The sequence below is a fragment of the Kitasatospora sp. CM 4170 genome (genome assembly GCF_032110285.1).
Classification (GTDB): Bacteria; Actinomycetota; Actinomycetes; order Streptomycetales; family Streptomycetaceae; genus Kitasatospora; species Kitasatospora aburaviensis.
This window is the reverse complement of record NZ_CP134877.1, coordinates 8586832-8696693: the sequence shown is the minus strand read 5'-3', so window position 1 is coordinate 8696693 and position 109862 is coordinate 8586832. Positions and strand designations below refer to the sequence as shown.

Annotated in this window: 112 protein-coding genes and 1 pseudogene (1 of these 113 running past the window's edge); 43 read left to right on the top strand and 70 right to left on the bottom strand. The window is 74.2% G+C overall.

Annotation, left to right across the window (positions count from 1 at the left end; all coding sequences use genetic code 11):
• Both RMN57_RS36420 and RMN57_RS36415 read right to left on the bottom strand, forming a co-directional pair.
• On the bottom strand, positions 1–5 hold the start of the coding sequence (locus RMN57_RS36420; RefSeq protein WP_313767576.1) for a hypothetical protein. Its footprint begins 508 nt before the window's first position; 5 of the gene's 513 nt are visible here — the first part of the coding sequence; its start codon is at positions 3–5; its stop codon lies beyond the left edge, outside the window.
• A complete protein-coding gene (locus RMN57_RS36415; RefSeq protein ID WP_313767575.1) occupies positions 2–436 on the bottom strand; it encodes a MarR family transcriptional regulator in 435 nt (144 codons plus the stop codon). Before RMN57_RS36415 ends, RMN57_RS36420 begins: the two co-directional genes overlap by 4 nt.
• A gap of 258 nt (positions 437–694) precedes the next feature.
• On the opposite strand from RMN57_RS36415, the gene RMN57_RS36410 reads away from it, so the two are divergent.
• Positions 695–2437, top strand: a complete 1743-nt coding sequence (locus RMN57_RS36410; protein WP_313767574.1) for a penicillin-binding transpeptidase domain-containing protein — start codon at positions 695–697, stop codon at positions 2435–2437.
• A 140-nt stretch (positions 2438–2577) separates the two neighbouring features.
• Here the strand turns inward: RMN57_RS36410 and RMN57_RS36405 are convergent, their stop codons facing one another.
• Both RMN57_RS36405 and RMN57_RS36400 read right to left on the bottom strand, forming a co-directional pair.
• A complete protein-coding gene (locus tag RMN57_RS36405) occupies positions 2578–3210 on the bottom strand; it encodes an MBL fold metallo-hydrolase (protein WP_313767573.1) in 633 nt (210 codons plus the stop codon).
• Between the two features lie 209 nt (positions 3211–3419).
• Complete coding sequence (locus RMN57_RS36400; RefSeq protein ID WP_313767572.1) at positions 3420–3851, bottom strand: GNAT family N-acetyltransferase; 432 nt, start codon at positions 3849–3851, stop codon at positions 3420–3422.
• Between the two features lie 202 nt (positions 3852–4053).
• On the opposite strand from RMN57_RS36400, the gene RMN57_RS36395 reads away from it, so the two are divergent.
• Positions 4054–4377, top strand: coding sequence for a DUF1330 domain-containing protein (locus tag RMN57_RS36395; RefSeq protein WP_313767571.1), 324 nt, complete (start codon positions 4054–4056; stop codon positions 4375–4377).
• A 122-nt stretch (positions 4378–4499) separates the two neighbouring features.
• Here the strand turns inward: RMN57_RS36395 and RMN57_RS36390 are convergent, their stop codons facing one another.
• The 3 genes from RMN57_RS36390 to RMN57_RS36380 all read right to left on the bottom strand — a co-directional run bounded on the left by RMN57_RS36390 (position 4500) and on the right by RMN57_RS36380 (position 6340).
• Positions 4500–4649, bottom strand: a complete 150-nt coding sequence (locus tag RMN57_RS36390; RefSeq protein ID WP_238949446.1) for a hypothetical protein — start codon at positions 4647–4649, stop codon at positions 4500–4502.
• 294 nt (positions 4650–4943) lie between these two features.
• Complete coding sequence (locus RMN57_RS36385) at positions 4944–5729, bottom strand: alpha/beta hydrolase (RefSeq protein WP_313767570.1); 786 nt, start codon at positions 5727–5729, stop codon at positions 4944–4946.
• A gap of 161 nt (positions 5730–5890) precedes the next feature.
• Positions 5891–6340 carry an SRPBCC family protein gene (locus tag RMN57_RS36380; RefSeq protein ID WP_313767569.1) on the bottom strand — a complete coding sequence of 150 codons (450 nt, stop codon included), beginning with the start codon at positions 6338–6340 and terminating at the stop codon, positions 5891–5893.
• A 244-nt stretch (positions 6341–6584) separates the two neighbouring features.
• On the opposite strand from RMN57_RS36380, the gene RMN57_RS36375 reads away from it, so the two are divergent.
• Positions 6585–6860: a putative quinol monooxygenase gene (locus RMN57_RS36375; protein WP_313767568.1), complete on the top strand. Its 276-nt coding sequence runs from the start codon at positions 6585–6587 to the stop codon at positions 6858–6860.
• Between the two features lie 68 nt (positions 6861–6928).
• Here the strand turns inward: RMN57_RS36375 and RMN57_RS36370 are convergent, their stop codons facing one another.
• Positions 6929–7927, bottom strand: a complete 999-nt coding sequence (locus RMN57_RS36370) for an EamA family transporter (protein ID WP_313767567.1) — start codon at positions 7925–7927, stop codon at positions 6929–6931.
• Between the two features lie 68 nt (positions 7928–7995).
• On the opposite strand from RMN57_RS36370, the gene RMN57_RS36365 reads away from it, so the two are divergent.
• Positions 7996–8856 carry a LysR family transcriptional regulator gene (locus RMN57_RS36365; protein ID WP_313767566.1) on the top strand — a complete coding sequence of 287 codons (861 nt, stop codon included), beginning with the start codon at positions 7996–7998 and terminating at the stop codon, positions 8854–8856.
• 39 nt (positions 8857–8895) lie between these two features.
• Here the strand turns inward: RMN57_RS36365 and RMN57_RS36360 are convergent, their stop codons facing one another.
• Positions 8896–9288: a nuclear transport factor 2 family protein gene (locus RMN57_RS36360; protein ID WP_313767565.1), complete on the bottom strand. Its 393-nt coding sequence runs from the start codon at positions 9286–9288 to the stop codon at positions 8896–8898.
• Between the two features lie 200 nt (positions 9289–9488).
• On the opposite strand from RMN57_RS36360, the gene RMN57_RS36355 reads away from it, so the two are divergent.
• On the top strand, positions 9489–10055 hold the full coding sequence (locus RMN57_RS36355; protein WP_313767564.1) for a PadR family transcriptional regulator: 567 nt from the start codon (positions 9489–9491) through the stop codon (positions 10053–10055).
• Between the two features lie 51 nt (positions 10056–10106).
• On the opposite strand, the gene RMN57_RS36350 is transcribed toward RMN57_RS36355, so the two are convergent.
• A complete protein-coding gene (locus RMN57_RS36350; RefSeq protein WP_313767563.1) occupies positions 10107–10463 on the bottom strand; it encodes a MerR family transcriptional regulator in 357 nt (118 codons plus the stop codon).
• 110 nt (positions 10464–10573) lie between these two features.
• Between RMN57_RS36350 and RMN57_RS36345 the strand changes: the two genes are divergently transcribed.
• Positions 10574–11356 carry an alpha/beta hydrolase gene (locus tag RMN57_RS36345; RefSeq protein WP_313767562.1) on the top strand — a complete coding sequence of 261 codons (783 nt, stop codon included), beginning with the start codon at positions 10574–10576 and terminating at the stop codon, positions 11354–11356.
• A 52-nt stretch (positions 11357–11408) separates the two neighbouring features.
• On the opposite strand, the gene RMN57_RS36340 is transcribed toward RMN57_RS36345, so the two are convergent.
• Positions 11409–11930: a TIGR00725 family protein gene (locus RMN57_RS36340; RefSeq protein ID WP_313767561.1), complete on the bottom strand. Its 522-nt coding sequence runs from the start codon at positions 11928–11930 to the stop codon at positions 11409–11411.
• Between the two features lie 23 nt (positions 11931–11953).
• Entirely contained in the window at positions 11954–12490 is a 537-nt protein-coding gene (locus tag RMN57_RS36335) for an NUDIX hydrolase family protein (protein WP_238949493.1), read from the bottom strand.
• A gap of 264 nt (positions 12491–12754) precedes the next feature.
• On the opposite strand from RMN57_RS36335, the gene RMN57_RS36330 reads away from it, so the two are divergent.
• Both RMN57_RS36330 and RMN57_RS36325 read left to right on the top strand, forming a co-directional pair.
• Positions 12755–13393 (top strand): DUF4360 domain-containing protein, encoded by a 639-nt coding sequence (locus RMN57_RS36330; protein WP_313767560.1) that lies wholly within the window; start codon positions 12755–12757, stop codon positions 13391–13393.
• 356 nt (positions 13394–13749) lie between these two features.
• Positions 13750–15879, top strand: a complete 2130-nt coding sequence (locus RMN57_RS36325) for a discoidin domain-containing protein (RefSeq protein WP_313767559.1) — start codon at positions 13750–13752, stop codon at positions 15877–15879.
• A 90-nt stretch (positions 15880–15969) separates the two neighbouring features.
• Here RMN57_RS36325 and hypE read toward each other — a convergent pair whose 3' ends face one another.
• The 15 genes from hypE to RMN57_RS36255 form a co-directional block, all read right to left on the bottom strand.
• The gene (gene hypE, locus RMN57_RS36320; RefSeq protein ID WP_313768081.1) at positions 15970–17043 is read right to left on the bottom strand and encodes a hydrogenase expression/formation protein HypE; all 1074 of its coding nucleotides are present in this window, start codon (positions 17041–17043) and stop codon (positions 15970–15972) included.
• A gap of 91 nt (positions 17044–17134) precedes the next feature.
• Entirely contained in the window at positions 17135–18259 is a 1125-nt protein-coding gene (hypD, locus tag RMN57_RS36315) for a hydrogenase formation protein HypD (protein ID WP_313767558.1), read from the bottom strand.
• Positions 18256–18546: a HypC/HybG/HupF family hydrogenase formation chaperone gene (locus RMN57_RS36310; RefSeq protein WP_313767557.1), complete on the bottom strand. Its 291-nt coding sequence runs from the start codon at positions 18544–18546 to the stop codon at positions 18256–18258. Before RMN57_RS36310 ends, hypD begins: the two co-directional genes overlap by 4 nt.
• Before the next feature lie 14 nt (positions 18547–18560).
• Positions 18561–20918, bottom strand: coding sequence for a carbamoyltransferase HypF (gene hypF, locus RMN57_RS36305; protein ID WP_313767556.1), 2358 nt, complete (start codon positions 20916–20918; stop codon positions 18561–18563).
• Entirely contained in the window at positions 20915–21808 is an 894-nt protein-coding gene (gene hypB / locus RMN57_RS36300) for a hydrogenase nickel incorporation protein HypB (protein WP_313767555.1), read from the bottom strand. Before hypB ends, hypF begins: the two co-directional genes overlap by 4 nt.
• A gap of 5 nt (positions 21809–21813) precedes the next feature.
• Positions 21814–22194, bottom strand: coding sequence for a hydrogenase maturation nickel metallochaperone HypA (hypA, locus tag RMN57_RS36295; protein WP_313767554.1), 381 nt, complete (start codon positions 22192–22194; stop codon positions 21814–21816).
• A gap of 139 nt (positions 22195–22333) precedes the next feature.
• Positions 22334–22438: a DUF6893 family small protein gene (locus RMN57_RS37165; RefSeq protein ID WP_380236903.1), complete on the bottom strand. Its 105-nt coding sequence runs from the start codon at positions 22436–22438 to the stop codon at positions 22334–22336.
• Positions 22432–22989: a hydrogenase maturation protease gene (locus tag RMN57_RS36290; RefSeq protein ID WP_313768080.1), complete on the bottom strand. Its 558-nt coding sequence runs from the start codon at positions 22987–22989 to the stop codon at positions 22432–22434. Before RMN57_RS36290 ends, RMN57_RS37165 begins: the two co-directional genes overlap by 7 nt.
• Before the next feature lie 17 nt (positions 22990–23006).
• Positions 23007–24458: a hypothetical protein gene (locus RMN57_RS36285; RefSeq protein ID WP_313767553.1), complete on the bottom strand. Its 1452-nt coding sequence runs from the start codon at positions 24456–24458 to the stop codon at positions 23007–23009.
• On the bottom strand, positions 24455–25099 hold the full coding sequence (locus tag RMN57_RS36280) for a DUF6084 family protein (RefSeq protein ID WP_313767552.1): 645 nt from the start codon (positions 25097–25099) through the stop codon (positions 24455–24457). Before RMN57_RS36280 ends, RMN57_RS36285 begins: the two co-directional genes overlap by 4 nt.
• Positions 25096–25746: a DUF5947 family protein gene (locus RMN57_RS36275; protein WP_313767551.1), complete on the bottom strand. Its 651-nt coding sequence runs from the start codon at positions 25744–25746 to the stop codon at positions 25096–25098. The genes RMN57_RS36280 and RMN57_RS36275 overlap by 4 nt, the downstream gene beginning before the upstream one ends.
• Positions 25743–26210 carry a thioredoxin gene (locus tag RMN57_RS36270; protein WP_313767550.1) on the bottom strand — a complete coding sequence of 156 codons (468 nt, stop codon included), beginning with the start codon at positions 26208–26210 and terminating at the stop codon, positions 25743–25745. The genes RMN57_RS36275 and RMN57_RS36270 overlap by 4 nt, the downstream gene beginning before the upstream one ends.
• A complete protein-coding gene (locus RMN57_RS36265) occupies positions 26207–27991 on the bottom strand; it encodes a nickel-dependent hydrogenase large subunit (protein ID WP_313767549.1) in 1785 nt (594 codons plus the stop codon). Before RMN57_RS36265 ends, RMN57_RS36270 begins: the two co-directional genes overlap by 4 nt.
• A 141-nt stretch (positions 27992–28132) precedes the next feature.
• Positions 28133–29188 carry a hydrogenase expression protein HypE gene (locus tag RMN57_RS36260; protein ID WP_313767548.1) on the bottom strand — a complete coding sequence of 352 codons (1056 nt, stop codon included), beginning with the start codon at positions 29186–29188 and terminating at the stop codon, positions 28133–28135.
• Between the two features lie 131 nt (positions 29189–29319).
• Positions 29320–31032 carry an enoyl-CoA hydratase-related protein gene (locus RMN57_RS36255; protein ID WP_313767547.1) on the bottom strand — a complete coding sequence of 571 codons (1713 nt, stop codon included), beginning with the start codon at positions 31030–31032 and terminating at the stop codon, positions 29320–29322.
• A 362-nt stretch (positions 31033–31394) separates the two neighbouring features.
• Here RMN57_RS36255 and RMN57_RS36250 point away from each other — a divergent pair, with 362 nt between their 5' ends.
• Complete coding sequence (locus RMN57_RS36250) at positions 31395–31619, top strand: hypothetical protein (RefSeq protein WP_313767546.1); 225 nt, start codon at positions 31395–31397, stop codon at positions 31617–31619.
• Positions 31620–31698: 79 nt separating this feature from the next.
• Here the strand turns inward: RMN57_RS36250 and RMN57_RS36245 are convergent.
• Positions 31699–31923: pseudogene (locus RMN57_RS36245) on the bottom strand (helix-turn-helix domain-containing protein); the annotation flags it as partial.
• Between RMN57_RS36245 and RMN57_RS36240 the strand changes: the two are divergent.
• On the top strand, positions 31876–32322 hold the full coding sequence (locus RMN57_RS36240) for a hypothetical protein (RefSeq protein ID WP_313768094.1): 447 nt from the start codon (positions 31876–31878) through the stop codon (positions 32320–32322). The pseudogene RMN57_RS36245 and the gene RMN57_RS36240 overlap by 48 nt on opposite strands.
• A 220-nt stretch (positions 32323–32542) precedes the next feature.
• Here RMN57_RS36240 and RMN57_RS36235 read toward each other — a convergent pair whose 3' ends face one another.
• A complete protein-coding gene (locus tag RMN57_RS36235) occupies positions 32543–33481 on the bottom strand; it encodes a 2-dehydropantoate 2-reductase (protein WP_313767545.1) in 939 nt (312 codons plus the stop codon).
• A gap of 179 nt (positions 33482–33660) precedes the next feature.
• On the opposite strand from RMN57_RS36235, the gene RMN57_RS36230 reads away from it, so the two are divergent.
• Positions 33661–34563, top strand: a complete 903-nt coding sequence (locus tag RMN57_RS36230) for a LysR family transcriptional regulator (protein WP_313767544.1) — start codon at positions 33661–33663, stop codon at positions 34561–34563.
• 95 nt (positions 34564–34658) lie between these two features.
• On the opposite strand, the gene RMN57_RS36225 is transcribed toward RMN57_RS36230, so the two are convergent.
• The 3 genes from RMN57_RS36225 to RMN57_RS36215 all read right to left on the bottom strand — a co-directional run bounded on the left by RMN57_RS36225 (position 34659) and on the right by RMN57_RS36215 (position 36367).
• Positions 34659–35222 (bottom strand): TetR/AcrR family transcriptional regulator, encoded by a 564-nt coding sequence (locus RMN57_RS36225; protein WP_313767543.1) that lies wholly within the window; start codon positions 35220–35222, stop codon positions 34659–34661.
• Positions 35219–35581: a DUF1304 domain-containing protein gene (locus RMN57_RS36220; RefSeq protein WP_313767542.1), complete on the bottom strand. Its 363-nt coding sequence runs from the start codon at positions 35579–35581 to the stop codon at positions 35219–35221. The genes RMN57_RS36225 and RMN57_RS36220 overlap by 4 nt, the downstream gene beginning before the upstream one ends.
• 135 nt (positions 35582–35716) lie before the next feature.
• Positions 35717–36367, bottom strand: a complete 651-nt coding sequence (locus RMN57_RS36215) for a TetR/AcrR family transcriptional regulator (protein ID WP_380236913.1) — start codon at positions 36365–36367, stop codon at positions 35717–35719.
• 96 nt (positions 36368–36463) lie between these two features.
• Between RMN57_RS36215 and RMN57_RS36210 the strand changes: the two genes are divergently transcribed.
• Complete coding sequence (locus RMN57_RS36210) at positions 36464–37099, top strand: NAD(P)H-binding protein (RefSeq protein ID WP_313767541.1); 636 nt, start codon at positions 36464–36466, stop codon at positions 37097–37099.
• A gap of 224 nt (positions 37100–37323) precedes the next feature.
• Here RMN57_RS36210 and RMN57_RS36205 read toward each other — a convergent pair whose 3' ends face one another.
• The gene (locus RMN57_RS36205; protein WP_313767540.1) at positions 37324–38160 is read right to left on the bottom strand and encodes a hypothetical protein; all 837 of its coding nucleotides are present in this window, start codon (positions 38158–38160) and stop codon (positions 37324–37326) included.
• Between the two features lie 623 nt (positions 38161–38783).
• Entirely contained in the window at positions 38784–39611 is an 828-nt protein-coding gene (locus RMN57_RS36200; protein WP_313767539.1) for a class I SAM-dependent methyltransferase, read from the bottom strand.
• Positions 39612–39966: 355 nt separating this feature from the next.
• Here RMN57_RS36200 and RMN57_RS36195 point away from each other — a divergent pair, with 355 nt between their 5' ends.
• On the top strand, positions 39967–40410 hold the full coding sequence (locus RMN57_RS36195) for an NTP pyrophosphohydrolase (protein ID WP_313767538.1): 444 nt from the start codon (positions 39967–39969) through the stop codon (positions 40408–40410).
• 36 nt (positions 40411–40446) lie between these two features.
• Here RMN57_RS36195 and RMN57_RS36190 read toward each other — a convergent pair whose 3' ends face one another.
• Positions 40447–41244: a metal-dependent hydrolase gene (locus RMN57_RS36190; protein WP_313767537.1), complete on the bottom strand. Its 798-nt coding sequence runs from the start codon at positions 41242–41244 to the stop codon at positions 40447–40449.
• 305 nt (positions 41245–41549) lie between these two features.
• Between RMN57_RS36190 and RMN57_RS36185 the strand changes: the two genes are divergently transcribed.
• The 5 genes from RMN57_RS36185 to RMN57_RS36165 all read left to right on the top strand — a co-directional run bounded on the left by RMN57_RS36185 (position 41550) and on the right by RMN57_RS36165 (position 45364).
• Positions 41550–42302, top strand: a complete 753-nt coding sequence (locus tag RMN57_RS36185) for an amino acid ABC transporter ATP-binding protein (RefSeq protein WP_380236915.1) — start codon at positions 41550–41552, stop codon at positions 42300–42302.
• A gap of 44 nt (positions 42303–42346) precedes the next feature.
• Positions 42347–43246, top strand: a complete 900-nt coding sequence (locus tag RMN57_RS36180) for a glutamate ABC transporter substrate-binding protein (protein ID WP_313767535.1) — start codon at positions 42347–42349, stop codon at positions 43244–43246.
• Between the two features lie 129 nt (positions 43247–43375).
• A complete protein-coding gene (locus RMN57_RS36175) occupies positions 43376–44041 on the top strand; it encodes an amino acid ABC transporter permease (protein ID WP_313767534.1) in 666 nt (221 codons plus the stop codon).
• Positions 44038–44967 carry an amino acid ABC transporter permease gene (locus RMN57_RS36170; protein WP_313767533.1) on the top strand — a complete coding sequence of 310 codons (930 nt, stop codon included), beginning with the start codon at positions 44038–44040 and terminating at the stop codon, positions 44965–44967. The genes RMN57_RS36175 and RMN57_RS36170 overlap by 4 nt, the downstream gene beginning before the upstream one ends.
• A 145-nt stretch (positions 44968–45112) precedes the next feature.
• The gene (locus RMN57_RS36165; protein WP_313767532.1) at positions 45113–45364 is read left to right on the top strand and encodes a hypothetical protein; all 252 of its coding nucleotides are present in this window, start codon (positions 45113–45115) and stop codon (positions 45362–45364) included.
• 187 nt (positions 45365–45551) lie between these two features.
• On the opposite strand, the gene RMN57_RS36160 is transcribed toward RMN57_RS36165, so the two are convergent.
• Together RMN57_RS36160 and RMN57_RS36155 are read right to left on the bottom strand one after the other, a co-directional pair.
• Positions 45552–46310 carry a CbtA family protein gene (locus RMN57_RS36160; RefSeq protein ID WP_313768078.1) on the bottom strand — a complete coding sequence of 253 codons (759 nt, stop codon included), beginning with the start codon at positions 46308–46310 and terminating at the stop codon, positions 45552–45554.
• A gap of 18 nt (positions 46311–46328) precedes the next feature.
• A complete protein-coding gene (locus tag RMN57_RS36155; RefSeq protein WP_313767531.1) occupies positions 46329–46544 on the bottom strand; it encodes a CbtB-domain containing protein in 216 nt (71 codons plus the stop codon).
• A 323-nt stretch (positions 46545–46867) separates the two neighbouring features.
• On the opposite strand from RMN57_RS36155, the gene RMN57_RS36150 reads away from it, so the two are divergent.
• Together RMN57_RS36150 and RMN57_RS36145 are read left to right on the top strand one after the other, a co-directional pair.
• Positions 46868–47503, top strand: coding sequence for a histidine phosphatase family protein (locus tag RMN57_RS36150; RefSeq protein ID WP_313767530.1), 636 nt, complete (start codon positions 46868–46870; stop codon positions 47501–47503).
• 223 nt (positions 47504–47726) lie between these two features.
• Positions 47727–49082, top strand: coding sequence for an MFS transporter (locus RMN57_RS36145; protein ID WP_313768077.1), 1356 nt, complete (start codon positions 47727–47729; stop codon positions 49080–49082).
• A gap of 80 nt (positions 49083–49162) precedes the next feature.
• Here RMN57_RS36145 and RMN57_RS36140 read toward each other — a convergent pair whose 3' ends face one another.
• Entirely contained in the window at positions 49163–49603 is a 441-nt protein-coding gene (locus tag RMN57_RS36140; RefSeq protein ID WP_313768076.1) for an Lrp/AsnC family transcriptional regulator, read from the bottom strand.
• Positions 49604–49694: 91 nt separating this feature from the next.
• On the opposite strand from RMN57_RS36140, the gene RMN57_RS36135 reads away from it, so the two are divergent.
• Complete coding sequence (locus RMN57_RS36135) at positions 49695–50654, top strand: SMP-30/gluconolactonase/LRE family protein (RefSeq protein WP_313767529.1); 960 nt, start codon at positions 49695–49697, stop codon at positions 50652–50654.
• 75 nt (positions 50655–50729) lie between these two features.
• Here the strand turns inward: RMN57_RS36135 and RMN57_RS36130 are convergent, their stop codons facing one another.
• Complete coding sequence (locus tag RMN57_RS36130; RefSeq protein ID WP_313767528.1) at positions 50730–51380, bottom strand: DUF1345 domain-containing protein; 651 nt, start codon at positions 51378–51380, stop codon at positions 50730–50732.
• A gap of 187 nt (positions 51381–51567) precedes the next feature.
• Entirely contained in the window at positions 51568–52638 is a 1071-nt protein-coding gene (locus RMN57_RS36125; protein WP_313767527.1) for an alkene reductase, read from the bottom strand.
• Between the two features lie 223 nt (positions 52639–52861).
• On the opposite strand from RMN57_RS36125, the gene RMN57_RS36120 reads away from it, so the two are divergent.
• The gene (locus RMN57_RS36120) at positions 52862–53392 is read left to right on the top strand and encodes a MarR family winged helix-turn-helix transcriptional regulator (protein WP_313767526.1); all 531 of its coding nucleotides are present in this window, start codon (positions 52862–52864) and stop codon (positions 53390–53392) included.
• Positions 53393–53412: 20 nt separating this feature from the next.
• Here RMN57_RS36120 and RMN57_RS36115 read toward each other — a convergent pair whose 3' ends face one another.
• The 3 genes from RMN57_RS36115 to RMN57_RS36105 form a co-directional block, all read right to left on the bottom strand.
• The gene (locus tag RMN57_RS36115; RefSeq protein WP_313767525.1) at positions 53413–54798 is read right to left on the bottom strand and encodes a chloride channel protein; all 1386 of its coding nucleotides are present in this window, start codon (positions 54796–54798) and stop codon (positions 53413–53415) included.
• A gap of 253 nt (positions 54799–55051) precedes the next feature.
• Positions 55052–55639, bottom strand: a complete 588-nt coding sequence (locus RMN57_RS36110) for a potassium channel family protein (RefSeq protein ID WP_313767524.1) — start codon at positions 55637–55639, stop codon at positions 55052–55054.
• Positions 55636–56550 carry a hypothetical protein gene (locus RMN57_RS36105; RefSeq protein WP_313767523.1) on the bottom strand — a complete coding sequence of 305 codons (915 nt, stop codon included), beginning with the start codon at positions 56548–56550 and terminating at the stop codon, positions 55636–55638. The genes RMN57_RS36110 and RMN57_RS36105 overlap by 4 nt, the downstream gene beginning before the upstream one ends.
• A gap of 335 nt (positions 56551–56885) precedes the next feature.
• On the opposite strand from RMN57_RS36105, the gene RMN57_RS36100 reads away from it, so the two are divergent.
• Positions 56886–57353 (top strand): GreA/GreB family elongation factor, encoded by a 468-nt coding sequence (locus tag RMN57_RS36100; protein ID WP_313767522.1) that lies wholly within the window; start codon positions 56886–56888, stop codon positions 57351–57353.
• Between the two features lie 59 nt (positions 57354–57412).
• Here RMN57_RS36100 and RMN57_RS36095 read toward each other — a convergent pair whose 3' ends face one another.
• Positions 57413–58003, bottom strand: coding sequence for a TetR family transcriptional regulator (locus RMN57_RS36095; RefSeq protein ID WP_313767521.1), 591 nt, complete (start codon positions 58001–58003; stop codon positions 57413–57415).
• A gap of 133 nt (positions 58004–58136) precedes the next feature.
• Between RMN57_RS36095 and RMN57_RS36090 the strand changes: the two genes are divergently transcribed.
• Positions 58137–58949, top strand: coding sequence for a methyltransferase domain-containing protein (locus RMN57_RS36090; RefSeq protein ID WP_313767520.1), 813 nt, complete (start codon positions 58137–58139; stop codon positions 58947–58949).
• Positions 58950–59060: 111 nt separating this feature from the next.
• Here the strand turns inward: RMN57_RS36090 and RMN57_RS36085 are convergent, their stop codons facing one another.
• Positions 59061–60131 (bottom strand): NAD(P)-dependent oxidoreductase, encoded by a 1071-nt coding sequence (locus RMN57_RS36085; protein WP_313767519.1) that lies wholly within the window; start codon positions 60129–60131, stop codon positions 59061–59063.
• A 205-nt stretch (positions 60132–60336) separates the two neighbouring features.
• On the opposite strand from RMN57_RS36085, the gene RMN57_RS36080 reads away from it, so the two are divergent.
• Entirely contained in the window at positions 60337–60507 is a 171-nt protein-coding gene (locus tag RMN57_RS36080; RefSeq protein ID WP_313767518.1) for a hypothetical protein, read from the top strand.
• 92 nt (positions 60508–60599) lie between these two features.
• Here the strand turns inward: RMN57_RS36080 and RMN57_RS36075 are convergent, their stop codons facing one another.
• The 5 genes from RMN57_RS36075 to RMN57_RS36055 form a co-directional block, all read right to left on the bottom strand.
• Positions 60600–63599 carry an AAA family ATPase gene (locus RMN57_RS36075; protein ID WP_313767517.1) on the bottom strand — a complete coding sequence of 1000 codons (3000 nt, stop codon included), beginning with the start codon at positions 63597–63599 and terminating at the stop codon, positions 60600–60602.
• 160 nt (positions 63600–63759) lie between these two features.
• Entirely contained in the window at positions 63760–64242 is a 483-nt protein-coding gene (locus tag RMN57_RS36070) for a recombinase family protein (RefSeq protein WP_313767516.1), read from the bottom strand.
• A 266-nt stretch (positions 64243–64508) separates the two neighbouring features.
• Positions 64509–64718 (bottom strand): hypothetical protein, encoded by a 210-nt coding sequence (locus RMN57_RS36065; protein ID WP_313767515.1) that lies wholly within the window; start codon positions 64716–64718, stop codon positions 64509–64511.
• A 305-nt stretch (positions 64719–65023) separates the two neighbouring features.
• A complete protein-coding gene (locus RMN57_RS36060; protein ID WP_313767514.1) occupies positions 65024–65884 on the bottom strand; it encodes a hypothetical protein in 861 nt (286 codons plus the stop codon).
• 262 nt (positions 65885–66146) lie between these two features.
• On the bottom strand, positions 66147–66713 hold the full coding sequence (locus RMN57_RS36055; protein WP_313767513.1) for a TetR/AcrR family transcriptional regulator: 567 nt from the start codon (positions 66711–66713) through the stop codon (positions 66147–66149).
• 158 nt (positions 66714–66871) lie between these two features.
• Here RMN57_RS36055 and RMN57_RS36050 point away from each other — a divergent pair, with 158 nt between their 5' ends.
• Complete coding sequence (locus tag RMN57_RS36050; RefSeq protein ID WP_313767512.1) at positions 66872–68338, top strand: MFS transporter; 1467 nt, start codon at positions 66872–66874, stop codon at positions 68336–68338.
• A 34-nt stretch (positions 68339–68372) separates the two neighbouring features.
• On the opposite strand, the gene RMN57_RS36045 is transcribed toward RMN57_RS36050, so the two are convergent.
• On the bottom strand, positions 68373–69203 hold the full coding sequence (locus RMN57_RS36045; RefSeq protein ID WP_313767511.1) for an SDR family NAD(P)-dependent oxidoreductase: 831 nt from the start codon (positions 69201–69203) through the stop codon (positions 68373–68375).
• Between the two features lie 610 nt (positions 69204–69813).
• Between RMN57_RS36045 and RMN57_RS36040 the strand changes: the two genes are divergently transcribed.
• The 6 genes from RMN57_RS36040 (at position 69814) to RMN57_RS36015 (ending at position 75341) form a co-directional block, all read left to right on the top strand.
• Positions 69814–71511 carry an ATP-binding protein gene (locus RMN57_RS36040; protein WP_313767510.1) on the top strand — a complete coding sequence of 566 codons (1698 nt, stop codon included), beginning with the start codon at positions 69814–69816 and terminating at the stop codon, positions 71509–71511.
• Positions 71508–71915: a roadblock/LC7 domain-containing protein gene (locus RMN57_RS36035; RefSeq protein WP_238950843.1), complete on the top strand. Its 408-nt coding sequence runs from the start codon at positions 71508–71510 to the stop codon at positions 71913–71915. Before RMN57_RS36040 ends, RMN57_RS36035 begins: the two co-directional genes overlap by 4 nt.
• On the top strand, positions 71912–72271 hold the full coding sequence (locus RMN57_RS36030) for a DUF742 domain-containing protein (RefSeq protein WP_313767509.1): 360 nt from the start codon (positions 71912–71914) through the stop codon (positions 72269–72271). Before RMN57_RS36035 ends, RMN57_RS36030 begins: the two co-directional genes overlap by 4 nt.
• Positions 72252–72866, top strand: a complete 615-nt coding sequence (locus tag RMN57_RS36025) for an ATP/GTP-binding protein (protein ID WP_313767508.1) — start codon at positions 72252–72254, stop codon at positions 72864–72866. The genes RMN57_RS36030 and RMN57_RS36025 overlap by 20 nt, the downstream gene beginning before the upstream one ends.
• Positions 72867–72950: 84 nt before the next feature.
• Positions 72951–74486 (top strand): cytochrome P450, encoded by a 1536-nt coding sequence (locus RMN57_RS36020; RefSeq protein WP_313767507.1) that lies wholly within the window; start codon positions 72951–72953, stop codon positions 74484–74486.
• Between the two features lie 534 nt (positions 74487–75020).
• Positions 75021–75341, top strand: a complete 321-nt coding sequence (locus RMN57_RS36015) for a hypothetical protein (protein ID WP_313768075.1) — start codon at positions 75021–75023, stop codon at positions 75339–75341.
• Between the two features lie 310 nt (positions 75342–75651).
• On the opposite strand, the gene RMN57_RS36010 is transcribed toward RMN57_RS36015, so the two are convergent.
• From RMN57_RS36010 to nagA, 3 genes are all read right to left on the bottom strand, one after another.
• On the bottom strand, positions 75652–76635 hold the full coding sequence (locus RMN57_RS36010; protein WP_313767506.1) for an aldo/keto reductase: 984 nt from the start codon (positions 76633–76635) through the stop codon (positions 75652–75654).
• 103 nt (positions 76636–76738) lie between these two features.
• Complete coding sequence (locus RMN57_RS36005) at positions 76739–77653, bottom strand: hypothetical protein (RefSeq protein WP_313767505.1); 915 nt, start codon at positions 77651–77653, stop codon at positions 76739–76741.
• Between the two features lie 109 nt (positions 77654–77762).
• Positions 77763–78935, bottom strand: a complete 1173-nt coding sequence (nagA, locus tag RMN57_RS36000) for an N-acetylglucosamine-6-phosphate deacetylase (protein ID WP_313768074.1) — start codon at positions 78933–78935, stop codon at positions 77763–77765.
• A gap of 343 nt (positions 78936–79278) precedes the next feature.
• On the opposite strand from nagA, the gene RMN57_RS35995 reads away from it, so the two are divergent.
• Positions 79279–80037 carry a DeoR/GlpR family DNA-binding transcription regulator gene (locus RMN57_RS35995; RefSeq protein WP_313767504.1) on the top strand — a complete coding sequence of 253 codons (759 nt, stop codon included), beginning with the start codon at positions 79279–79281 and terminating at the stop codon, positions 80035–80037.
• Positions 80038–80170: 133 nt separating this feature from the next.
• On the top strand, positions 80171–81055 hold the full coding sequence (locus RMN57_RS35990) for an IS5 family transposase (protein ID WP_313767503.1): 885 nt from the start codon (positions 80171–80173) through the stop codon (positions 81053–81055).
• A 23-nt stretch (positions 81056–81078) separates the two neighbouring features.
• Here RMN57_RS35990 and RMN57_RS35985 read toward each other — a convergent pair whose 3' ends face one another.
• From RMN57_RS35985 to RMN57_RS35965, 5 genes are all read right to left on the bottom strand, one after another.
• Positions 81079–81942 (bottom strand): ketose-bisphosphate aldolase, encoded by an 864-nt coding sequence (locus RMN57_RS35985; RefSeq protein WP_313767502.1) that lies wholly within the window; start codon positions 81940–81942, stop codon positions 81079–81081.
• A gap of 89 nt (positions 81943–82031) precedes the next feature.
• Entirely contained in the window at positions 82032–82955 is a 924-nt protein-coding gene (locus tag RMN57_RS35980) for a hexose kinase (RefSeq protein WP_313767501.1), read from the bottom strand.
• Entirely contained in the window at positions 82952–84067 is a 1116-nt protein-coding gene (locus RMN57_RS35975) for an ROK family protein (protein ID WP_313767500.1), read from the bottom strand. Before RMN57_RS35975 ends, RMN57_RS35980 begins: the two co-directional genes overlap by 4 nt.
• Positions 84064–84951, bottom strand: a complete 888-nt coding sequence (locus RMN57_RS35970) for a sugar isomerase (protein ID WP_313767499.1) — start codon at positions 84949–84951, stop codon at positions 84064–84066. Before RMN57_RS35970 ends, RMN57_RS35975 begins: the two co-directional genes overlap by 4 nt.
• Positions 84952–85283: 332 nt before the next feature.
• Positions 85284–85940 (bottom strand): TetR/AcrR family transcriptional regulator, encoded by a 657-nt coding sequence (locus RMN57_RS35965; RefSeq protein ID WP_313767498.1) that lies wholly within the window; start codon positions 85938–85940, stop codon positions 85284–85286.
• Positions 85941–86010: 70 nt separating this feature from the next.
• On the opposite strand from RMN57_RS35965, the gene RMN57_RS35960 reads away from it, so the two are divergent.
• Complete coding sequence (locus tag RMN57_RS35960) at positions 86011–87615, top strand: FAD-binding oxidoreductase (RefSeq protein WP_313767497.1); 1605 nt, start codon at positions 86011–86013, stop codon at positions 87613–87615.
• A 77-nt stretch (positions 87616–87692) separates the two neighbouring features.
• On the opposite strand, the gene RMN57_RS35955 is transcribed toward RMN57_RS35960, so the two are convergent.
• Positions 87693–88286, bottom strand: coding sequence for a hypothetical protein (locus RMN57_RS35955; protein ID WP_313767496.1), 594 nt, complete (start codon positions 88284–88286; stop codon positions 87693–87695).
• Positions 88287–88471: 185 nt separating this feature from the next.
• On the bottom strand, positions 88472–89395 hold the full coding sequence (locus RMN57_RS35950; protein WP_313767495.1) for a LysR family transcriptional regulator: 924 nt from the start codon (positions 89393–89395) through the stop codon (positions 88472–88474).
• 146 nt (positions 89396–89541) lie between these two features.
• Between RMN57_RS35950 and RMN57_RS35945 the strand changes: the two genes are divergently transcribed.
• Both RMN57_RS35945 and RMN57_RS35940 read left to right on the top strand, forming a co-directional pair.
• The gene (locus tag RMN57_RS35945; protein WP_313767494.1) at positions 89542–90843 is read left to right on the top strand and encodes an MFS transporter; all 1302 of its coding nucleotides are present in this window, start codon (positions 89542–89544) and stop codon (positions 90841–90843) included.
• 66 nt (positions 90844–90909) lie between these two features.
• On the top strand, positions 90910–91212 hold the full coding sequence (locus tag RMN57_RS35940; RefSeq protein ID WP_313767493.1) for a DUF1905 domain-containing protein: 303 nt from the start codon (positions 90910–90912) through the stop codon (positions 91210–91212).
• Between the two features lie 19 nt (positions 91213–91231).
• Here the strand turns inward: RMN57_RS35940 and RMN57_RS35935 are convergent, their stop codons facing one another.
• Positions 91232–91687 (bottom strand): VOC family protein, encoded by a 456-nt coding sequence (locus RMN57_RS35935; RefSeq protein ID WP_313767492.1) that lies wholly within the window; start codon positions 91685–91687, stop codon positions 91232–91234.
• A gap of 568 nt (positions 91688–92255) precedes the next feature.
• On the opposite strand from RMN57_RS35935, the gene RMN57_RS35930 reads away from it, so the two are divergent.
• The gene (locus RMN57_RS35930; RefSeq protein ID WP_313767491.1) at positions 92256–92867 is read left to right on the top strand and encodes a CAP domain-containing protein; all 612 of its coding nucleotides are present in this window, start codon (positions 92256–92258) and stop codon (positions 92865–92867) included.
• Between the two features lie 108 nt (positions 92868–92975).
• The gene (locus tag RMN57_RS35925; RefSeq protein WP_313767490.1) at positions 92976–93701 is read left to right on the top strand and encodes a histone deacetylase; all 726 of its coding nucleotides are present in this window, start codon (positions 92976–92978) and stop codon (positions 93699–93701) included.
• Positions 93702–93767: 66 nt separating this feature from the next.
• On the opposite strand, the gene RMN57_RS35920 is transcribed toward RMN57_RS35925, so the two are convergent.
• From RMN57_RS35920 to RMN57_RS35895, 6 genes are all read right to left on the bottom strand, one after another.
• A complete protein-coding gene (locus RMN57_RS35920) occupies positions 93768–94469 on the bottom strand; it encodes an AIM24 family protein (RefSeq protein ID WP_313767489.1) in 702 nt (233 codons plus the stop codon).
• Positions 94470–94499: 30 nt separating this feature from the next.
• Positions 94500–95192, bottom strand: a complete 693-nt coding sequence (locus RMN57_RS35915) for an AIM24 family protein (RefSeq protein ID WP_313767488.1) — start codon at positions 95190–95192, stop codon at positions 94500–94502.
• Between the two features lie 32 nt (positions 95193–95224).
• On the bottom strand, positions 95225–96595 hold the full coding sequence (locus tag RMN57_RS35910; RefSeq protein ID WP_313767487.1) for a TerD family protein: 1371 nt from the start codon (positions 96593–96595) through the stop codon (positions 95225–95227).
• Positions 96596–96790: 195 nt separating this feature from the next.
• On the bottom strand, positions 96791–97834 hold the full coding sequence (locus tag RMN57_RS35905; protein WP_313767486.1) for an ABC transporter permease: 1044 nt from the start codon (positions 97832–97834) through the stop codon (positions 96791–96793).
• On the bottom strand, positions 97831–99501 hold the full coding sequence (locus RMN57_RS35900; RefSeq protein WP_313767485.1) for a sugar ABC transporter ATP-binding protein: 1671 nt from the start codon (positions 99499–99501) through the stop codon (positions 97831–97833). Before RMN57_RS35900 ends, RMN57_RS35905 begins: the two co-directional genes overlap by 4 nt.
• Before the next feature lie 89 nt (positions 99502–99590).
• On the bottom strand, positions 99591–100631 hold the full coding sequence (locus RMN57_RS35895) for a substrate-binding domain-containing protein (RefSeq protein ID WP_313767484.1): 1041 nt from the start codon (positions 100629–100631) through the stop codon (positions 99591–99593).
• Positions 100632–100981: 350 nt separating this feature from the next.
• On the opposite strand from RMN57_RS35895, the gene RMN57_RS35890 reads away from it, so the two are divergent.
• The 3 genes from RMN57_RS35890 (at position 100982) to RMN57_RS35875 (ending at position 106463) form a co-directional block, all read left to right on the top strand.
• Entirely contained in the window at positions 100982–103165 is a 2184-nt protein-coding gene (locus tag RMN57_RS35890; RefSeq protein WP_313767483.1) for an alpha-galactosidase, read from the top strand.
• Between the two features lie 79 nt (positions 103166–103244).
• On the top strand, positions 103245–105371 hold the full coding sequence (locus tag RMN57_RS35885) for an NPCBM/NEW2 domain-containing protein (RefSeq protein WP_380235223.1): 2127 nt from the start codon (positions 103245–103247) through the stop codon (positions 105369–105371).
• Between the two features lie 285 nt (positions 105372–105656).
• Positions 105657–106463, top strand: a complete 807-nt coding sequence (locus RMN57_RS35875; RefSeq protein WP_313767482.1) for a DeoR/GlpR family DNA-binding transcription regulator — start codon at positions 105657–105659, stop codon at positions 106461–106463.
• Between the two features lie 49 nt (positions 106464–106512).
• On the opposite strand, the gene RMN57_RS35870 is transcribed toward RMN57_RS35875, so the two are convergent.
• Together RMN57_RS35870 and RMN57_RS35865 are read right to left on the bottom strand one after the other, a co-directional pair.
• Positions 106513–108165 (bottom strand): AMP-binding protein, encoded by a 1653-nt coding sequence (locus RMN57_RS35870; protein ID WP_313767481.1) that lies wholly within the window; start codon positions 108163–108165, stop codon positions 106513–106515.
• 152 nt (positions 108166–108317) lie between these two features.
• On the bottom strand, positions 108318–109109 hold the full coding sequence (locus RMN57_RS35865) for a DUF2785 domain-containing protein (protein ID WP_313767480.1): 792 nt from the start codon (positions 109107–109109) through the stop codon (positions 108318–108320).
• A gap of 237 nt (positions 109110–109346) precedes the next feature.
• Between RMN57_RS35865 and RMN57_RS35860 the strand changes: the two genes are divergently transcribed.
• A complete protein-coding gene (locus RMN57_RS35860; RefSeq protein WP_313767479.1) occupies positions 109347–109811 on the top strand; it encodes an SRPBCC family protein in 465 nt (154 codons plus the stop codon).
• The last annotated feature ends 51 nt before the right edge of the window (positions 109812–109862 follow it).

The following is a 109862-nucleotide window of genomic DNA, read 5'->3' as shown; positions in this document are numbered from 1 at the left end:
CTCACGCGCCCTCCTCGATCAGCGCGTCCAGCACGGCGTAGTAGCCGGCGACCGCCTCCGCGGGCAGCCCGGCCAGCGCACGGCTCTCGACGTCGGCCAGCGTCCGCCCGATCAGGGCCGCGGCGGCGCGCCCGGAGTCGGTGAGCTCGACGAGCACCGACCGGCGGTCGCCGGCGCGCACACCGCGGGTGATGTGGCCGCGCCGCTCCAGCCGGTCCAGCACGCTGGTCAGTGTGGTCGGGCGGGTGCCGACCGCGGCACCCAGCTGGGAAACGGTCCGGCCCCGGCCGTCGGCGAGGTTGGCCAGCGCGTTGATCTCGGAGGCGGTCAGGTCGAGGTCGACGAGCTCGGCGGCGAGCAGCTGCAGCGTGGCGTGGGTCGCGCGCTGCAGGGTGAGCAGCACCGACCGCTCAGGTGGTACGGATTCGGACTTCATGATTTCGGATACTACGAAATCGTTCTACCGAGGGCAAGGCGGCCGGCACCCCGGCGGGCGCGGTGGCACCCCGACGCACCCGGCGACGCCCGGCCCACGCGCCGCCTGTTCAAGATCGTCAACCCTCCGCTGACAACCGATCAGGTCCGGTCTAGGCTGGGCCGGGTCCGAACCATCTCGACGGGGCGGGCCGGGCCGGCCGCGGGGTGGGAGATTCCGGGGTGCGGGCCTGCCGCAGGAGCACACGGGGGAAGAGCATTGTTCGAGGATCGGGAAGACGGCGAGCTCACCGAACTCACCGCGCACACCGAGTACATCGGGTACGACGGCGACGAGGAGGAGGGCGCCCCGCGCCGGTCGGCCTCGCGCCGGGTCTGGCAGCTGGCACTGGGCGGAGTCATCGCCGGGCTGGTCACGGTCGGCGGGTACGGTGCTTACAACCTGGTCGACGCCGTCTCGGGCGGCTCCCGGGGCGACGGCGACCACCCGGAGTCCACCGCCGTTGCGGCCATGGCCCAGCAGCCGCCGACCGCCGAGGAGGCCGATGCGGTGGCGCGGCAGTTCCTGGCGGCCTGGGGCAGGGGCGACGTCACGGCCGCGGCCTCCCTCACCAACCGTCAGGAGACGGCGCGCTCGGCCCTGTCGGCGTTCCGCGAGGCGCTGAAGCCGCGCTCGCTCGCCGCGACCGCGACGGGACCGGCACCCTCCGGGACGCCGAGCGAACCGACCGTCGGCTTCCGCGTGAAGGCCGAGTTCGAGGGCGCGGCCGGCGCCTGGGAGTACGACGGCGCGCTGAGCGTGGTCCGGGCCGCTGACGGCCGGGCGGTCGTCCGGTGGGCGCCGAACGTGATCCACCCGCACCTCGACACGGGCGAGACGATCGGCGTCCGGCTGCTGCCCACTGCCGCGGCGAAGCCGACCGACCGCAACGGCAAGCCGCTCGACGCCTTCCCCTCGCTCAAGTCCGTACTGCCCCAGATCGCTCCGCCCGCCGGTGCGGACTCCGTCGGCGGGAAGGCCGTGGTGATCACCGACGGCACCTCCAAGGCGCCGGAGCAGCTGTACGTCCTCACGCCGTCGAGCGCGCCGGAGGTCAGGCTCACCCTGGACGCCGGCCTCCAGCAGGTCGCGGAGGAGGCGGTGAAGCAGCAGTCGGCGGGCGGGAAGCCGGCCTCGCTGGTCGCCGTCCAGCCGAGCACCGGCCACATCCTCGCGATGGCGTTCTCCCCCACGGACAAGTTCAACCGGGCCGTCTCGGGCGGACAGCCCCCCGGCTCCACGATGAAGGTGATCACCTCGGCGGCCCTCCTGGAGGCCGGGGTCCGCCCGGACACCGTCGTGCCGTGCAAGGACACCGCCAACTCCCCGCGCCCCTGGCACAACGACGAACGCGGGGACTTCCCCGACTACACCCTCACCGACGACTTCACGCACTCCTGCAACACCGGCTTCATCGACAAGGGCCTGGAGAAGCTGCAGCTCGGCACGGTGCCGACGGTGGCCCGCGAGCAGTTCGGCCTCGGCCTGGAGTGGCACATCGGCATCGAGAGCCGGGACGCCACCGTCCCGGTGCCGACGACCAAGGACGAGGCGGCCGCCGAGTTCATCGGCCAGGGCACCGTCCAGGTGAGCTCGCTGGCGATGGCCTCGGTCGCCGCCACCGTGCAGAGCGGAACGTTCCGCCAGCCCGTCCTGGTCCCGGGCGCGAAGCGGGTGACGGCGCCCGGCAAGCTGCCGGAGGGCGTCGCCCGCGACCTGCGGACGATGATGTCCAGGACCGCGACCCAGGGCACCGCCCGTGCCCCGATGTCCGGGCTGACCGGCCAGATCGGCGCCAAGACCGGCACCGTCGAGGCGGGCCCCGGCAAGGGCACCAACAGCTGGTTCATCGCCTACCGCGGCGACCTCGCGGTCGCGGCCGAGGTCGAGGGCGGCGGCCACGGCAACAGCGCCGCCGGCGTGGCGGCCGCCCAGGTCCTCAAGGCCGGCGGAAAGGGCTGACGGCTACTCCCGACGGGAGTAGCCGACGGGAGCGGCCGTCGGAAGGACCCGGCCCCGACGGGGCCGACGACGGCCGCCCCGCCGTGCCCGCGCACGGCCGGCGTTTCCCGCACGCCCGCGGGGCGCCGACCGGAGTGCGGCTAGAGGGTCACCGGATCCCCGACCCGCGGCCGGGCGTACTCCGTCTCCCCCTTGAAGTCCAGCCACGAGTCGAAGTACTGCCGCCCGAGCTCGTTGAGGGTCGCGTCGTGGATCGGGAACGCCCGCACGGGCTTGACCGAGCGCACGAAGTCCAGCGCCTCGGCGAGCTTGAGCCAGGGCGCGGCAGCCGGAACGAGCAGCGTCGAAACGGGCAGCGGCGGCACGAACAGCGAGTCGCCGGGGTGGTAGACGTCGCCGTCGACGACGAAGCCGACGTTGGCGCAGCCGGGGAGTCCGTCGTAGGTCTCGGCGTGCTGCCCACCCACCACATCGAGGGTGAACCCGGCCACGGTAAGGCGTTGGCCGGGCTCGACGGTGATTGCGGCGCCGCCGAGCTCCGGCGCCTGCTCCAGCGCGGCCGGCGGCAGGTAGACCCTCAGGTCCGGGTTCCGCGCGCAGGCCGCCGCCAGCTTCTCGACGTCGAGGTGATCGGGGTGTTCATGGGTCACCAGGACGTAACAGGCCCCCTCCAGCGCCGATTCGGTGTCGGAGAAGGTTCCGGGATCGATGACCAGGGCCCGGCCCTCGGACTCCAGTCGCACACAGGCGTGTCCATATGTGATCAAGCGCATGCGCCCACTATGCCAGCCCGGCCGCACCGCCGTCTCGGCCGGCGCCGATGCTGCCCTGCCACTGGCGACGCCAACACCTCTGGAGCGCCGCGGACTTGCCTTCACGATCCTCATGACGGCAGATCAGCCCGATTACCCGTCCCGTGGATCGGCCCGGGACGCGCCGCCCGGGACGTCCGACTCAGGACGTCCGGCTCAGGGCGTCCGGCTCAGGGCGTCCGGCTCAGGACCATCATGCGCTCGGGGTTGGGCAGCGGCGTGAACCCCGCCTTCGCGTAGACCCCGTGGGCATCCTGGGTGGCGAGCAGGATGCGCCGGAGCCGGTACGGGGCCAGGTGGTCGCGGACCGCGCCGGCCAGCCAGGTGCCGAGCCCCCTGCCGCGGTGCGCAGGGGCGACGTAGACGTCGCAGAGCCACGCGAAGGTGGCCAGGTCGCTGACGATCCGCGCGTAGGCGACCTGGGCGCCCGCGGCGTCGTAGACACCGAAGTTGAGCGAGGCGCGCACCCCCTGCTCCACCGTCTCCCGGGCGACGCCCAGCGCCCAGTACGCATCGGTGGACAGCCAGTGGTGCACCAGGCCGACGTCGATGCGGCTCACGTCCGTGGACAGCTCGTAGCCGTCTTCCCTGATTGCGGTCATGAAAGGACAGCATAGAGAGGTTACTTGGAGATTCCAAGCACCAACTTGGTAGAACCAAGCAACCGTCGGCACCGCCGTCACCTAGCCGCCGGAGAACCGACCGACCGGCGTCCGACCGATCCGTGACCGATTCGGCCGCGCGCGGCCTCCCCTACCGTCGGAGACGACACCGAACGAGCCGCCCCGATGAAGGAGCACCCCCATGGCCGCCTACGCGATCGCCAACGTCCACGCCGTCGAGTTCGGGCCCGACATCGTCGAGTACCTGCAGCGGATCGACGCCACGCTGGAGCCCTTCGGCGGCCGGTTCCTCGTCCACGGAGGCCGGGTCGAGGCGGTGGAGGGCAGCTGGGGGCAGGACCTCATCATCATCGAGTTCCCCGACCACGACCGGCTGCGCGCCTGGTACGACTCCCCCGCCTACCAGGAGATCCTGCCCCTGCGCACCCGTCACATGACCGCCGACGTCGCCTTCGCCCACGGCACGCCCACCGGCTACCGCGGAGCCGACGCCCTGAAGCACTGACGTGCCGGAGCGGCGGCGCCGCCGCTCCGGCACCGCCCGGGCGCCGGACGGGAGCGAGAGGGCGGGGCCGACGGCCACCGCCCCTCCCCGACTGCCGGCGCGCTCCCCCGGCAACGGCGTGCCTACCGGGACGGGGCGCAGAAGGGCCGGTGAGCGGAGTGCCAGAGGGCGGCCTCCTCCTCGGACTCGGTGTGCTGGCCGGTCGCCTCGCAGTCCTGGCACGTGGTGGTGCCGGTCTCGGGGTCGAACGCGAACGGGTGGCGCGAGGTCACTGGCGGTCCCTTCGGGCGGGGTGGGGGCGGACGGTGGTGCGAGGCGGTACAGGACGACGCGAGGCCGTGCGCGCGGGTGTGGGATCCGACCGCGGAGCGCCCACACCGACCGCACCGCCGTCCCGTCGGGCCTGCGACTCCGGACGATCATTCCCCACCCAAGCTATCGAAACGCCCGCCACCGTCGACCGATACGAGCGAATGCGGCCCGAGCAGGAGCACCGCCCGTCCGTGGTCCGTCCGCCGCGCCCGGACGCCCCCACGGCCCCGATCGGTGAACACCCCCGAGCGGGCTCAGCGCACCCCGGCGTGGAGCTCCTCGATCAGCCGGACGACGGTATCCGGCTCACGCAGCGTCGGGTAGTGGTCGGACCCGGCAAGCCGGACCAACCGACAGCCGGGGATCCGGGCCGCCATCTCCTCGTTGCAGCGCACGACTTCCCGCTGGTCCAGCTCCCCCAGCGCCAGCAAGGTGGGCGGGGAGAGCTCCCCGAGCCGGTCGAAGGCCGGCGCGTCCGTGCCCTGGAAGCCGACGTTGCCGAACCAGGCGGGCAGCACGGACGCGAACTGGGCCGCGACGGCCGGATCGGTCTCGGGCGTGCCGCCTCCGGCCCTCCCCCAGATCCCCATCCCGAGCCGGACGATGCCGTCCATGTCCTGCTCGGCGACCAGGCGCTCCATCTCCTGGAAGAAGCCGGGCGGCACGAGCCCGTCGTACCCAGTGACTCCCGGGACGACCAGCGCCAGGCCCGCCACCCGCGCCGGCGCTTCCAGAGCGAGACTGATCGAGGTCGCCCCGCCCATGCTGGAGCCCACCAGCACCACCCGCTCCAGCCCGAAGTGGTCGAGCACCGAGGCCAAGTCCTCCACCTGCGAGTACGCGACCGTGGGCGCGGGCGAGCGTCCGTAGCCGCGGACGTCGTAGCGGATCACCCGGTGCCGCGCGGTCAGTGCCGGCAGGATCGGATCCCAGACCGTGGAGTCCCCGACTCCCGGGTGGAGCAGCACCAGCGGCAGCCCCTCACCGCCCGAATCGTCCGCCCAGACCTCACCGCCGCCGACGCGCACCATGGTTTCCATGTACCCAGTCTGACGGGGCGACACCAACCGCGCGAGCACGCATCCCGCCGGCGGCGCCGCCCCCACCCCCCGACCGCTGGGCCGGTTGCCCCGGCCGGGGCGCGCAGGGCAGGGAGCACGTCCCGCCCCACGCCCCGCCCCGCGAACCCCGAGCCGCGCGGTCACGACCTGCCACCGCCCGTGAGCGCCGCCTCCGCAGCGTCGAGGATCCTGCCGAAGACGTGGGCGATGACGGGCCCGGCGAGGCGGGTCACCGCCGCGCCGAAGGGGACCCGCGCCTGGAAGGCGGTCGTCCAGACGACTTCGGTGCCGCCCTCGACCTCGGTGAAGGTCATCCGGCCGAGCTCGTGCCGGGCCGGCGGGAAGCAGCGCTCGACGGTGTAGTCGAAGTCGTACGGCGGGTTGTAGGCGGTGACCCGCTCGCGGAACCACCCGATCACCCAGGTGTGCAGCCGCACCGCGCCCACCCCGTACGGCGCGCCCGCGCCCCGACGGGCCAGTCGCGCCCTGAGGACGAGCGGGGAACGGGTGTAGTTGCTGGTCGTGGCACACCAGTCGAACACGTCCGCGATCGGCGCTGCGATGACCCGTCGGACGGTCAAGGTCTCCATCGTTGCTGCCCCTTCTGCCGGTCGGCTCCGCCGCAGCCCCGTCAGCCGCGCGGACCAGGTAGACGGTGCGGCACGCGCGAACGTGACGCCGCCACCCGAGTGACGCGCAGCACACCCGCGTCCGAGACGGCCCAGGCGCCCGAGGCAGCCCTGCCCTGCCCTGCCTTACCCGGAAAACCGATCGGCGCACGCGGTGGTCGTCGGTAGGCTGCGCCGCATGTCGCAGCCGGTACAGCTTGTCGTCATGATCACCACTCTCCCCGGCCGCGGGTCGGAGCAGGCCGCCGCGTTCGAGCGGCTCGCGCCGATCGTGCGGGCCGAACCGGGGTGCCTGCAGTACGACCTGCACCGGGTCAGCGGTGAGCCCGACCGCTTCGTCCTGATCGAGCGGTGGGAGTCGGAGGCTGCCCTGGCCGCGCACGACGCCACCCCGCACATGGTCGAGGCCGACGCGGCGAGCCCGGCGTTCCGCGCCGGGCCGGCCGAGGTCGTCCGGCTCGTCGCCGAACCCGTGGCCTGACCGCGACCGGGGAGCGCCGGGGTCGCCCGTCCCCGGCCCCGGTCCCCGGCCGGGATGAACGGCCGGGATCAACGGCCGCGCGCGCCGCTGCGGACCGCACCTGCGCTCGCCGCCACGACCAGCGCGATCGCCAGGCACTGCACGGGCGCGAGCTCCTGACGGAGCACCACGAACCCGGCCAGGGCCGCGACGGCCGGCGCCAGGCTCATCAGCACCGCGAAGGTCGCGGCCGGCATCCGGCGCAGCGCCAGCAGCTCGAACGTGTAAGGCAGCCCGGAGGACATCACGGCCACGGCCGCGCCGAGCCCCAGCACCCCCGGGTCGAGCAGCCGCGTGCCCGCCGACGTGACGCCCAGCGGCAGGCTCACCAGCGCGGCCACGGCCATCGCCAGGGCGAGGCCGTCGAGGCCCGGGAAGCGTGCGCCGGCACGGGAGTTGAAGACGATGTAGGCGGCGCACATGACGCCCGCGCCGAGCGCGAACCCGGCGCCCGCCGGGCTGAGCCCGGCGAATCCGTCCGGCGCGAGCAGGACGGTGCCCGCCAGCGCGAGAGCGGCCCAGAGTGCGCCGGCCGCCCGACGCGCGGCGGTGGCCACGGAGAGCGCGAGCGGTCCGAGGACTTCGAGGGCGACCGCCGGGCCGAGCGGAATCCGGTCGATCGCCAGGTAGAAGAGGGTGTTCATGCCGCCGAGGGCGAGCCCGAATCCGGCGACCACCGCCCAGTCGGCCCGGGAACGGCCGCGCAGCCGGGGGCGGGTGACGGCGAGGAGCAGCGCGGCGGCGATCGTCACCCTCAGCGCCACCACGCCGAGCGCGCCCGCGCTGGGGAAGAGCAGCGCGGCGACGGCCGAGCCGAACTGCACGGAGAGCATGCCGGCCAGCATCAGCCCGAGGCCGGCGAGGCTGCTGGCACCGGTGCGGTGGGCGGAGCGCCGGCCGGTCCAGCGGGCAACGGAACGGCCGGCGCGGTGCGGGGTGAAACGGCCGGAGCGGTGGTCGGAGGAGCCGCCGGTGCGCACGGACCGGACGGGACCGGCAGGCGCCGCCGGGGATGTCACGTCTGTCATGCCTCCACGCTAGGAAGCCTCCCGAACCGTGGGAAATGCCGGTTGTCCAGTGGCTATGCTTCCCAGGCATGACCATGGAGTTGCGCCACCTCCGTGCCTTCCTCGCCATCGCCGAGGAGGGCACGATCACCCGCGCCGCCGCCCGTCTGCACACCGGCCAGCCCGCGCTCTCCCGGACGCTGCGTCAGCTGGAGACCCACCTCGGGGTCCGGCTGGTCGACCGCTCCACGCACCACCTGGAGCTCACCGCCGCGGGCCGCGTCCTCCGCGACCGGGCCGCCGCCGCGCTCGCCGCCGTCGACGCGGCCCTGGACCCCCGTACGCTCACGGCCCTGCCGCTGCGCGTCGGCCACCCGTGGCCCGCGCTCGGCGAGCGCACCGTGCCGCTGCTGCGCCGCTGGGACGAACGGCACCCCGGCGTACCGCTGGAGCTGCGCCGCATCGACGACCGCACGGCCGGGCTGACCCAGGGCAAGGTCGACGTCGCACTGCTGCGCGGCGAGCTGCCGGACCTCGGTCTGACCTCGGAAGTCCTCCTGGAGGAAGCGCGCGTCGCGGCGGTGCCAGCGGGCAGCGCCCTCGCCGAGCGCTCCACGCTCGCGCTCGCCGACCTCGCGCCGTGGCCGGTCGCCCTCAACACCGTCGCGGGTACGACCACGCTCGACCTCTGGTCCGGCACCGCCCGCCCCGCCAGCACCGTCGAGGTCGGCAACACCGACGAGTGGCTGACCGTCATCGCCGCGGGCCGCGCCGTGGGCATCACCACCTCGGCGACGCCCGAGCTCCATGCGCACCCCTCGGTCGCCTACCGGCCGCTGACCGACGCCCCGCCCGTCCCGCTGCTGCTGGTCTGGCGGTCCGGCGTCCCGGCGCACCCGGCGATCCCCGACCTGGTGCGGCTGGTCCGCGAGTTGGTGGCGGACGGCTGACCCGCACCGCCCGCCACAAGGCGGCTGCCGGGGCCACGCTCACTGCCCGGCGGCCTCGCGGGCGATCCGGTCGAACTGGGCGCCCATCGCCTCGGAGAGCGCCTGGGCCGCGGACAGCGGGCGGACCATGACGGTGAAGTCGTCGATCAGCCCTTCCTCGTCGAAGTGCAGGAAGTCGCAGCCCTGGATCTTCTTGCCCGCGACGGTCGCGGTGAAGACGAAGGCGTGGTCGCGGCCGTCCGGGCTCGCGATCTCGCGGACGTAGGTGAAGTCCTCGAAGACGCGCAGCACGCCGCGCAGGATCGCCGCGGTGATGGCCTTGCCCGGGTAGGGCTTGAACGCGACGGGGCTGGTGAACACCACCTCGTCGGCGAGCAGGGCCTCGATGGCCTTCTCGTCGCGGTCCTCGACGGCCTGGCGGAACGGGTGCATCGCAGCACTCCCCACTACTCAACAATGCGACTAGGTGTGCCTGCGAGTATGCGTGCGGCGCAGCCACGTGTCCAGACCTGGCCGACCCGGCCGGCCTGCCCAGACCCGTCCGACCTGGCCGACCCGGCGCCCGGGCACGCTGCACACGAGCCGCGATTAGTCACTTTGTTGACCAATGACCCGGGTGCTACGTTGACGCCATGGCTCTGCGGAACGCGTTGATGGCCGCCCTCCTGGACGGCGAGGCCTCCGGGTACGACCTCGCCAAGGGCTTCGACGCCTCGGTGGCCAACTTCTGGATGGCCACCCCCCAGCAGCTCTACCGCGAGCTGGAGCGCATGGAGGCCGAGGGGCTGATCGCGGCCCGCGTGGTCGAGCAGGAGCGGCGCCCCAACAAGCGCCTGTTCTCCCTCACCGACGCCGGCCTCGCCGCGGTCCACGCGTACACCGCCGAGCTCCCGAGCCGACCCAGCACCATCCGCGACGAACTCATGGTCAAGGTGCAGAGCGTCGACGCCGGCGACGCCGCCGCCGTACGGGCCGCCGTCGCCGAGCGGATGGAGTGGGCCCGCGCCAAGCTCGCGCGCTACGAACGCCTCCGGGCCAGGCTGCTCGACGGCCGCACCGAGGAGCAGCACCTCGCCGAGGCCGAGCGCATCGGCCCGTACCTCACCCTGCAGCGCGGCATGGCCTTCGAGCAGGAGAACATCCGCTGGGGCGAGACCGCCCTGCGCGTCCTCGACCAGCGGTCGGCCGTCCGCCGCTAACCCGCGCTGCCGCCGCCCCGCCCGGACCCGCGCGCTCCCGCCACCCGGGAGTCAGCCCCGCAGCACCGTCGCCTCGCGCTGCGCGGAGAGGAGCTCCTGCTGGCGCTGCAGCCGGGCGATCTGCTCCGCCAGGGAGTTCAGCCGCTCGTCCATGACCCCGAGCGACTTGGTGCAGGGGGCGACACCGGGCTCGTCGTCATGGGCGCAGGGCAGGAGCCGGCGGATCGCGTCGGTGGTCAGACCGGCATCGAGGAGGTCGCGGATGCGCAGCACGGTGGAGACCGCGTCCGGGGCGTAGCTGCGGTAGCCGTTGCTGTCCCGGTCGGGGTGGAGCAGGCCCTGTTCCTCGTAGTACCGGAGCAGTCGCGCCGGGACGCTCGTCCGGCGCGACAGGTCGCCGATGCGCATGGACTCGCGCTCCTCTCGAGGTCGACCGGCGGAATGAGTTCGGCAGCGCCGGAACTGACGACCCGACGGACTTGACCTTCACACCGGTGTGAATGGCTAGCGTCACCGGCATGAACGCGATCTCCACGCCCATGCATTCCCTGTCCCTGGCGACCGAGGTGTCCGGCTCCGGACCCGGCATCGTGCTCGCGCACGGCGCCTCCGGCGACATCCCGAGCAACTTCGGCCCCCTGATCCCGATCCTGGGCCGGGACCACACCGTCGTCGCCCCCTCCTACCCGGCCGACGACACTCCCCTGCAGCTGGACCGCCTCGCCGACGCCCTCGTCGAGAGCGCGGTCGGGGCGGGTGTCGAGACCTTCACGGTGGTCGGCTACTCGCTGGGCACGGCGGTGGCGGTCCGGGCCACCGCCCGCCACCCCGAGCGGGTGCGCGGGCTCGTCCTCGCGGCCGGATTCGCGAAGGCGGACAACCGGCTCCGGCTGCTGACGCAGCTGTGGCAGGACGCCCTGCGGCACGGCGATCTCGACGGCTTCGCCCGACTCGCCCTCACCACGGGCTTCGGCACCGACTTCGTCAACGCCCTGCCGCCCGAGGCGCTTCCGGCCCTGGTGTCCCAGGTGGCCGCGGCCGTCCCCGCCGGCACCCCGACCCAGGCCAGGCTGATCGCCGAGGCCGACACCACCGGTGACCTCCCCTCGATCACCGTGCCCACCCTGGTCGTCAACGCGACCGCCGACCTGCTGGTCTCCCCCGCCAACTCGCGCTTCCTGGCCGAGTCGATCCGCGGATCGGAGTACGCCGAGCTGCCCGTCGGCCACGTGCTCATGGCCGAGCAGCCCGAGCAGTGGCACGACCTGGTCACCGGCTTCCTGGCCCGCCACGGCCTCTGAGCACCGCACCACCGATCATCCGGACTCCGCCCGAGCCGCACGGCGCTCCCCCTCAGGACCCGCCCGGCCGTCCCGTCGCCGTGGCCGCAGCCAGGGCCGCGGCCACGGCGGTCTCCGGGCTGTCGGCCTCGATCGGACCGGGCGGCACCACCGGCGCCGGGCCGCCGGCGACCCGCCAGCCGCCTAGCGCGACCACCGGCCGGCCGGCACGGAGGGCGAGGGCGACCTCGCTGAGGGTTCCCCAGCTGCCGCCCACCGCGATGACGGCGTCCGCGGCGGCGACCACGAGGCCGTTGCGCAGCTGCCCCATCCCGGTGGGGAGCGCGATGGAGAGGTACGGGTTGGCGGCGGCGCGGTCCCGCCCCGGCAGCAGGCCCACCGAGATCCCGCCACCCGCACGGGCGCCCCGGGCCGCGGCGGCCATCACACCGTCCAGTCCGCCGCAGACGACGACGGCCCCGCGCTCGGCGAGCAGCCGGCCGACCGCCTCGGCGGCCGCGTCCTCCTCCGGCCCGACGTCACCCGGTCCGACGACGGCGACGTAGGGCGCGGAGGAGGGCGTGGAAGCGGTCACACCGCCAGCCTACGGCCGTGGGCTCAGGACAGGCAGCCGACGTGCGCGAGGGCGCGCTTCAGAAGCACGCCCTGGCCGCCGGGCATCTCCTGCTGCACCAGCGGCGAGGAGGCCTCCTGCGGGCTGAACCAGACCAGGTCGAGTGCGTCCTGGCGCGGCCGGCAGTCGCCCGCCACCGGGATGATGTAGGCGAGGGAGACGGCGTGCTGGCGGGGGTCGTGGAACTCGGTGATGCCCAGGGTCGGGAAGTACTCCGCGACGGTGAACGGCTGCAGCGAGGCCGGGATCCGGGGCAGCGCCACCGGTCCGAGGTCCTTCTCCAGGTGCCGCAGCAGTGCGTCGCGGATCCGCTCGTGGTGCAGCACGCGCCCGGAGACCAGCGTCCGGCTGACCGTCCCGTCCGGCCCGATCCGCAGCAGGAGCCCGATCTGGGTGACCTCGCCGGCGTCGTCGACGCGCACCGGCACGGCCTCGACGTACAGGATCGGCATCCGGGCCCGCGTGGTCTCCAGCTCCTCGGGGGCGAGCCAGCCGGGCGTGGTTTCCGTCGTGTCAGACATAGGGTGATCGTACGTTCCCCGGACTCCCCCGTACTGACGCCCCGCCAGCACGCCGGGCCGCCCCGCCGGGGCCCGCCACGGCCGCGGCGCGGCGCGCCGCCGGACGATCACCGATCGCGCGGCAACCGGTCACCCGCAGTATCCGGTCGCCCCCTGTACACGGGCCCATACTCTGTGCTGACATGTACGCGTCAACTTCGGGGTCGGCTCGGACCGGCACCACCGCGCCCACCCCGGCTCCGTGGACCATGGAAGGGGAAGCCCATGCTGCTCCGCGCACTGGCCGCGACGGGGATCGCCGCCGCATCGCTCACCGCCTCACCGGCCTCGGCCGGCACGCTCCCGACGCCGCCGGACAAGATCGTCATCGACGTCGCGACGGTCAACGGCTCCGGCTGTCCGGCAGGAACGGCCGCCGTGGCCGTCTCCGCGGACAACACCGCCTTCACCGTCACGTACAGCAGTTACCTCGCCCAGGTGGGGGTCGGCTCGAAGCCGACCGACTTCCGCAAGAACTGCCAGCTCAGCCTGGTCGTCCACGTCCCGCAGGGCTTCACGTACGCCATCGCCTCCGCCGACTACCGCGGCTTCGCCCACCTGGAGAAGGGTGCGAGCGGCACCCAGCGGGCCAACTACTACTTCCAGGGCCAGGCCCAGACCGCCTATCAGAACCACCGGTTCAACGGGCCGACCGACGACAACTGGCAGGCCACCGACGTCGTCGACGTCGCCGCCCTGGTCTACGCCCCCTGCGGCGAACAGCGCAACTTCAACATCAACACCGAACTGCGGGTCAGCGCCGGCACTTCGGACACCAGCCACACCACCAGCTTCATGACGATGGACTCGACGGACGGGGACATCAACACGGTCTACCACATGGCCTGGAAGCACTGCCCCTGATTCCACCTCCCCGGCGCAGCGCCGCAGTGCCCCGGCTGCGGCGCTGCGCCATGTCCGCTCCACGCCGGCCGCCGAGACCCACGACCCCGCACCCACGGATCGACGGCCGCCGCGCCCCACGGGCGAGCGTCGTCCCACCCTGATCAATCCGGCGACAGGACAAGCTCCTTGAGCGATCGGCAGGCAAATCCGTCCACGCTGTTGACAGAATTTCCAACAGTGGTGATCCTCATCACATCGAGTACGCGGGACATGACAGTCGGCCCGGCCGGGTGACCGTGTGCCTCTCGGGTGCCCTGGGCGGGCCGGCTGCGCGCGACCGCGTCGTCCGCTCGTCACAGACCTGAGTGGTGACCATGACGCAACTCCCCCACACGCACCCCCGACCGCAGCGACAACCCCGCCCCCTCACCCGCACCCGCCGCCGGAGCCGGAGCCGGAGCCGGTTCAGGATCGCCACGGTCCTGTCCGCGCTCCTCACCCTGTTCGCCGTGGTGCTCGCCGCTCCGGCGCCAGCCGCCTCGGGCGAGACCGGCTGGTGGGTCCCGACCGCACGCCCCGCGCCCGACTCGCAGATCAACGTCACGGGCGAGCCGTTCAAGGGCACCGACGCACAGGGGCACGTGCGCGGCTTCGTCGACGCGCACACCCACCTGATGTCCAACGAGGCGTTCGGCGGCCGCCTCATCTGCGGCAAGACGTTCTCCCCGCAGGGCATCGCCGACGCGCTGAAGGACTGCCCCGAGCACTACCCCGACGGATCGCTCGCCATCTTCGACCTCATCACCAAGGGCGGCGACGGCAAGCACGACCCCAACGGCTGGCCGACCTTCGTCGACTGGCCCGCCCACGACTCGATGACCCACCAGCAGAGCTACTACGCCTGGGTCGAGCGGGCGTGGCGCGGCGGCCAGCGGGTGCTCGTCAACGACCTGGTCACCAACGGCGTGATCTGCTCGGTCTACTTCTTCAAGGACCGCAGCTGCGACGAGATGACCTCCATCCGCCTGCAGGCCCAGAAGACGTACGAGCTGCAGGCCTACATCGACGCGATGTACGGCGGCCCGGGCAAGGGCTGGTTCCGGGTCGTCACCGACAGCGGCCAGGCCCGCGACGTCATCCAGCAGGGCAAGCTGGCGGTCGTCCTGGGCGTGGAGACCTCCGAACCCTTCGGCTGCAAGCAGATCCTGGACGTCGCGCAGTGCAGCCGCGCCGACATCGACCGCGGCCTGGACGAGCTCTACGGGCTCGGCGTGCGCAGCATGTTCCTCTGCCACAAGTTCGACAACGCGCTGTGCGGGGTCCGCTTCGACGAGGGCGCGCTCGGCACGGCGATCAACGCCGGCCAGTTCCTGTCGACCGGCACCTTCTGGAAGACGGAGACGTGCACGGGGCCGCAGCACGACAACCCGATCGGTCTGGCCCCGGCCCCGGCCGCCCAGGCGCTCCTGCCCCAGGGCGTGACGGTCCCGTCGTACGCCGCTGACGCCCAGTGCAACACCCGCGGCCTCACCGAGCTGGGCGAGTACGCCGTCCGCGGCATGATGAAACGCAAGATGATGCTCGAAGTGGACCACATGAGCGTCAAGGCGGCCGGCCGCGCCTTCGACATCCTGGAGTCCGAGTCGTACCCGGGCGTGATCTCCTCGCACAGCTGGATGGACCTCGACTGGACCGAGCGCGTCTACAAGATGGGCGGCTTCGTGGCCCAGTACATGCACGGTGCCGAGGGGTTCAGCTCGGAGGCCAAGCGCACCGACGCGCTGCGCGACAAGTACCACGTGGGCTACGGCTACGGCACCGACATGAACGGCGTCGGCGGCTGGCCCGGCCCGCGCGGCACGGACACCCCCAACCCGGTGCGGTACCCGTTCCGCAGCGTCGACGGCGGCTCGGTCATCGACCGCCAGACCACCGGCGAGCGGACCTGGGACATCAACACCGACGGCGCCGCGCACTACGGCCTCGTCCCGGACTGGATCGAGGACATCCGCCAGGTCGGCGGGCAGGACGTGGTGGACGACCTCTTCCGGGGCGCCGAGTCCTACCTCACCACCTGGGGGGCCTCGGAGCACCACCGCGCCTCGGTGAACCTCGCCGCGGGCGAGCCCACCGCGGCGAGCTCGACGGAGTGGTGGAACCCGTTCGTCAGCTACGCGTCCGGCCGCTCGGTGGACAGCGACACCGGCACCCGCTGGGCCAGCGAGTGGAGCGACGACCAGTGGCTGCGGATCGACCTCGGCTCCACCCAACTGGTCGGGCGCGTCACCCTGGACTGGGAGCGCGCCTACGGCCGGGCCTACCGGATCGAGGTCTCGACCGACGGCAGCACCTGGCAGTCCGTCTGGTCCACGACCACCGGCGACGGCGGCCTCGACACCGCACGCTTCGCCGGCGTCCCCGCCCGCTACCTGCGCATCCAGGGGCAGCAGCGGGGCACCCAGTGGGGCTACTCGCTCCACGAGGTCGGCGTCTACAGCATCTGACGCCCACCCCGCTCCCCCGCAGGCCCCCGGCAGCGCACCGCGCCGCCGGGGGCCTGTCACCGTCCGGACCGGCCCCCCGCCGACGGGCGGTCAGCAGATCCGGGGCAGCTGCTCCCCGAGCGGGAGGTCGACCACGCGGGTGCCGCCGAACGGCGTCCGGGCGACGACCATGCCGGGGTGCGCGGTGACGCACTCACCGATCACCGCGGCCCGCGCGCCCAACGGGTGGGCCCACATGGCGGCGAGGACGGCGTCCGCGTGCTCGCGCGGCACGAAGGCGACCAGCTTGCCCTCGTTGGCGACGTACATCGGGTCGAGCCCGAGGATGGCGCAGGCGTTGGCCACCTGCGGGGGTACGGGGATCGCCCGCTCGCTCACCGTGACGCCGACGCCGGCGGCCGACGCGATCTCGTTGAGCGCCGCGGCCAGGCCGCCCCGGGTGGGGTCCCGCAGGACGTGCAGGTCGGGGGTGACGGCCAGCATGGCCTCGACCAGGCCGCCGAGGGCGGCGCAGTCGCTCTGGATCTCCACCCCGAACTCCAGGCCCTCGCGCACGCTCATGATCGCGACCCCGTGCAGGCCGATCTCCCCGCTGACGATCACCACGTCGCCCGGGACGGCGCGCTGCGGCCTGATGTCCACCCCGGCCGGGACGAGGCCGATGCCGGCGGTGTTGAGGTAGATGCCGTCACCGTGGCCGGCCTCGACCACCTTGGTGTCCCCGGTGGCGACCTCCACCCCGGCCACCCGGGCGGCCGCGCCCAGTGCCCGGGCGACCCGGTCCACGACGGCCGTCTCCACGCCCTCCTCCAGGATGAAGCCGCAGGACAGGTAGGCGGCGCGGGCCCCGCTCATGGCGAGGTCGTTGACGGTGCCGTTGACCGCGAGGTCGCCGATGCTGCCGCCGGGGAAGAACAGCGGCCGGACGACGTAGGAGTCGGTGGAGAAGGCGAGCCGGGCGCCGCCGAGCTCCAGGACGGCGGAGTCGCCGAGCTGGGCGAGCACCCGGCCGCCGAACGCCGGGGCGAAGACGTTCTCCACCAGCTCGGCCGACATGGCCCCGCCCCCGCCGTGGCCCATCACCACCCGCGGATGGTCCCGCAGGGGAACCGGGCAGCTCCACCCAAAGAAGTCCGGCGCCCCGGACGGCGCCTCGGACGGCACCTGCGACGGCGCCCCGGACGGCGCCACCGCGGGCGCAGCGGCCGGCGCCACCCCGGGCACGGCGGACGACGCGGCGGTCAGGGTCTCGGTCTCAGCCAACGGGGCTCGCCTCCCGGGGAACGCCCGGCGTGCTCAGCCGCCGGTAGAGGTAGTACGCGGCGCAGGCCCCCTCGCTGGACACCATGGTGGCGCCGAGCGGGGTCCGCGGGGTGCAGGTGGTGCCGAAGGCCTCGCACTGGTCCGGCTTCAGCAGGCCCTGCAGGACTTCGCCGGCCCGGCACTGCTCGGGCTCGCGGGTTCTGATCCCGGCCACGTCGAAGCGCTGCTCGGCATCGAACTCCCGGTAGCGGGGCGAGAGTTGCCAGCCGCTCCGCGGGATGACGCCGATGCCGCGCCAGGACCGGTCGGTCACCTCGAAGACGTCCTCCAGCACGGCGAGGGCCGCCGGGTTGCCCTCGGGCCGGACGGCCCGCGCGTAGGCGTTCTCGACGGTGTGCTCGCCGCGCTCCAACTGCCGTACGGTGCGCCGGATCCCCTCCAGGATGTCCAGCGGCTCGAAGCCGGTGACCACGATCGGCACCCGGTGGCGCTCGGCCAACGCGGGGTACTCGGCCGTGCCCATCACGCTGCACACGTGCCCGGCGGCGAGGAAGCCCTGGACCCGGCAGTCCGGCGAGTTCATGATCGCCTCGATGGCGGGGGGCACCCGCACGTGCGAGACGAGCATGCTGAAGTTGCGGACGCCCTGCTTCTTCGCCTGGACGACGGCCATCGCGTTGGGCGGGGCGGTGGTCTCGAAGCCGATGCCGAAGAACACGACCTCGCGGTCCGGGTTCTCCCGGGCGATCCGGAGCGCGTCGAGCGGCGAGTACACCACCCGGACGTCACCGCCCTCACCGCGGACCCGGAAGAGGTCGCGGTCGGTGCCCGGCACCCGCAGCATGTCGCCGAACGAGCAGAAGACCACCCCCGGCCGGGCGGCGATCGCCAGGGCGCGGTCGATCACCTCCAGCGGCGTGACGCAGACCGGGCAGCCCGGCCCGTGGATCAACTCGACCTCCTTCGGAAGCAGTTGGTCGATCCCGTGCCGGATGATGGTGTGCGTCTGCCCGCCGCACACCTCCATCAGCGCCCACGGCCGGGTGACCGTCGCCCTGATGTCGGCGAGCAGCCCGCCGGCCAACTCCGGGTTCTGGAAGTCCTCCAGGTACTTCACTGCAGCTCCTCCTTCATCGGGCCGCCCGCCGCCGCCTCCCAGGGATCGCCGAACTCCTCTTGCAACAGGCCGAGTTCGGCGAAAAGGTCGAGCGTCCGGCGCGCCGACTCCTCGTCCAGGCGCTGCAGCGCGAAGCCGACGTGCACGATCGCGTACTCACCCACCTCCAGGTCGGGCAGGTACTCAAGGCAGACGTCCTTGACGACCCCGCCGAAGTCCACCACCGCCATCCGGGCCCCGTCGCGCTCCATGATCTCCATCACCCTTCCGGGCACCGCCAGGCACATGCGGCTCTCTCCTCTCAGGTGGCGGCCGAGCCGGCGGCGGCCCGGGCGGCCACCATCAGCTGGCCGAGCGCCAGTCCTCCGTCGTTGGGCGGCACCCGGCGGTGCCGCAGCACGGTGAATCCGTCCGCCGTCAGGCCGCGCGAACAGGCCGAGGACAGCAGCGCGTTGGCGAAGACGCCGCCGGACAGCGCGACCGTCCCGGTGCCGTGCCGCTCCCGGGCGGTCCGGCAGACCGTGCGGACCAGATCGGCCACCGCGCCGTGGAAGCGCGCTGCGACCAGGCCCGTCGGGGCGCCGGCGGCGAGGTCGGCCAGGGCGCCGGCGAACACCGGCGCCGGGTCCGCGACCAACGCCCCGTCCACCGGCCGCAGACCGAACGCGTAGCCCTCGGCGGGGCCGTGCGCCAGCGCCGCGGCCTCCAGCTCGATCGCCGCCTGCGCCTCGTACTCGGCCCGCTGGCAGACGCCGGCCAGCGAGGACACCGCGTCGAAGAGCCGCCCCATGCTGGACGTCGGGACGCAGTTCAGTGACCGCTCCAACTGACGCTCCAGCACACGGAGTTCGTCCTCGGGGCAGGCCTTCACCGGCGGCAGTTCAGCAGCCCACGGGAGGCCCGCGGCGCGCAGGTGGGCGAGCGCCGTCCGGTACGGACGGACCACGGCCGCGTCCCCGCCCGGCAGCGGGACGTAGGCGAGGTGGGCGAGGCGGCTGTAGCCGTCGTAGTCGGCCAGCAGGACCTCGCCGCCCCAGACGGCACCGTCGTCACCGTAGCCGGTGCCGTCGAAGGCGACGCCGATGACCGGGTGGCCGCCGTCCAGGCCGTGCTCGGCCATGACCGAGGCGATGTGCGCATGGTGGTGCTGCACCGTCCGGACCTCCCGCCGGCCGGCGCCCGCCCGGGCGTGCCGGACGGACCGGTAGCCGGGGTGCCGGTCCACGGCCAGCAGCTCGGGCCGGACGCCGGTGACCGCGCCGAGGTGCGCCACCGCCCGGTCGAAGGCGTCGAGGGTGGCGAGGTCGTCCATGTCCCCGATGTGGCCGGACAGCCATGCGTAGCCGTCCTGCGCGAGCGCGAAGGTGTTCTTGAGGTCGCCGCCGACGGCCAGCACGGGCCGGACCGGCACCGGGAGCGGCAGGGGCAGCGGCGCGTACCCGCGCGAGCGGCGCACCGGCAGCTGCTCGCCGTCCACGACCCGCACCACCGAGTCCTCGCAGGGCACGTGGATGGGCCGGTCGTGCGTCAGCCAGGCGTCGACCAGCGGCGCGAGCCGGGCGAAGGCGTCCCGGTCGTCGGTGACGATGGGCTCGCCGGACAGGTTGGCGCTGGTCATCACCAGCAGGCCGGGGCCGGGCGGGGCGAGCAGCAGGTGGTGCAGCGGCGTGTACGGCAGCATCACCCCGAGGTCGGGGCTGCCCGGCGCCACCCCCTCCGGCGCGGCGTCCGACGGCGTCGACGACGACCCGGGCCGACCCGACGACGGCCCGGCGCACCGGCGCAGCAGCACGATCGGCCGCGCGGGCCCGGTCAGCAGCTCCACCTCCGCCGGCCCCGGGCGGACCAGCCCGGCGAGCTCGCCGAGGTCGCGGGCCATCAGGGCGAAGGGCTTGGCCCCGCGCCGCTTGCGCCGGCGGAGCCGGGCGACGGCTCCGCCGTTGCGCGCGTCACAGGCCAGGTGGTAGCCGCCGAGTCCCTTGACGGCCAGGATCGCCCCGGCCCGCAGCAGCCGCCGGGCCTCGGTGAGCGCCTCCTCGCCGTCCAGCATGGGCAGTCCGGGCATCACGAGCGCGAGTCCGGGCCCGCAGGCGTGGCAGGCGACGGGCTGGGCGTGGAAGCGCCGGTCGGCGGGATCGCGGTACTCCCGGGCGCAGTCCGGGCACATCGGGAACTCGGCCATGGTGGTGTTGGCCCGGTCGTACGGCAGGCCGGTGACGATGGTGTGGCGGGGCCCGCAGTTGGTGCAGCTGATGAACGGGTGGCGGTAGCGGCGGTCGGCGGGGTCGGCCAGTTCGGCCAGGCAGTCCGCGCAGGTCGCGGTGTCCGGGGGGATCAGCGTCAGCTGCGGGCCGTCGGTCCGCGACGGGGCGATGGCGAAGCCCGACGCCCCGGTCGGGGCGAGCGGCTCGTGCTCCACCGAGGCGACCTGCGCCAGCGGTGGCGCGTCGCCGGCAACCCGGCGGCAGAAGGCGGCCACCGCCTCCGGCCGCCCCTCCACCTCGGCCAGCACCCCCTGGCCGGTGTTGGTGACGCTGCCGGCCAGGCCGAGCTCGGTGGCGAGGGTGTAGACGAACGGCCGGAAGCCGACGCCCTGGACGAGTCCGCGGACGGCGACCCTGCGCCGCTCCACGACGACCCGGGGCTGACCGGCCGTCACGACGGTTCCGCCACCCGGGCGTGCGGGTGCGCGTGCCCGTCGGCGGGGCCGTGGGCGTGCGCGTGGTCGTCCCCGTGGACGTGCCCGTCCACGTGCCGGTGCCCGTCCCCGACCCCGTGCGTGTCCCCGTGCGCCTGCCCGTGCGCCGGCGAGGACGGGAGCGACGGCGAGGGGGCGTGCGCGTGCCCGTGCGACGCCGCGGCAGTGCCCGCCATGACCGGCCGGTGCACCGCGCCGCCGTCCAGCACCGCGAGGGCCCGCTCCAGCAGCACCCCCACCCCCTGCCCGGTCCGGGCCGAGGTGAACAGCACCTCCACCCCCGGGTTGACCCGCGCGACGCTCGCCAGGAACGCGGCCTCGTCGAACTCCACCGCCTCCGCGAGGTCCGCCTTGGTCACCAGCACCAGGTTGGCCAGCCCGAACGCGGTCGGGTACTTGAGCGGCTTGTCCTCCCCCTCGGTGGTGGAGGCGAGCACCACCCGCAGCGACTCCCCGAGGTCGTACGAGGCCGGGCAGACCAGGTTGCCGACGTTCTCCACGAACAGCAGCCGGGTGTCGGACGGCAGCCAGCCCACCAGGTGCTCACGGAGCATCGCGGTCTCCAGGTGGCAGAGCCCGTCGGTGAGCACCTGCTTGACCGGTGCGCCCGACCGGGCCAGCCGCACCGCGTCGTTCTCGGTCGCGAGGTCCGCGGTGAGGGCCGCGACCGGCACACCGCGCCGCCGGGCCAGCCCGAGCTCGGCCTCCAGCAGCGCCGTCTTCCCGCTGCCGGGGCTGGAGAGCAGGTTCACCGCGACGGTTCCGCGGGCCGCAAGTTCGGCGCGCAGCTCCCGCGCGCCGTCGTCGTTGCGGGCCAGGACCGCCTGCCGGAGTTCCACCGTGCGACACATCGTTCTCAGCCTTTCCGATCGGCCCGGACGCCGGTGGGGTCCTCCGCCCACTCGACGCCGAGGATCTGCAGCTCCCGGCCGGCCAGCAGTTCGACGTCGCCGCCGGCGCAGTGCGGACAGCCCAGGTCGGGCGGCATGCCCACCGCCCACTCGACGCCGCACGGGGAGCACTTCGCGCGGGCCGGCACCGCCTCGGTCTCCAGGACCGCGCCCTCCACCAGCGTTCCGGCGCAGGCGAGTTCGAAGCAGAAGTCCAGGGCGGAGGGCACCACCCCGGCGAGTTCGCCCACCTGGAGGCGGACCTTGGCCACGCCGTCCGCTCCGTGCTCGCGGGCGGCCGCGTCCACCTGCTCGACCACCGCCGTCGCGATCGACATCTCGTGCACCGGCCCCGCTCCCGCCGTTGGAGGCAACAGGGTTCATTACAGGGCGCGGTGGCGGGCATCGGCCGGGAGCCGCGCCGCCACCGCGCCCGGAGTACGCCGTTCGCCGCAACGCGGCGTCCGGCCCGTCCCGGGTCGGGCCTCACATCCGCATGATCCGCAGATAGCGCTTCAGGTCGGGCAGGCTCTGCCAGACCAGGGCCGCGGCCGCGGCCACCACGGCCGCGCAGAACACGTTCTTCAGCATGGTGACGCCTCTCTCTTCGCTTGGGTGTCCGCCCCGACCACCCGCAGGATCACGCCGACCGCCTCCTCGACGGCGGCGGCCACCGGGGCACTCAGCCCGATGCCCTCCTCCAGTGACGCCGGCTCGCACCCCACCACGAGGACCTGCCCGGGCGGGCTGCCGCCCGTACCGGCGGCCAGCGTGGCGAGGAGTGCGAGCACCGCGTCCGGGCCCATCCGGTGCCCGTCCAGCACGGGCGCCCGAGCCGGGCCCGACGCCTCGCCCCCGGAGCTCTCGACCGGCCCGGAATCCGGCTCGATCAGGTAGACCGTGCCGGGCTCGCCACCGCGCGCGGTGGCGTCGACGAGCACCAGCATCCGGTAGCCGTCCAGCAGCTGGTAGGCCAGGTGCACGCCGCGCACGCCGACGTCGAGGACCTCGACGTCCTCCGGCAGCGGCCGGCCGGCCAGCCGCCGCACCGCCTCCACGCCGAACCCGTCGTCGCCCAGGAAGATGTTGCCCACCCCGGCGACCAGCACCCGGCCCTCCCTGGCCGGCACCCCGTCCGCCATTCGTTCCGTCCGCTCCGTCACGGCTCCTCCAGCGGGGTGACCTCGTCCGGCTGGAAGTAGCGGAACCTGCCCTGGGCCCGCCACAGGTCGGCGCCGGGGTCGTCCTCCACCGTCACGGCGAGGTGCACCGAACCGTCGACGTCGTGCAGCACGGCCTCGACGACGGCGGTGCGCCCGTGCAGGAAGAGGTCCTGGGCGTCGGTGCGGCGCTGCCCGGGCCGGAGCAGCACCCGGCTGCCGGCGCCCACTTCGCGGCCGTCGACCACCACCCGGTCCCGGTCGGGGTCGGCCTCCGATTCGGCGGCCGGGTCCCACCAGGGCTGTTCAGGTGCGTTCCCGGTGATCTCACGCAGGCCCCGGACGGCGCCGTGCAACCGCTCCAGCACCTCCGGGGGCATCGAGTCGGCGAGGTCGATCACGGCGCCCGCCCGGTCGTCCGTGCCCCGGGCCTCGCGCTTCTCGCGGTCGGTCAGGGCGGCGGTGCGCAGTGCGAGGATCTCGTCGATCTCGGTCGCGTCGTAGAGCGCACCGGGGCTCTCGGGCGCGACGTGCGGGTGGTCCTCCAGGATGATCGGCGAGGAGAGCACCACCTGGCCCCGGCCGGGCGGGCCGGCCAGGACGGGCCAGGTGTGCTCGTTGCGGCACTGTCCGGCGGCCGACCGGGCCCACTCGGGCGGGTCCGTGACCGACAGGAAGGATCCGCGGTCGAGTCCGAGCAGCAGGTGCGCCGAGACCAGCGCGCGCGGCAGCGCCGCGTCCCGCCGGGCCTCGGTCGGCGGCGTCCAGTCGGCGGTGTTCTCCACCACGACGGTGAGCCTGCGCACCGCGTACGGGCCCGGCACCTCCTGCGTAGCGAGCCGCAGCAGAGCGTCGACGCGTTCGCGTCGGCGCAGTACCCGGCCGACCGGCACGCCGTCCTCGCGGAGCGACTCCATCTCCTCGCAGGCCGGCAGGTCGAACCTCCGGACGATCCCGTCACCGGCCAACTCCTCTACCGGCACGAGGAGTTCGATCCGTTCCTCGACGCCCTCGTCCCAGGGGACGAGGACCCGGTCGGCGAGCTCCAGCGCGTCGACCGACTCGAACCCGCCGGCGGCGGTGGCGCGTTGGACGGTCCGGCGCTGGGCCCGGAGGAACCGCAGCTCCACGGCGAGCCGGTCGCCGGGGCGCGGCTCCATCAGGCACTCGGTGCGCTGGTGGGAGTGTTCGCCGCTGTCCTCGCCGTACCCGGGCGGGACGAGGACGCCGAACTGCCAGCGCAGCCGGTTCTTGGCCGCCGACGCCCGGTAGGGGTAGAGCACGTAGCCCTCGAACAGGACGGCGTCGGCGATCTGCCGGGCCTCCGCGAACCTCCGGTCGACCTCCTCCGGGAAGACGCCGCCCGGCGCACCGGCCCGCAGAGCGCCGACACCCGGAGCAGCCGCACCCGGAGCGCCGACACCCGGAGCGCCGGCTCCCACGGCGGTCATCGGAGGGCCCCCGCGGTCTCGGCCGCGCCCAGCAGGTCGCGGACGGTGGCCTCCCAGGACGGCAGGGCCCGGCGGGAGCGGTAGGCGAGCAGCTCCGCCATCAGGTCGCCCGGCAGCCGCAGCCACCCGCAGCCCGGGAAGTGCTGGTCGATCATCTCCCGCCAGACCTGTACCGGCATCCGCACCGTGGCCTCGCGGTCCCAGGGCACCGGGGCGACCTGGAACCCGCCGGGCCCGGTGAACGCCGTGCCGGAGAACAGCAACAGCAGCGGCACGTCGCCGCCGTCCAGCGCCGCGAGGTAGCGGGCGCAGGCCACGTCCATGTCGTAGGTGCACGGGACGACCAGGTCCGCCTCGGTCTCGCCGGTGAAACCCGGGACCATCAGGGGGACTTGGGCGAACTGGACCGGGTTCAGGGTGCTGCCCCAGCGCGAGCGCTCGCCGAACAGGTCGACCAGCCGCTCGCCCTCGGCCTCGCCGTAGGAGCGCCGGGCGGGTTCGATCCGCAGCTGGCAGCGGAGCGCCAGGGCGTGGACCGCCGTCCCGGCGGGGGCGGTGATGCGCAGCCGGAAGAGCAGCGTCGGCCCGGCGGCGTGGGGGTCGGCCCGCACCCCGGTGCAGGCGAACGAGAGGGCGGTCACGAGACCGCCTCCGCCCGCAGCGGCCGGGCCCGGTCGGCGACCCGGGTGAAGAAGGCGTCCAGCTCGGCCCGGGCCTCCTGGCCGCCGTCGAACCCCTTCCAGCACCGCCGGAGCCGTCCGACCAGTTCGTAGCAGGCGTCGATCGGGACGAGGAAGCACCGGACCTCGTCCGCCGCCGTCCGGCGCAGCAGCAGCGCCTCGACGTCGGGGCGGAGTTCGGCGGCGAGCCGTCCGCCGCCGAGCGCCTCCTGCCAGGCCGCCTCGTCCGGCTCGCTCTCGGTCGCCCCGCCGGGGCCCGGGTAGAGCAGCACCAGCCGGTCGTGCCGGGAGTTGCGGAACACGAAGGCGGTGCCGACCGGGACGCCGAGTGCCGTCCACTCCCGGTCGCCGAGCCGGTGGTCCGGGTCGGTCAGGTAGCGGTCGGGCACGGTGCGGTAGCGTCCGCCGGCCGCGCCGGGCTGCTGGAAGAGCAGCGAGCACGCCGTGCAGACGCAGGTGAGGGCCTGTTCCTCGGTGTCCACCAGGTGGCGGTGGTCGACGGGGACGGCGCTGCCGCAGAACGCGCAGCGCTCCGGCTGCGGGGGTGCCGGCTCGCGCAGCCGCCGCAGCAGGGCGGTGCCCGGCCGGGTGAGTCGACGGGTGCTCATCGCACCTCCGCCGGGGCCGCGGGCCGGGTGCCGATCTGCAGCAGCTGCGGGGCCTGCTCCAGCTCCACCGCCGTCACCTCGGGGGCGTGGCAGGCGAGGGCGCCCTCGATGTCCTGCTCGGTGCACCCGCAGCCGCTCCTGGAGCGGCGCACCCGCAGGCTGCCGGTCGCGGTGTCGAAGGCGACCACCTCGACGGGCTCGGGCAGCTGGGCGAGCGCGCGGGCGATCCGTGCGGTGATGTCCTCGGGGTGGAGGTCGTGGAGCACCAGCAGCCCGGCCACCGCCGGGTCGTCCAGCAGCCCGGCCAGGGTCCGGGGCGGCAGCGCGCCGACGAGCCGGGCGAGCCCGTCGCCGTAGAAGGCCATCAGCTCGCGGACGAGCTGTTCGCCCGCCGCCTGCGCGCCGTCGCCGGCGAGCTCGTCGAGGGCTTCCTGGATGCGCAGTCCGGTCTGCTCCGCCGTCATGCGGTGAGCCCGCTCAGGCCCGTCGGCACGTGCATCTTCTGCACGGTCCGGCCGCCGCCGACGTACATGTGGACGCCGCAGGGCAGGCAGGGGTCGAAGCTGCGGACGGCGCGCATGATGTCGATGCCCTTGAAGGTGTCCGGCGGGTTCTCCTCGAAGATCGGCGTGTTCTGCACCGCGTCCTCGTAGGGGCCGGGCGTGCCGTAGCTGTCGCGGACGCTGGCGTTCCACGGGGTCGGCGGGTACGGGTGGTAGTTGGCGATCTTGCCGTCCCGGATCACCATGTGGTGCGACAGGACGCCGCGGACGGCCTCGGTGAAGCCGCAGCCGATGGACTCGTCCGGGACCTCGAAGCGCTCCCAGGTCTGGCTGCGGCCGGCCCGGACCTCGTCGAGGGCCTTCTCGGCGAAGTGCAGGGCCGCGGCGGCCGCGTAGGCCTGGAAGTAGGTGCGGGCGCGGTTGCGCTCGATGGCGTTGCTCCACTGCGGGATCTTCCACTCGAAGGTGACCTCGGGCTTGGTCATCGAGCGGGGCAGGTTGATCTGGACGCTGTGGCCGGTGGCCTTGATGTAGCCGATGTCGACGAGGCCGGAGAGCGCGGTGGACCAGAGGCGGGCGATCGGGCCGCCGCCGGTGTCGAGGGCGAGGTGCTCGGTGCCGTCGAACCAGCGCGGGGACATCACCCAGCTGTACTTGTCGTCGAAGTTGCGCTTCTGCGGGGCGGGGATGGTGTGCTGGTTCCACGGGTGCCGCGGGTCGACCGGGTTGCCCAGCGGGTCGTGGGTGACGAAGAGCTCCTTGCCCTGCCAGTCCTCGTAGTAGGAGCTGCCGAGCAGGATGCGGATGCCGAGGTTGATCCTCGTGAGGTCGTTGGTGACCAGCTTGCCGTCCACGACGACGCCCGGGGTGACGAACATCTTCCGTCCCCAGTCCGTCATGTTGCGGTAGGTGAAGTCGCAGTGGTCCGGGTCGTTGAGGCTGCCCCAGCAGCCGAGCAGGACGCGGCGCCGGCCGACCTCCTCGTAACCGGGCAGCGCCTGGTAGAAGAAGTCGAAGAGGTCGTCGTGCAGCGGGACGACCTTCTTCATGAACTCCACGTAGCGCATCAGCCGGGTCAGGTAGTCGGTGAAGAGCTGCACCGTCGCCACCGTGCCGACGCCGCCCGGGTAGAGCGTGGAGGGGTGCACGTGGCGGCCCTCCATCAGGCAGAACATCTCCCGGGTGTAGCGGCTGACCTGGAGGGCCTCCCGGTAGAACTCGCCCTCGATCGGGTTGAGCGAGCGCATGATGTCGGCGATGGTCTTGTAGCCGTGGTCGCCGGCGTGCGGGGCTTCGGTGCGCTCGGCCAGCTCCAGGACGCCGGGGTTGGTCTCGCGGACCATCTTCTCGCAGTAGTCGACCCCGACCAGGTTCTCCTGGAAGATGTTGTGGTCGAACATGTACTCGGCGGCCTCACCGAGGTTGATGATCCACTCACCGAGATGCGGGGGCTTCACCCCGTACGCCATGTTCTGGGTGTAGACGGAACAGGTGGCGTGGTTGTCCCCGCAGATGCCGCAGATGCGGCTGGTGATGAAGTGCGCGTCGCGCGGGTCCTTGCCGCGCATGAAGACGCTGTAGCCGCGGAAGACCGAGGAGGTGCTGTAGCACTCCGCGACCCTCTTCTGCTTGAAGTCGATCTTCGTGTGGATGCCCAGGCTGCCCACGATCCGGGTGATCGGGTCCCAGGACATCTCCACCAGGCCGCTGCCGTCGCCGGTCGCCTTGGTCGTCGGTGCCATCGTGTCTGTCGTGCCCTTCTGGAAGCGGGAGGGTCGGCGGCGCACGGGCCGCGGACGGGGTGGGCGGCGGAGCGGCCGCGGACGCTTGAGGGGGTCAGCGGCTGAGCGGGCCGCACGCACGTGGTGCGGCGGCCCGCCGGGTCACCACGGGGGTCGGTAGCCGGTCGTCAGCTTGCGCCCGGTGTGGCGCCACTTCGGTTCCTTGTCGACGGTGTCCATGGTGATCGAGCGCAGTGTCCGGATCACCGCGCCGTACGCCGAGGAGGCGCCGGAGGAGATCCGGGAGCCGGGCGGCGGGTCCATGAACGGCATGAACTTGTCCGGGAAGCCGGGCATGGTGCAGGCGATGCAGATGCCGCCGACGTTGGGGCAGCCGCCGATGCCGTTGGTCCAGCCGCGCTTGGCGACGTTGCACTTGACGACCGGGCCCCAGCAGCCGAGCCGCACCAGGCACTCCGGTGTGCCGTAGTCGGTGGCGAACTGCCCCTGCTCGTAGTAGCCGCCGCGGTCGCAACCCTCGTGCACGGTGGCGCCGAACAGCCAGGTCGGGCGGAGCTTGTCGTCCAGCGGGATCATCGGCGCGGAGCCGGCCAGCTGGTAGAGCAGGTAGGTGAGCGTCTCGGCGAAGTTGTCCGGCTGGATGGGACAGCCGGGCACGCAGACGATGGGCAGTCCGGCCTTGGACTTCCAGCCCCACCCGAGGTAGTCGGGGACACCCATGGCGCCGGTCGGGTTGCCGGCCATGGCGTGGATGCCGCCGTAGGTGGCGCACGTGCCGATCGCGACGACCGCGGTGGCCTTGGGCGCGAGCCGGTCGAGCCACTCACTGGTGGTGATCGGCTGGCCGGTCTCCGGGTCGTCGCCGAAGCCGCACCAGTAACCCTCCTTCTTGATGCTCTCGTTCGGGATGGAGCCCTCGACGACCAGGACGAACGGCTCGATCTCGCCGCGGTCGGCCTTGAAGAACCACTCCACGAAGTTGTCCGCGCCCTGCACCGGGCCGCACTCGAAGTCGATCAGCGGCCAGTGCACGGCGATCTTCGGCAGGCCGGGCAGCGCGCCGGTGACGATCTCCTCGATGCTCGGCTGCATGGCGGCGGTCAGGGAGACCGAGTCGCCGTCGCAGCTCAGGCCCGCGTTGATCCAGAGAATGTGCACCACGTCGGTGTCGGTGGCGCTCGTTTCCGCAGCACCCATGAGGATGCCTCCTCAGAACTGGAGCCGGACAAAATGGCTCGAACCAGTCATAGCAGCGGTTGCTCCCGCCCGCCGGTCCACGGAGCCGGGCGAGCACCCCGAAGGGACGCAAGCCCGGGCGGCCGTTCGGGTTACGGCGCCACCGGAGCGGGCCGCCCGACCGCCGTGGCGGCGTGCGCGGGTGACGGGTGCTTGCGGACGAAGGCGGCGCGCAGCGCGTGGTAGGGCGAGTCGGGGGCGAAGAACTGGCGGTGCATCACGGCCAGCTCCTCGGACCGGTAGTCGGCGAGCGGCTTGGCGGACTCGTCGGCCTCCCGGGCGGCCTTCTTGGCGGCGATCCGGGCCTGCACGGCCGGTGAGGCGGCGAGCAGTCCGGCCAGCCGGAGCGCCTCGTCCCCGAACCCCTGCGGGGTGCACGGCAGTACCCGGTCGATCAGCCCGCTCCGTTCGGCCGCCGCGGCGCTCACCGGGAGCGCCTGCCCGGTGAGCCGACCGGCCTCGGCATCGCCGACCCGGCGCGGCAGGGTGTACGTCCAGTACTCCGAGCCGTGCAGGCCCATCAGGCGGTAGTGCGGGTTGAGTACCACGCCCTGCCGGCACCAGACCTCGTCGGCCGCCAGCGCCAGCATCACCCCGCCCGCGGCGGCGTTCCCGCCGAGGGCCGCGACCACCAGGCGGTCGGTGGTGGTGAGGATCCGCGCGACCAGGTCGTCGATGGCGTTGATGTTCGCCCAGGACTCGGCCGCCGGGTCGGCGGCGGCCTCGATCACGTTGAGGTGGATGCCGTTGGAGAAGAAGTCGCGGCCACCGCCCAGGACCAGCACGGAGGTCGGGCGGGTCAGCGCGAAGCGGTAGGCGTCCAGCAGGCGGTGGCAGTGCGCGGTGCTCATCGCGCCGCCGGGGAAGGAGAACCGGAGCAGGCCGACGGGGCCGTCCTCCCGGTACCGGATGTCCGACCAGACCGGGTCGTCCGGCGCCGGCATCAGCGGCGCGGCGGCCTCGGGCAGGCTCGGCAGCGCGTCGCCCAGCGCCGTGACGGCGGGCAGCTTGATGCCGGCCGCGTCACCCGTCCGGCCGCGCCGCCGCAGTTCGGGGATCCAGACCGCGCCGTCGGCGGTCGCCCGGCAGATCGCCCCGGCCCGGGTCGCCAGCAGCTCGCCGGGGCGGCCGCGGAGTCCGCGCTCGGGGTGGCCGCCGTGCAGGAACCACTCGTCCCCGAGCAGTTCGTCGAGCACGCCGGGTCGCGAGTCCGCCGCGCGGAGCCTGCGCACGGCGGTGTCGGTGGTGTCCCGGGCCCAGTCGATCCGCCGCACCTCCTGCCGCAGGTACGGCCGGGTGTGGTCGGGCACCCGCCAGTCGGGCCCGCTCTGCGGGCGCGGGGCGTACGCGCCGGAGCCGAACCGCTCCACGGCCAGGAGCACGGCCGCCACCGCGGCGTCCGAGACCTCGTTGCGGTAGAGGTCGCTCTTGCCGACCGGCGGCAGCGGGCAGGCGGCCTCGGCCCAGATGTCCCCGGCGTCCATCACCTCGTCGGCCTGGAGCACCATCACGCCCCAGTCGGCCGCTCCCTCGTGGATCGCCCAGTCGAGGGACGACGGCCCCCGGTCCCCCGGCGGGCCCGGGTGCACGACCAGGCACGCCACCGCCGACCAGACGTCGCGCGGGAGCGCCGTGCGCAGCATCGGCGCGACCACCAGCTCCGGCGCGGACCGCCGCACGGCGGCCCGGAGCCCGTCGTCGTCCCGGGCGAGGTGGACGTCCACGGTGTGCCGCCGGTCCCGCAGCTCGGCGTGGACCCGCTGGGTGAGGCTGTTGTACGCGCTCGCGACGAGCAGGATCCGCATGTCCGACTCCGGCTGTGAGGCACCTGGGAACCCGGCGATCATCCGCCCCGGCCCGCCTCCGCCCGGCCGCACCGCGCCGCCCGTTCACCCGCCCGGCGGGTACCGTCCGACGGACCGGGCGGTCCGACGGGGCGTCGGGCCGGGCCCCGGGCCGGGCGCCTGGCGGGGCGCCCTCCCGGTGGCCGGCCCGGGGCCCGGCCGGGTGCGCCGGCGGGTGCGGGCAGCGGGTGCGGGCAGCGAGCGCGGGTCCGGGACCCGGTGCGCCCCGGTCCTTCGCCGTCCCACCGGGCGCGGTCCGGTGGCCGTCCGGCGTGCGGAGAGGTTGCATGGGGTGACCGAGTCCCAGAGATCGGGAGGCTGCCGTGTACGAGATGTGGGCCGAGCAGGACCCCGCGGTCACCCCACCGACCGTGGTGTGGCACGTGGTGGCGAAGGACGACGCCTCGACGTCCCTCTGCGGGCGTTTCCTCGAACCCGCCCAGCGGGTGGTACCGGCCACGGACGGTTCGGAGCCCGCGCCGCCCGACCGGTACTGCGACCCCTGCCTGGTGACCGTCCGGGAGGCCATGACGGCGGCCGCCCGGTAGCCCGGGCGGCCGGGGCGGCCGGGGCGGCCCGGCGGATCGTTTCGGGCCGACGGGTGCGGGCCGGCGGCCGCCCCGCGCGCTACCGGCCGTCCGGGCGCTGGGTGAACGCCGCGCGGTAGGCGCTGGGGGTGAGCCCGGTCCGCCTCACCAGGTGTTGGCGCAGGGAGTCGGTGGTGGCGAGCCCGCTGAGCCGGGCCACCCGGTCCATCGGCAGGCCCGTCGTCTCCAACAACTCCTGGGCCCGGACCACCCGCTGGTGGAGGAGCCGCTGGAGCGGGCTGAGGCCGGTCTCCCCCTGGACCCGTTCGAACGGGTCGCCGCCGACGCCGCCGACCCGGTGCGGCCGACCGAACTGACCCGCGGGGCGGCGGCGCTGGTCGACTGCGCCATGCCGGCCTACGACCGGGGGCCGTCCGAGTTCCCACCGCTGGCCGCCTCGCTGCCGGCGGCGGCGGAGGACGGCGGAGCCGACCACGTCATGCTCGGCAACACCTACGGCTACGGCCCCGTCGACGGGCCCGCCGTCGAGGACCTCCCGATGGCACCCACCAGCGTCAAGGGCCTGGTCCGGGCCCGGATCTGGCAGGACGCGCTCGCCGCGAACGAGGCGGGCCGGGTGCGGGTCACCGAGGTCCGGGCGAGCGACTTCCTCGGCGCCGGCGCGCACTCGCCGTTCACCCTCATGGTGGAGCCCAGGCGCTGAGCGGTGCGCCGGTCCACTACCCGGGAGACCTCGATGCGCCGCACAGCTGGACCTACACCGGCGACGCGGCCCGCACCCTGGTCGCCGCCGCCCGGAACGAGAAGCCCTGGGGCCTGAGATGGCCACTGCGGCCACCGCGTCGACGGATTGACGGAGCGTCAGGGCGATGCGCCACCCTGCGGGGAGGCCGGCTCCCGGGCTCCCCGCAGGGCGGTGACGGTCACACCGTCGTCGCCGCCCGGGCCCCGGTGGCGGCCGTCAGCTCGGCCACCAGCCGGGTCGCGAGCGGCACCGCGACCGCGTGCCGCGCCGCGGAACGCAGGAGCGCCCCGCCGACGGCGTCGAGCTCCAGCGGCCGGCCGGCCTCGGCGTCGCGCTGCATCGAGGACTTGGCCCCGGCCGGGAACGCGTCGTACAGCGCCAGGGTCCGCTCGGGGTCCGCGGGTGCGCCACAGGCCCGGCTGACGGCGGCGGCCTCCTGGACCAGCGCCGCCAGCTCGGCCCGGCGCTCGGTCCGGACCCGCCCGATGGTGAGCCCGTACCGGGTGGTGAGGAGCGCGAAGGGCGCGAGGAAGGCGAGCTTGGCCCAGAGCGCCGACGACTCGTCGGCGATCACCCGGGTCTGCACTCCGGCGGCCCGGAGCATCCCGGCCGGCCCGGCCAGCAGCTCGGACGGCCCGGCCAGGTCGATCTCGGTGAACGGGCTGCCGTGCTCGACGACGCCGACCGCGACCCGGGTCGACTCGACCCGGACCACGCCCGCGGCGACGCGCTGCGCGCCGAACCGGCGGCGCAGCTCGGCCACGTGCTCGATGCCGTTGAGCAGCGGGACGACCAGTCCGTCGGCCACCGGACCGGGCGGCACCCGTTCCAGGGCGGCCGCCAGGTTGGTCTGTTTGACCGTCACCAGGCAGAGGTCGACCGGTTCGCGGAGCTCGGTGTCGGCCTCCACCGGGGCGGTGAACTCGCCGAACTGCGCGCTGCGCACCCGGATCCCGTCCTGGCGCAGGGCGTGCGCCGTCGTCCCGCCGGCGATGCAGACGACCCGGTGGCCGGCGCGGGAGAGCAGCGCGGCGAGCAGGCCGCCGACGCCGCCGGGGCCGAGCACCGCCACCGTCGGGCGACGGCCGGGGTCGGCGGGGGTTGATGGGGTGGTCAAGTGAGACTTCCTCTCGGCGTGTTGCGGGTCGGCACCCACCTGCCTCCGCCTCGCGTCCGGATCGCGCGGAGGTACGGCGGGTTGCCGCCCTTGGCCATGCAGCGATGATCGATCCGGAGCCAACCCCAAGTCAATCCACCGGTTTACTGGGGAACACCCAAGCGTTACCTTGGGTTGCCGTGACTCTTGACGACCTCCGCGTCTTCGCCGCGGTCTGCCGGGCCGGCTCCCTGAGCGCCGTCGCCCGCGACCTCTCCTGTACGCAGTCCGCCGTCAGCCAGCATGTGAAGCGGCTGGAGCGGGAGTTGGGCGTCAGCCTGATCGAGCGCCATCCGCGCGGGGTCGTGCCGACCCAGGCCGGGCGCCTGCTGCGGACGGCGGTCGCCGACGGCCTCGGCGGGATCGACCAGGCGGTGCGCCGGATCGGCGAACTCGCCGACGGGGCGGGGGGATCCGTCCGGATCACCACCGGATCCACCAGCATCCGGCACTTCATGTCCGCGGCCGTCGTCGACTTCCGCCGGTGCTTCCCGCAGGTCAGCCTGGAGTTCCAGACCGAGACCTCGAACCGCAGCTGCTTCGACGCGCTCGCCGCCGGCCGGGTCGACCTGGCCTGGATCACCCTCGGCTCCCCGGTCCGCGGCATCGAGCAGCGCGCGGTGGCCGAACTGCCGTGGGTGCTCGCCGTCGCCGACGGCGATCCGCTCGCCGCCCGGGACGCCATCGAGCCCGCCGACCTCCAGGACGCCCGCCTGATCGGGCTGCCGCAGAACTCGGCCTCCCGCTCCCAACTCGACTCCTGGCTCGCGGAGTACGGGATCCGGCCGGTCTTCGACACCAGCGTCGCGGACTGGGACACCGCCATCCTGCTGGCACAGTTGGGGCTCGGCCACGCCATCGTCCCCGCACTGCCCGACTGGCAGGCCCCGGGCCGCCGGGGGCTGCGGCTGATCCCGGTGCCGGCGCTCCCCGTCCTCACCGCCGGCTGGGCGGTCCGTCACTGGGACACCCTCACCCCGCCGGCCCGCGCCTTCGCCGACACCGTGGCCCGGCACTGCGCCCGGGGGCCCGCCGGGACCTGAGCCGCTGCGGATGGGGCCCGAGCCGCGGCGGGTGGGGACACCCCCGCCGCGGTGCGCCCGGCCGGCCACCCCCACCGCCCCCGCCGCGCGCCCGGTCAGAGCTGCGGCGTGCGGTGGAGCGAGATGAGCAGCCGCCAGACCTGGTGGGCGACCAGCTCCGGGTCGGCCTCGATCCGGCCGTGCAGCCAGTCCGCGAGCACCCCGGTGAACGTGCCGGCCACCGCCGAGGCGACCAGGTCCGGCGCCGGGGCTCCCGCCAGCGCCCGCTCGGTGCGACTGCGCTCGCGCAGCTCCTGGCGGAGCACCAGACCGAGCGGGCCGCCGCCACCCGGGGTCAGCAGGGCCCGGTAGAGGGCGGCGTGCGGCACCAGGGCGGTGAAGAACCCGGTGAGCGCGGCCGGCGGGGTGGCCGGGTCGGGGATGCCACGCCAGGCGTGCAGCGCGTCCACCGCCTCGCGGACGATGTCGGCGCAGGCGTCCACCGCCAGCGCCTCCAGGTCGGCGTAGTGGACGTAGAAGGTGGCCCGGCCGACGCCCGCCCGGCGGACCAGCGCGGCGACGCTCACCTCCGCCAGCGGGCGTTCGGCGCACTCCGCCAGCAGCGCCCGGCGCAGGGCGGCCCGGGTGCGCTCGGCCCGGGGGTCCTGGGCGGCGTTCATCGCGCCAGCAGGACGGCGCCGAGGGCGAGCGCCCCGGGCAGGGCCTGCGCGATGAGGATGCGCCGGTTGGCGGTGGCCGCGCCGTAGAGGCCCGCCACGATCACGCAGGCGAGGAAGAAGACCTGCGCCTGGAAGCCGGTCGGCTCCCCGGCGATCAGGCCCCAGACCAGTCCGGCGGCCAGGAAGCCGTTGTAGAGGCCCTGGTTGGCGGCCAGCGGCGCGGTGGTGCGGGCGAGTGCGGCGTCGAAGCCGGAGAGCTTCCGGCCGGGGGCGCGCTCCCAGAGGAACATCTCCAGCACCAGGAAGTACGCGTGCAGGGCGGCCACCAGCCCGACCAGGACATCTGCGGTGATTCGCACCGTCGCCTCCGATTTCATGGACAGGCGTCCATCATAGCTGGACAGGTGTCCATGAAGTCCACCTGGCGGCGGAGCCCGCACGGCGAAGGCCCCTAGAAACCGCCGTGCGCCGAGGGCCTTGGCATGCCGGTGTCGCTACGCGCCCGGCGGGTCGACGATCCCGTCGAGCAGGGCCCGGACCGTCGCGGTGGCGAACTCCTCCGCGGAGACCGGCCGGAGTGCACCGTCGGGGGCCTCGTCGGCGTAGAAGAGCTCCAGGAACGCCCGGTGGAAGCAGGCGCCGATGAGCAGCATCGCGGCGGCGTCCGGGTCGGTGCCGGCGGACACCCGGCCGAGCCGCTGCTCGGCCCGCAGGTAGTCGGCGAGGTGGGAGCTGACGTGGTGCGGACCGGCGTCGCCGAGCTTGCGACGGTGGGCGGCGAGCAGCTCCGGGCTGGCGAAGAGCGATCCGGCCATCGGGAAGGACTGGCGGTAGAACGGCACCGCGACCCGGACGACGGCCGCCAGGTGCTCCTCGACCGAGCCGTGGCCCGCGCGGCCGGGCAGCTCGGCCACCGCGTCGGCCAGCCGCGGGGCGCGTTCGCGCAGCACCCGGACGAAGATCTCCTCCTTGTCCCGGAAGTGCTTGTAGAGCGCCGCCTCCGAGCAGCCGGCCGCGCGCGCGATCTCCTTCGTGGTGGTGCGGGTGAGCCCCACGGTGGCGATCAGGTGGGCCGCGGCGTCGAGCACCCGGGCCCGGGTGCGCGCCGCGCCGGTCAGCGGCTCGGCGGCCGCCGGTTCGTTCACGCCGTCTCGATTCACGGCAGCCAGCCTACCTTGACAGGTGGGTGAGCACTCACCCACCATCGGAAGTGAGCATTCACTCACCCCCGGGGAGGAGTCATGAGACTCACCGTTCTCGGCGCCACCGGCGGCGTCGGACGCCATCTGGTCGACCACGCGCTGGCCGACGGCCACCAGGTCACCGCGGCGGTCCGCGACCCGGCCCGGCTGCCGGTCCACCACGAGCGGCTGACCGTCGTGACGGCGGACGCCCTCGACGCCGCTTCCCTCCGGCCGGTCGTCGACGGCGCCGACGCCGTGCTCTCCGGCATCGGCGCGTCCGGCCGGACCGATCCGCTCAAGCCGGCGTCGACCTCGGCCCGCGCCGCGGTCGCCGCGATGGCCGCCACCGGCGTGCGGCGGCTCCTCGTGGTGAGCGCCGCACCGCTCAACCGCACGGGAGCCGGGCAGACCCTGCTGACGGGGAAGGTCTTCTCGCCGCTGCTGTGGTCGGTCCTCAGGGACGTCTACACCGATCTCGAAGCGATGGAGCGCGTCCTGCGGGAGAGCGGCCTGGAGTGGACGGCGGTGCGGCCGCCGCGGCTCACGGACAGACCGGGCCGCGGCCGCTACCGGCACTCCGTCGAGTCCGGCCCGCCCGGAGCCTCGGTCGCGCGCACGGACGTCGCCCGGGCCATGCTCGACTTCGTCACCGCCGAGGAGACCTACCGCCACGCCGTCGGGGTGAGCGCCTGACCGGCCCGCCGGGGGCGGGCCGGTCAGGGAGCCGGGCCGGAGGGGGAGCGGCCCGATCGGGGAGGCCGACCCGCCGGCGAGCCGCCGGGGGCACGGCGGTTCGGCGCCGGGGGCACAGCGGGTTCGGCCGGCTGGGGCGCAGCGGTTCAGCGGTTCAGCGGTTCAGCGGTTCAGCGGTTCAGCGGTTCAGCGGGCGGGGGCGCAGCGGCTCGGCCGGCGGGGCGTCAGGCCTTCGACTGCCAGTAGCGGAACTCCTCGACCGGCTCGCCGTCGAGCTCCCACGGCCAGGCGGTGACCGCGTCACCGATCAGGGCGAAGGTGTCGGCGCTCTCGCGCGCGCGGCCGGCCTGGGCCAGGGCGTAGGCGAGCAGGTTGAGGTCGGCCAGGGCGGCCGCGTGGCGGAGGTGGCCCGGGCGGGGCCAGTCCCGCAGCGCCCCGTCCAGCACCCGCACGGCCCGGTGGTTCGCCCACTGGCGGCGGACCAGCAGCGCCTCCACGCCGCCCTGGGCGGTGGTCCGGGAGTGCTCGTCGACCAGCGCGGCCAGCTCGACTCCGACGGCCGGCGCGGCGGACGGCACCGATGCCCGGACCGTCTCGACGAAGTCCATCTGGCTGCTGCGCGAACCGCACTCCTCCGGCGACAGGTAGCGCAGCATCTGCAGATGGGCCTCCCGGTTCCAGGGGTCGCGCGAGGTGATCTCGCCCCAGACCGCGAAGAGGTCGCGCGAGTCGGCACGCATCACCCGCAGGATCCCGAGCAGCACCACCCAGGGGGCGGGGTCGCCGGGGACGGCCTCGGCCGCGCGGTAGCAGAGCTCACCGGCGGCGCGGGCGTCGTCCATCCGTCCGGCGTGCCGGCCGCGGACCATTTCGACCCACGCCTCGAAGACGAGCGCGTCGGCGCTCTGCGGCCGGCGTATGCGCCAGGACCGCCCGAGCCCCGACCGGGCCGAGGCCTCGGCGAGCACGGCGAAGCGGTGGGTGCGGCGGTCCCAGTCCGTACCGGGTTCCTGAAGAATCCGCTCGACCTGGTCGATCTGAATGGCATCCTGTCCGGGCATCCCGGGGGAATTCAGCATTCGCCGCACACGACCGAGCTTGACATCGTCGAGTTCCGGGCGCAGGCGCGGGCCGGAAGCCCTAAGTCTTCCAAAGATCGACACGCGCCGCAGCCTAGGGCCCCGTGCCGAATTTCGGATACCCCCCGGACAGGAATCGTTATTCCGCCGTTTCCGATGACCCCGCGGGCCCGCACGGTGACCGGGAACGGGCGGGCCACCGGCGCAAACGCCACCGGGGGCGGCGACCCGGGCACCATCGGCTTCCGTTCCGGGCCGCCGGAATCCGGAGAGCGGCGACGGTTGCAGTTCGCACCAATGGGACAAGCGGTTGCATTTCACACCTGCGGCCCGCACAGGAATTAACGGGGCCGCCGCACAGCGAAAGGACCCGCCGACGTGGCTGCATTTCCGGCAGGACCACCGGCCGGGAGATCTGACCGAATATCAGCACGCAACTCGCCGCGGCACGAACGCCGCCCGGCCGCCGTGCCGCGGCCCCGGCAACCCATGGCGCGTCAGGCTTCGCGGCGTCAGCCGGTCCGCGGAGCCCACCGACCGCGGAGCCCACCGCCCGCGCCCCACGTCAGAGGTGGTCGACGCGGGGCGCGGATGCCGGCCGCTCGTCACGCCCTACGGGCGAGGAAGAGGTCGCTGAGGTGCAGCATGTCGATCCCGCCGCCACGGGCGTCGAGCAGTCGGGCGGTCTCGGCCAGGGCCTGTTCGCGTCGTTCGGCGGGCAGGACGCGGTACGACGAGACGGAGGCGAGGAAGGCGAGGTAGCGGTCGGTCCCGTAGTGGACGTCCTGGCGGAAGCGGAAGGCGCGCAGATCGGTGAAGCGGCCGTCGCCGCGGCACTCGGCCTCCGGCCAGAAGTCCTCCTCACCACTGCCGGCCTCGACACCGTAGGACGAGGCCGGCACGTTGTGCGGTGAGGTGGCGACGCCGTGGCGGCGGTCGATGTCGGCCAGCTCGGCGTACAACCCGGCGTCCACGACTCCGTGCGGGTTCCAGAACAGGGCCACGGCGCCGCCGGGTCGAAGGGCGGCGTGGACCGCGTCCCAGCGCCGCCGCGGGTCCACCCAGTGCCAGGACGTGGCGGCGAACAGCAGGCCGAAGCGGCGGCCGTCCGGCTCCCACTCCTCGAACCCGCCGACCTCCACCTGCACCCGGGGGAACCGCGCGGTGTTGCAGCGCAGCACCTCGGCCATCCGCGGATCCGGCTCGACGCAGGTCAGGGGCACCCCGCGAGCGGCGAAGAGCGCGGTGGCCTTGCCGGTGCCGGCGCCGACCTCCAGGGCCGCGCCCTCGCCGAGGTCCGCGTAGGCCAGCACCTCGGACACCAGGGCGTCCGCGTAGGCCGGGCGCCCCGCGTCGTACAGCCGGGCGGCTTCGCCGAACACCCTGCCGAGGGCCCGGTCGGGCGACGTACCGGCGTGTTCCGCGGAACCCATGAGCAACCCCCGACTCCTCGACCGACGGGCGGCCACCCTACCGAGGACGGTGCCGCGCGGGCCAGCACGATTCCGGCTCCCACCGCCCCTCCCCCGTGGCCCGGACCGCCGCGCTGTGCCGTCGCCGGTTCGGAGGCAGATCCGGTCCGTCCGCACGGTGCCCGACCCCGACGAGCCCGGCTCACGTCCGAGAGCCCGCTGCCGGCCGGGGCGAAGCCGGAGAGCCAGTGGGAGGAGCACCGCTCCTGGGAGCGTGCGCGCCGGTACGGGGAGCAGGGCCCGGAGCGGTGACGGGACGAGCCGGGCAGCGGCTCGTCGCTCGACGACCGTCCCGTTCGTGAGAGGCTTGCCGGCCATGGGCGAGAACACCGCGGGAGGGACCGCGACGGCTGCACCGCTGCTCGTGGTGGACGCCGCCAACGTCGTGGGCTCGGTCCCCGACGGCTGGTGGCGGGACCGGCGGGGGGCCACGGAGCGGCTGCGGGACGCCCTGGCCGGGATCTCCGGCGACGGGCTGACGGGCCCCCACCCGGGGGCGCCGGAGTGGTCGCGCACCGGCCCCCTCGACGTCGTCCTCGTCGTGGAGGGGGCGGCCCGCGGGGTGGCGCCGGTGCCCGGGGTCCGGGTGGTCGCCGCGTCCGGCAGCGGCGACGACCGGATCGTCGAGCTGGTGCGGGCCGCGCTGGCCGCCGACCCGCACCGCGACTGTCTCGTCGTCACCGCCGACCGGGAGCTGCGCGGCCGGGTCACCGCACTCGGTGCGGAGGTGACCGGTCCGCGCGCCGTCCGGCCGGCGTGACCGCGCCCGGGGCCGGGCGCCGGGGCCGGGCGCCCGTCAGCTGCCGAAGTAGCCGAGCGCGCCCAGCGCGCAGACCCCGCCGGCGCCCATGAAGACCGGCGTGAGCACCTTGAGCTCCACCCAGCTGCCGGCCCGGAAGCGCATGCCCTTCGGCGGGCCGACCGGGTACCAGCGCTTGCGCCCGATCGGGATCGGCCAGAACACCGGGCAGCCGGAGACGGTCAGCGCGTCCCCCAGGCAGTGCACCAGGGCGCCGAGCGCGACCGGCAGGCCGATCCACAGGTACTGCTGCCCCGGCTGGTCGAACAGCCACTGCGAGCCGTTGCCCGGCCGGTCCAGCACGTCGGCGATCACCCAGGCGCTGGTCGCCCCGAGCAGCCAGACCAGCACGTCGCTGGAGACCCGGGCGTGGCGCCAGAGCAGTCCCTCGATCGCGAGCACCATGTGGACGAAGAGCACCGCCAGCACGCCCCAGCGTCCGCCGTACACCGCGGCCGCGGCCGCCCCGGCGCCGCAGAGCACCGCCCACACCCAGGTGTGGGTCAGCGTCCGGTGCCCGCCCGAACGGCGCGGGTCGCCCTTCATCCGGGTCGCCTTGTACGTCGCGTACGAGAGCTTGTCGATCACCTCGCACAGCGTGCGCGAGACCGGCCCGAAGGCCCGGGATATCGTCGCCGCCTTGTGGTCGAGGTCCGGCGCCAGCGCCGCCCCCGCGCAGATCAGCGCGCCGGCCAGGAGCACCGGCCACGGCATCGGTTCGCCGAGCCCTGCCGCCACCGCGCCGACGCCCAGCCACGCCGCCGCTCCCGACAGCGAATGTGCCGGACCCATCATGATTCAGACTCCCGTCCTCGTTCCCGTGCCCCCTGCGAGGACCTGACGGGGCCGCAGCATATCGGCACATGATCGGCTCACCGACCGCCCTCCCCCCGGGCCCGCGGCCCCTGGGCGGCGCCCCCTACCCGGCGGCCCCTGAACGGCGGGCCCCGAGCGCCGTCCGTGCGACGGCCGGGGGCCGGGAGGCCGTCCCGGCGGGCGCCGCGCCGCGGCCGGCGACCGCGTCCCGGCGTGCGGCCGGGGCCCGGCGGGCGGAGCATGTAGCCGTCGAGCGGAGTACGGAGTACACAGTGAGCACGGAGATCCCCACCCCGGCCACCGGCGACCTGGTCGTGCTGAGCAGGGTCAACAAGCACTTCGGCGAGCTCCACGTCCTGCAGGACATCGACCTGACCATCGCGCGCGGCGAGGTGGTCGTGGTGATCGGCCCCTCCGGCGGCGGCAAGTCCACGCTGTGCCGCGCCATCAACCGTCTGGAGACCATCGACTCCGGCGAGATCTCCATCGACGGCCGGCCGCTGCCCGCAGAGGGCCGCGAGCTGGCCGCACTCCGGGCCGACGTGGGGATGGTCTTCCAGTCCTTCAACCTGTTCGCGCACAAGACCGTGCTGCAGAACGTGACGCTCGGCCAGATCAAGGTCCGCGGGAAGGACCGCAGGGCCGCCGACGAGCGGGCCCGCCGGCTGCTCGACGAGGTGGGCGTCGCCACCCAGGCGGACAAGTACCCCGCACAGCTCTCCGGCGGCCAGCAGCAGCGGGTGGCGATCGCCCGGGCGCTGGCCATGGACCCGAAGATCATGCTCTTCGACGAGCCCACCTCCGCCCTCGACCCCGAGATGATCAACGAGGTGCTGGAGGTCATGCGCCGGCTCGCCCGGGACGGCATGACCATGGTGGTGGTCACCCACGAGATGGGGTTCGCCCGTTCGGCGGCCAACCGCGTGGTGTTCATGGCGGAGGGCCGGATCGTGGAGGAGACGACACCCGATCGGTTCTTCAGCAACCCGCGCAGCGAACGCGCGAAGGACTTCCTCTCGAAGATCCTCCACCACTGATCGGGCCAGCCCATGAGCACCAGAGATGATCAAGGGATGATCACATGAAGCTTCGCAAGGTCACCGCGGCGGCCGCCGCCGCGCTCGCGCTCACCCTGGCCGCGGCCGGCTGCAGCTCCGACGGCGGCGGCGGCACGAGCAGCGGTACGGGCAGCGGCGCGGCGACCGGCGCGAGTGCCGGCCCGAGCGGCGGCAAGATCACCGTCGGCATCAAGTTCGACCAGCCGGGCATCGGTCTGAAGACCCCGGACGGCACCTACACCGGCTTCGACGTCGACGTGGCGACGTACATCGCCAAGCAGCTCGGGTACCAGCCCGACGACATCGTGTGGAAGGAGGCCAAGAGCGCCGACCGCGAGACGCTGCTCCAGCGCGGCGACGTCGACTTCATCGCCGCCTCGTACTCGATCACGCCCGCGCGCGAGGAGAAGGTCGACTTCGCCGGCCCCTACCTGCTGGCACACCAGGACGTCCTGATCCGGGCGGACGACACGTCCATCCAGAAGCCCGAGGACCTCAACAACAAGAAGCTCTGCTCGGTCACCGGCTCCACCTCGGCGCAGAACGTCAAGACGCGCATCGCGCCCAACGCGCAGCTGCAGGAGTACGGCGGCTACTCGGAGTGCCTGACCGGCCTGGAGAACAAGGTGATCGACGCGCTGACCACCGACGACTCGATCCTCGCCGGCTACGCTGCGCAGCCCGAGTTCAAGGGCAAGTTCAAGCTCGGCGGCTTCAAGATGAGCGACGAGAACTACGGGATCGGCGTGCAGGAGGGCAGCGAGCTCAAGGCGAAGATCAACACCGCGCTGGAGCAGATGGTCCAGGACGGCTCCTGGGACGCGGCCGTCAAGAAGAACTTCGGGCCGGCCAACTATCACAACGAGCCCGCCCCGAAGATCGGTGTCATCGTCACCCAGACGGCGACGCCCTCGGCGACGTGACGCCCTCTCGGCGTGCCCCCGGCGTGTGCCCGTTGCGGCGCGCCGCCCCCGACGGCGGCGCGCCGGCTGATCGGGTGACCCACCCCCCACCGACGCCGGAGCGTCCTCCATGCGAAAGGCCGGGAGACCGTGTTCGACTTTCTTGAGGGTTACGACCTGCTGGGCGCCTTCTGGGTGACGGTGCAGCTGACCTTCTACGCGGCCGTCGGCTCGCTGGTCTGGGGCACCCTGCTCGCCGCCATGCGCGTCAGCCCGGTTCCCCTGATGCGGGGCTTCGGCACCGTCTACGTCAACGTGGTGCGGAACATCCCGCTCACGGTGATCATCGTCTTCACCTCGCTGGGCCTGTTCCAGACGCTCGGCGTCACGCTCGGCGCCGAGAGCTTCAAGGCGATCGACTTCCGGCTCGCCGTACTCGGCCTGACCGCCTACACCTCGGCGTTCGTCTGCGAGGCACTGCGGGCCGGCATCAACACCGTGCCCCTCGGCCAGACCGAGGCCGCGCGGGCCGTCGGCCTGCGGTTCACCCAGGTGCTGACGCTCATCGTGCTCCCGCAGGCCTTCCGCTCGGTGGTCGGTCCGCTGGCGAACGTGCTGATCGCCCTGACCAAGAACACCACCGTGGCGGCCGCGATCGGCGTCGCCGAGGCCGCGGCGCTGATGCGGGTGATGATCGAGAACGAGGCCCAGCTCCTCCTCATCTCCGCCATCTTCGCCTTCGGGTTCATCTGCCTGACCCTCCCGACCGGGCTCTTCCTCGGCTGGGTGGGCAAGAAGGTCGCGGTGCGCCGGTGACGTCCTCCCGGTCCACGCTCTACGACGCCCCGGGGCCGCGGGCCAGACGGCAGAACCTGCTGCTCACGGCGGTGTTCCTGGTCGCCCTCGCCGCACTGCTCTGGTGGGTGGTGGGCAGTCTCTCGGACAAGGGCCAGCTCGCCTGGGCGAAGTGGCAGCCCTTCTTCACGGACCCCCGGGTCTGGGAGACGTACCTCCTGCCGGCGCTGAAGAACACGCTCATCGCCGCCGCGCTCGCCATGGTGATCGCGCTGCCGCTCGGTGCCCTGTTCGGCATCGCCCGGCTCTCCGAGCACCGGTGGGCGCGCTGGACGGCCGGCACCGTCGTGGAGTTCTTCCGCGCCATCCCGGTCCTGATCCTGATGCTCTTCGCGAACGCGGCCTACAGCGAGTTCACCGAGGTCAGCCCGGACACCCGGCCGCTGTACGCCGTGGTGACCGGCCTCGTCCTCTACAACGCCGCCGTGCTGGCCGAGATCGTCCGGGCCGGGATCCTCGCCCTCCCCCAGGGCCAGACCGACGCGGCCAAGGCGATCGGCATGCGCAAGAACCAGGTCATGCGCTACGTGCTGCTGCCGCAGTCCGTCACCGCGATGCTGCCGGCGATCGTCAGCCAGCTGGTGGTCATCGTCAAGGACACCGCGCTCGGCGGCGCGCTGCTCGGCTTCTCCGAGCTGCTGGCCTCGGTGCGCCCGATGAGTGCCAACTACGGGGCGAACACCATCGCCTGCTTCACCGTGGTGGCGGTGCTCTTCGTCCTGCTGAACATCGCGCTGACCTCCTTCGCCGGCTGGCTGGAGGGCAGGCTGCGGCGCGGCAAACGGTCCACCGGCGCGGTGGTCACCGCCGACGCGGTCGAGGAGCTGGCCACCCCCGGCGAGCACCTGGGCCACGACGACCTCGACGACGGCCGGTCCCCTCCCTAGCGCTGACTCCCTAGCGCTGACGCCGGACCGCCCGGCCGAGCTCGCCCCGCCCGGTGCGGGGGAAGCGGGTGGCGCCGCCGTCCCTCCGTCGTTCGGCCCGCGTCGGCCGGCAGCTCCGCGGCGCGGCGGGCGGGACAATGGACCGGTGACCAGCACCCAGCCGCGCGGCCTGTACGCCCTGATCCCCACCAGCCAGTCCGGGGCCACCCCGGGTGAGCGGGCCGCCTCGCAGCTGCTCCACCTCCGGGAGGCATCGGTACCGGTCCCGGTGCTGGTGGCGGCGGCCGAGCTGATCGCCCCTCACCTGGAGGACGCCGATCCGGTCACCCGCCAGGCAGCGGCGGCCGTTCACGCCCGGCTGCTCGCCGCCGTGGCGGACGCCGCCCCGGGTGCCTGAGCCGCCCGCTGCCGGGCCCGGTCGGGGCGACGCCGGGACGGCGCCGGGGCGCGGCACCGTGCCCGGCCCGGCGGCCGGCGGCCGGCGGCCGGCGGCCGCGCCCGAGGCCCGGCCGGCGCGCGGAAAGCCCGAGCGGGCCCGCCGCCCCCTGGAGGACGACGGGCCCGCTCGGATTCGGAAGACGGCGTCAGACCGCCGAGGCCGACCCCTCCGCGGCCCGCACGGCGCGGGTCACCGGGTGGATCAGACGCTCGGCCAGGTGGCCGAACACCAGGCCGAAGGAGACCCAGAGGGTGGCCTGGATCGCCAGGGCCGCCACCCGGAACTCCCACAGCACGGTGGCCGGGAAGTCCTCCGGGGTCTCGCTGACCGACGGCAGGAGTGCGTACGCCACGCCGACGGCGACGACGAAGGCGGCGCCGGCCGCCACCGTGGCGTTCCAGTTGCCCAGCGCGGGTGCCAGTCGCCGGCCGAGAATGACGGCGGCGACCGCCAGCAGCACGCTGAGCGCGATCATCAGGAAGAACAGCGCGGTCCGGGAGTTCAGCGTTTCCGGATCGCTGCTGGCCGGGGGGTTGGCCGGGTACTTCAGGAACGGCACCAGGCCCACCGCGGTGAAGGCCGCACCGGACAGCAGCAGCGCGGTGGCCCGCGGGCCGAACCGGCCGATGCGCCCGAGCGCGAAGGCGAACACGAGTGCGGCGATGCCGCCGAGCGCGACGCTGGTGACCACGATGCCGGTGGCCAGCCCCGCGGTGGACTGGAGCGTACGACTGACGAGCTCCTCCTCCATGCCGTGGCCGGCCATGTGGCCGTCCTCGTAGGCGATGGCGGAGTCGATGGGGCCCTCACCGAGCAGGTAGGCGACGGCCAGGGTGGGCAGACCTGCCAGCAGGCCGGCGAGCATGCCGCGGCCGAGCAGGGATCCGACGGAGATGTTCACGATGTGCGACTCCCTGCGCGATCAGTGGCAGGGGAAGCCGAGCAGGTGCCGGCCGTCGTGCACCCACTCGTGCACGTCCTCGCCGGCGATGACCGAGAAGGCACCCTGCTCGGCGCCGACGAAGTAGAGGAGCACGAGCGCCAGGATGCCGACGAAGAGCGCCCACGGGGCGATCGCCTTCAGCGAGATGGGAGTGATGGCCGGCGTGACGGCGGCGGGGGCGATGGGGTGAGCCATGACCAGACCTCCTTGGGGGAACTACGCGTCCCGTTCGATGGAGCAGGAGACGACAGCGGCGGGTCTGACTCACCGGCAGCCGATCCCCTGACAGGGCATCGGACGCCGGTTACACAGTGGCGCGACCGTGCCGGAGTTGCACCGGGCTTCCGTCACGCCGTCGTCATAACGGCCAGACGGTAGCGTGTGCCGCCGGGCCCGGCCAAGGGCCCGGGCGAAACCGTAATACCGGCGTGTTCCGGCCGAAGTGCGCCCGGCACGGGCTCCGCATACGGACCACCGCGGCTGCCGGGCGGGAACGGGAACCAGGGAGGACGACGGGAATGACGGTACGGGTGATGCTTCTCTCACCGGCTCTGACCGACGACGGCCGACAGGCGCGATTCGGCGGGAACGCGCCCCTTGACGGCGCCGCCGTGCGCCGTGTGCGCGCAGCGGCCGCCGCCGTCCCGGACGCCGCCCGCGTCCTCACCGGGCCGTCGGTGCGCTGTACGGGGACCGCTGCCGCCCTGGGCCTGGACGCCGTCGCCACCCCCGAACTCGCCGACTGCGACTGGGGGCGTTGGGAGGGTCACCGCCTCAACGACCTCGCCGCTGCCGAACCCCGGGCGATCGCGGCCTGGTTGTCCGATCCGGACGCGGCCCCCCACGGCGGCGAGTCCGTCGCGGCCTTCGGCGCGCGGATCCGGGGCTGGCTGGACGGGCTGGACGAGCCGGGCGGAGGGACCGAGCCGGACGGAGGGGACGAGCCGGACCGGCGGGGTGGACGGGCCGGGCGGGGTGAGGCCCGGGGGCCGGTGCTAGCCGTGGTGGAGGCGGCCGTGGTCCGGGCCGCCGTGGTCAACGGCCTGGGCCTGCCCGCCCAGGCGTTCTGGCGGATCGACGTCGCACCGCTGACACTCACGGAGCTCACCGGGCGCGCCGGGCGCTGGAACCTGCGCTGCGGGCAACCCCTCTGACCCGGTGCGTGGCCGTCGGCGCCGACGGCCACGCACCCGCTTCAGCACCACATCCACATCCGCACCCGCACCCACACCCACATCCGCACCCGCACCCGCACCCGCACGCCCCTTGCCGCGCCCGCCCGGTACCGACCCCGGAGGTCCGCCGAACATGTGCATTCTTGCGCACATGTTGCCTATGATGAGCCGGTCAGCAATCGACCGAGCCCGGGCGGCCCAGATGGTCTCGATACTGCGCAACCGCACCTACGCCCACCTGTTCACCGCACAGGTGATCGCCCTGGTCGGCACCGGGCTGGCAACGGTGGCACTCGGCCTGCTCGCCTACGACCTGGCCGGCGCGGACGCCGGCGCGGTGCTCGGCACCGCGCTGGCCATCAAGATGGCGGCCTACGTCGGCATAGCCCCGGTCGTCGGCGCACTGGCCCACCGGATACCCCGGCGCTCCCTGCTGATCGGCGCCGACCTCACCCGGGCGGCGGTGGCGCTCGCGCTGCCGTTCGTGGGCGAGGTCTGGCAGGTCTACGTCCTGGTCTTCCTGCTCCAGTCCGCCTCCGCCGCGTTCACCCCGGCGTTCCAGTCGGTGATCCCCGAGGTGCTCCCGGACGAGCGCGACTACACCCGGGCGCTCTCGCTGTCACGCCTGGCGTACGACCTGGAGAGCCTGTTCAGCCCCGCACTCGCCGCCGCCCTGCTCACGGCGATCGGCTACCACCTGCTGTTCCTGGGCACGGTCGCGGGCTTCCTCGCCTCCGCCGCCCTGGTCGTGTCGAGCGTCCTGCCGAAGCCCGTGCCGCCCGCCCGCACCGAGAGCGCCTACGCCCGGGCCACCGCGGGCACCCGGCTCTTCCTCGCCACCCCGCGGCTCCGGGCCCTGCTCGCGCTCAACCTCGCGGTGGCCGCGGCCAGCGCGATGGTCACCGTCAACACGATCGTCTACGTCCGCGACCACCTGCACCGGGCCGCCACCGACGTCCCGCTCGCGCTGGGCGCCTACGGTGCCGGATCGATGGTGGCCGCCCTGCTGCTGCCCCGGGTCCTGGACCACCGCAGCGACCGCTCCCTGATGCTGCCGGGCGCGTTCGCCGTCTCCGCGCTGCTCGGCCTCCTCGCCGCGGCCGGGGCCGCGGGCTCCGGCGACTGGCGCTGGCCGGCGCTGCTCGCGTCCTGGGCCGCCGCCGGCGCCGCCTGCTCGGCGATCCTGACCCCGACCGGCCGGCTCATCCGCCGCTCGGCGACGCCCGCCGACCTCCCGGCGGCCTTCGCCGCCCAGTTCTCGCTCTCCCACGGCTGCTGGCTGATCACCTATCCGCTGGCCGGGCTGCTCGGCGCGGCCGCCGGGCTGTCCGTCACCGCCCTCACCCTGGGCGCGCTCGCCCTCACCGCGGCCCTGCTGGCAGCCCGGCTCTGGCCCGCCCTCGACACCGCCCGGCTCCCGCACGTCCACACCGCCCTGGACCACTCGCACCCCCACCTCGCCGACGCCCGCAGCACCGGCGGCGGCTGGCAGCACACCCACGACTTCGTCATCGACGACCTGCACCACCACTGGCCCTCCGCCGCCCCCGCCCGGTGAGGAGCTGAGCGCACCGGCGCGCCGGTCCCGTACGGGGCGGGTCCAGGACGCGCCGGCGGCGGTGCGTCGTGGCGGCGCGCTCACGAGGTCGGGGACGGGGGGCGTTCGAAGAAGGTCTCCAGGGCGACGGTCGCCTGGGTGCCGCTGACGCCGTCGATGGCGTAGAGGCGCCGGAGGACGTCCTGGAGCTGTTCGGTGGTGGCCGTGCGGACCTTCACCAGGACCGATGCACTGCCGGCGATGATGTGGGCCTCCTCGATCTCGGGGATCGCGGCGAAGGCCTCGGCCGAGTCACCCATCCAGGCGGAGGACTCGACCATCACGAAGGCGAGCACGCCGAGCCCGAGGCTCCTCGGGTCCACCTCGACGGTCGTGCGGCGGACGACGCCGCGCTCGCGGAGCTTGCGGACCCGCTCGTGAGCGGCCGCCGTGGAGAGGCCGACGGCCTTGCCGAGGGCCGCATACGCCTGTCCGGCGTCATCCTGAAGCAGCGTCAGCAGGGCGCGGTCGGTGTCGTCCAGGTTCTCGGTCGCCATGGTGGCACCATACCTCGTTCTGACATACTCCAACTCAACGGAATGACATCCGGCAGATAGCGATTGGATGTGGATGATGTCTGGTGCGATCGAGTTCGGGCTGTACGAGATTCTGGACGACCGCTTCCGGCCCTGTGCGAACGGGGACACCCGGCTGGAGCGGCTGCACGGGGACTGCCGCTGGGCCGAGGGACCGCTCTACCTCCCCGCCTGGCGCCAGCTCGTCTGGAGCGACATCCCCAACGACCGGATGCTGCGCTGGGACGAGGCCACCGGAACGGTCGGGCTCTTCCGTTCCCCGGCCGGGCACAGCAACGGCAACACCCTCGACCACCAGGGCCGCCTGATCACCTGCGAGCAGGGCAACCGCCGCGTCACCCGCACCGAGCACGACGGCACGATCACCGTCCTGGCCGACCGCCACCGGGGCAAGCGGCTCAACTCTCCCAACGACGCGGTCGTCCGCTCCGACGGCACGATCTGGTTCTCCGACCCCGACTTCGGCATCACCAGCGACTACGAGGGGCACCGCGCCGACAGCGAGATCGGCGCCTGCCACGTCTACCGGATCGATCCGGCGGACGGCGAGGTCCACCTCGCCGCCGACGGATTCGCCGGCCCCAACGGGCTGGTCCTCTCCCCCGACGAGCAGCGGCTGTACGTGTCGGACACCCGGGCCGGACACATCCGCGTCTTCGACGTCCGCGAGAACGGCACCCTCGCCGACGGCCGGGTCTTCGCCAAGGCCGCAGCCGATGACGCCCGCCCCCACACCGACGCCAACGCCGGTGCCGCCCGCTTCGACAACATCCGCTTCGACGACGACGGACGGCTCTGGGCGGCGGCCATGGGAGACGGCGTCCACTGCTACGCGCCGGACGGCACCCTGATCGGCCGGCTGCTGGTCCCCGAGCACGTCTCGAACATCGCGTTCGGCGGCCCGAAGAACAACCGGCTCTTCATCACCGCCACGACGTCCCTGTACTCGCTGGTGCTGTCGGTGACGGGCGCCCCCCGCGTCCCCAGGCACCAGTGACGGTCCCTGTGCGGCGGCCTCCCCACCCAGGGGGTCGGGTGTGTCGGGGCGGACGTCCGCAGCAGCAGTGGGGCGCTAACCGTTGGCCGGTCCGCCGATGACGATGCCGGCGACGAGATTGATCGTGGTGGCCAGAATGCTGGCGCCGAAGACGTAGGAGAGCAGGCAGTGCCGGAGGACGATGGCGCGAATCGTCCGGCTCGACACTCCGGTGTCGGAGACCTGGTAGGTCATGCCGAGGTTGTAACTGAAGTACAGGAAGTCCGTGTAGGCCGGTGGCTGGTCCGAGTTGAAGTCGATCCCGGGCGGGGACTCCGTGTAGTACAGGTACGCGTAGCGCGTCGCGTACATCAGGTGGAGTGCCGCCCAGGCCATGAACACACCGGCGAGCGCGGCCACGGCCGCGGCGTGGCTGGTGCCGGCGTCGCCGATCAGGATCAGCACCACGATGCCGACCATGCCGCACAGGGCCGCCGCGACGACGGCGAGTTCCTCGACGAGGGGCCTGAAGTCCTCGCGCCGGACGTTGCGGCGGGTGGTGGCGGCGTCCATCGGCCACAGGACGATCCAGCCGGTCACGACGAAGACCGTCCCGGTCGCCGCCACGCCCAGGATGGTGCCCAGCGGAGCGGTGGTCAGCACTCCGGCGACCGCGCCGACCACCGCTCCGGCCACCACGGCGCCGGCGAGTCGGGGAACCGCCGAAAGCGGAAGCCAACGGTTCATGAGGCCCGACGCTAGCAGTCCGCCGGTGGCGATCCCGGTATGACGGGACGCCATGCCGGGCCTCGGAGGGCTCGGCAGAGCCCCGGAGGCCCGGCGGTCGCCGCTCGGGAGCTACTGGACGGGCCGCAGGCACGGCCTGGTCGACCCGGCTGCGGGCAGCGCGCCCCTCGGGGGCAGGGGTCACCGCTCAGGAGGCCAGGGTGGGGTAGTCGGTGTAGCCGTGGTGGTCGCCGCCATAGAAGGTGGCCTGGTCCGGTGCGTTGAACGGGCCGCCGGCGGCCAGCCGGGCCGGCAGATCCGGGTTGGCCAGGAACAGCGCCCCGAAGGTGATCATGTCCGCGGTGCCGTCCTCGACCAGTCGCAGTGCGGCGGGGCCGGTGAAGTCCGGGTAGGTGAACGGGTTGAGGACGAACGTGCCCGGCCAGGCCTTGCGCAGGCGCGCGGTGAGGTCGCGGTCCGGCCCCTCCAGCAGGTGCAGGTAGGCCAGGTCGAGGCCGGCGATCGCCTCCAGCAGCGCTTCGTAGTCCTCGCCCGGGCTCTCCTCGGCGATGTCGTTGTAGGGGTTCCCGGGCGAGATCCGCAGGCCCACCCGGTGACCGCCGATCGCCTCGGCCACGGCGGTGGTGACCTCGACGGCGAGGCGGATCCGGCCCTCGGTGCCGCCGCCCCAGGCGTCGGTGCGCCGGTTGGCGTTCGGGGCGAGGAACTGGTGGATCAGGTAGCCGTTGGCGCCGTGGATCTCCACGCCGTCGAACCCGGCCTCGACGGCGTGGCGCGCCGCGGTGGCGTAGTCGGCGATCGTCTGCAGGATCTCCGCCTCGTCCAGCTCCTTCGGGGCCACGAAGTCCTTCGGTCCCTCGTGGGTGAAGACCTGGCCCTTGGCGGCCACCGGCGACGGCGCGACCGGTACCAGGCCGTCGGGCAGCAGGCTGGGGTGGCCGATCCGGCCGGTGTGCATCAGCTGCGCGTAGATCACGCCGCCCTCGCGGTGCACGGCGTCGGTCACCTTCCGCCAGGCCGCCACCTGCCCGGCCGTGTGCAGCCCGGGGGTGTCGGGGTAGCCCTGGCCGACCGGCGAGGGCTGGATGCCCTCGGTGACGATCAGGCCGGCACCGGCGCGCTGCGCGTAGTAGGTGGCCATCAGGTCGGTGGGCTCCGCACCGGGGCCGTACGCGCGGCTCCGGGTCATCGGCGCCATCGCGACGCGGTTGGCCAGGCGCTTGCCGCCCAGCACGATCGGGTCGAATGCGGTGGTCATGGTCTTTCCCTCGTTCGGAGTGGTGCTCCGGGCCCCGGACGGGACCCTCAGAGCCATTGCCTGTCCGAACAAGTAAATCCAGCGGACCCATTCCGGAGCAGAATGTGACCTGCGTCACACATCTCCACCAGCGCGTATCTGCCTGCATACCTGAATCGGCCGCTCCCCAGGCACCCAAAGGGTAGGATTGGATGAGCAGACAGGAAGTGAGGGCGAGGGCGACATGGCACCGACCGCACCGGAGACCGGGACGAACCCCGCACAGACCGGGCAGGAGGTCAGCGTTCCGGTGCCCGCCGCGGCCGGCGGCGGACCCATCAGCCACGCGATCTTCCGCGTCGCCCGCCTGCACCGCATGTTCGCCGGGCAACTGCTGCGCCGCATCGGCCTGCACCCGGGCCAGGAGCTCGTCATGATGCACCTGTGGGAACTCGGCCCCCAGCGCCAGACCGACCTGGTGCGTCTGCTGGACTCCGACGCCGCGACCATGACCCGCACCGTGCAGCGCCTGGAGCAGGCCGGATTCGTCCGCCGCCGCCCCTGCCCCACCGACAAGCGCGCTTCACTCGTCGAACCCACCGCGGCCAGCCTCGCCCTGCGCCGCGAGGTCGAGCAGAGCTGGACCCGGCTGGAGGAGCTCGTGACGGCGGGCATGTCCGCCGACGAGTCCACGGCGGCCCTGGAGACCCTGGAGCTCCTGGAGCGGAACCTCGTCCGGGCCGCCACCGACCCCGCCGCCGGCGCGGACGCCTAGACAGGGCCTCTGGACCGCGGTCATCCGGCGGGCGCGGCCCGCTGCGGTCGGGCCCCGGGCGGCGGGCCCACGGGGAGCCGGGCGAGCCGCATCGTGCCGACGTAGGAGACCACTACGGCCACGATCACCAGCGGCATCACGGTCAGACCGTCCGTGCCGAGCAGCAGGGTGGCCAGCATCACCGCGGTCATGGGCAGCTTCAGCATCGCCACCGCCATCGCGCCGATGCCCACGGCGAATCCGGCGGTGGTACCCATTCCGGGCAGGTGGGAGAGGGCGAGACCACCGGCGGCGCCCGTGAAGATGGCGGGGAAGACCGGGCCGCCGCGGAAGGCGCTCATCGAGGCGCAGTAGGCCAGTGACTTGCACACCACCAGGACGACGAGGGTGGCCACCGTGTAGCCGGCGCTGTCCGCCAGCAGCGGGCCGAGTGCGTCCTGGCCGGAGAAGAGCACCCCGGTGATCGGCCGGTCGGTGATCTCTGCGTACAGCAGGGCGATCACACCGACGGCCAGGCCCATCAGGACGGTGAGCGGCAGTCGGTGGCGGTCGACGACGTTCTGCAGGGCGAGCGCGGAACGGCGGATCGCCTCGCCGAGCAGTGCGGCGACGACGCCCGCGACGACCGCCCAGAGGAACTCGCCGAGCGTGGGCCGGCCGGCGGCCGGCGGCTGGCTGAGCACCAGCGAGTAGGTGCCGAGGCCGGTCCAGCTGCCGAGACCGGTGAAGATCAGCGACCCGATGCCCGCGGAGAGCAGGCCGGGCACCAGCACCACGCCCATCATCGGCCCGCCCAGCCCGGAGGCCTCCATCAGCAGGAAGGCGCCGACCAGTGGGGAGCCCAGCAGCTCGCTGATGGCCGCGAAGCTGCCGGCGGCGCCGATCACACCGACGGCGCTGGGCGGGGCGTCGCGCTTCAACAGCTTGATCGCACCCACCGCGAGCCCGCCGCCGAGCGCGATCAGCGGAGCCTCCGGACCGAGGACGACGCCCAGGCTGAGCGAGGTGATCGCGGCGAGCGCCACTCCGGGCACCGCGGCGACCGAGGGCGTGCCGCCGGTCTTGAGCCCTTCGGCGGGCTTGTGGCCACCACCCCCGGGCAGGTACCGGATCGTCAGGGCGACCAGCACACCGGCCACGGCGAGCAGCGGGATCGCCCACCAGTCGGGGGTGCCGTGGAAGCCGAGGCCCTTCGGCAGGTCGTCGAAGACCAGCGACTGGAGCTCGGAGACCAGGGCGAGGAAGCCGAACGCGCCGGCCGAGATCGGGACGCCGAGCAGTGCCGAGATCACCAGGATCGACACGTAGCCGCGGGAGCGGACGATCGCGAACGGGCTCTGCGGTGCTGCGGCGGGCTCGGTGGCCCCGGTGGGCCCGGTGGGCTCGGCGGGCGGTCCGGCCGGCATGCGCATCGTCTCCTCGGCGTCCGGCCCGACCGGAACACACGGTTTCCCGGGCCTGAGTCTGGTGGTGGCGGAGGGGTCGACCGGCTCGGTCTCCGGCGGTGACCCCGGCCGGGCGGCAGCACCGCCCGGCGGCCGGTGCGCATCCGTCCCTGGAATCATCGCGGGCGCGGGCGCTTCCCGCGTGCTGCGGCACGCCCGGACCGTGACCCGCGGCCGGGCAGGGCCGCCCGGCGGCCGGCGGCCGGCAGCCCGCTCACTCGTCCTCGTCCTCGCCGTCGCCCGGGGAGGCCGCCGGGGTGCTCCTGCGCTTCCTGCTGCGGCGGACCGCACCCACGATGACCTTGAGGGCCAGCCCGAAGACGACCAGGTCGGCGACCATCTGACCGGTGACCACCAGCCGCGCCGCCTGGGAGTGGGCCGTGATGTCACCGAACCCGACCGTGGAGAACACCGTGACGGTGAAGTAGAGCCCGTCGGTGTGGGAGAGGCTGCCGCCGAAGCTGCCGGGCGACTGCGCGGCCATGGTGACGTACGCGGACGCGAACAGCAGCAGGAAGAACGGGATGCTGATGGCCATCGCCTCGACGGCCCGCAGCCCCGGGTACCGCGAACGGAGGATCGAGCGGACCTGGAGGGCGACCAGGGCGGCGAAGCCCACCAGGCCGGTGAGCAGCACGGCGGCGGCGGTGGCCAGCGAGGAGTGGTCCAGGGGCAGCGCGTAGTACAGGGCCACCAGCACGGCGACCGAGCCCGCCACCCGCAACAGGGTCCAGACGACCCGCCAGGAGGGGGGCCTGGCTCCGGGTTCGGCGCGGGGGGCGTCCTCCGTCTCGGCGGTCATGACGCCCGCCGCAGCCTGGCCGCGGCGGCCCGGACCGACATCCCGCGGTCCTGCCAGGTCATGCCCGTGGCCGCGCCCAGGATGATCACCACCCCGATCGCGATGAAGACCGACATGAGGGCGAACACCGCGCCGATCGGCCCGTACTCCCGGTTGGAGTTGACGACCATCCGGGAGAGCGCGAGGTTGAAGAACGCCACCATGCCGATCCAGAACGTGCCGGTGGCGACGGCGCACGGGAGCAGGGTGCGCCAGCCGATCCGGCCGGCCAGCAGGAACCACATCGTGAACCAGAAGAACCCGATGAACACGGGGACGTTGAGGAACCACCAGAGGACCGGCACGCTCGTGTGGACCGTGTAGCCGAGCGTGCTGCCCCCGGCGAGCCAGGCCACGCACAGGACGAGCCAGATCGCCGCCCGCAGCCGGTCCCGTGGCCCGCGTGACGGCAGTTGGAACACCTGTTGGTACAGCTGCTGGAGCGAGCTGGCCACGATGACGCCGGCCAGCACGAAGAAGACCCACGAGAGGCCGCTGATCGCCGCCGAGGTGGCCGCCGAAGAGGCGAACAGATGGCTGAGGTCGGCGGCCGCCTCCTGGCTCAGGCCCAGCCGCAGGGCCAGCGTCGGCACCGCCGAGCGCCCGCCCAGGGCCGAGGCCACGAGCATGAACGGGACGGCGAACAGCAACAGCGTGGCAGCCAGCAGCAGGGCCTGGTTGACGAAGTCCACCGCGTTCAGCCGGCGCCACAGGCACTCGGCCCAGGATCCCGCGTACTTCCCCCGCCCCCACGCGGCCGCTCGCCGGGCCTGCCGGGCGCTCGCCCGGTCGGAGACCACTCTGCCCGGCCACGCCCTCCCCGCCGGGTGCTCGCCCTGTGGCTGGTCTGGGGCGTTGTGCGTCGTCCGCATGGCGCGTCCTCCCGGCGGTGATCACCTGGATCGCGATCGGCTGGAGCCCCGTGTACGGCAACGGCTCGGGCGGAGGCGGCACACGCGTTCGGGGCTGCGGTCCTTCATCAACCATCGCAGTGCACCGCGGACTCGAACAAGGCGACGGGGTCCGGCGCCGGGACCGTCCGGCTCCGGGCCGTCGCCACCGGAGGCGGCGGCCCGGACGCGGGGGCGCGGAGGCGGCAGTGCGGGGGCGGCGCCACCTCGCCGCCGCGAAGGTCCCGCTGCTAGGCTGCACATGTCCCTCTTATAGATGTTTGTCCAACTGTTCCGCCGACCTCACGGGAGCAGATATGGCCGCCGAACCCGGGCCGATCAGTCTCCAAGCCCGCCAGGCGCTCGAAGAGGAGCTCGTCGAACTCCGCACCGAGCGGGCCAAGGTCGCCGCAACCCTGAAGACCACCGACGCGGTGGGCGACCGGGCCGACCAGGCGGACGGACTGCAGCGCGCCGACGTGCTCGTCCGACTGGACGACCGGATCACCGAGATCACCGACCGGTTCCGCGTGGCGGACGCGGCGGGCCCGCCCCGCACGGACGCGGTAGGCATGGGCAGCACCGCCACCCTCCGCTTCGCCGACGGCACCACGGAGACCGTCCAGGTCGGCGAGGTGGCCGACCGGCTGGACGAGACGCTGGTGACCGCCGACAGCCCGCTCGGACGCGCGCTGCTCGGCCACCGCGCCGGCGACACCGTCGGCTACGACGCGCCCGAGGGCCGGGCGACCGCCGAGATCGTGTCCATCGGCGACAACGCGTAGGCAGGGGCCCGCACCATCGCGGGCCGGACAGCACCCGAACCCGACCCGAACCCGACGCGCTACCCGACGACAGCCCCCGCGAGGACCGTCGTGACCACCTTGCGAACGGCGTCCGGCTCGGGCGGGGTACCGGTGCGGTCGGCGAAGAGCAGGTGGGCGGCGCCGATCAGGGTGGGCGCCAGCACGTCGACGTCCGCGTCCGGGGCGAGCCGGCCGAGGGACCGCTCGGCCACGAGGTAGGCGGCGATCGCGTTCGCGGCGTCGGTCAGGACGGGGACGCCGGTCGGCCGGGCCTCGCGCAGCCGGGCGCGCAGCTCGTCACGGGAGGTGACCAGGCCGACCACCGCGATCGCGACCGAGCCGAAGAGCCCGGTCAGCGCGTCGGTGAGGTGGTCGGCGACGACGCCGGTGCCGGCCCGGGCGCACAGGGCGCCGGTCCCGGCCTCGATCCGGGCGATGCGGTCCAGGACGAGCCCGGCGAGGAAGGCGTCGAAGTCGGCGAAGTGCCGGTGCAGGACGCCCTTCGCGCAGCCGGCCTCCGTGGTGACGGCCCGGCTGGTCAGCGCGCTGGGCCCGTCGCGGAGCAGGACGCGCTCCGCGGCCTCGAACAGCTGCTCCCGTACGTCGCGGATGGCCACTCCTGTGGGCACCGTGCACCGCCTCTCCGTGTCGCGTCCCTCACCTGCCGCCGGCTGTCTCCCCCTGCTACCCGCCCGCCGCTCGGGCACGCCGGCCGGTCACGCACCGTTGACGAGTGGGCAAACGCCCACTCATAGTGGGCACATGCCCACTTTACCGTTCCCGCAGGACGAGTCCCATCGGCACCGCCTGGCGGCGGAGTCGTTCGGCGGCGACGCCGAACGCTACGACCGGGCCCGGCCCCGCTACCCCGACGCGCTCGTGGAGGCGATCGTCGCCTCCTCCCCGGGGCCCGAGGTCCTGGACGTCGGCATCGGCACCGGCATCTCGGCACGGCCGTTCCGCGCGGCGGGCGGCTCGGTGCTCGGCGTCGACCCCGACCCCCGGATGGCCGCGTACGCCCGCCGCGACGGCTTCGACGTCGAGGTCGCGGCCTTCGAGGCCTGGGACCCCGCGGGCCGGACCTTCGACGCGGTGGTGGCCGGGCAGACCTGGCACTGGATCGACCCGGTCACGGGGGCGGCCAAGGCGGCCGCGGTGCTGCGACCCGGCGGCCGGCTGGCGGTGTTCTGGAACGCCTTCCGCCCCTCCCCCGAGGTGGCCGGGGCCCTGGCCGACGTCCACCGCCGCGTCCTGCCCGATGCTCCGCTCAACCCCTGGACCGCACCCGCCCTGGACGGGTACGCGACCCTGTACGCGAAGGCCGCCGACGGCGTCCGGCGGTCCGGCTCCTTCGACGAGCCCGAGCAGTGGTCCTTCGACTGGGAGCGGCCATACACCCGGGAGGAGTGGCTGGACCAGCTGCGCACCGGCGGCGACGCCGCCCGGATCCCGCCGGCCCGGCTGGCGGAGCTGCTGGCCGCCACCGGGGAGGCGGTCGACGCCCTCGGCGGGCGCTTCACCATGCCGTTCACGTCCATGGTCGTGACGGCGGTCCGCGGCGGCACCGGCGGCTGAGCCGGCCGTCCGGTCGGGCCCCGGGGCTCGGGAACGCGAGGCCCGGCGCCGGCTCACCCGCAGTGACGGCGAGCACCGGACCGGCGGGCGGCCGACCCCGTCGCCACGCCGTCACGGCGTGGCGACGGGGATGCCGTGCGGGCGGCCGGCGAGCAGGGCGGCGATGTGGTCGGCGCAGCACAGTGCCGCCTCGGCCATGGCGCTGCGGGTCATCCCGGCGACGTGCGGCGTGAGGAGGGCGTTGGGGAGGCCGAACAGCGGCGAGGCGAAGGCGGCGTGCTCGTGCGCGAAGGTGTCCACGGCGGCGGCCGCCAGCGGGTGCCCCGGGTCGCGCAGCGCGTCGGCCAGGGCCTGCTCGTCGACGATCCCGCCCCGCGCGGTGTTCAGCAGGACCGCTCCCGGCCGGAGCGCCGCGAGTTCCGGCCGGCCGATGATCCCCCGGGTCTCCGGGGTGAGCGGCAGGTGCACCGAGACGACGTCGCTGGTGGACAGCAGCTCGCCGAGGGAGGCTACCGGGCGGACGGCCGTCGCGCCGGACGCCGCCGCGGACGGCCGTCGGGAGTGGCCCTGCACGTCCATGCCGAGCGCCCCGGCCCGCTCGGCCAGGGCGAGGCCGATCCGGCCCAACCCGAGGATGCCCAGGGTGAGTTCGGAGAGCCCGCGGGCGGGGGCGGCGGGGCCGGCCCAGCGGCCCTGGTGGGCGGCCCGGTCGAGCTCCGGGAGGTGCCTGGTCAGAGCCAGCAGCTGGGCGAGGGCGAACTCCGCGACCGCGGTCGCGTTGGAGCCGGGCGTGTGGGTGACGGCGACGCCGTGGCGGGCGGCTGCGGCGAGGTCGACGTGGTCGGTGCCCGCCCCGGCCCGGCCGATCACCCGCAGCCGGTCGGCCGGCGCGCGGTCGGTCGCCGCCGCCAGGAAGCCGGCCCGCAGCGGGACGCCCGCGCGGGACTTGACGGCGTGGTAGCCGGGCCCGCGCCGGACTTCGGCGATCAGGGCCGCCTCGTCGAAGAGGTCGACGTCGACGAACTCGATCCGGTCCGCCCAGGCCGCCCGCACGGCCGCCGGGTCGCCGACCCGGCGGAGGTTGAGCGTGACCGCCAGTCCGTGCCCGAGCAGCCGCTCCAACTCCCGCTCCAGCAGCGCCCCCGGAGCCGCGTCGAGCAGCAGCGTCCGCCTGCCTGTCATCAAGCCCCCCTGTCCCAGCGCTCCGCCGACCCTACGTGACCGGAGGTCACGGCGGTTCGGCGGGTCGACGGCGGGGTGCGGGGCGGTACCCAGGATTAGGGACGGGAGTTGGGTAGCGGTACGCATTGATCCCCTGTCGGCCGGGCCGGTTTGCTGGAGTCCCACCCCCGCGCAGCCGCCGACCACCAACCCACCGGAGGCCGACATGACCCGCCGCGAGCGTTTCCGGCTCTACGCCCAGGAGCACTTCACCGCCCTCGACGATCCCGGGCTGGTCCACCCGGCCCGCCGCAACGGCGGCGTACGGCGGACCCGCCTCGCGCGGCTGGCCCGCCTCTCCCGGCTGGCCGAGCGCGCGACGTACCACCACCGCTGACCGGACCGCGCCCGCCCGACGGCGCCCCTCCCTCAGGCGTCCGGGGCTCAGACATCCGGGCCTCAGACGTCCGGGGCTCAGGCGACCCTCCCTCAGGCGTCCGGGCCGGTGCGGGCCGCGGCGGTGTCGGCGCCGTCGGCGGCCGCCAGCGCCTCGCGCAGACCGGAGCGGCCCACGCCGAGCTTGCGCAGCACGCTCGCCACGTGGTGCTCGACCGTGCGGGGCGAGAGGAACAGCGCCCGGGCGATGTCCTGGTTGGCCGCGCCCTGCGCGGCCAGGGCGGCGACCTGGCGTTCCCGCGGGGAGAGCTTCTCGCCGTAGCCGCGCCGGCCCGGGGAGGCCGCCCGGCCGAGGCCCAGGTCACGCCGGAGGCGCTGGCAGCGGGCCGCGTCCGAGGCCGCACCGAGGGCGAGGTAGGACTGTTCGGCGGCGGCGATCCGCTCCCCGGCCGCGGTGCGGTCGTGTTCCGCCAGGGCCGTGCCGGCCCGCTCCTCGGCCCGGGCCGCCTCGTAGGGCCGGCCGATCTCCCGCCACAGGTCGCGGGAGCGGGTGAACTCCTCGGCCGCGCCGACGTAGTCCCGGGCGGCCCCTTCTCTCCCGGCGCCGTCGCGGTCTCCGGCCCCTTCCCGCGCGGCCCCGTCGCGGTCTCCGGCCCGGTCGCCGTCGGCCAGGAGCAGTCCGCGCGCGAAGGCGAGCGCCGCGACCGCGGCCGGGGCGTCACGGCCCTCCAGGCCGACCTCGGCCTGCCCGACCAGCTCGACGGCCGCCGCGCGCCCGCCCTCGGCGAGGAACACCTCGACCGCGACCGGCAGCAGCTCGGCGGCGCGCGGCCAGGCCCCGACCCGGCGCAGCGCCGAGAGCGCCGGGGCCAGCGTGGCCGCCGCCTGCGCGCTGTCACCCTCGGCGAGCTGCAGCGCGGCCGGCCCGGCCGCGGCCCGCATCGCCGCGGTGACCTGCGACTCCCGTTCCCCGTACGGCCTCGCCTCGGCGAACCGCTGCCGTGCCACCGCGAGCCGGCCCCGGGCGACCGCCAGCCGGCCCAGCAGCAGGGCCTGCTCGGCACTGGCCATCGCGAGGTCCGGGAACTCGGCGCCCAGCGCGGCGACCCGGTCCTCCAGGCCCTCCCAGCGACCGGCCAGTCCGTCCAGCCGGGCCAGGGCGATCCGGCTGTAGCACTCCAGGTACGGGATGGCCGCCTGGCGGGCCAGCCGCCGGCTCTCCTCCAGCAGGCGGGCGGCCCGGCGGTCGTGGCCCAGTTCGACGGCGATCTCGCCGACGTTGAACAGCGCCCGGGTGGTCTGGCGGACGATCTCGGCCTGCTCCGAGCGGCGCGGCAGTTCGTCCAGCAGCGACCACACCGCCGGGTCGCCCTCCCGGGCCCGGAAGGTCAGCCGGGTGGCGCGCAGCGCTGCCGCCACCTCCTCGTCGGGGCCCGCGGCCAGCGTCCGTTCGGCCCGCTCCAGCCACTCCGGGGCGCGCTCGCTCGCGCCCTCCCGCTCGTTCATGGCGAGAGCGACCATGGCCCGCGCCGCGCGTGCCGGGCGCTCCTCCAGGTCGTCCAGCGACTCCTCGATCCCGGCGAAGCCGGCCCGGTCGCCGCCGTGGATGGCCGTCAGGATGCCGAGGGTGAGCCGGATCTCGCCGCGGTCGGCGACCGGCAGCCGCGGGTCGGCGATGATCGCGGTCAGCGTCGCGGCGCTCGCCGCGGAGTCCACGCCGTTGGCGGCGATCCGGGCCAGCGCGAGCGCGGCGCGGCCGCGGCGGCTCGGGTCCAGGTCGGGCTCGTCGAGCAGCCGGTGCAGGAGCACGCCGGCGCTGCCGCTGTCCCCGAGTGCGACCGCCTGGTCGGCGGCGGCCTCGGCCACCTCCTGCCAGGCCGTCCGGTCGCCGAGCGCCAGGGTGTGGTGGGCGATCTGCACCAGCGGCCGCGGCTCGCGCGCGCCCAGCGCCCCGACGGCCCGCCGGTGCAGGGCGGTGCGCTGCGGCCCGGGCAGCCGGCGGTACGCCACCTGCTGGGCCAGGACGTGCCGGAAGCCGTAGCGGGCCATCGGGTTCTCGTGGAGCACGGCCGCCCGCAGGGCCTCGGTGAGCCCGTCGGCGGTCGCCTGCCGGTCGAGCCCGGAGACGGCGGCGAGCAGTTCCTCCCCGGCCGGAACGCCGAGCACGGCCGCGGCGGCGGCGACCGCCGAGGCGTCGGCGGACAGGCCCGCGAGGCGCTCGGTGACCGCGTCGCGCAGACCGCGCGGGACCTCCGAGTGCTCCAGGTCGGCGGCGAGGTCCGCGGCGTCGGTCAGCCCGCTGCCGCCGCGCTGCTCGCACAGGGTGATCAGGTCCTCCTCGGCGACCAGCGGCAGTCCCTCGCTGCGGTCGAAGAGCACCCGGGTGAGCGCCGGCGTGGCCCGCGGGCCGAGCGCGGCGCGGGCCAGGTCGTGGACCTCGGTCTCGGCCAGCGGGTTGAGCCGGATCAGCGCGCCGCCCACGCCGGCGGGGCGCCGGTAGGCGGCGCCGAGGGCGGGGGTGTCCGGCGGCAGGTCCTCGGCCCGGTAGGTGAGCACCAGCGCCAGCCCCGGCGGCATGTCGCGGGCGAGCAGCAGGAGCAGCTCACGGGTGGCGTCGTCCACCCAGTGCAGGTCCTCGATGACGAGCACCACGTCGCCGAGCGCGCCCAGCAGGGCGCGGACGGCCTGGACGAGCAGGTGCCGGCCGGGCAGCCCGTCACCGGCGCTCGCCGGATGGGGCGGGAGCCGGTCGGCGAGGTCGGGCAGCAGTGGCCGCAGCGCGCCGGCGCTCGCCGGGATGCGGTCGGACGGCGGCAGGAGCGGGCCGACGGCCCGCAGCGCGTCCACCACCGGGCCGAAGGCCAGCGGCTCGCGCAGGGGGTGGCAGAAGCCGGTCAGCACCCGTCGGCCCGCGGCGGCGGCGCCGGCCGCGGCCTCGGCGACCAGGCGGGACTTGCCGAGTCCGGCCTCGCCCTCGACCAGGACCACGGCGGGTGGGCGGAGCATGGCCTCGGTCAGCCGGGCCAGCTCGGGCTGCCGCCCGACGAAGCCGAATCCCGCGCCGGGCGCCCCCGGCTCGACCGGTCGGGTCACGGCCGCCCCTCCCGTCCGTGCGAACGGCGCTCGCCGAGGAGGGGTGCGGAGGCCATGGGGCCATCATGCCGTGGGGGCGTTCGGTCGCGCCCTCCGGGGTACCCGGTTCCCGCTGCGGGGAGCGGAGTCGGGCGGTGGGAGGGGCGCGTACCGGGTGCGGTCACGCGGTGCGGGCGTCGACCGGCTGCGGGTGGGGCGCGAGTCGCCCGAGCGGGTGGGGCGCGGGGGCGGCCGCTGCCGCCGGGGCGCCCGGGAGCCGCCCGTACGCGCCGCGCGGGGCCGGCGGGCGGGCGCGCCCGGCCCGGTGGGGGAGTTCGAGCACCGTGCAGCCCAGTGACTCCAGTCGGCGGACGGCGGCGCGGGCGGCCCGGTCGTCGAGCGAGAACACGAACGGCCCCGGGACCAGGACCACGTCCACCCAGCCGTGCTCGGCCCGGCCCAGCAGCCGCTCCAGGGCGGGCAGCCGGGTGCCGGAGCGCATCCCGTCGTCCACGTAGGAGGTGGGCACCGGCAGCCCGCGTTGGAGGGCGAGCCGCTCCAGGGCCGCGCGCTGGCACTCCAGCCCCGCCGTGTCACTGGGGTAGCAGCGGAGGTACAGCGCGGTCCGCGACGGCCGACCCTGCCGGGAGAGGTGGTCGATCATGCCGTTCACCTGCTTTTCCGAACGGAGAGTGGGGGGCGGGTCGGGGGAACCCGTCCACTCCAGCAGGCCCTGCGGAACACTGGGGGATCAATAGGGGTGATCACCCAATCCTGTCGCCCCGCCGGGCGTCGGCGGCCTCCCGGCACCGGTCCGGGCGTCGGCGGCCGACGCCGAGCACCGGCGGCCGGTCGTCCGCCGACGCGGACAGGCGGGCGCCCCGGCCGCGCGGTGCGGCCGGGGCGCCCGGTGGCGGAGGCGGTCAGCCGTCAGCCGTTGGAGCGGGAGAACGCCTCCAGCCAGCTGATCTTCGGGCCGAAGAGGCCCACCGACGCCGCGCCGGTCGACAGACCGGACGCCGACGACGGCTGGGGAGCCCCGCCGCCGTACGCCATGGCCGCCGTCGGGACGGCGATCGTGGCCACCGCCGCCAGGACCGCGGTCGCGGCGAACTTGCAGAGCGTTCCGCGAACGGACATCTCATGACCTCCAGGTCATCGCTGCTCGTCGAAATCTGCCCGGGTGGGCAGGCCGGGCCCGGAGCGGGCCGCGGAGGCGCCCCGGCGAGGGGCGCGCGAGCCACGTTTGCACACGAACACAGCCGGTTCGAGCTCCCCGCAACCGGAGCGGTGCGAACGGGTGACAGAGATCCCCCGCCCGGACGAGTGGGGCGGGCCGACCGGGGTACCGGCGGCCGGGGTGCGGGCGCTCGCGCGCGGCGAAGGGGGCGCCGGCCCGCCGACGGCACCCGGGAGGCCGTCCGCGCAGAAGACCGGAAACCGGCTCAGGCGCCGGTACCCGCTGTGGGGCTGACGGCGGGTTGCTCGGCGTCGCCGAAGCGGGCCAGCGCCAGGGCCCCGGCGATCGCCGCCGCGAAGCCGAGGACGGCCAGCGGGACGGCGCCGTGCCGGGTGTGGTCGCCGAGCACGGCGACGCCGACCACCGCCGGCCCGAGCGTCTCGCCCAGCACCATCGCCGCGGTCGCGGCCGTCACCGAGCCGCACTGCATCGCCCAGGTGAGCGCCGCGAAGCCGCCGAGCCCGGCCACGGCCACCGCGTACGCGGAGGGTTCGGCCCACAGCTCGGCCGGGCTCAGGGCCGGCAGCACCCGCACGGCCACCCCGACGACACCGAACTGCAGGCCGGCCACCAGCCCCAGCAGCGGCGCGGCCCGGCGGCCGCCGAACCGGCCCGCGGCCCAGCCGGCCACCAGCAGCAGTACCGCCACGATCAGGGTGCCCAGCCGGAGCCCCTCGCTCCCGTGGCCCTCGCCGTCACGCCCGGCGGTCACGGCCAGCAGGCAGAGCCCGGCGGACACCGCGGCGACGCCCGCCCACTCCGTGCGGCGGAGCCGGATGTGCAGCACCCGCGAGGCGCCGACGGCCGTCACCGCGAGGGCGGACGCCAGCGCGGCCTCGACCACGTAGAGCGGCAGCCGCTCCAGCGCGTACAGCTCGGCGCCGAACCCGGCCATGTCCATCCCGACGCCGATCGCGAAGGGCCACTGGCGCAGCGTCCCGGCCAGGGCCGCCGCCTCGCCCGGGCGGTGGCCGACCGCTGCCCGGCGCGCGCCGAGTGCCTGCAGCACGGTGGCCGATCCGGTCAGGAGGGCGGCGAGCAGCGCCGCGAGCAGGCCGGTGGACATGGCCCCGACCGTACGTCCCGGGGCCGCTCCACCGGGCCCGGACACGCGGACGAAGCGGGCGGGGCGCCGCCACCGGGGCGGCGGGTGCACCGAGTGGGCCGACCCGACGGGGCCGGACTCCGCCGGCCGGGGTGGGGAGTTCCGGCTGTCCGTCGAGGCGGGCACCGGCGAGCCGGACGTCGGGGCCAGGTGCTCGCTGCGGCGTTCACGGACCATGGGGGCCACCGCGCCCGAGCGCTGATCCCGGGTGACCGGGTCGAGGTCACAGCAACCGGTCGACCAGCCCGTCGACGTAGTCCGGGGTGAGCGGGCCCATGCCGAACAGGACGCGGATGTACATCGGGGCCAGGACGTGGTCCAGCACGCCGAACGCGTCGGGTGCGTGCTCGCCACGTTCGCGGGCGCGGTCGAGCATGGACTGCAGTTGCCGCATGCGTTCGGCGCGCAGGTCGGCACCGGCCTGCAGGCCCTGCTGGCCGGTGCCCGACAGGGCGACGGCCAGGCGTACCACCGCCAGACCGTCGGGGCCGGTGATCTCGCGGGCCACGTTGGCCGCGTAGGTGCGCAGGTCGCCGGCCAGGCTCCCGGTGTCGGGCATCGGCGACTGCGCGTTGAGGCGGGTGAGCGCCACGTCCGTGAGCAGGGCTTCGAGGCTGCCCCACCGGCGGTAGATGCTGCTGTCGGCCACGCCCGCGCGGGCTGCGACCTCGCCGACGGTGAAGTTGCCGTAGCCGCGCTCACTGATCAGGTCGGTGACGGCCTGGTGCACCTCCGCGCCGACGCGGGCGCTGCGCCCACCGGGCCGCCGGGCTTGCTGTCGCTCGCTCATTCCCCCACCTTAACGCAGCTGCCACTTGCGTTTGTGAGGCAACCCTCCCTACAGTCCTCCCTGCAGTCCACTAACGCAGCCGAGGGCTGCGTTAGTGCGCCCCACGGCCGACCTCATCGGCCGTGGAGAGGCGCAATCGACGATTGAGAGGAATCCCCATGGCGGCATCGCCGGCCGTAGGCAGTCGATCGAACCGGGCCGTGCTGCTCACGGTGACCTGCCTGGGCCAGTTCATGGTCCTGCTCGACAACACGATCGTCGGAGCAGCGCTGCCCGACATGCAGCACCGGCTGCACACTCAACTGACCGGCCTGCAGTGGATCGTCGACGCGTACGTCCTGCTGGTCGCCATGCTGCTGCTGTCCGGCGGCGTCTTCGCCGACCGGTTCGGCCGCAAGCGCGTGTACCTGACCGGCGTGGCGGTGTTCACCGCCGCGTCGGTGGTGTGCAGCCTCGCGCCCTCGGTCGGCTGGCTGGTCGCCGGCCGGGTGCTGCAGGGCATCGGGGCCGCGGCGCTGAGCCCCGCCTCGCTCGCCCTGCTCACCGCCGCCCATCCCGTGCCGCAGGAACGGATCAAGGCGATCGGGCTGTGGGCCGGATTCAGCGGGATCGGCCTGGCCGCAGGCCCCGTGGCCGGCGGCCTGCTGACGGATGCCTTCGGCTGGCCCGCCATCTTCCTGGTCAATCTGCCCATCGGCGCGGTTCTTCTGCTGGTCGGTCTGCGCAGCCTTGAGGAGGCCCGCAATCCGAGCGCCCCCGCGGTCGACGTCCCGGGGACGGTGCTGTCCGTTCTGGGGGTGGGGGCGCTGGCCTACGGGCTGATCGAGGGTGGCGCCCGCGGCTGGACGTCGCCGGTGATCCTGGGGGGCTTCGCCGCCGCGGTGATCCTCCTCGCCGCGTTCGTGGCCGTCGAAGCGCGTCGTTCCGCTCCGATGCTGCCGCTGCGGCTGTTCCGGCAGCGTCTGTTCGTCGTGTCCAACACCGCCATGGTCGTGGTGGGGTTCGCGCTGATGGGCTCGTCGTTCTTCTTCTCCCAGTTCTTCGTGCACGTCCAGGGCAGCTCGATCCTGCGCGCCGGCCTGCAGACCCTGCCGATGTCCCTCGCCATGGTGGTCGTCAGCCCGTACGCGGGCCGGCTCGCCGCCCGGCACGGCTTCCGGATCGTGGTCACCACCGGCCTGGCCCTGGCCGGCCTGGGACTGCTGGCGCTCGGTACGGTGCGCGCCGACACCGGCTACGGGAACGTGTGGTGGCGGCTGGCAGCGGTCGGCGTCGGCTTCGCCCTGACCATGTCCCCACTGACGGGAGCCGCCATCCAGGCGGTCGGCCCGCAGGAAGGCGGCCTCGCGTCGGGCATCAGCAGCACCACCCGGCAGATCGGCGCGGTGCTCGGCGTGGCGGTGCTCGGAGCCGTCGTCCGCACCCGGCAGTCCGGCGGCGCCTCCTTCGAGACCGGCCTCGACAGCGCCTTCCTCGCCGCCGGCACCGTCACCTTGGCCACCGCCGTGTTCACCGGCCTGTGGCTGACGAGGTCCAGGACCGCGGAAGGCTCCGCGGCGCCGGAGCCTTCCACCGAACCGGGTGCGGCCACCACCTCGAACGAGGTATTCGCGAACAGCCGTTGACGGCGACGCCGAGCTCGGCCGGGAGCGTCCGACCTCAGGACGGCGTGCCGTCGAGCAGTGCGCGGGCCGCGGTGAGCTCCGCGGCCGCCGCCTCCGCCGCCGCCTCGACGTACGCGTGGCTGCCGGGCCCGACCGGGATGCGCACCGGCAGCGGGCCCGGGGTCGCGACGATCCGCAGCACCGTCCGGGCGAACTCCTCGGCGCTGCCGACCGTCGGCCCCTCCGCCATCGCGCCGAGGAGGCCGCGCATCGGGTCGGTGAACGCGGCGTAGAGCGGCGAGCGGCCGGCGGCGTCGGTGAGCGAGGTGCCGTAACGGGTGGCGTAGCCGCCGGGTTCGAGGGCCGAGACCCGGATGCCGAACGGGGCCGCCTCGGCGGCCAGCGCCTGGGTCATGCCCTCCAGGGCGTACTTGCCGGTGACGTAGGCGGCGAGGCCGGGGAAGGCCATCCGGCCGGCCAGGGAGGAGATGTTGAGGATGTCGCCGGCGCCCTGCGCGCGCATCAGCGGCAGCACCAGCCGGGACAGCCGCCACGGGCCGACCACCAGGGTCTCCAGCTGATCCCGCAGTTCGTCGTCGGCCACCTCCTCCACCGTGCCGAACACGCCGTTGCCCGCGTTGTTGACCAGGACGTCCAGCCCGCCGACCCGGTCCGTCGCCGCGGCGACGGCGGCCTCGCACTGCGCGGGATCGCGGACGTCCAGGGCGAGCGGCAGGACGCGGTCGGGGTGGGTGCGGACGAGGCCGTCCAGGGTCCCGGTCCGGCGCGCCGTGGCCACCACGACGTCCCCCGCGGCGGCCGCCGCGGCCACCAGTGCCCGCCCGAGCCCGGACGAGCAGCCCGTCACCAGCCAACGCCGTACCATCCGGTGTCCCCCGCTCCGTATCGAACCGTCGGCGGCCACCGTCCCAGAGCCGGCGCCCGCCGCCCAGGGTCCTGACAGACCATCACCCGGCGCGTGGATGCGCGAACGGGGCGCGCTCGCGCTTCGCGCGCCCGCTGATCGGGTGACCCTCGGTGGGGCGAATCACGCCACGTCCCACGGCGAACGGGCATTCGAGACACGTCCACCCGTCCGGTCCGGGGGTGTCCGACCCACCCCGCCGGGCCTGGGGCGCGGCCCACGGAGGCGTTCGACCACCCCGCGGGGCCGCTCGACCGCCCCGCCGACCCGGCGCACCCGGGGGGCACCTCGAGGGTGCGCCATACCACCAACTTCCGGTTCCCGGAAGAGTCTTCCGGTACATACCCCCCGCATGGGCGAACTGGGCGCAGGCACCGGCACGGCAAGCCCGGGGCGCGGTAGGACTGGTGCCGGCACCACCCCGGCAGACCGGGCGGGCGCCCCAAACCGGAGTCCCGGAGATGGCCGAAAGCCGCCCGCCGACCCACCGCGGGGTGCCGCCCCCGGCTCCGGAGCACCTGACCCTTGTCCTTCCCAACCCCCTTTCCCTACGAGTCGCTTGAGGATGCTGATGCTTGGTGCTGGATCGTCACCCAGAGGCCGGCGCGCCACTCCCGTCCTGGTGTGGCTCCTGCCCACGGTCGTGACGGCGGCGGTCGCCGTCGCCGCCGCATCGGTGGCCTCCGCCGGCGCCCGCTCCGGAGTCGCCTGGTGCGGGGCGGTCGGGACCATGGCGGTGGCCGTGGTCGCCGCCGAGACGGCCCGCCGGGGGCGCGCCCTGGAGACGCTGCGCGAACAGAGCGCCCGGCAGGAGATAGAGCTTCGCCGCCGGCTGGCCGAGCAGGAGGCCGAGACGGTGCGGCTGGCCACGAGCGCCCTGCCCGAGGCGGTGGCCCGGCTCCAGCGCGGCGAGTTCAGCACGGACGTGCTGAAGGCCTACGAGTCCCACAACCCCGCCGTCGGCGCCGACTTCCAGGCCGCCCGGCACGCCGTGCTGCGCACCGTCCTGGAGGCGGTCGACAACGAGGAGGGCATGCGCGAGGCCGCCCAGCGGGCGTTCGTCAACATCGCCCGCCGGGTGCAGGCGATCGTCCACCGCCAGGCCCACGAGCTGCGCGAGATGGAGCACCTGCACGGCAACGACCCGGCCGTCTTCGGCGACCTGTTGCGCCTGGACCACGGCAACGCGCTGATCGGCCGCCTCGCGGACAGCATCGCCGTCCTCGGCGGCGCCCGCCCCGGCCGCCAGTGGAGCCGGTCGGTGCCGCTCTACAGCGTGCTGCGCGGCGGCATGTCCCGGATCCTGGACTACCAGCGGGTCGAGCTGCACCCGGTCTCCGACGTCGCCGTGGTGGGCCCGGCCGTCGAGCCGCTGATCCACGCCGTCGCCGAGCTGCTGGACAACGCCACCCGCTACTCGCCGCCGCACACCAGCGTGCACCTGACGGCGGCCGAGGTGCAGACCGGGATCGCGATCGAGATCGAGGACGGCGGCCTCAGCCTGAGCGAGGAGGGCCGGGCCCGGGCGGAACGGATGCTCCGCGAGGCGCAGGCCGGCATCGACCTCAACGACCTCGGCGAGACGCCCCGGCTCGGACTGGCCGTGGTCGGCCGGCTCGCCCAGGCCTACGGGTTCCAGGTGTCGCTGCGGCACTCCGCCTACGGCGGGGTCCGCGCGGTGCTGATCGTGCCGCAGGAGCTGATCACCACGGCCCCGGCGACCGGGCGCGCCCACGGCATCGGCGTCACCTCGACGTCCCGGCCGGACCCGTCCACCGCCCCGTCCGCGGCCGGCTTCGACCGGTCCCCGTGGGGCGCCCGCAAGGTCTCCCCCTCCCGGAACGGTTCGTCCGCGGGGCGGTCCGCGGCCGGCCCCTTCCGGTCCTCCGCCGCGGCGCCGTCCGCAGCCGGTGACGACCTGCCGGTGGTGACCGAGCGGACCGCGAACGGGCTGCCGCAGCGCCGCCGGCACGGCGCCCCCGTCCGCAGACCCGTTCCCGGGACGGGCCGCCCCGGGGCCCGGGCCGTACCCGAGCCGGCCCAGGAACCCGTCGAGCCCGGACTGTGGCTGGCGGCGTTCCACGAGGGGGTGAACGGCACCGGGCCGGCGGCCACGGCGGACGGCCCGACCGTGAACGGCCACGGCTCCCGGGCCACCGGTGCGCAGGGCACCACCACTCAGGGCACCGGCGCACAGGGGCACGGCGCCGGCGGCCACGGCACTGACGCCCACAGCAACGAAGAGTCGGCAGGGAAGGGCGAGCAGTGATTCAGCAGCGGACCAACATGGACTGGATGCTCAAGGACCTGGCGGAGGGCGTCCCGAACGTCCGGAACGTCATCGTCCTGTCCGCCGACGGCCTGCGGATGGCCCAGTACGGCACCGAGCCCGACACGGCGGACCGCCTCGCCGCCGCCTGCGCCGGTCTGCAGAGCCTGGCCGCCGCGGTGGGACACGAGTTCCCGCACGGCGACGGCCGGATGCGGCTGGTCGTGATCGAGATGGGCGGCGGCTTCTTCTACCTGATGGCCGCCGGCGCCCGGGCGTTCCTCGCGGTGCTCGCCGACGAGGGCGTCGACGCCGGCCTGATGGGCCAGCGGATGCGCGACCTGGTCGCCCGGATCGGCGAGCACCTCAGCACGCCGCCGCGCAGCAGCGGGCAGGTGGCATGAGCGAGGCCGACCGGGACTGGGACGACGGCGATCCCGAACGTCTCTACGTCATCACCCGCGGGCGCAGCGGCCCGGCCGAACAGACCTCGTTCGACCTGGTCAGCCTGATCGTCGCGCGCGCCGAACCGACGCCCGCGATGCAGCCCGAACAGGCCGCGATCCTGCGGATCTGCGGGGCACCGCTCTCGGTCGCCGAGATCTCCGCGTACCTGCGACTGCCGGTGAGCGCGGTCACCGTGCTGCTGACCGATCTCCTCGCCGAGGAACGGATCGAGGCCCGTACCTCCATCCCCGCGGCGATCCTCCCCGACCGTGCCCTGTTGGAGGCGGTGATGCATGGACTTCAGAGACTCTGACACGCTGGTCGGCCCGGCGAGCGAGGACCTCCTCCCGGACACGGCCGCGATGGCGGTCAAGATCGTGGTCGTGGGCGGCTTCGGCGTCGGCAAGACGACCCTGGTCGGCTCGGTGAGCGAGATCCGCCCGCTGACCACCGAGGAGACGATGACCCAGGAAGGCGCCGGGGTCGACGACCTCGCCGGCGTCGAGCGAAAGACCTCCACCACGGTCGCGATGGACTTCGGCCGGATCAGCATCAGCGAGGAACTGGTCCTGTACGTGTTCGGCACGCCCGGGCAGGAGCGGTTCTGGTTCCTCTGGAACGGCCTGTTCGAGGGTGCGCTCGGCGCGGTCGTGCTGGTCGACACCCGGCGCCTGGAGGTCAGCTTCGAGGTGATCGGGCGGCTGGAGGACCGCGGCGTGCCCTTCGTCGTCGCCGTCAACGCCTTCCCCGAGTCGCCGGCCCACCCGGTCGACGAGCTGCGGGCCGCCCTGGACCTGACGCCCGAGGTGCCGATCGTCACCTGCGACGCCCGGCTCCGCGAATCCAGCCGGGACGTCCTGCTCACCCTGATGCGCTACCTGTACGACCTCGCGGCCCCGGCGGGGTGACCGGTGGCCGGGTCGGGGCGCGCTCCCGGCGCGCCCCGACCCGGCCCGGTCCACCACCGCTTCCGCCCTCACCCCGGAGACACAGTGACCACCCCCTTCGCAGACGACGACGCCACGCCCGCCTCACCGCCGCCCGGCTGCCCCGCCCACGGGCTGGACACCACGGGGCTGGACACCGCCGGTCCGGGCACGGCCGGCCCGCACCCGGCCGGCTCCGGCCTCGACGCCCCGGGCCTGCGGCGGATCTACGGACCGGAGGCCGAGGCCGACCCGGCGGGCCTGTACGAGAAGCTGCGCGCCGAGCACGGCGAGGTGGCTCCGGTGCTGCTGCACGGCGACCTGCCGGCCTGGCTGGTCCTCGGCCACTCCGCCAACCTCACCGCCCTGCGCACCCCCTCCCGCTTCTCCCGGGACTCGCGCCGCTGGACGGCCTTCCAGGAGGGCCGCGTCACCCCGGACTCCCCGCTGATGCCGGTGATCGCCTGGCAGCCGCTCTGCGTCTTCGCCGACGGCGAGGAGCACCGGCGGCTGCGCGGTGCCGTCACGGAGAGCCTCAACCGCTTCGACCGGCGCGGGATCCGCCGCTACGTCACCCGCTTCACCGACCAGCTGGTCCGGGACTTCAGGCCGAGCGGCCGGGCCGACCTGGTCAGCCAGTTCGCCGAGCACCTGCCGATGCTGGTGATGACCCAGCTGGTCGGCATGCCGGAGGAGTACGGCCCCAAGCTGGTGGACGCCGCCCGGGACCTGATGAAGGGCACCGAGACGGCGATCGCCAGCAACGACTACGTGGTCGCCTCGCTGCGCCGGATGATGGAGCGCAAGCGGGCCTCACCCGGCACCGACCTCGTCTCCTGGCTGATGGAGCACCAGGCCGGGCTCACCGACGACGAGGTGCTGGAGCACCTGCGGGTGGTACTGCTGGCCGCGAACGAGACCACCGTGAACCTGATCGCGGACACCCTCAAGATGATCCTCACCGACGAGCGGTTCCGTGCCCACCTGTCCGGGGGCCACATGACCGTACCGGACGCCCTGGACCAGGTCCTCTGGGACTCCGCTCCGATGTCGCTGGTCGCCGGCCGCTGGGCCACCGGCGACACCGAGCTCGGCGGCCAGCAGATCAGGGCCGGCGACATGCTGCTCATCGGCATCGCCGCCGGCAACGTCGACCCGGTCGTCCGGCCGGACCTCTCCAAGCCGCTCTACGGCAACCGCTCCCACCTGGCCTTCGGCAGCGGGCCGCACGAGTGCCCCGGGCAGGACATCGGCCGGGCCATCGCCGAGGCCGGTATCGACATCCTGCTCACCCGCCTCCCGGACCTTCAACTGGCCGTTCCTGAGTCCGAGTTGACCTGGACATCGGCCTGGATCTCGAAGCACCTGGTGGAGCTGCCGGTGAGCTTCAGCCCGCGGTTCCCCGGCGAGGAGGACGACACCCTGCCGCAGCAGGTCGCGGCGGCCGCCCCCGGCGGCGCGGCCGGCCCGGCGGCCGGCGCACCGTCGGCCGCGCCTGCGTCGGCCTCCGCCGCGTCTGCGCCGGAACCGGCGGGCCGGGTGACGCTCCCGCGCCAGCGGCGCAGCTGGTGGAGCCGGCTGACCGCCCCGTTCCGGCGCTGACGGCGGCGGCTCCCATTCGGGCGTGCCGGACGGGGAAGTGACGAAACCTCGGGGCCGGGTACCGGTACGGCCAACAACCGGACTCGACACAGTCCCCGGCGGGGCGGCGAGGTAGCGCTCGGCGAGGCGCGTCGCCGACGTGCCTCGCCAACGGCCCGGCGCCGTACGGGATCGCGCTGGACGAGAACACCGCGCTGTCCGTGGCCACCGGGGCCACGGGCAGCTCCCATCGCGCGCCGGCGCGCGGTCGGCGCCGCCGTGACGGCGGGCGGACGGTCAGGACCTGCTCGGCGTGGCCCACCGGGCCGTCCGGGTCGTGCGGCACGGAGCTTGTGCGCACCGGCAGCCCCAACCCGCCCTACAGCACCCACGTTGCCGCCGCGCTGATGGCGGCCGACGCCGCACTGCAGGGCTCAGGGCTCCACTCGACCACGGCGCTTCCTTCGGATCACGCCCAAGACCCGCCCGCCTTGTCGGGGGCACGTGGCAGACTCTCCCCCGGGCCGGAGGTCGGCCCGGGAGGGGCGGGTGGAGATGGCCTTCGGTGGCACCTGGCGGCTGCTGCGCCGGAACGGTGACGAGCCGCTCGGCGAGATCCTGGTCGACGACGGCGACTTCCCCTGGCTGAGCGGCCACTTCGTCCCCGCACCCGGCTTCGCCGCGGTCAAGCCGTGGTTCGACGAGTCGCGCGCGCTGCTGGACGCCGAGGACTACGAGGGGTTCGACCGCTCCTACGACCGGATCGCCGCAGCCCTGACCCTGGTCGCCCCGGACGGACCCGTCGCGGAGTTCCTGCTCCACATCAACGGCGACCGGGCGTCCTTCCGCTGGTCCGACGAGCCCTTCGACACGTAGGAGCTGTCCGGCCCCATCATGTGACTCTCCAGGCTGGTCCTGTTCCGGAAGAGGTGCTGATGAGCCTTCCGCGAGCAAGCACTGGCCCACGGCGCCCCGGCCCCGATCGCCGACCTGATGCTGCCGAATGCGCGGGGAAGCTTCTTGACGCCTTCGTGGTCAAGGCCCTGTCAGTCGCTCGGGCAGCGCGTCCCCGCGGCCGGCAGCGTGCCCTCCGTCAGGAAGGCGTCTACCGCGCCGCGGATGCAGTTGCTCCGGGCCACCCCGAAACGACTTGTGTGCCGGACCGTGGCGAGTGCCGCGGACCGCGTCACCAGCGGCCGTGGACCTGGGGGCGGATCCGGCGGTCGTAGAGCTCGCGGACGGCGGCCAGGGTGGCCCCGGGCAGGGGCGGCAGTTCGGCGGTGCCCGCGTTGGCGCGGGCCTGCTCGGGGTTGCGCGCGCCGGGGATGACGGTGGTCACGCCGGGCTGCTGGACGATCCAGCGCAGCGCGGTCTGCGCCGGGGTCGCCCCCTCGGGGGTGAAGGTGGCGAACTCGGCCGCGGCCTCGACGCCGGTGGCGAAGTCCACGCCGGAGAACGTCTCGCCCTGGTCGAAGGCCTCGCCCTGCCGGTTGTGGGTACGGTGGTCGTCGGCGGCGAACATCGTCTGGGCGGTGTAGCGGCCGGACAGCAGCCCGGAGGCGAGCGGCACGCGGGCCAGGATCCCCACCCCGGCCGCCGCGGCGGCGGGCAGCACCTGCTCCAGCGGCTTGAGCCGGAACGCGTTCAGGATGATCTGGACGCTCGCCACGCCGGGCCGGGCGATCGCGGTGAGCGCCTCCGCGCAGGTCTCGACGCTGACGCCGTAGGCGGCGATCCGCTCCTCGGCGACCAGGGTGTCCAGCGCGTCGAACACCTCGTCCGAGGAGTAGACGGGCGTCGGCGGGCAGTGCAGCTGCACCAGGTCCAGCCGCTCCACGCCCAGGTTGGCCCGGGAACGGTCGGCCCAGGCACGGAAGTTGGCCAGGTGGTAGTGCTCCGGGCGCTGCTCGACCCGGCGGCCGAACTTGGTGGCGACGAAGACCTCGGCGTCCGGCCGGCCCTTCAGGTAGCGGCCGATCAACTGCTCGCTGCGCCCGTCGCCGTAGACGTCGGCGGTGTCGAAGAGGGTGACGCCCGCCTCGACCGAGGCGTCCAGGACGGCGAGGGCGTCCTCCTCCCGCACCTCGCCCCAGTCCGCGCCCAGCTGCCAGGTGCCGAGTCCCACGACCGAGACGGGGCGGCCGGTACGGCCGAGTACACGCTGTTCCATGGGTCGACCCTCTCACGGCCGCCGCGCGGGAGCACCGGACGGCGCGCCCGCGCGGCATGGCTCGGCGGTGGGTGGGGCGTGTGCGTCGGGGTCTGCGGGCCCGTCAGGCGCCGGCGGCGTGGAGGCGCCGCAGGATCGCCATCAACTCCTCGGGCGGGGCGACCGAGAACGAACGGGTGGCGTCGTCGATCACGGTCAGCGAGGTCACCGTGCCCTGGTACCACCAGTAGAGGCGGGGCGAGAGCGGGCCGGGGTTGTCCTGGTAGGCACCGAGGCCGAACGCGGCGAGGTCGTTGACCGCGTCCACGGCCCCGCCGTCCAGCAGCGGGTGGAAGACCAGGTAGTGACGGCTCGGTACGGTGAACAGGGCTCCCTCGGGCGGGAGTTCGCGGCCGGTGAGGGTACGGGCGAGCTCGTCGAGGACGAGCGCCTTGCTGGCGACGAACATCGACTCGCCGGACACGATGTGCATCACCGCGCCGGCCTGGCCGCGGGCGGTGTCGTACTCGACCGGCTCCCGGAGCAGGTTGGCGCGGCCGGCGGCACGCAGCCGCTCCAGCCCCACCTCGGCGACGAACGGGTCGTCGAGCATCCGGACGGCCTCGGGGAGGTCCAGGGCGAGGGCCTCCAGCAGCCCGGCGGCGACCGGGCGGACGTAGCTGAAGGACGCCGCCGCGGCGGGCGGGAAGGCGTCGTCGGCCACCAGGCGCAGGTAGGCCGAGCGAAGGATCTCGTCGGAGCCCTGCGGCGTGGCGTCGACGGCGCCGTCCAGGGCCCGGAAGTGGTGCTCCACCAGGCGGGGCCACTCGCGCGGGTCGGCGCGGCGGCAGAGCTCGGCGAGGTTGTGCAGCGGCCTGCTGCCCTGCGGGGCGCGGAGGGCGTCGCCCTCGACGGTGACCTGCGGGAGGTCTGCGTGGTACTGGCGCACCAGGCCGCGCAGGTAGTCGGCCTGGTCGACCGTCAGCGCGGTCAGATGGGGGTCGTATTGGGCCGAGGGCTTGGACCGGAAGAACTTCATGCACCCGACCCTACGTTCGAGGTGGGGGTGGTCTGACCAGCGGGGTAGGTGTGAGGGCGGTCCGGCGGGGCGGGCCGGGCCGGCGGGCCGCGGGTCCGCCGTCGGGGCGTCAGGCCGCCGCGACCGGGGTGAACGCGTCGCCGCCGACGATCCACTCGCCGCGGCGCATCACGGCCACCAGGTCGTAGCCCGCGGAGTCGAGCACGACCAGGTCGGCCTGCTTGCCGGGCTCCAGCGAGCCGACCCGGTCGGCGAGGCCGAGCAACCGTGCCGGAGTGGCGGACAGCGCGGCGACCGCCTGCGGGAGGGTGAGCCCGTTGACGGTGACCGACCGCTTGAAGGCCACGTCCAGGGTGAGGGTGGAGCCCGCGATGGAACTCCCGTCGGCGAGCATCGCGACGCCGTCCCTGACCTCGACCTGGAGCGGGCCGAGCGGGTACAGCCCGTCACCCATCCCCGCCGCCCCCATCGCGTCCGTGATCAGCGCGACCCGGGCCGCCCCCGCCGTCCCGTACGCCAGATCCAGCACCGACGGATGCAGGTGCACCCCGTCGTTGATCAGCTCCACCGTGACCCGCTCGTCCTCCAACAACGCCACGATCGGCCCCGGCGCCCGGTGCGCGATCCCCGGCATCGCGTTGAACAGGTGCGTCGCCACCGTCGCCCCCGCCTCCACCGCCTCCAACGTCCGCCCGTAGTCCGCATCGGTGTGCCCCACCGCCGCCACCACCCCCAGCTCCGCCAGCATCCGCACCGACTCCAGCCCACCCGGCAGCTCCGGCGCCAACGTCACCATCCGCGCCCGCCCCCGCGCCGCGTCCACCAACTTGCGCACCAACGCCGGATCCGGATCCCGCAACAGGTCCGGACGATGCGCACCACACCGGTTGTGCGAGATGAACGGCCCCTCGAAGTGGATCCCGGCCAGCACGCCGTCCTCCACCAGCTCCGACAGCACCGCCGCCTGCCGCGCCACCTCGTCGATCTCCCCGGTCACCGTCGAGGCCATCGTCGTCGTCGTACCGTGCTCCAGGTGCGTGCGCGCCACCCGCAGCGCCTCCTCCGCCACCCCCGACGCGTACGACGCACCACCACCACCGTGCACGTGCAGGTCCACGAACCCCGGCACCACCGTGAACCCCGACAGATCGAGGTCCCCCGGCACCACCGGACCGCCGACACCCGCCACCACCGCGCCCTCCACCACCAGACGGCCGTCCTCGACCACCCCGGACGGCAGGACCAACCGGGCGCCGGACAGTGCAGTACGATCCGCGGCAATCACGCGGCCACCCCCTGGGCTTGTGGACGGACAGCTGGACGGGCAGGTGCGCTTCCGCGCGATCGGGTGCGCCGGCGGGCACCTCGACGGGCGCGTCGACGGGCGCGCGGCGGAACGTCGTCGGCGCGTCATCGATGCAGACGGTGCAGGCGGGCGCGCGGAATCCGGGCAGGAACGGACGTCCGGAAGCAGCGATCGAGGGGATCGACTGAGTGAAATTGCTTGAATCATCGCCATCATAGTCAGCTTCGAGCGTCTGGCCAGCCCCTCGGGCGCCCTGAAACCGGCCCGGAACCCCGTCGCACCGGGCCGAACGGGCCCGCTACGGGTCTAGACTCGCCGCATGCTCAAAGCTGATCGCTCCGCCCGGATACTTGCGCACGTCACCGAAGCGGGGAGCGCCGATGTGCACGCGCTCGCCGGGCTCCTGGGCGTCTCGACCGCGACCGTCCGCCGGGACCTCCAGGAGCTCCATGAGCAGGGGCTGCTGCACCGCACGCGCGGCGGCGCGGTGACGGGCCCGGTCAACCTCGAACTACCGCTGCGCCATCGCAGCGAGAAGCAGCGCGAGGAGAAGCGCAGGATCGCCCAGGCCGCCGCCGCACTCGTGCCGGACGGCGCGGTGGTGGGCCTGAGCGGCGGCACCACCACCAGCGAGCTCGCCCGGGTCCTGGCCGAACGCGGCGGCATCACCGTGGTGACCAACGCGGTGAACGTCGCCGCGGACCTGATCGTCCGGCCCGAGGTGCGGCTGGTGGTGATCGGCGGCATCGCCCGGACCGCGAGCTACGAGCTGGTCGGCCCGGCCGCCGACCGGATGCTCTCCCAGTACCACCTGGACGTCGCCTTCATCGGGGTGGACGGCCTGACGGCCGAGGAGGGCTGCACCACGCACGACGAGATGGAGGCCCAGACCGACCGGGCGTTCCTGCGCAGCAGCGCCCGCGCCGTCGTCCTGGCCGACAGCACCAAGGCGGGCAGGGTCACCTTCGCGCGGATCTGCCCGCTCGCCGAGGTCCACGACCTGGTGACGGACGACGGTCTGACGGAGGCGCAGGAGAAGGCCTTCGCCGCCTGCGGGGTGCGGGTCCGCCGCGCCTGAGGGGCGCGGGCGGGTCGCACCTGCGGCGCGGGCGCCCCCGGCCGGCTCAGAAAGTGTTGGGTAATTGATCAACTTCATGGCGTGATCCACTGGTGGTGATCTTTGCGTTGCCCTGTCCGCGAAGATCACCGCCATGTGTGTCTGTGCGTGCAAGCCGTCCTATGACTCGTCGTTGACGGACGCTCAGTGGGCGGTGATCGAGCCGCTGCTGCCGGTGCGGGATCTGCGCCGGGCCGGCCGTCCGTTGAAGTTCCCGCGTCGGCTGGTCGTGGACACTGTGCTGTACGTGCTGGTCAGCGGCTGTGCGTGGAGGCTGGTGCCGCATGATCTCGCCCCGTGGGACGTGGCCTACCGCTGGTTTCGCGCGTGGACGGCGGACGGCACCTGGGACCGGGTTCACGACACACTGCGCGAGCGGGTCCGGGTGGCGGACGGCCGGGACCCGCAGCCCTCGGCGGCGGTGCTGGATTCGCAGTCGGCCCGCAGCCACCAGGGCGGGCAGGCGATCGGCTACGACGCGGGCAAGCGGGTGCGGGGCCGTAAGCGGCACCTGCTGGTGGACACCTGCGGGCTCGTGCTGCGGGCGGTGGTGCACTCGGCCTCGGTGCAGGACCGGGCGGGCGCGAAGCTGGTCCTCAGCGGGATCCGGAACCTGTTTCCGCAGGTCGGGCTGGTCTGGGTCGACGGCGGCTACGTGAATGTGGTCGACGCGGGCCTGGTCGGCTGGGCGGCCGAGCACGAGAACCTGGAGATCGTCGCGGTGCCGCGCAATGCGGATGTGAAAGGGTTCCAGGTGCTGCCCCGCAGGTGGGTGGTCGAGCGGACATTCTCCTGGCTGGGACGGTGCAGACGGTTGGCACGGGACTACGAGCGCAAGACCGCGCACGCCGAAGCGATGATCAAGGTTGCGATGATCCGGCTCATGGCCGCCCGCCTCGCCGGCGAGGAGGTCGAACCGCGCGGCCCCATCGAGACCGAAGCAGCCCGCCGCCTCGCCGACGACCTCAAGAACCAGTAATCATCCGATTACCCAACACTTTCTCAGGCGACGGGGGCCGCCGCGATGGTCGGGAGGAGCCGGGCGGCGGCCTCGGTGACGGCGCCGCGGCCGGCGGCGAGGTAGCCGCGCGGGTCGACGGCGCGCTCGTCGCCGGCGAGGTGGGCGCGGACGGCGGCCGTCATCGCGATGCTCAGCGCCGTACCGATGTTGACCTTGGTGATGCCGCCTCCGACGGCCCGCCGCAGCTCGTCGTCCGGGACACCGGAGGAGCCGTGCAGGACGAGCGGGACGTCCAGCGCCGCGCGCAGGTCGGCGAGCAGGGCGTGGTCGAGCCGGGCGTCGCGGGAGGTCATCGCGTGCGTGCTGCCGATGGCGACGGCGAGGGCGTCCACGCCCGTCTCGGCGACGAAGTGCCGGGCCTCCTCGGGCCGGGTCCGGGCCCCGGGCGCGTGCGCGTCCAGCGGGCCCCGCCCGTCCTTGCCACCGACCTCGCCGAGTTCGGCCTCCAGCCAGAGCCCCGCGCCGTGCGCCCAGGCGGCGGCCGCACGGGTGACGGCGACGTTCTCCTCGTACGGCAGGTGCGCGGCGTCGAACATCACCGAGCTGAACCCGCAGTCCGCGGCCTGGCGGAGCAGCCCGTCGCTGGTCACGTGGTCCAGGTGGAGCGCCACCGGGACGGTGCTCGGCTCGGCGGACCGCACCGCGGCGGCGGCCAGCGGCCCCGGGCGTCCGCCGTGGTAGCGCACGGCGTTCTCGCTGATCTGGAGGATCACCGGGGCCCCGGCCGCCTCGGCCGCGGCGACGACGGCCTCGATGTGCTCCAGGGTGATGACGTTGAAGGCGGCGACGGCGCCGCGCCGGGCTGCGGCCCGGCCGACCAGGTCACCGGTGGCTGCCAGGGGCATGAGCTCTCCTGAGGGTGCGTGAGGGCGGGCCCCGGCGGGGCCCTCGCGGGAGCGGAGGCCCCGGCGGGGCCCTCGCGGGAGCGGACGGGTCAGGCCGGGCGGAGCCGGACCAGGGGAAGGTCGTGCCGGTACGCCTGCCGGTCGAGGTGGCCCGCGTACGGCGCCCGGACGGCCGCGGCCGACAGCGCCACCGCCTCGGCCAACGCCCGTGGCCAGGGGCTGCCGTCGGCGAGGGCCGCGGCGAGCGCGGCCACCGCTGCGTCCCCTGCGCCGGTCGGGTTGCCCCCGCGCACCACACGCGCTTCGGGGAGGCGGGCGTGCCAGGCGCCGTCCGGGGTGACGGCCAGCAGGCCGTCGGGCCCGAGCGAGGCGACCACCGCCCGGGCACCGCCGTCCGCCAGGGCCCGGGCGGCGGCGAGCGGGTCCGCGATGCCGGTGGCGTCCCGCAGCTCGGCCGCGTTGGGCTTGACCACCGTCGGCCCGGCCGCCAGCGCCCCGGTGAGCGCGGCCCCACCGGCATCGAGGAGGACCGGGACGCCGTGCCGGTGGGCGAGGCGGACCAGGTCCCCGTAGGCGCCCGGGCGCAGGCCGTGGGGCAGGCTGCCGGAGAGCACCAGGGCGCGGGCGGCGGGCAGCAGGCCCGTGGCGCCCGCCAGGACCGCCGCCCAGTCCTCGTCGGCGAGCTCCGGACCCGGCTCGTTCAGGACGGTCGCGTCGGCCTCGTCGACGACGGTGACGGTGCGCCGGGTCACCGCGCCGGGGCGGAGCGGGACGGGCAGGTACGGGAGGCCGGCCCGGTCCAGCTCGGCGCGGACGACGTCCCCGGTGGGGCCGCCGAGCGGCAGCAGGGCGGTGGTCGGGCGGCCCAGCGCGTGCAGCACGCGGGCGACGTTCACGCCCTTGCCGCCGGCCTGTTCGTGGACGGCGGCCACCCGGTGGGTGGTGTGCGGGCGCAGCGCGGGCACGGCGTAGGTGACGTCCAGCGCGGGGTTGGGGGTGACGGTCACGATCACGGCGCCGCGGTCCGTCCGGACGCCGCGGCGGGAACGGGCGCAGGGCCGGACGCCGCGGCGGGAACGGAGACGGGAGCGGGAACCGGAGCGGGGCCGGGTGCAGAGGGAGCGCCGGCCGCCGCGTCCAGGGCCCGCAGACCGGCGCCCAGGCAGCCGGCGGCCGACCCGAGTGCGGCGGGGACCAGGCGCGGCGGGACGAGGATCCGGGCCCGGTCGGCCAGGGCCGCGGCCAGCGGGTCGAGCAGCAGTCGGCCGGACTCGGCGAGCCCGCCGCCGAGCACGACCAGCGGTGGATCCAGCACCAGGGCGGCCGTCGCCACCGCGTCGGCCAAGGCGTCCACCGCCTCGGCCCACACCGCGCGGGCAGCCCGGTCGCCCGCGGCCGCCAGCCGGGCGACCTCCTCCGCGGGGGCCTGCCGCCCGGTGGCCGCGGCGTACCGGCGGGCCACGGCGGCGGCCGAGACGTAGGTCTCCGCGCAGCCGAGCGCCCCGCAGGCGCACGCCTCCCCGCCGGGGCGGACCACCAGGTGGCCGATCTCCCCGGCCCGGTGGTGCGCACCCGGCTCGGCCCGGCCGCCGGTCATCACGGCGGCCGCGATGCTCGTACCGACCGGGACGAACAGGAAGCGCTCCGCGCCGCGACCGGCGCCGAGCCGCGCCTCGGCCGTCCCGCCGGCCCGCACGTCGTGGGTGACGGCGACCGGAAGCCCGGTGCGCTCGGCCAGCAGCTCGCGGAAGGGGACGTCGCGCCAGCCGATGGTGGTCGAGTGGACCCCGGTGCCCGTGGTCTCGTCGACGATGCCGGGGACGGCGAGGCCGACGGCGTCGACCTCGGCGCCCTGCCGTTCGGCGTGCCGGAGCAGTTCGGTGACCACCGCCACGATCGTGTCGACGACGGCCGCGGGGCCGCGTTCGCGTCCGGTGGCCCGGTGTTCGCGGTGGCGGACGGCGGCCCCGCGGTCGAGCAGCGCCGCCTTGATGCCGGTGCCGCCGACGTCCACGGCGACGACCCGGCGCCCGGCGGCGCCGTCGCCCCGCGCGGGCGCAGGACCGTACCGAGGGTCCGTCAGGCCGGCCGGCGCGGATCCGGTCGTCGGGTGGCGCTCACTCATGAGCCGGTGAGGACCACGGAGCGGGTCAGGTGCCGCGGCCGGTCCGGGTCGAGGCCCTTCGCGGCGGCGAGGGCCGCTGCCAGCCGGTGGACGCGGACCAGTTCGGCGAGCGGGTCGAGGCCGTCCTCGATCCAGCGGGCGCCGGTCCCCCGCACCTGTTCGGCGAGGCCGGCCGGGGCCGTGCCGAGCATCCAGGTGGCGGTGGACGGCGCGGCGATGCTGATCGGTCCGTGCCGGTACTCCATCGCCGGGTACGCCTCGCTCCAGGCGAGCGCCGCCTCGCGCAGCTTCAGCCCGGCCTCGTTGGCCAGGCCGACGGTCCAGCCGGTGCCGAGGAAGGTGAACTGGGTGCAGTCCGTGAGTCCTTCGGGCAGCGGTTCGGTCAGGGCGGTCCGCCCGTCCGCCTCGACCGCCTCGGTGTGCAGGCCCAGGTGGGCGCGGAGCAGGGTGAGCGCGGTGGTGGCGAACCTGGTCTGCACCACGGACCGCTCGTCGGCGAAGTCCAGGACGGCCACGTCGTCCGCCGCGCCCATCACCGGGGTGTCCGGGTCCGCGGTGATCGCGGAGGTGCGGACCTGCCCGCGCAGCCCGTCCAGCAGGGTCAGCACCTCGGTGGTGGTCCCGGAGCGGGTCAGGGCGACCACCCGGTCGTAGGAGCGGACGCCCGGGAACTCGGAGGCGGCGAAGGCATCGGTGACGCCGTGTCCGGCGGCCTCCCGGAGCCCGGCGTACGCCTGGCCCATGAACAGCGATGTCCCGCAACCGACGACCGCCACCCGCTCGCCGTGCGCGGGCAGCGCCGGGCAGTCCGCCCGGGCGAGCTCCGCCGCTCGGCTCCAGCAGTCCGGCTGGCTGGCGATCTCGGCCTCGACATGGGTCGCCATCGGCCACCTCCGCGTGAGTGCTTGCCAATAACTGATCTCTTTTCGCTTGATTCAAGCAGCTTTGAACAGTCATTGGAAGCATGGTGCGCAGATCTCTGCGCGAAGTGGCGACATCCGCGCGCCCGAAGCGGACTCCGCAGGGCGCCAACGACAACGAGCGCGCTCTCCGGGGAGAGCGCGCTCGTCGCGTCGTCAACAGCATGGAGGGTGGACCCGGCACGAGGGTGGACCCGGCCCGGACGCCGCCGCGCGGCGCGCGCTCGGAGCGGCGGCGGCAACAGGGCCGCCTCAGCGATCCCGGACAGGCGGCCGGCGCGCGGCGCCGGCGCGGCTCACCCGAGGTCGACGTCGGCGGGATCGACGGAGCGGACGACGGCGAAGAGCCGCGCGCAGCGCTGCGCCATGGCCTCGGGCGACTGGTCGGGGTGGGTGATCCACCAGCGGACCAGGGCGGTGCACAGGCCGCGCCAGGCGTACTTGAGGGCATCGGCGTCGAGCGGGTCGTCGGATCCGGTCGACCGCAGGAGGTCGGCGGTGCCGATCGCGGCGAGGTCGTCGATGGCGTCGCGGTAGTGCGCCGCGCGGTGGGCGGCGTCGCTGCCGGGCGGCAGCGTGGCGTCGTAGAGGACGAACCAGGCCTCGCGCTGCCCGTCCAGAGCGGTGAACAGGGCGCGCAGGACGCGCAGGGCGGTGGGCGACGCCTCGGCGGAACCCTCGGCCATCGCGGCGTCGACGGCGTTCAGCAACCGCTCGCCGACGGGGTTCAGGCAGGCGAGGTAGAGGTCCTGCTTGCTGCCGAAGTACTGGTGCAGCAGCGGCTTGGTGACGCCCACCCGGGCGGCGACGGCGGCCACGGTGGTGGCCTCGTAGCCGTGACGGCCGAACTCCTCGGTGGCCGCGGCCAGGACCTGCCGCTCTCGCTCGGCCCGGGGCACGCCCTTGGTGCCGGCCTTGGAAGGAGGCGAAGGAGGCGAAGGAGGCGTTGTCATAGGATCCGATATTACCCTAGGGTAATTATCCACTGGGTAAGTTACCTGCGACCCCTCTGGGAGCACACGCATGCCTGCCGCCCCGTCCGCCCCCGGTGCCGCCCGTCCCCGCTCCTGGTGGGGCTGGGGCCACACCGACGCCCACCCGAGCGACGCGGAGTGCGCCGCGCTGGGCGCCCTGCTGCCAGGCACCCTCGCCCGCCCGCTGCCGATACCCCGGGTCGCCGACCTGCCCATCGCCCGGCCCGGTGCGACGCCCCCGCCGGCCCTCGCTCACCTGGTCACCGCCGACCCCGGAGCCCGCGCCGCCCACGCGATGGGCAAGGCGTACCGCGACGTCGTCCGGGCCCTGCGCGGCCGGCCCGGCCGCATCCCCGACCTGGTCGCCCGGCCGACCGACGACCGGCAGGTGGCCGACCTGCTGGACTGGGCCGGCGAGCACGGGGTGGCCGTCATCCCGTTCGGCGGCGGCTCCTCGGTGGTCGGCGGCGTCGAGTACCGCGGCGACGCGCACCGCGCCGTGCTGTCGCTCGACCTCACCGCGATGGACCGGGTCCTGGAGATCGACACCCTCGGCCGCTCGGCCCGCATCCAGGCCGGCGCGCTCGGTCCCGTGCTGGAGGGGCAGCTGCGGCCCCACGGCCTCACCCTGCGTCACTTCCCGCAGAGCTTCGAGTTCTCCACCCTCGGCGGCTGGCTGGCCACCCGCGCCGGCGGCCACTACGCCACCGGCCACACCCGCATCGACGACTTCGTGCAGTCGCTGCGCGTGGTCACGCCCGCCGGAGTGAGCACGTCCTGGCGCCTGCCCGCGTCCGGCGCCGGGCCGTCGCCCGACCGCCTGTTCCTCGGCTCCGAAGGCACGCTCGGCGTCATCACCGAGGCGTGGATGCGCGTGCAGGAGCGCCCCCGGTTCAAGGCGTCGACCTCCGTGGCCTTCGGCGAGTTCCAGCGCGCCCTGGAGGCGGTGCGCACCATCGCCCAGTCCGACCTCGCCCCGGCCAACTGCCGGCTGCTCGACCCGGGCGAGGCGCTGCTGTCCGGCGCCTCGCACGACGGCTCCACCGTCCTGGTCCTGGGCTTCGAGTCCGCCACCGGCCCGGTCGACGACCGCCTGGCGAGCGCCCTGGAGCTGGCCCGCGCCCACGGCGGCCGCGGCGAGACGCCCACGGCGGGGGGCGACGCGCCGGCGGACACGGCGGTCAGCGCGTGGCGCTCGGCCTTCCTGCGGATGCCCTACCTGCGCGACGGGCTGGCCCGCATGGGCGCCGTCGTCGAGACCTTCGAGACCGCCGCGACCTGGGACCGGCTCCCCGCCCTGATCGACGCCGTCCGCACCGAGGTCGGTGCCACCGCCCTGAAGGCCACCGGCCACCCGGCCACCGTCAACTGCCGCCTCACCCACGTCTACCCCGACGGCGCAGCCCCCTACTTCACCGTGGCCGTGGCCGGCCGACCCGGCGACGAGGTCCGGGTCTGGGACGACGTCAAGGCCGCCGCGGTCGACGTCCTGCACCGCCACCGCGCGACCGTCACCCACCACCACGCCGTCGGCCGCGACCACCGCCCCGGCTACGACCGTCAGCGCCCGGAGCCCTTCGCGCTGGCGCTGCGCGCCGCCAAAGACGCCCTGGACCCCCACCGGATCCTCAACCCGGGTGTCCTGCTCGACTGACGGGACGGCGGGCGGCCGTCCGACCGGCCTCGCAGTCCTGCGCGCGGGCCGCTCAACCGAGCGGCCCGCGCGGGGGCCTAGCGGCAGACCTCGCCCTGCTGGTCGGCGAGGACCTTCTCGGTCAGCTTGCCCAGCGCCTTGGTGACGGGCTCCACGTCGGCGGTCTTCCTCGGGAGGATGCTGGTGTCGGCGCTCACCGCCACGGCGACGCCCTTGGAGTGGTCTCCGCTGCAGTAGTCGAACACCGAGGCCCCCGGACCGCCCGCCACGACGCCACGACCGATCAGGTCCTTCGCCGACGCGTGGCCGGGCTCCTCCGGTTCTTCGGGATCGACGCCGAACACCGAGACGCTCACAGCGGTCTCCCCGTCGATCTCGATCGTGCAGTAGATGTGCTTGTCGCCCCTCACCTCGCGGTGTTCGGTACCCGGGCGCCCCTTGGGCAGGACGGTGGCGAGCGGCGTGCCGGCGGCCCGCTCCAGCCCGCAGAGGGTCTGCTTCGGCCCGGCCTCGTCGTCACTGCCGCCGAGGACCAGCACGGCCCCGACCACCACCGCCGCCACCACGGCCGCCGCCCCGCCGAACAGCCAGAGCCGTCGGCCCCGACCGCCCTCCGAACCGGAGATCGTCTCGGTCGTCTCCAACGAGGCGTCCGGCTGAATGTCCGTCATGTGTCCTGTCCCCCTGATGCGCCGGGCTCCCGCCCGGCGGTGAACTGCTTGGATGCGGCGCGGAGCATATCCCGGAACGGACTCCATAATCATCACAGCAGTCGCACAATTCCCGGGAAACTCAGGGCTCTTGGTACGTGCCCCCTAGGGGTCCCCGCAGGCGCCCCCGACCCGGTCCGCGCCGGTCAGCGGGCCCAGTCCGGCTTCCAGACCGGCTGCGGACCGGACGGCAGCACCGCGAGGTGGCGGCGGAGCAGGGCCAGGGCCGGGTGGGTGTTGTCGCGGTGCCACAGCAGGTAGTGCGGGTAGACCGGGGTCGGGTCGAGCACCGGGATGCGCCGGAGGTCGCAGCCGGTGGGCCAGACGAGCCGGGTCTGCGCGCCGACCAGGCTGGCCACGGCCGTGGAGTCGGCGACCACCTCCAGCAGACCCTCGATGCCGAAGTTGGGGCCGGTCGACTCGATGCCGAGCCCGAACGCGGTGGCGAGGTCGTCGTAGTAGGCGGCCCATTCCGTCCCCGGGACGATGCCGGGGATCCAGATCCGGTGCCCGAGCAGCTCGGCCGGCGTCACCGACCGGGCGTCGGCGAGCGCGTGGCCCGGTCCGGTGAGGAGTTCGTGGGGCTCGTCCAGCGCCGGGGCCGCCTCGATGCCCTCGGGCAGCTGGAGGCCGGGCGCGGTCACCGCGCGGAAGGTGGCGTCGATCGTGCCCGCGGCGAGCTCGGCGAGCGCGGTCGCCGCGTCGAACAGCGTCACCACGTCGAGGTCGACGTCCGGGTGCGCCCGGTGGAACTCGCGCAGCAGCGCCGAGGGGGCGAGGCGGGAGCCGAGCACGTCGACGCGCAGGGCCCGGCGGCCCGGCCGGACCGAGTCCGCGGCTCGTTCGGCCGCCCGCAGCAGCTCGCGGGCATGCGGCAGGAACGCCTGACCGTCGATGGTGAGCCGGGCACCGCGCGCGGTGCGGGTGAACAGCCGCACGCCGAGGTCCTTCTCCAGGACGGCGACGCGCTTGGAGACGGCCTGCTGGGTGATCGACAGGTCCGCCGCGGCCTCCTGGAACCGGCCCGAGTCCACGACCGCGACGAAGGTGCGTACGGCTTCGAGGTCCATGCCGCCAGCCTAGGGCCCGTCTCGGTGCCGCGGCTCTGCGGCCACAACCAGCGGTTGTGTCCGGGCTGCCCGGAGGTTGTTTGCCCCCGGACCCCGCAGCTCGCTTTGATGCCGGTCGGCGGCGACGGGCGAGAGGCGGGGTGGGCATGACGGAGGCGGTTGCGGGACGGCGGGCGGCCGGGGCGTCCCTGGGGCGGCCGTTCCGGTGGCTCTGGGCGGCGTACGCGGTCAGCGCGCTCGGCACCCGACTGGCGTTCAACGCATTTCCGCTGGTGGCGTTGCAGGTCCTGCACGTAGGCCCGGCACGGGTGGCGGCTCTGGCGGCCGCCGGCGCGGCCGTTGGCGCCGTGGTGGCGGTGCCGCTCGGGCCGTGGGTGGAGTTCCGCCGGAAGCGGCCGGTGATGGTCGCGATGGACGCCGTGCGGTTCGCGGCGCTGATCAGCGTTCCGGCCGCGTACGCGCTCGGCCTGCTCGGCTTCGCCCAACTGCTGGTTGTGGCGGTGGTCGTCGCCGCCGCCGACATCGCCTTCGGCGCGGCCTCCGGGGCCCACCTCAAGGCGCTCGTCCCACCGGCCGACCTGCTCCGCGCGAACGCGCGGTTCGAATCGACGGCCTGGACCACCACCGTCCTCGGACCACCGCTGGGCGGTGCCGCGGCCGGTCTGTTCGGCCCGGTGGCGGCCGTCGCCGCCGATGCGGTCAGCTACCTGCTCTCCGCCCTGGGCCTGCGGGCCATCGGCGGGCGGGAGCCGCAGCCCGGGCGCCCGACGGCCCCGCTCCTGCGCCCCGCCGGTCTGGCCGAGGGGTGGCGGTACCTGCTCACCGACCCGGTGCTGCGCCCGCTGTTCCTCAACACCGTCCTGGTGAACGGCCTGATCATGGCGGCGGAGCCGCCGCTCGCCGTCCTGATGCTCGGCGGACTCGGCTTCGCTCCCTGGCAGTACGGGCTCGCCTTCGCCGTGCCGTGCGTCGGCGGGCTGATCGGCTCGCGGCTGGCCGGGCGGCTGGTCACCCGCTTCGGCCGGCACCGGGTCCTGCGCACCGCGGGGGTGCTGCGGGTGTGCTGGCTGCCCGGCCTGGCCTTCGTCGGACCGGGCCCGGTCGGGCTGCTGCTCGTGATGGCGGTCGAGTTCGGGCTGATCCTCTGCGTGGGCGTGTTCAACCCCGTCCTCGCCACCCACCGGCTCGACCGTACGCCGACGGACCGGCTCGCCCGCACCCTCGCGGCCTGGTCCGTCACCGGCAAGGCCGTCATCGCGGCGCTCACCGCGCTCTGGGGGGTGCTGGCCGCCGTGGCCGGCCCGCGCGCGGCGATCACGATCGCCGGCCTGCTGGCCCTGGCGACGCCACTGCTGCTCCCCCGGCGGGAGCTCGGCGCGGACCATGCACCCGGCGACACGGCGGGCCGCGGCGCCGACGGGCGCACGACCGACCGGACGGCCCGGTGAACCGTCCGCCCGGGGAGGGAGCGCCCGGCTCCGCCCGCTGTCGGTGCCGCGTGCCATGCTGGGGCGGTGCGCTTCGAATTCGATGCCGAGCTGTGGATCTGGGACGCCCGGCGGTCCGACAGCTGGACGTTCGTCAGTCTGCCCGCCGAGGCGTCCGAGGAGATCCGGGATCACCCCGGCGGGCCGCCGCGCGGCTTCGGCTCGCGGCGCGTCCAGGTCACCGTCGGCGGCAGCACCTGGCCGACGTCGATCTTCCCGGACAGCACGCGCGGCTGCTACGTCCTGCCGGTCAAGCGTGCGGTCCGCAAGGCCGAAGGCCTGGAAGCGGGTGACACCGCCTCGGTGACCGTCGAACTGCTGGACATCTGACGTCCAGGACCTGTCGGTCCTAGACGACGCAGAACTCGTTACCCTCCGGGTCCTGCAGGACGACGGCGTAGTACGCCATGTCCGGCTTGTCCATGATCCGCAGCACGGTGGCACCGGTCTCGGTGAGCCGCTCGACCTTTGCGGTGACCCGCTCGGTGCGGACCGCCAGCGGGACCTCCCGCCCTCCGCCCACCTTCAGGTCGAGGTGCAGCCGGTTCTTGGCGACCTTCGGCTCCGGGACCTGCTGGAACCAGACCCGCGGCCCCCGCCCCGCCGGATCGACGATCGACTCCGGCGTCTCCCCGGCCCCGGCGGGCAGCTCCTCCGCGGGCACGCCCATGTCCGCCCAGTACTCCCGCCACGTGGCGTGACCGCCCGGTGGAGGCTCCGGAACGTACCCCAGAGCCTCGGCCCAGAAGCTCACCAGCCTGCGCGGGTCGGCACAGTCGATCACCAGCTGCAGCGTCATCTCCATACCCGGAGGATGCCACGCGGGTCCGACGGCATCGACTCCTCCTCATCGGGCTCCACCCCTCGCCGGTCCGGTCGGCCGGCGTCGAGCCGAGCAGCGCGACCGGAGTCCTCGCCCAGGCCTTCGCAGGCCGACTCGATCGCTTCCGGCCGAGGGCGGGCGGGTTCTGCCATGTGTGCGATCAATTTGCGTTATCCCCACCAGCCTGACGGGTCTCCTGTGATGTCGACGCATGACGCGTCGGCCGGCCGGGTGGGGCGGGCATGGTGGGAGAGCCACGACGCCGTACCGGACCGCAGGTTGGAGACTAGGAGTCCGTGTCCTCATGCAGTCCATACGTCGCCGGCAGGGGCTGGCCGTTGTCGTGGCGATCGGTGTTGTGGCAGCCGCAGCGAGCGCGTGCGGCCCGGAGGCCGGCGCGCAGGCCTCGGACAGGTCCGGCGCGGTGGCCGCGGCGGTGGAACCCGTCGGCGGCCTCCCGTCGGCGGATCCGGCTTCCTCACCGTCGGCGACCGCCTCCGTTTCCTCACCCACGACGGCGACCGCGACCGCGTCGGCCACGACGTCCGTGGTGGCCACCCCGTCGACGTCTACGAGCACCCCGACCTCGGCGGTCACCCAGGCCTCGCCGGGCCCGGCCGCCCCGAGCGTTCCTCCCAAGACACCGGCCGGCACCGCCGCGTCGGGTCCGGCCGCGACGACTCCTGCCAGTGGTGCGCCCCGTCCGGGCGCCTCCACGCCGTCGCCCCGGACCGCTCCGAACACCGGCAACGGCAACGCGGCGCCGGACCGCTCGGCCGGCGGCGCCGAAGCGCTCTCACTGCGGCTGATCAATGAGGAGCGGGCCCGCAACGGCGTCCCGGCCCTGGTGGTGAAGGCCGATCTGACGGCCTTCGCCGAGAAGTGGGCCCGGCACATGCGCGAGACCGGGTTCGCCCACTCGGAGAACGCCTCGGGTGCCGGTCCCAGCCTGACCGGGAGCCGGACGCTGACCGGCGAGTGCATCGTCATGTGGGGCGACGCCGCCATGACCGGGGAACAGGCCGTGGTCCAGTTCCAGAAGATGTGGACCGACTCCCCCGGCCACCACGCCGCGCAGATCAACCCCCGCTACAAGGAGATCGGCGTCGGCCTCTTCCACGATTCCAGCGGCTGGTGGGGCGTGCACGAGTTCGCCGGCTGACTGCCACCCCGGCGTTCCCGGGTGAACCGCCACCCCACTGTCACCGGGCGCACCCCGGCCCGGCCCGTCGAGGGGGCCGGGCCGGTGGGGTCGGCTAGCGTCCGGGGTGTGGTGGAGATTCGACGGGTCGTCGGCTCGGAAGCGGAGCACCCAGCGGCGCAGCACCCAGCGGCGCAGCACCCGACGGCGCAGCGCCCGGCGGCGCCCGAGCTGGTGTGGTACGCCGCGTACGGCTCGAACATGCACGCCGAGCGGCTGAACGTCTACCTGCGGGGCGGGCGCCCGGCGGGCGGGGCGCGCAGCTGCCCGGGGGCGCGGGACGGACGCCCGCCGCGGCGCAGCGTGCCGGTGGTGCTGCCCGGGGTCCTCTACTTCGCCTCGCTGTCGCTGGTGTGGACCGGCGGGTCCGGCTTCTACGATCCCGGTGCGGACGGGGAGATGCCCGCCCGCGCCTACCTGCTGACCGCCGAGCAGTTCGGCGACATCGCCCAGCAGGAGATGCGCCGGGAGCCGCTGGGGGACCTCGACCTCTCGACGGTGCTCGTCACCGGCCGCGAGCGGCTCGGGCCCGGCCGGTACGAGACGCTGGTCTGCCCGGGCGACCTGGACGGGCTGCCGGTGCTGACCTTCACCGCGTCGTGGTCGCCGGCCGAGGCGGTGCTGAACGCGCCGTCCGCCGCCTACCTGCGCAACCTCGCCTCCGGGCTGGCCGAGGCCCACGGCTGGGGCCCCGGCCGGGCGGCCGACTACCTCAGCAGCCGGCCGGGCGCGGCCGGGCACTGGACGGCGGACGCCGTACGCCGGGCCCTGGAGGGCGCCGGGCCGGCCGGCTGACGCACCGGCAGGCGGCCTCGGGGCCCCCGGTCACCGAACGGGACCGAACGGGACCGAAGGACCGGGTCAGCGCCGCGGGAGGCGCTGGGGCGGGCGCAGCTCACTGGGCTGGACGAGGACGAAGCCGTCCCCGGTGAAGGAGAGCTCCCAGCCCTCGGTCGCGGTGCCGTGCCGGCGCCAGGCCTCGGTGTTGGCGCTCTGCGCCTGCAGCTGCACCTCCAGGGCCGACGACCAGCCGACCACCGCGTCGGCGTCCGCGTAGACGTACTCGCCGGCCCGCACCGGCATCACCAGCGGGCGGCCGGAGGTCATCACCACCAGCCGGCCGCGACCGGACAGCTCCAGGCTGCGGTTGCCGACGCCGGAGATCCGCTCGCCGCCCTCGATGTCGACCGTCCGCCAGGTGATGCCGGCGTCGAGGGCCAGCAGGTAGGAGCTGGTGATGGTCAGCCGGTCGCCCTGCAGGTCCAGGATGTGCAGGTGCTGGGCGAGGTTGGCGAGGTAGACCGTGCCGGTGCCGGTGCAGCGCATCAGGTCCAGGGCGGCGGGTTGCTGCGCCGAACCGATCGGCCCGCCCTGCTGGTTGCGCTGGCTGCGGGGCGGCCGCCAGCCGGTGAACCGCACCCGGCCGGTGTGCGCGACCATCGCGCCGGTGCGGGCCAGCACCTCGGCCCGCCCGTCCAGCACGACCCGCAGCAGCTGCGGGTTCTGCAGGGCGAACCGCTCGTCGCCGGTCAGCGCGGTGTGGTCGAGAAGGGGGCTGTGCACGGTGATCGCTGCTCCTCAGCTGCGGACTGTTCAGCCGCGGATCTTGAATCGGTCGGAGGTCTCCTCGCTGGGCTGGACGACGACGAAGCCCGAACCCCGGAAACCCAGTTGCAGCGCCTCTCCGCTGCCGCGGCCGATCAGCGAGCCGACCTTGAGGGTGCGCCTGGTCTGGATCTCCAGCCCGGTGGTCCAGGCGACCAGCGCGTCCGGGTCGACGTAGGTCGCCGCCTCGGCGCAGTCCAGCACCACGGGGACGCCGTGGGAGGTGACGGACACCCAGCCGCTGCCGCGCACCGTCACGTTGTAGAGCCCGGTGCCGGCCAGCAGCGCCGGACCCTTCACCTTCTCGACGGTGCACGCCAGCGAGGCGTCCAGGGCGAGCAGGTGCGAGCCGTTGACGGACAGCGCCTCGTCGTCGAGCTGGAGGTTGAGCACCTGTGCGCCGAAGTCGGCCAGGTAGAGGGTGCCGTCGCCGAACCAGCGCAGCAACGGGCTGCGCTCGCCCGAGGCCCACTCGCCGAGCGCCCGGCGGAGCGACTGGGAGACCGGCTCGTACTGCAGGTAGCCGTCGTAGGCCACCATCGCACCGGCCTTGGCCAGGACGTCCTGGCCGTTGGTGACGGCCACCTTGCACATCGCGCCGCCGTGGTTGCTCATCCGCGCCGTGGCCGGCGAGGCCGTGTACTCCTCCAGGTACGTGCCCGAGAGCACCTGCCGCTCCATCGGTACCTCCTTGCTCCGGGCTCTGCGCCCGCTCAGACCTCGAACGGCTGGACGACGATGAAGTTGCCCGGCCCGCCCCGGAACTGCACGCTGAACGCCTCCGCGGCGTGGCCCCGGTAGGCGGAGCGCCGGATCCGCACCGGGGCGGTGGTGATCACCTGGGCCCCGCGCGACCAGGCCACCAGGGCGTGCAGGTCGGCGTACGTCTCGGGTGCGGGGGTGACCGGGAGCACCACCGGGATGCCGGTGGTCTTCACGACGACCGTGCCGTGGCCGCTGAACTGGAGCGTGTAGAAGCCGCCGTTCGGCAGGCCCTCGCCCTCGATCCGGCGGACCTCGTGCTCCAGGTGCGCGTCGAAGGCCAGCACCCGGTCGGAGCTGACGCAGAGCGCGTCGCCCTCCAGCCGCACCAGGTGGAGGTGGCTGGCCTCGTCCGCGAGGAACACCTGGCCCTCGCCGGAGACGCGCATCAGCTTGAGCGTCTGGCCGGTGAGGTTGGCGGTCAGCTTGCGCAGCATGCCGGAGCTCTCGTGGGCGAAGTCGGCCTGCCCCTGGTAGGCCACCATGCTGCCGTGCAGCGCGAGGACGTCCTGGTCCTTGGTGAGGGTGTAGCGCACCAGGTGGTCGTTCTGCCGGACCCAGCCGGACTGCTCGGGGACCTCGGCGTACTTGACCAGGCTGATCCGGACGCCGGGCGGCCCGGGCGCCGGGGCTGCGGGCGGCGGCGCCGTGGGTGGCAGCGGGGCGGCGGGCGGCAGCGGGGCGGCCGGCGGCGCCTGCTGCACCGGCACCTGAACGGTGGGCGCGGGTACGGGGGTCGGCGGCACGCCGGTCGACGGGGCCGGTACCGGGGCGGCCGGCGGTTCGTCCTCCTCCATCGCCTCGCCGCCGAAGTTCTCCAGCAGCGCCCGCAGGCCGCCGTCGAAACCCTGGCCGACCGCCGTGAAGCGCCACTCGCCGTTGCGCCGGTAGAGGTCGGCCAGCATCACCGCGCGCTCGGTGCTGAACTCGGCACCGGTGAAGGAGTACCGGCCGACCTCCGCGCCGTCCGCGACCACCCGGACGTAGCCGGAGGCCACCTGCGACATCACGCCGGCGCCGTCGATCGCCGCGGTCAGGCTCAGCCGGTGGATCGCCGCCGGGACGTCCGGCAGCAGGACGCGGAACGCCTCGGTGTCACCGGACTGCGCGCCCAGCAGCCGGACCGAGCCCTCGGGGCTGGCGGGCTGGTTGAAGAAGACGAAGTAGCGGTCGTCGCTCAGCCGCTCCTCGGCGTCCAGGCCGAAACAGCTGACGTCGATCACCAGCCCCGGGGCGTCCAGGTGCACCCCGAGGTAGAGCTCCGTCCCGGGTGTCAGATCGGCGATGCGCACCCGCGCGGCCTTGGTGAGTTCCCTGCTCATGGTGCCGGACCGGCCCTCCCCCTCTGTCCCGGGCGTGGTTCCGCGACCCTACCCCACCCGGTCCGGACGAAGCAGCGGCCCGAACGGTTGCGATCCGGCCGACCTCACGATCGACCGGGCCCGCACGATGAGCCGGGCCCGCCGACCGGCCCGTCGGCCCGTCGGCCTGTCGAGGCCCGCGAGCCCGCCGACCGGTCAGCCCGGCAGGCCGACCGCGCGGTCGCCGCTGCGCCGCTGCTGGACGACCACCGCGACCACCAGCAGGGCGCCCTGGGCGACGTTCTGCCAGAAGGAGTTGATGCCCTGCACGGTGAGCCCGTTGTCGAGCGCGCCCAGCAGGGCGACGGCGAGCAGCGTGCCGCCGATCCCGCCCTTGCCGCCCTTGAGCGCGCAGCCGCCCAGCGCGGCGGCGGTGATCGCCTTCAGTTCCAGCCCCTCGCTGCCGGAGACCGGCTGGCCGGAGCCGGTGCGGGCGGTGAGCAGGATGCCCGCGACCGCCGCGACCACGCCGATCAGGGCGTAGACCGCGACCAGGTACTTGTTGATCGCGATGCCGGCCAGCCGGGCGGCGGTGTCGTTCCCGCCGATCGCGTAGAGGTTGCGGCCGATGTCGGTGTACTTCAGCAGCACGTGCACCGCCACCGCGACCAGGATCAGGATCCAGACCATCACCGGCAGGCCCGCGATCCGGCCGCGGCCGAGGAAGACGAACACCGCGTCGTTGAGGACGTACCCCTGGGCCCGGCCGTCCGAGACCAGCTGCGCGACGCCCTTGTAGGCGGCGAGGCCGGCCAGGGTCGCGATGGTGGCGTTGACCCGCCCGTAGACGATGACCGCGCCGTTGAGGACGCCGACCAGCGCACCGACCGCGAGCGCGGCGGCCATGCCCGTGAAGGCGTTGGAGCCGGCGGAGGTGAAGGCCATCGCGCTGACCACCGAGGCCAGGCCGGCCTGGGAGCCGACCGAGATGTCCAGGCCGCCGCAGATGATGACGACGGTCTGCACCACGGCGAGCAGGCCGGTGATGGTGGCGGCCTCGGCGATGACCTGGATGTTGTTCCAGCTCAGGTAGTTGTCGTTGAGGATCCCGAAGACGGCGAGCACCGCGACGAGCGCGCCGACCAGGCTGAGGTTCTGGCCGCCGAGCCCGGCGATGGCGCCGAGCGGGCCGGCGGGCCGGGTGCGGGCGGTGCTCTTGGAGGTGTTCTCCAGGGCCGGCGGGGTGGCGGCGCTGGTCATGAGGCGGCTCCGGGGGCGGTCGTGGTGGTGATGTCGTCGGCCATGGCGAGGCGCAGGACGGCGGTCTCGGTGGCTTCGGCCCGGCTGAGTTCGCCGGTGACCCGCCCGCCCTGCATGACCACGATCCGGTCGGCGAGGCCGAGGAGTTCGGGAAGCTCGGAGGAGACGACGACGAGGGCGACGCCCTGTTCGGCCAGGTCGGCGATGATCCGGTAGATCTCGGCCTTCGCGCCGACGTCGATGCCGCGGGTCGGCTCGTCCAGGATCAGCACCTTCGGCCGGCGGGCCAGCCAGCGGGCCAGGACGACCTTCTGCTGGTTGCCGCCGGAGAGGGTGCGGACCTCCTGTTCGACGGACGGGGTGCGCACCCGCAGCCGGTCGGCGTACTGCCGGGCGAGGTCGCGCTCGGCCGAGCGGCGCACGAAGCGCAGTCGCCGCAGGCGCTCCAGCACGGCGATGGAGGTGTTCTCGCGGATCGACCGGTGCAGGAAGAGCGCCTGGTCCTTGCGCTCCTCGGGGGCGAGTCCGAGGCCCGCGCGGATCGCCCTGCCGGGGCTGCCCGGGGGCAGCGGCCGGCCGTCCAGGGTGATGCTGCCGCTGTGCACGGGCAGGTCGCCGGCCAGGGCAAGGGCGAGTTCGGAGCGCCCGGCGCCGACCAGGCCGGCCAGGCCGACGACCTCGCCCGCCCGGACGGTGAGGTTCACGCCCCGGACGTGGTCGGTGGTGACGTCCCGGACGTCCAGCACGACGCGGTCGGTGGCGACCGCGCGACGTTCGAACAGGGTGGAGAGGTCGCGGCCGACCATCTGGCGGACCAGGTCGCCCTCGGTGGTGCGGCTCGCGTCCTGCACGCCCACGAGGGCGCCGTCGCGCAGGACGGCGATCCGGTCGGCGATCCGGAAGATCTCCCGCATGCGGTGCGAGACGTAGACGACGGCGATGCCCTGGGCGCGCAGGCGGTCGATGAGCGCGAAGAGGGCCTCGGTCTCGTGCTCGGAGAGCGAGGAGGTGGGCTCGTCGAAGGCGATCAGCTTGGCCTCGCCGGTGAGGGCGCGCATGATCTCGACCAGTTGGCGCTGGGCGGCGGTCAGGTCGGAGCCGAGCAGCTCGGGGTCGAGCAGGCCGGAGAAGCCGAACCGTTCCAGGTCCGCGGTGGTGCGGCGGCGCAGCTCGGCGCGGTCCAGCCGGCGTCCGGCGGCGGTGGGCAGGGCGCCGACGTGGACGTTCTCGGCCACCGAGACGTGCGGGACGATCTCGGGCTCCTGCGGGACGATCCGGATGCCGAGGGCCCGGGCCTGGGTCGGTGAGCGGAGCTCGACGCGTTCGCCGTCGACGAGGACGTGGCCCGTGCTGGGCCGGTGGTCCCCCGTCAGGATCTTCAGCAGGGTGGACTTGCCGGCGCCGTTCTCGCCCATGAGGGCGGTGACCCGGCCGGGCGGGAAGTCGAGGGTGACGCCGGTGAGGGCCTGGACGGTGCCGAAGTGCTTGCCGACGTCCGCGAATCCGGTGGGGCCGGCGGGCGGGCGGCGGGTGCCAGGCCGGTCGGCGCCGGGCCGGTCGCTGCGTGGCCGGTCGGCGCCGGGCCGGTCCCCGGCCGGACGGGCTTCGGCCGGGTGCGGTGCGCCGGTGGGGTGGTGGTCTCCGGTGGGGCGGGACGCGCTGGTCACGGGTGGGTCACCTCGGTGCTTCGTGCGGGAGGGCGGTGCGGTCGGGCGGCCGCCCGGCTCGGGGCCGGGCGGCCACGGGTGCGGACCGGTCAGTTGCAGGTGACCCCGGCGCTCTTCCAGGTGGCGGCGTCGACCATGGTGGTCCTGGCGAACGCCTCCGCGGGCATCTCCTTGCCGTTCTTGAGCTTGTCGTACATCGTCTGGACGGCGAGCGCGCCGACGTCCCGGCCGTTGATGTACAGCGCGGCCTTCATGCCGGTGGGCTGGGTGCCGCCCCAGTCCTTGCAGGCGAGGTAGGCGCCGAGACCGACGCCGATCACGTCGTCGGCGCCCACCCCGGCGTTGCGCAGCGCGGTGACCCCGCCGTGTACGTTCTCGTCGTTGCAGCCCCAGACGACCCAGTGCTTGACGCCGGGGTTGGCGGTGACGGTCGCGGCGACCTTGTCCTGCGCGCCGGTGGGGGTGTTGTCGGTCGCCACCTCCAGGGTGCGCACGCCCGGGGCTGCGGCGTCGAACGCCTCCTTGGCCGCCTTGACCCGGTCCCCGCAGACGGTGACGTCCTGCTTCCAGGCCGCGATGATCCGGGTGTCGGCCGCGGTCCAGCCGGCCTTGGTGTACTCCTGGGCCGCCCGCTTGCCGACCTCGCCGCCCATCTGGGCGCCGCTGAAACCGACCCGCGGCACCAGGTCGGTCTTGGCGCAGGACGCCGGGTCCGGGCCGGTGGCGCAGACCTGGTCGTCCGAGGTGAGCAGGCCGATCTTCGCGTCCCGTGCGGTCTGGACGACCTGCGGCCCCACCGCGGGGTCGGGCACCACGACGATCACGCCGTTGGTCTTCTGGGCGATGGCCGCCTGCACCTCGCTGACGGTCTTGTTGGCGTCGTTGCCGAGGTTCACCACCTTGAGGTCGACGCCGAGTTCGGCGGCCTTCGCCTTGGCTCCGGCCGCCTCGCCGACGAAGTACTCCTGGTCGCCCTGCTTCTGCAGGTAGGTGATCGAGATCTTGCCCTCCACCGGGGCGACCGACGGGGAGCCCGAGGTGGTCTCCTGTCCGGTGGAGCACCCGGCGGCGGTGAGGCCCAGGGCGAGCAGCAGGCCGGCGGAGGCGCGGCCGGTGGTGCGTCGGATCATCAGGGGGTTGCTCCTCTGCGCCGGGCGGCGGGTCGCGGATGTCCGGCCCGCCCTACGAACAGTCAGATCTCAACAGGTTCAAACGTGATGTGAAATATCGCATCGCCCCCGGCCCGGCCGTCAAGGGCTCGGACGCGCCGAGATCAAGCTGTGACATGACCTGGTCGATTTCGCCAACTCGCCCATGTACTGGCCGATTCGACCACAGTGACCGATCCGCGACGGACCTCTTGAGCCCAGCCTCCGGGCACGCCTATGCTGCGTTGCTTTCTGTTTGACGTTCCAACAGAAACAAACGGAATGGTTCACCATTCCACCAACCCCCCACACTCGCGGATGCTGGAGCACCCATGCGAACACCCCTGCCCCGGTCACGGCCCCGCGCCCTGGCCCGGCTGTTGGCCGCCCTCACCCTGGCGGCCTCCGGACTCGGAAGCGCCGCCCTCGGCGCCGCCGCCCCCGCGGCCGCCCTGGGCGACGGCCCCACGCCGAACACTGGCGCCGCCCCGCACACGAACACCGCCCCGCACACGAGCGCCGCCCCGGCCGGGAGCCCCGCCCTCGGCAACGGACTCGCCCTCACCCCGCCGATGGGCTGGAACTCCTGGAACACCCTGGGCACCGGGGTCACCCAGGAACAGGTCGTCCAGACCATCGACTTCATGGCCGCCAACGGCCTGGTCCAGGCCGGCTACGACACCGTCACCATCGACGACGGCTGGTCGGAGAACCACCGCGACGGCCAGACCACCGACCTCGTCAAGAACTCCTACGGCGCCATGCAGCTCTACGACGCCGGCGGGAACCCGGTGAGCGGCACCGACGGCACCGGCATCGACCCGACCAGCGGCCACCTGATCCCCCACCCGGGCCGCTTCCCCTCCCGTACCGTCAACGGGCAGCCGGTCAACGGGATCCAGTACCTGTCCTGGTACGCCCACAGCAAGGGCATGAAGTTCGGCCTGTACGCCACCGACACCTACACCACCTGCCAGGGCCACCCCGGCAGCCTCGGCCACGAGAGCACCGACGCGGCCGACTTCGTCGCCTGGGGGGTGGACTTCGTCAAGTACGACGACTGCCCCTACGGCCCGCCGATCACCGGCCCGGACGGCCACAACTACGGGACGCAGGGCGAGGGCAGGGAGCTGACCCGGTCCATCTACGCCCGGGTCCGCGACTTCCAGCGGGCGCTCGACGCGGCCTCCGCCGCCCAGGGCCGGCCGCGGGTGGCGGTCAGCGTCTCCGCCCAGCCGGTGCACACCGGCCTCCCGTACCTGCTGGCCGGGGACGACCCGGCCCGCACCGACCCGGTGGTGGTCGCGGCCGGCAACCCGCCGTACGAGGCGCCCGGCTACGCACCCACCGGCGTCTGGTGCGGCCAGGTGGCCAACCTCTGCCGGATCGGCGGCGACCGCGGCCCCGACCTCGAAGGAGTGCTCTACAGCGGGCAGTTGCGCACGGCCCTGCAGTACCCCGGCAACGTCCGGCCCGGCAGCTGGAACGACATGGACATGATGTTCGCCGGCTGGCAGGACCCGTACGGCCTCTGGGGCACCACCGACACCTGCCCCTGCCACAAGCCGATGACGCCCACCGAGTCGCGCAGCGAGATGTCCGTGCTGGCGATGGCCGCCTCCCCGCTCATCTCGGGCGCCGACTTCCGCACCCCCGAGAACTCCCGGCACACCCAGGACGGCTACACCTGGTCCACCGGCATCACCCCCGAGCAGCTGGCCGTCTACAAGAACGCCGACGTCGTCGCCGTCGACCAGGACAGCCTGGCCAGGCCCGCCACGCTGGTCGGTGCCCCGCCCGCGAACAGCACGGCCCCGCTCGTGCTCAAGCGCCCGCTCGCGAACGGCGACACCGCCGTCCTGCTGGTCAACCAGGACCCGGCCGCCGCCCGGACCGTCTCGACCACGCTGGCCGACCTCGGGCTGACCGGCCCCGGCTACTCCGCCAAGGAGCTGTGGACCGGCTCCACCGGCAACGTCACCGGGGCGCTCACCGCCTCGGTGGAGCCGCACGGCGTCGCGATGTACCGGCTCAAGCCGCTGCCCGTGACCATCCCCGCCACGGTGGTCGGCGACGGCCGCTACCACGGCCTCGGCGCGGGCGGCACCGGCGGCCTCGCCCTGGAGGTCCAGGGCACCTGCAGCGCCCCGGACGGCTCCGCACTCGACGTCAACACCTGGTGGTGGTGGCACACCTCGGAGAAGTGGACGTTCACCCCGAACCCCGACGGCACCGTCCGCATCACCAACGACTGCGACACCCCCACCCAGCGGCACGGCACGCTCACCGGCCCGAACTCCCCGGGCGGCGCCGCCTGGGCGCTGAACGGGTGGGACCCGAACAGCCCGCACCAGAAGTGGCGGGTGGAGCAGAACACCGCCACCGGGGCGCTGACCATCACCAACGTCGCCACCGGCCTGGTCCTGGACTCCCCGCAGACCGCCGCGACCTCGCCGGTCGTGCTGAGCCGGCCGAACGGCGCGGCCGCCGGCCAGTCCTGGTCGCTCCTCAACTGACCTTCCCTCCCCCCGGCACCGCCGGCCGCCGAGCCGGCGGTGCCGGCAACCCGTCCGCACACCCACTCCTGGAGGACCCTTGCGTTCCCGCCGCTCTGCACCGCGCCGCCGCATCGCGTCGGCGCTGACCGCCCTGGCGCTGTTAACCGGCGCCGGCGCCCTCTCCACCGGGCTCCAACTCGCCACCGCCCCACCGGCCGCGGCCCTCGACAACGGCCTCAACCTGACGCCGCAGATGGGCTTCAACAACTGGAACTCCACCTGGTGCGGCGCCCAGTTCAACGAGGACATGATCAAGGGCATCGCCGACCTCTTCGTCAGCAAGGGGCTCAAGGCGGCCGGCTACCAGTACGTCAACCTGGACGACTGCTGGGCACTGCCCCTGCGCGACGCCGAGGGCAACCTCGTCGCCGACCCGGTCCGCTTCCCCAGCGGGATCAAGGCACTCGCCGACTACGTCCACGGGAAGGGCCTGAAGTTCGGCATCTACTCCAGCGCCGGCATCCACACCTGCGACGTCAAGGGCTTCCCCGGGGGCCTGGGCCACGAGCAGCAGGACGCCAACCTCTGGGCCTCCTGGGGCGTCGACTACCTGAAGTACGACAACTGCAACAACATGGGCATCGACGCGCAGAAGCGCTACAAGACCATGGGCGACGCGCTGAAGAAGACCGGCCGCCCGATCCTCTACAGCATCTGCGAGTGGGGCAGCACCGGCCCGTGGAACTGGGCGGCCCCGGTCGGCAACTCCTGGCGCACCACCGGCGACATCAGCGACACCTGGCAGAGCATGATCTCCATCGCCCAGGCCAACCAGGGCCTGGCGAACTACGCCAAGCCCGGGGCGTTCAACGACCCGGACATGCTGGAGGTCGGCAACGGCGGCATGACCGCCACGGAGTACCGGACCCACTTCAGCCTCTGGGCCGAGATGGCCGCGCCGCTGATGATCGGCACCGACCTGCGGATGGCCGAGCCGGAGACCTTCGAGATCCTGACCAACGCCGACGTCATCGCCGTCGACCAGGACCCGCTGGGCAAGCAGGGCTCGGTCGTCTCCAGCGCCAACGGCCTGGTGGTGATGTCCAAGCCGCTGGCGGACGGCAGCCGCGCCGTCACGCTGACCAACGAGGGCTCCTACGACGCCACCATCACCACCACGGCGCAGACCGTGGGCATCGGCGGCGCGAACTCCTACACCGTCAAGGACCTCTGGTCGAAGAAGAGCACGACCGGCGACGGGACCATCAGCGCCACCGTTCCGGGGCACGGCACCGCGATGTTCCGGGTCACCCCCGGCTCGCCCGTCTCCCCGCCCACCGGTATGACGTACCTGAGCGACCTCCCGTTCAAGTCCGTCACCAACTACTGGGGCCCGGTCGAGCGCGACCGCAGCAACGGCGACCACGTGGCCGGTGACGGACAGGCCATCACCCTCCGCGGCCGGTCCTACCCGAAGGGCCTCGGCGCGCACGCACCCAGTGAGATCGCCTTCCACCTCGGCGGCGCCTGCAAGAACCTGGTCACCGACGTGGGGGTGGACGACGACGCCTACGGCCACGGCTCGGTGGTGTTCCGGATCTACAAGGACGACACCCTCGTCGCCGACAGCGGCACGCTCACCGGCAAGGACCCGGCCAAGCACCTGACCGCGGACCTCACCGGCGCCACCACCGTCCGCCTGGTCGCCACCGACGCCGGCGACGGCACCAGCTGGGACCACGCCGACTGGGCCGGTGCCAGGCTCGCCTGCGGCAACGGCCCCGCCGCCGGCACCCACCCGCTCTCCGGCCTCGCCTGGAGCTCGGCCGGCAACAGCTGGGGCCCGGTCGAGAAGGACATGAGCAACGGCGACAACCAGGCCCGCGACGGCGCGACCATCACCATCGCCGGCGCCACCTACGAGAAGGGCCTCGGGGTCAACGCCTTCAGCGAGATCGTCTACTACCTCGGCGGCTCCTGCTCCTCGCTCGCCACCGACGTCGGCGTGGACGCCGAGGCCCAGGGCCGCGGCACCGTCTCCTTCGAGATCTACGCCGACGGCACCAAGGTCGCCGACAGCGGGCGGATGACCGGCATCACCCCCGCCAAGCACCTCACCGCCGACCTCACCGGCGCCTACGAGCTGCACCTCGTGGTCACCGACGGCGGCGACGGCACCAACAGTGACCACGCCGACTGGGCCAACCCCGTGCTCAGCTGCTGACCGCAGACCCACCCGCACCGCGTGACGGAACGGCGGCGCCGCGTCGGGGAGCTCCCCCGGCGCGGCGCCCGCCGCACGGCGCCGCCGGGACTGCCGGGACTGCCGGGACCGCCGCCAGGCGTACCGACCGGGCTTTCCGACCGGGCCGCGCCGGCGCAGAAGGACACAGAGGGGAACATGACCGGACAGGAAGCGACAGAACCCGTTGGGGGGATCCCCCGCCCGCCTGCCATGATGGCGGTGACCGCCGGCAGAGCGTCGGCGCCGACCCGGAGGTGATCCGCCATGGCCGACAGCGCCCAGCCCCTCGCCGGACAGCGACGCATGCTGATCCTGGAGCGGGTGCGGTCGCGCGGCGCGGTCCGGGTCGCCGACCTGGTGCGCGAGCTCGGGGTCTCCGACATGACGGTCCGTCGGGACCTCGACGCCCTCGCCACCCAGGGCCTGGTCAACAAGGTCCACGGCGGCGCGGTGCGGATCGAGGCGCCGCTCAGCGGCGAGCCCGGCTTCGAGACCAAGGCGTCCTGGGAGCTGCCGGCCAAGGCGGCGATCGCCCGTGCGGCCGCCGCCCTGGTGGCGCCGGGCTCGGCGGTGGGGCTGGCGGCCGGCACCACCACCCACCTGGTGGCGCGGCAGCTGCGCGGCGTCGAGGGCCTGACCGTGGTCACCAACTCGCTGCGGATCGCCGAGGCCCTGGAGGAGCCGGGCGAGGACGGCGCCCCGGCCACCGCGACGGTGATCCGCACCGGCGGTGTCCGGACGCCGTCGGACGCGCTGGTCGGCCCGGTGGCCGACCAGGCGATCCGGTCGCTGCACGTCAACGTGCTGATCCTGGGCTGCCACGGGCTCTCCCCGGCGACCGGGCTGACCACGCCCAACCTCGCCGAGGCCGAGACCAACCGGGCCTTCCTGCAGTCCGCCCGCCGGGTGGTGGTCGTGGCGGACCACACCAAGTGGAACGCCCTGGGCCTGGCCTCGTTCGCCGCCCTCGACCAGGTCGACGTCCTGGTCACCGACGACGGGCTGGCGGAGGAGGACCGGGAGGCGGCGGCCCAGCTGGTCGGCGAACTGGTCATCGCGCCGACGGCCTGAGCCCCCGCCGCCGCGGGTCGGGCGCGGGCGGGGGCTCAGGCGGGCCGGGTCAGGCGTGCCGGGTCGCGGCGGCCGCTTCGAGGCCGAGGAGGGCGACGGCCTCCTCCCGCATCTCCACCTTGCGGATCTTCCCGGTGACCGTCATCGGGAACTCGTCGACGAGGTGCACGTAGCGCGGGATCTTGTAGTGGGCGATGCGGCCGGTGCAGAACTCGCGGAGGGTGTCGGCGGTGAGTTCGGCGGCGCCGGGGCGCAGCCGGATCCAGGCCATCAGCTCCTCCCCGTACTTGGCGTCCGGGACGCCGATCACCTGGGCGTCCAGGATGTCGGGGTGGGTGTAGAGGAACTCCTCGATCTCCCGCGGGTAGACGTTCTCGCCGCCCCGGATGACCATGTCCTTGATGCGGCCGGTGATGTTGAGGTAGCCCTCCTCGTCCATCACGGCCAGGTCGCCGCTGTGCATCCAGCCGTCGGCGTCGATCACCTCGGCCGTGCGGTCCGCCTGGTCCCAGTAGCCGAGCATCACCGAGTAGCCGCGGGTGCAGAGTTCGCCCGGCGTGCCGCGCGGGACGACCTCGCCGGTCCCGGGATCGACGACCTTCACCTGCAGGTGCGGGCCGACCCGGCCGACGGTGGAGACCCGGCGCTCCAGCGGGTCCTCGGCACGGGTCTGGGTGGAGACCGGCGAGGTCTCGGTCATCCCGTAGCAGATCGACACGTCGCGCATGCCCATCCGCTCGACGACCTGCTTCATCACCTCGGTCGGGCAGGGCGAGCCCGCCATGATCCCGGTGCGCAGGCTGCTGAGGTCGTGCTCGGCGAAGCCGGCGTCGTTGAGCTCGGCGATGAACATGGTCGGCACGCCGTAGAGCGAGGTGCAGCGTTCGGCGGCGACCGCGCGCAGGGTGGCGGCGGGGTCGAAGGCGGCGGCCGGGATCACCACGCAGGCGCCGTGGGCGAGCGCCGCCAGGTTGCCCATGACCATGCCGAAGCAGTGGTAGAACGGCACCGGCACGCAGATCCGGTCGAGTTCGGAGTAGCCGCAGAGCTCGCCGACGAAGTAGCCGTTGTTGAGGATGTTGCGGTGCGAGAGCGTCGCGCCCTTGGGGAAGCCGGTGGTGCCCGAGGTGTACTGGATGTTGATCGGGTCGTCCGGGTGGAGGGCCGCGCCGAGTTCGGCGAGCCGGCCGCGGTCGAGGCGGTCGCCGGCGGCGAGCAGGTCGTGCCAGGCGTCCGAGCCGAGGAGCAGGACGTCCTTGAGGTCCGGGCAGCGCGGGCCGGCCTCGGCCAGCATGGCCGCGTAGTCGGAGGTCTTGAAGGACGGCGCGGCGATCACCGTGCGGATGCCCGACTGCCCCAGCACGTATTCGAGTTCGTGCACCCGGTAGCCGGGGTTGACGGTCACCAGGACGGCGCCGATCCGCGCGGTGGCGTACTGGACGAACACCCACTCGGCGCGGTTCGGCGCCCAGATCCCGACCCGGTCGCCGCAGCCGACGCCGAGCGCCAGCAGCCCGGCGGCCACCCGGTCCACCTCGGTGGCGAGTTCACGGTACGTCCAGCGGCGCCCGGCCGGCAGGTCGACCAGCGCCTCGCGGTCGGGGTGGGCGGCGACGGTGCGGTCCAGGGCCGCGCCGATCGTCTCGTCCAGCAGCGGCGTGGCCGACGTACCGGCGCTCAGGCTCGGGGACGGGGTGGGCATGCGGCGGCTCCTCGGCTCGTCCGGACGGCTGCCGCCCGAGTCTATGCAGGGCGGCGCCCGCCGTCATCGACTCCGGGGCAGGCGCACCGCCGATCCGCCGGGCCGCCCCGCCCGCACCCCGCAACCCCCGTACGCCGGAACGTCCGCCCCGCTCACCGTTTGACGATACGGTCGAGGACGTCGGCGAGGCGCGCCTTCACCGCCTCCCGCTGGTGGATCGCCTGCCGTGCGGACTCGCTGTTCGGGCGGACGCCGCGGTCGGCCATGATGTAGAGCAGGCGCAGCGTGCGCAGGCAGTTGGTGAGACCGGCGGGCACCGGGGTGGTGATGCGCTCGGCCCCGTAGCGGTCGGCGATCGGCTCCAGCCAGGCCGTGGCCCCGTGCTCGCCGAGGTCGGTCCGGGTGAGGACGCGGCCGATTCCCCGTGCCAGCCGGTCGTCCTCCAGCTGGTCGTAGACGTGGTCGGTGGGCGCCGTCAGCCGTGCGGCGGCGAGCTCCAGCATCCGCACCGGGTCCACCTCGGGGTGGCAGCCGAGCCGGGCCAGCAGGTCCGCGCCGTGGGCGACGGCGTGGAGCCAGCCGAGCTTCTCGTCGTGGCCGCGGAGGTCCTGCTCGGCCGGGTACCAGCGCTCGAACGCGTCCACCCAGCCGGGCCGGACGTCCCCCTGCTCCACGATCATGTCGAGCACGAGGGGGGCGAAGGTGCGGGCCTGGACCTCCGGGTCGTCGAAGCGCGCCGCCATCTCGTCGCCGAGGGCCAGGCGCCGGGGCCGGTCGACCACCCCGCGCTCGATCCAGGTGGAGAGGACGGTGTAGGCCGCGCCGTCCCGGACCAGCGGGTCGGGATCCGCCAGCGCGCGGGAGAGTTCACCCACCAGCGCGTCCGTCGGGAGGTCTGTGGGAACGGCGCAGTCGGCCGCCTCGATCCGGTTCCAGTCGATCACGGCAGGCAGGATAGACGGGCCGTGCCGTGCCCCGCACCGCAATTTCCGCCGGTGCGGGCGGTCGCGGGAGGCCGGCCGCGGCGGCCACCGGCAGCGTCCGACTCGGAGTCCGACTCGGAGTCCGGCTCGGCGTCCCGGCGCAGCTCCGCGCCGCGCCTTCCGCCGTTCACGCCGGCGGGCTGGGAGCATGGCGCGACGGCAGCGCCCGTGCGCCGTCCCCATGCCGAAGGAGCACGTATGGCAGGCCAGTTCGAGGCGACCGTCGACGTCGAACGCCCGATCACGGACGTCTTCGCCTTCCTCGCCGACGGCCGGAACGATCCCGCCTTCAGCCCGCGAGTTCTGGAGATCCGCCGGAACCCGGACGGGCCGACCGCCGTCGGCACCGTGTTCACGAGCCGGGTCAAGGACGCCGGGATGAAGTCCGCCCGGGAGATCCTGATCACCGAGTTGACGAGCCCGACCCGGCTGCGGTGGACCGAGACGTCGAAGAACCTGGTGACCTCCGCCTCTGGCGGCTACGACCTGGCGCCGCTGTCGGCCGGGGCGACCAGGGTCCGGATCTTCAACGTCCTGGAGGGGCACGGGTTCGGCAAGCTGCTGGTCGGCCTCGCGCTGAGCGCCGCCCGCAAGGACGCGGCCGCCTTCGGCGCCCGGATCAAGGCGGCCGTCGAGGCCGCCGTCCCGCGCTCGGACGCGTAGCGGCGCATCCGGGGATTCCCACCGGGCGCGCATCGCCGGGGCGCGCGGAGC

Excerpts from the sequence above, each read along its gene's own strand:
- RMN57_RS36070 (WP_313767516.1), bottom strand. The coding sequence starts at position 64,242 with ATGATCGACCACCTCTCCCGGCAGGGTCGGCCGTCGCGGACCGCGCTG.
- RMN57_RS36400 (WP_313767572.1), bottom strand. The coding sequence starts at position 3,851 with ATGACCGCAATCAGGGAAGACGGCTACGAGCTGTCCACGGACGTGAGC.
- RMN57_RS36150 (WP_313767530.1), top strand. The coding sequence starts at position 46,868 with ATGACGGTACGGGTGATGCTTCTCTCACCGGCTCTGACCGACGACGGC.
- RMN57_RS36415 (WP_313767575.1), bottom strand. The coding sequence starts at position 436 with ATGAAGTCCGAATCCGTACCACCTGAGCGGTCGGTGCTGCTCACCCTG.
- RMN57_RS36260 (WP_313767548.1), bottom strand. The coding sequence starts at position 29,188 with ATGGGTGCTGCGGAAACGAGCGCCACCGACACCGACGTGGTGCACATT.
- hypB (WP_313767555.1), bottom strand. The coding sequence starts at position 21,808 with ATGTGTCGCACGGTGGAACTCCGGCAGGCGGTCCTGGCCCGCAACGAC.
- RMN57_RS36085 (WP_313767519.1), bottom strand. The coding sequence starts at position 60,131 with ATGACAGGCAGGCGGACGCTGCTGCTCGACGCGGCTCCGGGGGCGCTG.
- RMN57_RS36130 (WP_313767528.1), bottom strand. The coding sequence starts at position 51,380 with ATGAACCGTTGGCTTCCGCTTTCGGCGGTTCCCCGACTCGCCGGCGCC.
- RMN57_RS36105 (WP_313767523.1), bottom strand. The coding sequence starts at position 56,550 with ATGCGGACGACGCACAACGCCCCAGACCAGCCACAGGGCGAGCACCCG.
- RMN57_RS36380 (WP_313767569.1), bottom strand. The coding sequence starts at position 6,340 with ATGGAGACCTTGACCGTCCGACGGGTCATCGCAGCGCCGATCGCGGAC.
- RMN57_RS36375 (WP_313767568.1), top strand. The coding sequence starts at position 6,585 with ATGATCACCACTCTCCCCGGCCGCGGGTCGGAGCAGGCCGCCGCGTTC.
- RMN57_RS36275 (WP_313767551.1), bottom strand. The coding sequence starts at position 25,746 with ATGAGCACCCGTCGACTCACCCGGCCGGGCACCGCCCTGCTGCGGCGG.
- RMN57_RS35955 (WP_313767496.1), bottom strand. The coding sequence starts at position 88,286 with ATGACGGACATTCAGCCGGACGCCTCGTTGGAGACGACCGAGACGATC.
- RMN57_RS36190 (WP_313767537.1), bottom strand. The coding sequence starts at position 41,244 with ATGATGGGTCCGGCACATTCGCTGTCGGGAGCGGCGGCGTGGCTGGGC.
- RMN57_RS35950 (WP_313767495.1), bottom strand. The coding sequence starts at position 89,395 with ATGGACCTCGAAGCCGTACGCACCTTCGTCGCGGTCGTGGACTCGGGC.
- RMN57_RS36060 (WP_313767514.1), bottom strand. The coding sequence starts at position 65,884 with ATGTCCACCGGCCTGCTCGCGGCGCTGCTCGCCGCCCTCCTGACCGGA.
- RMN57_RS36310 (WP_313767557.1), bottom strand. The coding sequence starts at position 18,546 with ATGTGCCTGGCGGTGCCCGGAAGGGTGATGGAGATCATGGAGCGCGAC.
- RMN57_RS36350 (WP_313767563.1), bottom strand. The coding sequence starts at position 10,463 with ATGCGCATCGGCGACCTGTCGCGCCGGACGAGCGTCCCGGCGCGACTG.
- RMN57_RS35970 (WP_313767499.1), bottom strand. The coding sequence starts at position 84,951 with ATGGCGACCCATGTCGAGGCCGAGATCGCCAGCCAGCCGGACTGCTGG.
- RMN57_RS36405 (WP_313767573.1), bottom strand. The coding sequence starts at position 3,210 with ATGCGCTTGATCACATATGGACACGCCTGTGTGCGACTGGAGTCCGAG.
- RMN57_RS35915 (WP_313767488.1), bottom strand. The coding sequence starts at position 95,192 with ATGGAGCGGCAGGTGCTCTCGGGCACGTACCTGGAGGAGTACACGGCC.
- RMN57_RS35960 (WP_313767497.1), top strand. The coding sequence starts at position 86,011 with ATGCCTGCCGCCCCGTCCGCCCCCGGTGCCGCCCGTCCCCGCTCCTGG.
- RMN57_RS36265 (WP_313767549.1), bottom strand. The coding sequence starts at position 27,991 with ATGGCACCGACGACCAAGGCGACCGGCGACGGCAGCGGCCTGGTGGAG.
- RMN57_RS35995 (WP_313767504.1), top strand. The coding sequence starts at position 79,279 with ATGCTCAAAGCTGATCGCTCCGCCCGGATACTTGCGCACGTCACCGAA.
- RMN57_RS36200 (WP_313767539.1), bottom strand. The coding sequence starts at position 39,611 with ATGGGTTCCGCGGAACACGCCGGTACGTCGCCCGACCGGGCCCTCGGC.
- RMN57_RS35990 (WP_313767503.1), top strand. The coding sequence starts at position 80,171 with ATGTGTGTCTGTGCGTGCAAGCCGTCCTATGACTCGTCGTTGACGGAC.
- RMN57_RS36145 (WP_313768077.1), top strand. The coding sequence starts at position 47,727 with ATGGTCTCGATACTGCGCAACCGCACCTACGCCCACCTGTTCACCGCA.
- RMN57_RS36225 (WP_313767543.1), bottom strand. The coding sequence starts at position 35,222 with ATGAACGCCGCCCAGGACCCCCGGGCCGAGCGCACCCGGGCCGCCCTG.
- RMN57_RS36155 (WP_313767531.1), bottom strand. The coding sequence starts at position 46,544 with ATGGCTCACCCCATCGCCCCCGCCGCCGTCACGCCGGCCATCACTCCC.
- RMN57_RS36325 (WP_313767559.1), top strand. The coding sequence starts at position 13,750 with ATGACGCAACTCCCCCACACGCACCCCCGACCGCAGCGACAACCCCGC.
- RMN57_RS36115 (WP_313767525.1), bottom strand. The coding sequence starts at position 54,798 with ATGCCGGCCGGACCGCCCGCCGAGCCCACCGGGCCCACCGGGGCCACC.
- RMN57_RS36205 (WP_313767540.1), bottom strand. The coding sequence starts at position 38,160 with ATGCCCGGACAGGATGCCATTCAGATCGACCAGGTCGAGCGGATTCTT.
- RMN57_RS37165 (WP_380236903.1), bottom strand. The coding sequence starts at position 22,438 with ATGCTGAAGAACGTGTTCTGCGCGGCCGTGGTGGCCGCGGCCGCGGCC.
- RMN57_RS36330 (WP_313767560.1), top strand. The coding sequence starts at position 12,755 with ATGCTGCTCCGCGCACTGGCCGCGACGGGGATCGCCGCCGCATCGCTC.
- RMN57_RS35875 (WP_313767482.1), top strand. The coding sequence starts at position 105,657 with ATGGCCGACAGCGCCCAGCCCCTCGCCGGACAGCGACGCATGCTGATC.
- RMN57_RS36360 (WP_313767565.1), bottom strand. The coding sequence starts at position 9,288 with ATGCACCCGTTCCGCCAGGCCGTCGAGGACCGCGACGAGAAGGCCATC.
- RMN57_RS36385 (WP_313767570.1), bottom strand. The coding sequence starts at position 5,729 with ATGGAAACCATGGTGCGCGTCGGCGGCGGTGAGGTCTGGGCGGACGAT.
- RMN57_RS35905 (WP_313767486.1), bottom strand. The coding sequence starts at position 97,834 with ATGACCAGCGCCGCCACCCCGCCGGCCCTGGAGAACACCTCCAAGAGC.
- RMN57_RS36025 (WP_313767508.1), top strand. The coding sequence starts at position 72,252 with ATGGACTTCAGAGACTCTGACACGCTGGTCGGCCCGGCGAGCGAGGAC.
- RMN57_RS36135 (WP_313767529.1), top strand. The coding sequence starts at position 49,695 with ATGTCTGGTGCGATCGAGTTCGGGCTGTACGAGATTCTGGACGACCGC.
- RMN57_RS36030 (WP_313767509.1), top strand. The coding sequence starts at position 71,912 with ATGAGCGAGGCCGACCGGGACTGGGACGACGGCGATCCCGAACGTCTC.
- RMN57_RS36395 (WP_313767571.1), top strand. The coding sequence starts at position 4,054 with ATGGCCGCCTACGCGATCGCCAACGTCCACGCCGTCGAGTTCGGGCCC.
- RMN57_RS36345 (WP_313767562.1), top strand. The coding sequence starts at position 10,574 with ATGAACGCGATCTCCACGCCCATGCATTCCCTGTCCCTGGCGACCGAG.
- RMN57_RS36015 (WP_313768075.1), top strand. The coding sequence starts at position 75,021 with ATGGCCTTCGGTGGCACCTGGCGGCTGCTGCGCCGGAACGGTGACGAG.
- RMN57_RS36120 (WP_313767526.1), top strand. The coding sequence starts at position 52,862 with ATGGCACCGACCGCACCGGAGACCGGGACGAACCCCGCACAGACCGGG.
- RMN57_RS35985 (WP_313767502.1), bottom strand. The coding sequence starts at position 81,942 with ATGCCCCTGGCAGCCACCGGTGACCTGGTCGGCCGGGCCGCAGCCCGG.
- RMN57_RS36065 (WP_313767515.1), bottom strand. The coding sequence starts at position 64,718 with ATGTCCGTTCGCGGAACGCTCTGCAAGTTCGCCGCGACCGCGGTCCTG.
- RMN57_RS36370 (WP_313767567.1), bottom strand. The coding sequence starts at position 7,927 with ATGACAGACGTGACATCCCCGGCGGCGCCTGCCGGTCCCGTCCGGTCC.
- RMN57_RS36285 (WP_313767553.1), bottom strand. The coding sequence starts at position 24,458 with ATGACCGCCGTGGGAGCCGGCGCTCCGGGTGTCGGCGCTCCGGGTGCG.
- RMN57_RS36050 (WP_313767512.1), top strand. The coding sequence starts at position 66,872 with ATGGCGGCATCGCCGGCCGTAGGCAGTCGATCGAACCGGGCCGTGCTG.
- RMN57_RS36110 (WP_313767524.1), bottom strand. The coding sequence starts at position 55,639 with ATGACCGCCGAGACGGAGGACGCCCCCCGCGCCGAACCCGGAGCCAGG.
- RMN57_RS36125 (WP_313767527.1), bottom strand. The coding sequence starts at position 52,638 with ATGACCACCGCATTCGACCCGATCGTGCTGGGCGGCAAGCGCCTGGCC.
- RMN57_RS36080 (WP_313767518.1), top strand. The coding sequence starts at position 60,337 with ATGACCCGCCGCGAGCGTTTCCGGCTCTACGCCCAGGAGCACTTCACC.
- RMN57_RS35975 (WP_313767500.1), bottom strand. The coding sequence starts at position 84,067 with ATGAGTGAGCGCCACCCGACGACCGGATCCGCGCCGGCCGGCCTGACG.
- RMN57_RS36010 (WP_313767506.1), bottom strand. The coding sequence starts at position 76,635 with ATGGAACAGCGTGTACTCGGCCGTACCGGCCGCCCCGTCTCGGTCGTG.
- RMN57_RS36335 (WP_238949493.1), bottom strand. The coding sequence starts at position 12,490 with ATGTCTGACACGACGGAAACCACGCCCGGCTGGCTCGCCCCCGAGGAG.
- RMN57_RS36195 (WP_313767538.1), top strand. The coding sequence starts at position 39,967 with ATGGGCGAGAACACCGCGGGAGGGACCGCGACGGCTGCACCGCTGCTC.
- RMN57_RS36355 (WP_313767564.1), top strand. The coding sequence starts at position 9,489 with ATGGCTCTGCGGAACGCGTTGATGGCCGCCCTCCTGGACGGCGAGGCC.
- RMN57_RS35860 (WP_313767479.1), top strand. The coding sequence starts at position 109,347 with ATGGCAGGCCAGTTCGAGGCGACCGTCGACGTCGAACGCCCGATCACG.
- RMN57_RS36040 (WP_313767510.1), top strand. The coding sequence starts at position 69,814 with ATGCTTGGTGCTGGATCGTCACCCAGAGGCCGGCGCGCCACTCCCGTC.
- RMN57_RS35965 (WP_313767498.1), bottom strand. The coding sequence starts at position 85,940 with ATGACAACGCCTCCTTCGCCTCCTTCGCCTCCTTCCAAGGCCGGCACC.
- RMN57_RS35910 (WP_313767487.1), bottom strand. The coding sequence starts at position 96,595 with ATGAGCAGGGAACTCACCAAGGCCGCGCGGGTGCGCATCGCCGATCTG.
- RMN57_RS36055 (WP_313767513.1), bottom strand. The coding sequence starts at position 66,713 with ATGAGCGAGCGACAGCAAGCCCGGCGGCCCGGTGGGCGCAGCGCCCGC.
- RMN57_RS36270 (WP_313767550.1), bottom strand. The coding sequence starts at position 26,210 with ATGACGGCGGAGCAGACCGGACTGCGCATCCAGGAAGCCCTCGACGAG.
- RMN57_RS35945 (WP_313767494.1), top strand. The coding sequence starts at position 89,542 with ATGACGGAGGCGGTTGCGGGACGGCGGGCGGCCGGGGCGTCCCTGGGG.
- RMN57_RS36255 (WP_313767547.1), bottom strand. The coding sequence starts at position 31,032 with ATGCGGATCCTGCTCGTCGCGAGCGCGTACAACAGCCTCACCCAGCGG.
- RMN57_RS35895 (WP_313767484.1), bottom strand. The coding sequence starts at position 100,631 with ATGATCCGACGCACCACCGGCCGCGCCTCCGCCGGCCTGCTGCTCGCC.
- RMN57_RS36100 (WP_313767522.1), top strand. The coding sequence starts at position 56,886 with ATGGCCGCCGAACCCGGGCCGATCAGTCTCCAAGCCCGCCAGGCGCTC.
- RMN57_RS35890 (WP_313767483.1), top strand. The coding sequence starts at position 100,982 with ATGCGAACACCCCTGCCCCGGTCACGGCCCCGCGCCCTGGCCCGGCTG.
- RMN57_RS36210 (WP_313767541.1), top strand. The coding sequence starts at position 36,464 with ATGAGACTCACCGTTCTCGGCGCCACCGGCGGCGTCGGACGCCATCTG.
- RMN57_RS36045 (WP_313767511.1), bottom strand. The coding sequence starts at position 69,203 with ATGGTACGGCGTTGGCTGGTGACGGGCTGCTCGTCCGGGCTCGGGCGG.
- RMN57_RS36290 (WP_313768080.1), bottom strand. The coding sequence starts at position 22,989 with ATGGCGGACGGGGTGCCGGCCAGGGAGGGCCGGGTGCTGGTCGCCGGG.
- RMN57_RS36180 (WP_313767535.1), top strand. The coding sequence starts at position 42,347 with ATGAAGCTTCGCAAGGTCACCGCGGCGGCCGCCGCCGCGCTCGCGCTC.
- RMN57_RS36365 (WP_313767566.1), top strand. The coding sequence starts at position 7,996 with ATGACCATGGAGTTGCGCCACCTCCGTGCCTTCCTCGCCATCGCCGAG.
- RMN57_RS36005 (WP_313767505.1), bottom strand. The coding sequence starts at position 77,653 with ATGAAGTTCTTCCGGTCCAAGCCCTCGGCCCAATACGACCCCCATCTG.
- RMN57_RS35935 (WP_313767492.1), bottom strand. The coding sequence starts at position 91,687 with ATGGAGATGACGCTGCAGCTGGTGATCGACTGTGCCGACCCGCGCAGG.
- RMN57_RS36090 (WP_313767520.1), top strand. The coding sequence starts at position 58,137 with ATGCCCACTTTACCGTTCCCGCAGGACGAGTCCCATCGGCACCGCCTG.
- RMN57_RS35870 (WP_313767481.1), bottom strand. The coding sequence starts at position 108,165 with ATGCCCACCCCGTCCCCGAGCCTGAGCGCCGGTACGTCGGCCACGCCG.